Annotated in this window: 100 protein-coding genes and 2 tRNA genes (1 of these 102 running past the window's edge); 50 read left to right on the forward strand and 52 right to left on the reverse strand. The window is 54.8% G+C overall.

Annotated features, from left to right (window positions below; all coding sequences use genetic code 11):
- Positions 1–143: 143 nt before the first annotated feature.
- The 7 genes from GOB83_RS08680 to GOB83_RS08710 all read left to right on the forward strand — a co-directional run bounded on the left by GOB83_RS08680 (position 144) and on the right by GOB83_RS08710 (position 7,749).
- Positions 144–884: a TlyA family RNA methyltransferase gene (locus tag GOB83_RS08680; RefSeq protein WP_095350293.1), complete on the forward strand. Its 741-nt coding sequence runs from the start codon at positions 144–146 to the stop codon at positions 882–884.
- A gap of 144 nt (positions 885–1,028) precedes the next feature.
- The gene (locus tag GOB83_RS08685) at positions 1,029–1,616 is read left to right on the forward strand and encodes a hypothetical protein (protein ID WP_095350292.1); all 588 of its coding nucleotides are present in this window, start codon (positions 1,029–1,031) and stop codon (positions 1,614–1,616) included.
- 118 nt (positions 1,617–1,734) lie between these two features.
- Positions 1,735–2,949: a 23S rRNA (adenine(2503)-C(2))-methyltransferase RlmN gene (gene rlmN, locus GOB83_RS08690; RefSeq protein WP_165925777.1), complete on the forward strand. Its 1,215-nt coding sequence runs from the start codon at positions 1,735–1,737 to the stop codon at positions 2,947–2,949.
- Positions 2,950–3,067: 118 nt separating this feature from the next.
- Entirely contained in the window at positions 3,068–4,309 is a 1,242-nt protein-coding gene (locus GOB83_RS08695; RefSeq protein ID WP_086646755.1) for an argininosuccinate synthase, read from the forward strand.
- Between the two features lie 42 nt (positions 4,310–4,351).
- Positions 4,352–4,852 (forward strand): FKBP-type peptidyl-prolyl cis-trans isomerase, encoded by a 501-nt coding sequence (locus GOB83_RS08700; RefSeq protein WP_086646756.1) that lies wholly within the window; start codon positions 4,352–4,354, stop codon positions 4,850–4,852.
- A 336-nt stretch (positions 4,853–5,188) separates the two neighbouring features.
- Positions 5,189–6,190, forward strand: coding sequence for a tryptophan--tRNA ligase (gene trpS, locus GOB83_RS08705; protein WP_086646757.1), 1,002 nt, complete (start codon positions 5,189–5,191; stop codon positions 6,188–6,190).
- A 128-nt stretch (positions 6,191–6,318) separates the two neighbouring features.
- Positions 6,319–7,749: a tetratricopeptide repeat protein gene (locus tag GOB83_RS08710; RefSeq protein ID WP_242005797.1), complete on the forward strand. Its 1,431-nt coding sequence runs from the start codon at positions 6,319–6,321 to the stop codon at positions 7,747–7,749.
- A gap of 236 nt (positions 7,750–7,985) precedes the next feature.
- On the opposite strand, the gene GOB83_RS08715 is transcribed toward GOB83_RS08710, so the two are convergent.
- Positions 7,986–8,153, reverse strand: coding sequence for a hypothetical protein (locus GOB83_RS08715; RefSeq protein ID WP_165925779.1), 168 nt, complete (start codon positions 8,151–8,153; stop codon positions 7,986–7,988).
- A 100-nt stretch (positions 8,154–8,253) separates the two neighbouring features.
- Here GOB83_RS08715 and GOB83_RS08720 point away from each other — a divergent pair, with 100 nt between their 5' ends.
- Positions 8,254–9,570 (forward strand): MFS transporter, encoded by a 1,317-nt coding sequence (locus GOB83_RS08720; protein WP_165925864.1) that lies wholly within the window; start codon positions 8,254–8,256, stop codon positions 9,568–9,570.
- A gap of 191 nt (positions 9,571–9,761) precedes the next feature.
- Here the strand turns inward: GOB83_RS08720 and fumC are convergent, their stop codons facing one another.
- Positions 9,762–11,207, reverse strand: coding sequence for a class II fumarate hydratase (gene fumC / locus GOB83_RS08725; protein ID WP_165925780.1), 1,446 nt, complete (start codon positions 11,205–11,207; stop codon positions 9,762–9,764).
- A 389-nt stretch (positions 11,208–11,596) separates the two neighbouring features.
- On the reverse strand, positions 11,597–13,063 hold the full coding sequence (locus GOB83_RS08730) for a mannitol dehydrogenase family protein (RefSeq protein WP_165925781.1): 1,467 nt from the start codon (positions 13,061–13,063) through the stop codon (positions 11,597–11,599).
- Positions 13,064–13,272: 209 nt separating this feature from the next.
- Here GOB83_RS08730 and GOB83_RS08735 point away from each other — a divergent pair, with 209 nt between their 5' ends.
- Positions 13,273–14,319, forward strand: a complete 1,047-nt coding sequence (locus tag GOB83_RS08735; protein ID WP_165925782.1) for an aldo/keto reductase — start codon at positions 13,273–13,275, stop codon at positions 14,317–14,319.
- 101 nt (positions 14,320–14,420) lie between these two features.
- Positions 14,421–14,900: a Dabb family protein gene (locus tag GOB83_RS08740; RefSeq protein ID WP_373321606.1), complete on the forward strand. Its 480-nt coding sequence runs from the start codon at positions 14,421–14,423 to the stop codon at positions 14,898–14,900.
- 13 nt (positions 14,901–14,913) lie between these two features.
- Here GOB83_RS08740 and GOB83_RS08745 read toward each other — a convergent pair whose 3' ends face one another.
- The 4 genes from GOB83_RS08745 to GOB83_RS08760 all read right to left on the reverse strand — a co-directional run bounded on the left by GOB83_RS08745 (position 14,914) and on the right by GOB83_RS08760 (position 19,843).
- Positions 14,914–15,882 carry a helix-turn-helix domain-containing protein gene (locus GOB83_RS08745; protein ID WP_165925783.1) on the reverse strand — a complete coding sequence of 323 codons (969 nt, stop codon included), beginning with the start codon at positions 15,880–15,882 and terminating at the stop codon, positions 14,914–14,916.
- A gap of 153 nt (positions 15,883–16,035) precedes the next feature.
- Positions 16,036–16,926, reverse strand: a complete 891-nt coding sequence (locus GOB83_RS08750) for a transporter (protein WP_165925784.1) — start codon at positions 16,924–16,926, stop codon at positions 16,036–16,038.
- A 70-nt stretch (positions 16,927–16,996) separates the two neighbouring features.
- Positions 16,997–19,453, reverse strand: a complete 2,457-nt coding sequence (locus tag GOB83_RS08755; protein ID WP_095350283.1) for a membrane-bound PQQ-dependent dehydrogenase, glucose/quinate/shikimate family — start codon at positions 19,451–19,453, stop codon at positions 16,997–16,999.
- Positions 19,454–19,766: 313 nt separating this feature from the next.
- A tRNA-Ile gene (locus GOB83_RS08760) sits at positions 19,767–19,843 on the reverse strand.
- A gap of 408 nt (positions 19,844–20,251) precedes the next feature.
- Here GOB83_RS08760 and GOB83_RS08765 point away from each other — a divergent pair.
- Complete coding sequence (locus GOB83_RS08765) at positions 20,252–21,103, forward strand: energy transducer TonB (RefSeq protein ID WP_165925785.1); 852 nt, start codon at positions 20,252–20,254, stop codon at positions 21,101–21,103.
- A gap of 232 nt (positions 21,104–21,335) precedes the next feature.
- Here GOB83_RS08765 and GOB83_RS08770 read toward each other — a convergent pair.
- Positions 21,336–21,410 (reverse strand) — tRNA-Val (locus GOB83_RS08770).
- A gap of 122 nt (positions 21,411–21,532) precedes the next feature.
- On the opposite strand from GOB83_RS08770, the gene GOB83_RS08775 reads away from it, so the two are divergent.
- Positions 21,533–22,267, forward strand: coding sequence for a YoaK family protein (locus GOB83_RS08775; protein WP_165925786.1), 735 nt, complete (start codon positions 21,533–21,535; stop codon positions 22,265–22,267).
- A gap of 81 nt (positions 22,268–22,348) precedes the next feature.
- Here the strand turns inward: GOB83_RS08775 and GOB83_RS08780 are convergent, their stop codons facing one another.
- On the reverse strand, positions 22,349–23,056 hold the full coding sequence (locus tag GOB83_RS08780; protein WP_086646772.1) for a response regulator transcription factor: 708 nt from the start codon (positions 23,054–23,056) through the stop codon (positions 22,349–22,351).
- A gap of 145 nt (positions 23,057–23,201) precedes the next feature.
- Here GOB83_RS08780 and GOB83_RS08785 point away from each other — a divergent pair, with 145 nt between their 5' ends.
- Positions 23,202–23,723 carry a L,D-transpeptidase family protein gene (locus GOB83_RS08785; protein WP_165925866.1) on the forward strand — a complete coding sequence of 174 codons (522 nt, stop codon included), beginning with the start codon at positions 23,202–23,204 and terminating at the stop codon, positions 23,721–23,723.
- Between the two features lie 70 nt (positions 23,724–23,793).
- Here the strand turns inward: GOB83_RS08785 and GOB83_RS08790 are convergent, their stop codons facing one another.
- The 5 genes from GOB83_RS08790 to GOB83_RS08810 form a co-directional block, all read right to left on the reverse strand.
- Positions 23,794–24,897: an asparaginase gene (locus GOB83_RS08790; protein WP_165925787.1), complete on the reverse strand. Its 1,104-nt coding sequence runs from the start codon at positions 24,895–24,897 to the stop codon at positions 23,794–23,796.
- 122 nt (positions 24,898–25,019) lie between these two features.
- The gene (locus GOB83_RS08795) at positions 25,020–26,837 is read right to left on the reverse strand and encodes a cation:proton antiporter (RefSeq protein WP_086646774.1); all 1,818 of its coding nucleotides are present in this window, start codon (positions 26,835–26,837) and stop codon (positions 25,020–25,022) included.
- A 131-nt stretch (positions 26,838–26,968) separates the two neighbouring features.
- Positions 26,969–28,267, reverse strand: a complete 1,299-nt coding sequence (locus GOB83_RS08800) for an RsmB/NOP family class I SAM-dependent RNA methyltransferase (protein WP_165925788.1) — start codon at positions 28,265–28,267, stop codon at positions 26,969–26,971.
- Between the two features lie 9 nt (positions 28,268–28,276).
- Entirely contained in the window at positions 28,277–29,755 is a 1,479-nt protein-coding gene (guaB, locus tag GOB83_RS08805; protein ID WP_086646776.1) for an IMP dehydrogenase, read from the reverse strand.
- A gap of 240 nt (positions 29,756–29,995) precedes the next feature.
- Positions 29,996–30,205 (reverse strand): hypothetical protein, encoded by a 210-nt coding sequence (locus GOB83_RS08810; protein WP_143296486.1) that lies wholly within the window; start codon positions 30,203–30,205, stop codon positions 29,996–29,998.
- Positions 30,206–30,510: 305 nt separating this feature from the next.
- Here GOB83_RS08810 and GOB83_RS08815 point away from each other — a divergent pair, with 305 nt between their 5' ends.
- Positions 30,511–32,181 carry an ABC transporter substrate-binding protein gene (locus GOB83_RS08815; RefSeq protein WP_456304134.1) on the forward strand — a complete coding sequence of 557 codons (1,671 nt, stop codon included), beginning with the start codon at positions 30,511–30,513 and terminating at the stop codon, positions 32,179–32,181.
- Here GOB83_RS08815 and GOB83_RS08820 read toward each other — a convergent pair.
- On the reverse strand, positions 32,173–33,258 hold the full coding sequence (locus GOB83_RS08820; RefSeq protein ID WP_165925790.1) for a zinc-binding metallopeptidase family protein: 1,086 nt from the start codon (positions 33,256–33,258) through the stop codon (positions 32,173–32,175). The genes GOB83_RS08815 and GOB83_RS08820 overlap by 9 nt on opposite strands.
- Positions 33,259–33,313: 55 nt before the next feature.
- The gene (locus GOB83_RS08825) at positions 33,314–34,153 is read right to left on the reverse strand and encodes a transglutaminase family protein (RefSeq protein ID WP_165925791.1); all 840 of its coding nucleotides are present in this window, start codon (positions 34,151–34,153) and stop codon (positions 33,314–33,316) included.
- Between the two features lie 264 nt (positions 34,154–34,417).
- Here GOB83_RS08825 and GOB83_RS08830 point away from each other — a divergent pair, with 264 nt between their 5' ends.
- The 4 genes from GOB83_RS08830 (at position 34,418) to GOB83_RS08845 (ending at position 38,931) form a co-directional block, all read left to right on the forward strand.
- Positions 34,418–35,890, forward strand: a complete 1,473-nt coding sequence (locus GOB83_RS08830; RefSeq protein ID WP_165925792.1) for a circularly permuted type 2 ATP-grasp protein — start codon at positions 34,418–34,420, stop codon at positions 35,888–35,890.
- Positions 35,872–36,903, forward strand: coding sequence for an alpha-E domain-containing protein (locus GOB83_RS08835; RefSeq protein ID WP_165925793.1), 1,032 nt, complete (start codon positions 35,872–35,874; stop codon positions 36,901–36,903). The genes GOB83_RS08830 and GOB83_RS08835 overlap by 19 nt, the downstream gene beginning before the upstream one ends.
- 66 nt (positions 36,904–36,969) lie before the next feature.
- Complete coding sequence (locus tag GOB83_RS08840; RefSeq protein ID WP_264802693.1) at positions 36,970–37,554, forward strand: peroxiredoxin; 585 nt, start codon at positions 36,970–36,972, stop codon at positions 37,552–37,554.
- 72 nt (positions 37,555–37,626) lie between these two features.
- Positions 37,627–38,931, forward strand: a complete 1,305-nt coding sequence (locus GOB83_RS08845; protein ID WP_165925794.1) for a lactonase family protein — start codon at positions 37,627–37,629, stop codon at positions 38,929–38,931.
- A gap of 48 nt (positions 38,932–38,979) precedes the next feature.
- On the opposite strand, the gene GOB83_RS08850 is transcribed toward GOB83_RS08845, so the two are convergent.
- From GOB83_RS08850 to sodC, 6 genes are all read right to left on the reverse strand, one after another.
- Positions 38,980–40,014, reverse strand: a complete 1,035-nt coding sequence (locus GOB83_RS08850; protein ID WP_165925795.1) for a sulfate ABC transporter substrate-binding protein — start codon at positions 40,012–40,014, stop codon at positions 38,980–38,982.
- 28 nt (positions 40,015–40,042) lie between these two features.
- On the reverse strand, positions 40,043–41,725 hold the full coding sequence (locus GOB83_RS08855) for an OprO/OprP family phosphate-selective porin (protein ID WP_165925796.1): 1,683 nt from the start codon (positions 41,723–41,725) through the stop codon (positions 40,043–40,045).
- 211 nt (positions 41,726–41,936) lie between these two features.
- On the reverse strand, positions 41,937–42,146 hold the full coding sequence (locus GOB83_RS08860) for a hypothetical protein (RefSeq protein WP_165925775.1): 210 nt from the start codon (positions 42,144–42,146) through the stop codon (positions 41,937–41,939).
- Positions 42,147–42,392: 246 nt separating this feature from the next.
- Positions 42,393–43,403 (reverse strand): MBL fold metallo-hydrolase, encoded by a 1,011-nt coding sequence (locus GOB83_RS08865; protein ID WP_242005800.1) that lies wholly within the window; start codon positions 43,401–43,403, stop codon positions 42,393–42,395.
- Positions 43,404–43,498: 95 nt separating this feature from the next.
- On the reverse strand, positions 43,499–44,527 hold the full coding sequence (locus GOB83_RS08870; RefSeq protein ID WP_165925797.1) for an MYG1 family protein: 1,029 nt from the start codon (positions 44,525–44,527) through the stop codon (positions 43,499–43,501).
- Between the two features lie 231 nt (positions 44,528–44,758).
- Entirely contained in the window at positions 44,759–45,283 is a 525-nt protein-coding gene (sodC, locus tag GOB83_RS08875) for a superoxide dismutase[Cu-Zn] (RefSeq protein WP_165925798.1), read from the reverse strand.
- Between the two features lie 483 nt (positions 45,284–45,766).
- Between sodC and GOB83_RS08880 the strand changes: the two genes are divergently transcribed.
- Positions 45,767–47,509: a Na+/H+ antiporter gene (locus GOB83_RS08880; RefSeq protein ID WP_165925799.1), complete on the forward strand. Its 1,743-nt coding sequence runs from the start codon at positions 45,767–45,769 to the stop codon at positions 47,507–47,509.
- 21 nt (positions 47,510–47,530) lie between these two features.
- Here GOB83_RS08880 and GOB83_RS08885 read toward each other — a convergent pair whose 3' ends face one another.
- Genes GOB83_RS08885 through GOB83_RS08900 form a run of 4 tightly spaced genes read right to left on the reverse strand, consistent with a single transcriptional unit; the run spans position 47,531 to position 52,530 of the window.
- A complete protein-coding gene (locus GOB83_RS08885) occupies positions 47,531–48,262 on the reverse strand; it encodes a pirin family protein (protein WP_165925800.1) in 732 nt (243 codons plus the stop codon).
- A 9-nt stretch (positions 48,263–48,271) separates the two neighbouring features.
- The gene (locus GOB83_RS08890; protein WP_165925801.1) at positions 48,272–49,795 is read right to left on the reverse strand and encodes an efflux transporter outer membrane subunit; all 1,524 of its coding nucleotides are present in this window, start codon (positions 49,793–49,795) and stop codon (positions 48,272–48,274) included.
- 4 nt (positions 49,796–49,799) lie between these two features.
- Positions 49,800–50,876: an HlyD family secretion protein gene (locus GOB83_RS08895; protein ID WP_165925802.1), complete on the reverse strand. Its 1,077-nt coding sequence runs from the start codon at positions 50,874–50,876 to the stop codon at positions 49,800–49,802.
- A 16-nt stretch (positions 50,877–50,892) separates the two neighbouring features.
- Positions 50,893–52,530: an MFS transporter gene (locus GOB83_RS08900; protein WP_165925803.1), complete on the reverse strand. Its 1,638-nt coding sequence runs from the start codon at positions 52,528–52,530 to the stop codon at positions 50,893–50,895.
- A 119-nt stretch (positions 52,531–52,649) separates the two neighbouring features.
- Here GOB83_RS08900 and GOB83_RS08905 point away from each other — a divergent pair, with 119 nt between their 5' ends.
- On the forward strand, positions 52,650–53,573 hold the full coding sequence (locus GOB83_RS08905; protein WP_086646793.1) for a LysR family transcriptional regulator: 924 nt from the start codon (positions 52,650–52,652) through the stop codon (positions 53,571–53,573).
- Between the two features lie 9 nt (positions 53,574–53,582).
- On the opposite strand, the gene GOB83_RS08910 is transcribed toward GOB83_RS08905, so the two are convergent.
- Complete coding sequence (locus GOB83_RS08910) at positions 53,583–54,494, reverse strand: LysR family transcriptional regulator (RefSeq protein ID WP_086646794.1); 912 nt, start codon at positions 54,492–54,494, stop codon at positions 53,583–53,585.
- A 198-nt stretch (positions 54,495–54,692) separates the two neighbouring features.
- On the opposite strand from GOB83_RS08910, the gene GOB83_RS08915 reads away from it, so the two are divergent.
- On the forward strand, positions 54,693–55,190 hold the full coding sequence (locus tag GOB83_RS08915) for a lipocalin-like domain-containing protein (protein ID WP_095349880.1): 498 nt from the start codon (positions 54,693–54,695) through the stop codon (positions 55,188–55,190).
- A 71-nt stretch (positions 55,191–55,261) separates the two neighbouring features.
- On the opposite strand, the gene GOB83_RS08920 is transcribed toward GOB83_RS08915, so the two are convergent.
- Positions 55,262–57,676, reverse strand: coding sequence for a recombinase (locus GOB83_RS08920; RefSeq protein WP_165925804.1), 2,415 nt, complete (start codon positions 57,674–57,676; stop codon positions 55,262–55,264).
- Positions 57,677–58,062: 386 nt separating this feature from the next.
- On the opposite strand from GOB83_RS08920, the gene GOB83_RS08925 reads away from it, so the two are divergent.
- The 4 genes from GOB83_RS08925 (at position 58,063) to GOB83_RS08940 (ending at position 62,705) form a co-directional block, all read left to right on the forward strand.
- A complete protein-coding gene (locus GOB83_RS08925) occupies positions 58,063–59,079 on the forward strand; it encodes a Dyp-type peroxidase (protein ID WP_242005801.1) in 1,017 nt (338 codons plus the stop codon).
- An 11-nt stretch (positions 59,080–59,090) separates the two neighbouring features.
- Positions 59,091–59,903 carry a family 1 encapsulin nanocompartment shell protein gene (locus GOB83_RS08930; RefSeq protein WP_165925805.1) on the forward strand — a complete coding sequence of 271 codons (813 nt, stop codon included), beginning with the start codon at positions 59,091–59,093 and terminating at the stop codon, positions 59,901–59,903.
- Between the two features lie 237 nt (positions 59,904–60,140).
- On the forward strand, positions 60,141–61,763 hold the full coding sequence (locus GOB83_RS08935; protein ID WP_086646799.1) for an ABC-F family ATP-binding cassette domain-containing protein: 1,623 nt from the start codon (positions 60,141–60,143) through the stop codon (positions 61,761–61,763).
- A gap of 51 nt (positions 61,764–61,814) precedes the next feature.
- Positions 61,815–62,705: a delta(1)-pyrroline-2-carboxylate reductase family protein gene (locus GOB83_RS08940; protein WP_165925806.1), complete on the forward strand. Its 891-nt coding sequence runs from the start codon at positions 61,815–61,817 to the stop codon at positions 62,703–62,705.
- Between the two features lie 68 nt (positions 62,706–62,773).
- Here GOB83_RS08940 and GOB83_RS08945 read toward each other — a convergent pair whose 3' ends face one another.
- The 3 genes from GOB83_RS08945 to GOB83_RS08955 are packed head-to-tail and all read right to left on the reverse strand — an operon-like array spanning position 62,774 to position 66,541.
- The gene (locus GOB83_RS08945; RefSeq protein ID WP_095349874.1) at positions 62,774–63,841 is read right to left on the reverse strand and encodes a tartrate dehydrogenase; all 1,068 of its coding nucleotides are present in this window, start codon (positions 63,839–63,841) and stop codon (positions 62,774–62,776) included.
- A 45-nt stretch (positions 63,842–63,886) separates the two neighbouring features.
- Positions 63,887–65,056, reverse strand: coding sequence for an amidohydrolase (locus GOB83_RS08950; protein ID WP_165925807.1), 1,170 nt, complete (start codon positions 65,054–65,056; stop codon positions 63,887–63,889).
- Between the two features lie 6 nt (positions 65,057–65,062).
- A complete protein-coding gene (locus GOB83_RS08955; RefSeq protein ID WP_165925808.1) occupies positions 65,063–66,541 on the reverse strand; it encodes an aldehyde dehydrogenase family protein in 1,479 nt (492 codons plus the stop codon).
- 245 nt (positions 66,542–66,786) lie between these two features.
- Between GOB83_RS08955 and GOB83_RS08960 the strand changes: the two genes are divergently transcribed.
- The 13 genes from GOB83_RS08960 (at position 66,787) to GOB83_RS09020 (ending at position 81,091) form a co-directional block, all read left to right on the forward strand.
- Entirely contained in the window at positions 66,787–68,166 is a 1,380-nt protein-coding gene (locus tag GOB83_RS08960) for an aminotransferase class III-fold pyridoxal phosphate-dependent enzyme (RefSeq protein ID WP_165925809.1), read from the forward strand.
- Between the two features lie 56 nt (positions 68,167–68,222).
- Positions 68,223–68,522 (forward strand): (2Fe-2S)-binding protein, encoded by a 300-nt coding sequence (locus GOB83_RS08965; RefSeq protein WP_095349870.1) that lies wholly within the window; start codon positions 68,223–68,225, stop codon positions 68,520–68,522.
- On the forward strand, positions 68,507–69,892 hold the full coding sequence (locus tag GOB83_RS08970) for an FAD/NAD(P)-dependent oxidoreductase (RefSeq protein WP_165925810.1): 1,386 nt from the start codon (positions 68,507–68,509) through the stop codon (positions 69,890–69,892). The genes GOB83_RS08965 and GOB83_RS08970 overlap by 16 nt, the downstream gene beginning before the upstream one ends.
- Entirely contained in the window at positions 69,889–71,046 is a 1,158-nt protein-coding gene (locus tag GOB83_RS08975; RefSeq protein ID WP_165925811.1) for an NAD(P)/FAD-dependent oxidoreductase, read from the forward strand. The genes GOB83_RS08970 and GOB83_RS08975 overlap by 4 nt, the downstream gene beginning before the upstream one ends.
- Positions 71,047–71,227: 181 nt before the next feature.
- Entirely contained in the window at positions 71,228–71,896 is a 669-nt protein-coding gene (locus tag GOB83_RS08980) for a haloacid dehalogenase type II (protein WP_086646808.1), read from the forward strand.
- A gap of 95 nt (positions 71,897–71,991) precedes the next feature.
- Complete coding sequence (locus GOB83_RS08985) at positions 71,992–73,617, forward strand: ABC transporter substrate-binding protein (RefSeq protein ID WP_165925812.1); 1,626 nt, start codon at positions 71,992–71,994, stop codon at positions 73,615–73,617.
- Positions 73,614–74,570 carry an ABC transporter permease gene (locus GOB83_RS08990; protein ID WP_086646809.1) on the forward strand — a complete coding sequence of 319 codons (957 nt, stop codon included), beginning with the start codon at positions 73,614–73,616 and terminating at the stop codon, positions 74,568–74,570. Before GOB83_RS08985 ends, GOB83_RS08990 begins: the two co-directional genes overlap by 4 nt.
- Positions 74,567–75,382, forward strand: a complete 816-nt coding sequence (locus tag GOB83_RS08995) for an ABC transporter permease (RefSeq protein WP_242005802.1) — start codon at positions 74,567–74,569, stop codon at positions 75,380–75,382. The genes GOB83_RS08990 and GOB83_RS08995 overlap by 4 nt, the downstream gene beginning before the upstream one ends.
- A complete protein-coding gene (locus GOB83_RS09000; RefSeq protein WP_165925813.1) occupies positions 75,379–77,172 on the forward strand; it encodes an ABC transporter ATP-binding protein in 1,794 nt (597 codons plus the stop codon). The genes GOB83_RS08995 and GOB83_RS09000 overlap by 4 nt, the downstream gene beginning before the upstream one ends.
- A 25-nt stretch (positions 77,173–77,197) precedes the next feature.
- Positions 77,198–78,658 (forward strand): NAD-dependent succinate-semialdehyde dehydrogenase, encoded by a 1,461-nt coding sequence (locus GOB83_RS09005; protein WP_165925814.1) that lies wholly within the window; start codon positions 77,198–77,200, stop codon positions 78,656–78,658.
- A 79-nt stretch (positions 78,659–78,737) separates the two neighbouring features.
- A complete protein-coding gene (locus GOB83_RS09010) occupies positions 78,738–79,235 on the forward strand; it encodes an Lrp/AsnC family transcriptional regulator (protein WP_086646813.1) in 498 nt (165 codons plus the stop codon).
- Positions 79,232–80,122, forward strand: a complete 891-nt coding sequence (locus GOB83_RS09015) for a GNAT family N-acetyltransferase (protein WP_165925815.1) — start codon at positions 79,232–79,234, stop codon at positions 80,120–80,122. Before GOB83_RS09010 ends, GOB83_RS09015 begins: the two co-directional genes overlap by 4 nt.
- Positions 80,123–80,161: 39 nt before the next feature.
- Entirely contained in the window at positions 80,162–81,091 is a 930-nt protein-coding gene (locus GOB83_RS09020) for a 2-hydroxyacid dehydrogenase (protein ID WP_165925816.1), read from the forward strand.
- Positions 81,092–81,219: 128 nt separating this feature from the next.
- Here the strand turns inward: GOB83_RS09020 and GOB83_RS09025 are convergent, their stop codons facing one another.
- From GOB83_RS09025 to GOB83_RS09095, 15 genes are all read right to left on the reverse strand, one after another.
- Positions 81,220–82,503 carry an NAD(P)/FAD-dependent oxidoreductase gene (locus tag GOB83_RS09025; protein WP_165925817.1) on the reverse strand — a complete coding sequence of 428 codons (1,284 nt, stop codon included), beginning with the start codon at positions 82,501–82,503 and terminating at the stop codon, positions 81,220–81,222.
- Between the two features lie 21 nt (positions 82,504–82,524).
- Complete coding sequence (locus GOB83_RS09030; protein WP_165925818.1) at positions 82,525–83,853, reverse strand: MFS transporter; 1,329 nt, start codon at positions 83,851–83,853, stop codon at positions 82,525–82,527.
- Between the two features lie 13 nt (positions 83,854–83,866).
- A complete protein-coding gene (locus GOB83_RS09035; RefSeq protein WP_086646818.1) occupies positions 83,867–84,577 on the reverse strand; it encodes an HAD-IA family hydrolase in 711 nt (236 codons plus the stop codon).
- A gap of 24 nt (positions 84,578–84,601) precedes the next feature.
- Positions 84,602–87,058: a TonB-dependent receptor gene (locus tag GOB83_RS09040; protein WP_165925819.1), complete on the reverse strand. Its 2,457-nt coding sequence runs from the start codon at positions 87,056–87,058 to the stop codon at positions 84,602–84,604.
- A 443-nt stretch (positions 87,059–87,501) separates the two neighbouring features.
- A complete protein-coding gene (locus tag GOB83_RS09045) occupies positions 87,502–88,191 on the reverse strand; it encodes a cupin domain-containing protein (protein WP_165925820.1) in 690 nt (229 codons plus the stop codon).
- 1,555 nt (positions 88,192–89,746) lie between these two features.
- Positions 89,747–91,015, reverse strand: coding sequence for a tryptophan 7-halogenase (locus tag GOB83_RS09050; protein ID WP_165925821.1), 1,269 nt, complete (start codon positions 91,013–91,015; stop codon positions 89,747–89,749).
- A complete protein-coding gene (gene fabG, locus GOB83_RS09055) occupies positions 91,012–91,731 on the reverse strand; it encodes a 3-oxoacyl-ACP reductase FabG (protein ID WP_165925822.1) in 720 nt (239 codons plus the stop codon). The genes GOB83_RS09050 and fabG overlap by 4 nt, the downstream gene beginning before the upstream one ends.
- Positions 91,728–92,198, reverse strand: a complete 471-nt coding sequence (locus tag GOB83_RS09060; protein ID WP_095349855.1) for a phosphotransferase — start codon at positions 92,196–92,198, stop codon at positions 91,728–91,730. Before GOB83_RS09060 ends, fabG begins: the two co-directional genes overlap by 4 nt.
- Positions 92,192–92,941, reverse strand: coding sequence for a beta-ketoacyl synthase chain length factor (locus GOB83_RS09065; protein ID WP_242005803.1), 750 nt, complete (start codon positions 92,939–92,941; stop codon positions 92,192–92,194). Before GOB83_RS09065 ends, GOB83_RS09060 begins: the two co-directional genes overlap by 7 nt.
- A gap of 41 nt (positions 92,942–92,982) precedes the next feature.
- Positions 92,983–94,173, reverse strand: a complete 1,191-nt coding sequence (locus GOB83_RS09070; RefSeq protein WP_165925824.1) for a beta-ketoacyl-ACP synthase — start codon at positions 94,171–94,173, stop codon at positions 92,983–92,985.
- The gene (locus GOB83_RS09075; RefSeq protein WP_264802694.1) at positions 94,170–96,506 is read right to left on the reverse strand and encodes an MMPL family transporter; all 2,337 of its coding nucleotides are present in this window, start codon (positions 96,504–96,506) and stop codon (positions 94,170–94,172) included. The genes GOB83_RS09070 and GOB83_RS09075 overlap by 4 nt, the downstream gene beginning before the upstream one ends.
- Positions 96,503–97,078, reverse strand: a complete 576-nt coding sequence (locus tag GOB83_RS09080) for a LolA-related protein (protein ID WP_086646826.1) — start codon at positions 97,076–97,078, stop codon at positions 96,503–96,505. Before GOB83_RS09080 ends, GOB83_RS09075 begins: the two co-directional genes overlap by 4 nt.
- The gene (locus GOB83_RS09085) at positions 97,075–97,977 is read right to left on the reverse strand and encodes an LpxL/LpxP family acyltransferase (protein WP_165925825.1); all 903 of its coding nucleotides are present in this window, start codon (positions 97,975–97,977) and stop codon (positions 97,075–97,077) included. The genes GOB83_RS09080 and GOB83_RS09085 overlap by 4 nt, the downstream gene beginning before the upstream one ends.
- Positions 97,961–99,622 carry an AMP-binding protein gene (locus GOB83_RS09090; RefSeq protein WP_165925826.1) on the reverse strand — a complete coding sequence of 554 codons (1,662 nt, stop codon included), beginning with the start codon at positions 99,620–99,622 and terminating at the stop codon, positions 97,961–97,963. Before GOB83_RS09090 ends, GOB83_RS09085 begins: the two co-directional genes overlap by 17 nt.
- A 5-nt stretch (positions 99,623–99,627) precedes the next feature.
- A complete protein-coding gene (locus tag GOB83_RS09095; protein WP_086646829.1) occupies positions 99,628–99,927 on the reverse strand; it encodes a phosphopantetheine-binding protein in 300 nt (99 codons plus the stop codon).
- A 193-nt stretch (positions 99,928–100,120) separates the two neighbouring features.
- Here GOB83_RS09095 and GOB83_RS09100 point away from each other — a divergent pair, with 193 nt between their 5' ends.
- Positions 100,121–100,630, forward strand: coding sequence for a COG4648 family protein (locus GOB83_RS09100; protein ID WP_165925827.1), 510 nt, complete (start codon positions 100,121–100,123; stop codon positions 100,628–100,630).
- Here the strand turns inward: GOB83_RS09100 and GOB83_RS09105 are convergent.
- Positions 100,560–101,300: a glycosyltransferase family 2 protein gene (locus GOB83_RS09105; protein WP_198911994.1), complete on the reverse strand. Its 741-nt coding sequence runs from the start codon at positions 101,298–101,300 to the stop codon at positions 100,560–100,562. The two genes, GOB83_RS09100 and GOB83_RS09105, sit on opposite strands and share 71 nt — an antisense overlap.
- 108 nt (positions 101,301–101,408) lie before the next feature.
- On the opposite strand from GOB83_RS09105, the gene GOB83_RS09110 reads away from it, so the two are divergent.
- The gene (locus tag GOB83_RS09110) at positions 101,409–102,152 is read left to right on the forward strand and encodes a class I SAM-dependent methyltransferase (protein WP_086646832.1); all 744 of its coding nucleotides are present in this window, start codon (positions 101,409–101,411) and stop codon (positions 102,150–102,152) included.
- A gap of 63 nt (positions 102,153–102,215) precedes the next feature.
- Here GOB83_RS09110 and GOB83_RS09115 read toward each other — a convergent pair whose 3' ends face one another.
- Positions 102,216–102,542: a hypothetical protein gene (locus GOB83_RS09115; RefSeq protein WP_165925829.1), complete on the reverse strand. Its 327-nt coding sequence runs from the start codon at positions 102,540–102,542 to the stop codon at positions 102,216–102,218.
- 153 nt (positions 102,543–102,695) lie between these two features.
- Between GOB83_RS09115 and GOB83_RS09120 the strand changes: the two genes are divergently transcribed.
- Complete coding sequence (locus tag GOB83_RS09120; protein WP_165925830.1) at positions 102,696–103,172, forward strand: YaiI/YqxD family protein; 477 nt, start codon at positions 102,696–102,698, stop codon at positions 103,170–103,172.
- 72 nt (positions 103,173–103,244) lie between these two features.
- Here GOB83_RS09120 and glsA read toward each other — a convergent pair whose 3' ends face one another.
- The 4 genes from glsA to GOB83_RS09140 form a co-directional block, all read right to left on the reverse strand.
- On the reverse strand, positions 103,245–104,306 hold the full coding sequence (glsA, locus tag GOB83_RS09125; RefSeq protein WP_306309883.1) for a glutaminase A: 1,062 nt from the start codon (positions 104,304–104,306) through the stop codon (positions 103,245–103,247).
- A gap of 168 nt (positions 104,307–104,474) precedes the next feature.
- Positions 104,475–104,870 (reverse strand): (R)-mandelonitrile lyase, encoded by a 396-nt coding sequence (locus GOB83_RS09130; RefSeq protein ID WP_165925831.1) that lies wholly within the window; start codon positions 104,868–104,870, stop codon positions 104,475–104,477.
- A 73-nt stretch (positions 104,871–104,943) separates the two neighbouring features.
- A complete protein-coding gene (locus GOB83_RS09135; RefSeq protein WP_194301356.1) occupies positions 104,944–106,068 on the reverse strand; it encodes an MFS transporter in 1,125 nt (374 codons plus the stop codon).
- 413 nt (positions 106,069–106,481) lie between these two features.
- Complete coding sequence (locus GOB83_RS09140; RefSeq protein WP_165925833.1) at positions 106,482–106,637, reverse strand: hypothetical protein; 156 nt, start codon at positions 106,635–106,637, stop codon at positions 106,482–106,484.
- Between GOB83_RS09140 and GOB83_RS09145 the strand changes: the two genes are divergently transcribed.
- The 9 genes from GOB83_RS09145 to GOB83_RS09185 form a co-directional block, all read left to right on the forward strand.
- The gene (locus GOB83_RS09145) at positions 106,636–107,619 is read left to right on the forward strand and encodes a DUF1852 domain-containing protein (protein ID WP_165925834.1); all 984 of its coding nucleotides are present in this window, start codon (positions 106,636–106,638) and stop codon (positions 107,617–107,619) included. The two genes, GOB83_RS09140 and GOB83_RS09145, sit on opposite strands and share 2 nt — an antisense overlap.
- A gap of 28 nt (positions 107,620–107,647) precedes the next feature.
- Positions 107,648–108,679 (forward strand): methionine synthase, encoded by a 1,032-nt coding sequence (locus GOB83_RS09150; protein WP_165925835.1) that lies wholly within the window; start codon positions 107,648–107,650, stop codon positions 108,677–108,679.
- A gap of 126 nt (positions 108,680–108,805) precedes the next feature.
- Positions 108,806–109,693 carry a LysR family transcriptional regulator gene (locus GOB83_RS09155; protein WP_165925836.1) on the forward strand — a complete coding sequence of 296 codons (888 nt, stop codon included), beginning with the start codon at positions 108,806–108,808 and terminating at the stop codon, positions 109,691–109,693.
- Positions 109,694–109,836: 143 nt separating this feature from the next.
- Positions 109,837–111,240: an aminotransferase-like domain-containing protein gene (locus GOB83_RS09160; RefSeq protein ID WP_165925837.1), complete on the forward strand. Its 1,404-nt coding sequence runs from the start codon at positions 109,837–109,839 to the stop codon at positions 111,238–111,240.
- A 328-nt stretch (positions 111,241–111,568) separates the two neighbouring features.
- Entirely contained in the window at positions 111,569–112,051 is a 483-nt protein-coding gene (locus tag GOB83_RS09165) for an MSMEG_0572/Sll0783 family nitrogen starvation response protein (RefSeq protein ID WP_165925838.1), read from the forward strand.
- 24 nt (positions 112,052–112,075) lie between these two features.
- On the forward strand, positions 112,076–113,050 hold the full coding sequence (locus GOB83_RS09170; protein ID WP_165925839.1) for a Nit6803 family nitrilase: 975 nt from the start codon (positions 112,076–112,078) through the stop codon (positions 113,048–113,050).
- Positions 113,047–114,156: an MSMEG_0568 family radical SAM protein gene (locus GOB83_RS09175; RefSeq protein WP_165925840.1), complete on the forward strand. Its 1,110-nt coding sequence runs from the start codon at positions 113,047–113,049 to the stop codon at positions 114,154–114,156. Before GOB83_RS09170 ends, GOB83_RS09175 begins: the two co-directional genes overlap by 4 nt.
- A complete protein-coding gene (locus tag GOB83_RS09180) occupies positions 114,153–114,716 on the forward strand; it encodes an MSMEG_0567/Sll0786 family nitrogen starvation N-acetyltransferase (protein ID WP_165925841.1) in 564 nt (187 codons plus the stop codon). Before GOB83_RS09175 ends, GOB83_RS09180 begins: the two co-directional genes overlap by 4 nt.
- Positions 114,716–115,343: the 5' portion of a sll0787 family AIR synthase-like protein gene (locus GOB83_RS09185; protein WP_165925873.1), read on the forward strand. Its footprint extends 344 nt past the window's final position; the window shows 628 of its 972 coding nt (coding positions 1–628); it begins with the start codon at positions 114,716–114,718; its stop codon lies off the right edge, out of view. Before GOB83_RS09180 ends, GOB83_RS09185 begins: the two co-directional genes overlap by 1 nt.

A 115,343-nucleotide genomic window follows, 5' to 3' on the forward strand; every position in this document is an offset into this window, starting at 1 on the left:
CATGACCCTGCCCGACCGCTTTATCGACCACAACACGCAGGACGCGCAGTATGACGAGGCCGGGCTCTCCGCACCCCACATCGTCGCTACCGCCCTTAACGCACTGGGTGTTAACCTCACGGAAGAACGGACGGCCTGAAGGCATGGCTCGGCGTCGCGCTGATCAGATTCTGGTCGATCGTGGGTTGGTCGAGAGCCGCACAAAAGCTCAGGCCCTGATTATGGCAGGGCTGGTTTTTAGCGGTTCCAAGCGCGTCGCCAAAGCAGGAGACCAGTTGGCGGAAGATGCCCCTCTGGAACTCAAGGGGCAGGAGCATCCATGGGTTTCCCGCGGGGGATGCAAGCTGGCGCATGCTCTGGAGCATTTCGGTCTTTCCCCGGCCGGGCGCCAGTGTCTGGACGTTGGTGCTTCTACCGGTGGCTTTACGGATGTGCTGCTGACCCATGGTGCTGAGCATGTTTATGCTGTGGATGTTGGGCATGGACAACTGGCATGGAAGCTGCGGTCCGATCCGCGGGTGAGCGTGCTGGAAAAGTGCAATGCCCGTTACTTGGATACCACGCTTATTCCGGTCGCGCCGGAAGTCATTGTGTGCGATGCCAGCTTTATTGGCTTGCGCACCGTCCTGCCCGCAGCCCTTGGTCTGGCGGCGGATAATGCATGGGCCGTAGCGTTGATTAAACCCCAGTTTGAAGCCGGGCGTGAGCAGATTGGCGCAAAAGGTGTTGTGCGCGATCCTCTGGTGCATGAAAGCGTGTGCGCCACCATTCAGGAATGGTGGTCCTCCTTGCCGGGGTGGGAGGTGCTGGGTATTGAGCTCAGTCCCATTACCGGGCCGGAAGGTAATAAGGAATTCCTGATAGCTGCACAGCGAAAGGCATAAACCGCAGCGGCTGTGTGTAAACCTTAAATTAAATTTTCAGGTTGCTTCCCGATTTTTGCATGGCAGATGGTCAATTTTTTTGCCACAATTCTCTGAGAGAAAGCAAAGATCAGTTCACCATTGTAAGGGAAGCAACACAGAATCATGCGCAAGATAGCGACACTGTTTGGCGCCGCCTTCCTTCTGGCTTCCAGCTCATATGTCTGGGCCGCTCCGGCTTATCATCCATCTGCGGCATCACATCCGGCGACGGAAACCGGGAGTGTTCTGCTGCGCGGCTATGAACAGGATGGGTTGCTGCTGCAGGATGATATGCAGGCTGGTGTGCTGACGATCAAAGCGGACCCGGCAACCCTGCATGTGGAGGGTAATGCTGGCACGGCTGATCTGTATCGCCAGACGGTCAAGGATGTGCTTTCTGCCGCAGCTACTTACGCTTACCTCTATTTTGGGCAAAACCCGGAAGCAACCAAGCTGTCGGTTGTTGCCGATATACAGGAAGAATCACCCGCGCCGGCCGCCATGAACGTTGGTGACGACAAGCCCGCACCCCCTGCGTTGACCATTGAGATTACCCGCCCGTCCTTCCCCATTTCGGCTGATACAAAGCCTGATGCGTATTCCGCGCAAACCATTGGCATGATCTTGGATAATGTGGATACGTCCAAAATGACAATGGCCACGTGGCTCCAGAATGCCCTTAAAGGCCAGAACCAGCCCGCCGCCCAGTAAGGGGTAAAAGTGCCATATTCTGAGCAGATGACGGTTGGTGAAAGAGGCTGGTATCTGTCAGCCTCTTTTTTTGTTATGAACCCTTCTCTCCTCATTTTATGAAACAGTGCATACCCTCATGTCGTCTCGCGTTCCCTCTGCCTCAATTCCTGCTGATGCCGCCGCTGTTACCGCACTGAATGCCGAGGAGCGCACGCGCATTCTGGCTAAGGCTGCCCTGTTCAGCCCTCCTTCTGCGGTTACGGCAGATGGGCGGCGGGACATTGTTGGCCTGTCACGCGAGGAACTGACCGAAATTCTGGTCGAAATTGGTGAAAAACCTTTCCGGACCAAGCAGTTGTGGCACTGGATTTATCATCAGGGTGTTACGGATTTTTCGCTCATGAGCAGCATTGCCAAGCCGCTCCAGCAAAAACTGGCTGAAAAATTCATTATCGCACGTCCTGAGCCGACAACCGTGCAGACTTCGCAGGACGAGACCCGCAAGTTTCTCTTCCGCTTCCGTGACGGACAGGAGGCGGAAACCGTTTATATTCCTGACCGGCGTGAAGACCGTGGTGCTGTGTGCATTTCGTCTCAGGTTGGGTGCACATTGTCATGCACCTTCTGCCATACCGGCACCCAAAAGCTGGTGCGCAACCTTGGTGCGGCCGAAATTGTGGGCCAGTTTATGGCTGCGCGGGATTCCTATGGTGAATGGCCAAGCCCCAAGGGGGATACCCCTCGCCTGCTCTCAACCATAGTGTTGATGGGTATGGGCGAGCCTCTGTATAACTACGAAAACATTGCCAAAGCCATGCGCATTATCATGGACGGCGAAGGGATTGGCCTTTCCCGCAGGCGTATTACACTTTCCACATCCGGTGTGGTGCCGCTTATGGACCGCTGCGGGGATGAACTGGGGATCAACCTTGCGGTCTCCCTGCATGCCGTGCGGAATGATCTGCGTGATGAAATTGTTCCTCTCAACCGTAAATATCCGATTGAAGAGGTTCTGGCCGCGTGCCGCCGTTACCCGGCTGCGAGCAATGCGCGCCGCATCACCTTTGAATACATCATGCTGCGCGGCGTAAACGATAGCGAAGCCGATGCGCGTGAACTGGTCCGGCTGATTTCTGATATCCCTGCCAAGGTGAACCTGATCCCATTTAACCCCTGGCCGGGCAGCGACTACCGCCCCTCCACGCGTGAACAGCAGAACAGGTTTGCACAAATTGTGATGGATGCAGGCTTTGCCTCCCCCATTCGTACGCCGCGTGGTCGCGATATTCTGGCTGCTTGTGGGCAGTTGAAAACGGCCAGCGAGAGAGCAAGAAACACGCCATCTGCATAAAAACATACTTTTTTCCGGCCAGAACGCGGCTTCATCAGGAAAGCGCTCTGGCTCCGGGGCTTTCTCGGTGATAGGAGAAAGGCAAACCTGTTATTCAGAGTGATCAGGAGATTGGTGCATGGGCGCGACTTCCGCCAAAAAAGACGTTAAAAAGGTTGTTCTGGCTTACTCGGGCGGGCTTGATACGTCCGTTATCCTGAGATGGCTGCAAAAGACCTATGGCTGCGAAGTCGTGACCTTTACGGCCGATCTTGGGCAGGGCGAGGAACTGGAACCCGCCCGCAAAAAAGCCGAGATGTTCGGGGTTAAGGAAATTTTTGTGGAAGACCTGCGCGAGACATTCGTGAAGGATTTTGTCTTCCCGATGTTCCGTGCCAACACCCTGTACGAAGGCCAGTACCTGCTGGGCACATCCATTGCCCGCCCCCTTATTGCGCAGCGCCAGATTGAAATTGCTGAAGCTGTTGGCGCAGATGCCGTTGCCCACGGGGCTACGGGCAAGGGTAATGATCAGGTCCGGTTTGAACTGGCTTATTACGCCCTTAAACCCGACATTACGGTTATTGCCCCCTGGCGTGAATGGGACCTGACCTCCCGTACCCGTCTTCTGTCCTTTGCTGAAGAAAACCAGATCCCCATCGCCAAGGACAAGCGCGGCGAAGCCCCGTTCTCGGTTGATGCCAATTTGCTGCATTCTTCCTCCGAAGGTAAAATGCTGGAAGATCCGGCTGTTGCACCCGAGGAAATTGTTTTCCAGCGGACCATTGCACCAGAAGCAGCACCTGACCGTGCGACAGAAATTACCATCGACTTTGTAAGCGGTGACCCGGTAGCCATTAATGGTGAGGCTCTCTCCCCAGCAACGTTGCTGGCCCGTTTGAATGAACTGGGCAAAGCCAATGGTATCGGTCGGCTTGATCTGGTGGAAAACCGCTTTGTGGGCATGAAGTCCCGTGGTGTGTACGAAACGCCCGGTGGCACAATTCTGCTCACGGCACATCGGAGCATTGAGTCCATCACTCTGGACCGTGAAGCCATGCATCTTAAAGATAGCCTGATGCCGCGCTATGCTTCCATCCTGTATAACGGCCTATGGTTCTCCCCTGAACGTCGTATGCTGCAGGCTCTGATTGATGCCTCCCAGCATTCCGTAACCGGGCGGGTGCGGCTGAAGCTGTATAAGGGCAATGTGATTTGTGTGGGTCGTGAAAGCCCCAACAGCCTGTATGATACCCGCGTTGTGACATTCGAGGACGATGAAGGCGCTTATAATCAGGAAGACGCTCAGGGCTTTATCAAGCTGAACGCGTTGCGCCTGAGACTGGGAGCGCAGATCGGCCGTAAAGGTGGCGCGCTCTAAGCGCCACTTTTTCTGAATTTTGTAAGGGAGCACATCAGTACCATGTCCCGTCGATTTTCTCTTGTTCCAAGCATACTTGCGGCCAGCCTGGCCTTTTCGCTCACCGCCTGCGGTGGCCATAAGGCGGAAGAAGCAGAACTGACGCCAGCGCAGCAGATGGCAAAGCTGCGCTCGCAACCGGGCGTTACGGTGCTAAAAGATGGCTTGGCTTATAAAGTGCTGGAATCTGGCCCCAAGGATGGTGAACAGCCCCGTAAAGGGGATGTGATGATGCTGATTTACGAAGGCCGTCTGCCTGATGGCTCCATCTTTGACGGCTCTGACCAGCATGGCAACGGTGCCTATATGCAGATGCCTCTGGACGGTCTGGTGCAAGGCTGGATGGAAGCTCTGCCGCTGATGCATGTGGGGGATACCTGGATGCTGTATGTGCCGCCGGAGTTGGGCTATGGGCACCGGTCCATGGGGGTCATTCCCTCGGATAGCCCTCTGGTCTTCCGCATCCAGTTGCTTGGGGTCGAGCATACGCATAACACGCCGTAATATTTGGTGTGCATTGTGCCGTGCCTAGGGCGTTCCCTTCCTCTTGTGGTGTATTCTGCTGAGAGGGAACGCTTTTGGGGCAAGGTGGAGCGGGTTTTTACAGCAGGAAAGCCCCTTCCCCTCCCGGCTATGATTGCCCATGGGGTGTTAGTTGCAAAACTGGTGCAATACTATGGGTTTTGATCCGGCAGCTATATCACTTTACACAAAGCAAAAACGCATAAGCCATTTTGTAGACTAATCTACTTTTGTCGCCTTGTTGCTGTATTTTGTAAAAAATGCAGCGTGCCGAATGGTTTTTCTTTCCCCTTTTACAGACAGTAGCGATAACTCCGTATGCAACGTATTTTTTCTGGCATTCAGCCCTCGGGTGTTCCTCAGCTTGGCAATTATCTGGGAGCAATTCGGAACTGGGTTAACCTGCAGGCTGACCATGAATGTGTGTTCTGCCTTGTGGATATGCATGCCATTACGGTTTGGCAGGAGCCCGCCAAACTGCGCGAACATACGCTTACGCAGGCAGCCATTCTGCTGGCATCCGGCATTGATGCCCAGCGCCATATTCTGTTCAATCAGTCCGCTGTTTCGGCGCATGCGCGTCTGGCGTGGATTTTTAACTGTGTCGCCCGGCTTGGCTGGCTGAACCGTATGACGCAGTTCAAGGATAAAGCAGGGAAAGACAGAGAAAACCATTCTGCCGGTCTTTATGTTTATCCTAACCTGATGGCTGCCGACATTCTGGCTTACAAGGCAACCCGGGTACCCGTAGGTGAGGACCAGAAGCAGCATCTGGAACTGACCAATGATATTGCCCAGAAGTTCAACCATGATTATGGCGTCGAATTTTTTCCACAGGTAGAAGCGCTTATCCCGCCAGAGGCGGCGCGTGTCATGAGCCTGCGCGATGGGACAAAAAAGATGTCCAAATCGGACCCTTCAGCCCAGAGCCGGATTGAGCTGACCGATGATGCGGACACCATTGCGTTAAAAATCAGGCGTGCCAAAACGGATACTGGCGTACTGCCAGAAGACCCTTCTGGTCTGGCAGACCGTCCGGAAGCCAGAAACCTGGTTTCCATTTACGCCGCTTTGTCTGGTAAGACCGTGCAGCAGGTTCTGGATTTGCATCAGGGGCAAGGGTTTGGTCCGTTCAAAGCGGCTTTAACAGAGGTGGTTGTCAACGAGATTGCCCCGATTGCGCTAAAAACCAGCCAGCTTTTGCAAGACGAAACGCATCTGGTGCAAATGCTGCATAATGGTGCACAGCGTGCACAGGCTATTGCCGAACCAATTGTTGCCGAAGCCGAAAAACTGGTCGGGTTTGTAAAGCCGCTCTGACTATTCTCCTCTGCAATAGGCCTGTTCAGCCATATTGCAGAGAGCTGTCTTGTGCTTGTCTGTGATCACGTAGTGATCTGGCGCATTAGGGTTTGTGTCGGTTTTAATTAAAGCTGGGTTGGATGATCATGCCAGAGCATTCTTTTTCTGAACCATCCGCTTTGTCAGATGCTCAAGTCATGGATGCTGTGGCACTCCAACGTGCCAATCGTATGCACGAAGCAGTTGCCGCGTATAAAGTGGCGCTAGAACAGGACCCGGACAATGCTTACGCCCTGAGCAATTATGGTGGGCTGTTGTGTGCGTTGGGAGAGTTCCAAACAGCCAAGCCCCTTCTTGCCCGTGCCGTGCGTATGAAACCGGATATGCCTGATGCGTGGTCAAACTTTGGGAATGTCCTGTTTGAATTACAAGATTATAACGCTGCCATTGAAGCTTATAAACAGTGTCTGACACTGCAACCTCAGCATGCACTCGCGCTCAGTAATCTGGGCGTGGCGCTGGATTGTCAGGGGCGGCATGAACTTGCCTTGAACTTTCATAACGCGGCTATTCAGATAGAGCCAGAAAACGGACAAAACCGGACCAATCACGCGCTCTCCCTTCTGGCACACGGGGATTATCAGGAAGGTTTTAAAGCGTATGAATGGCGGTGGAACAGCAACATCATCGGCAAGCATAACCTGCAAGGCCCGGTGTGGAATGGAGAGTCTTTTGTTGGCAAGACTCTGCTTATCCACACGGAAGGTGGGTTTGGAGATATGCTGCATTTTGTACGCTATGTTCCGTATGCAGCCCAACGGGGCGGTAGCATTATTGTCAAAGTCCGCAAGGAGTTATTGACCCTTCTGCAGCGCTCATTCCCCGAGCAGCTGTTTATTACCGTCGATGATGTAGCCCCTCCCCACGATCTGGAATGTTCGGTTGGGAGTTTGCCATATCTGCTGGGCACAACGCTGGATACAATTCCGCTGGCCAGCGGTTACCTTACTCCTGACCCAACTAGAGTTGCTGACTGGAAGGCTCGTCTGGATAAAGACCTGTTCTTTATGTCCGCGGTACCCACACTAAAAATTGGTCTGGTATGGGCAGGCTCGCCCCACCGGGAGGTTCGTTACGTGGAGTTTGTGGATCAGCGTAGGTCCATAAACCTGCAAAGTATGGCCCCCTTGGCACAGGTGCCCAATATTCTGTTTTACAGTTTGCAGGTTGGGGAAAAAAGCATTCAGGCCAAAGCCCCGCCTGCGGGCATGAAATTGGTTAACCATGCCAATCTTCTGCATAATTTTGATGATACAGCAGCGCTGATTGCTAATCTGGATATGGTGATCTCTGTTGATACATCCGTTGTGCATCTGGCAGCAGGGTTGGGTAAACCAGTATGGATGCTCTCACGTTTTGACCAGTGCTGGCGCTGGCTTTCCGGCCGAACAGATTCGCCGTGGTACAGTAATCTGCGTATCTACCAGCAGCCACAACCATTTGACTGGACTACTCCCATTAATAAAATGGTTTCCGATTTGATGAAATTGGAAGAAAAAACTCACAATTTAAAGTAGTTGTTTTTTATTTCTTTATTTGAATTGTAAAAAATACACCGCAGCCTCTCTTATTTTGATGGAGGGAGGCACGGCTGCGTTGTTTTTTGCTCCTATGTTTTTTGGCGATGTCAAAAAAAAAATCAATTCGACTTTCAAAAATTCATTCGCACGTTAATCAATAAAAACATAGGCATTTACTTATAGTATAATTCATTATAATTGTCATATCGAATGATTATTGAAAATAATATTCTTTATTTGCATATGTATTTATAAAAAATATCTTGAAACGATAGTGTGCTACCGTTATAAATTACTGCAACAGCACGCAACTGTGCTTTTGTCCCCGTGATGCGCGATCTCGTTTTCGTGCCCGTATCTTCATAGCCCGTTGAATTATATTCCGGGCCAGCATCACGCATGCCTGCTTCCCTTGCTCCTTAGGGTGTAGCTCAACCATAGCAGGCTGCAAAAATTATATAAGGAGAGAGCGTCTTGCCAGAGACAAGCCCTCAGTCATCCATGCAATCGCGTGGTCTTGCCGCCTTTTTGGGCATACCTAAACCACTCTTTTTTGGTTTTGTCGGTCTGCTTCTGTTTATGGTCGGCGATGGCGTGGAAGCCGGATACCTTGACACGTACATGCTCCACCATGGGCACAGTCAGGGTGATGTGAACCTTATGTTCACAACGTATGGTGTTACCGTCATGCTCTCTGCATGGTTGGCGGGGCCATTATCCGATCTGTTTGGGCCACGTCGTACCATGTGGGCAGGCCTGCTGCTCTGGGCATTGCTGGAAGTGGGTTTTCTGTCTTTGGGGCTAGGGCCGGATAACCTGTCCATGACTCTGCTGTTCTATACGCTGCGTGGGTTTGCCTATCCGCTGTTTGCGTATGGGTTTCTGGTCTGGATTGCGGCTGCCACCCCTGCACGGATGCTGGGTTCTGCTGCGGGCTGGTTCTGGTTTTCCTTTTCTGCGGGCCTGCCAACCCTTGGGTCACAGTTTGCGCGCTACACCATTCCTTACATAGGGGAGCTAGCGACTTTCTGGTGCTCTTTGGGGCTGGTGATTATTGGTGGTCTGATAGCCCTGCTGCTGGTTAATGAGCCCATTGGATCCAAACCGCTGATTGCTGCCAATGCTGATAAAAAGCAGGTTTTCTTCGGGTCTGTCAGCATCATGTGGCGTGAGCCCAAAACGCTGGTTTCCGGCATTATTCGGACCATTAACACATCATCCGAATATGCCTTTCTGGCTATTATGCCTGCTTTTTTTGTGGATCAGCTTCACTTCTCCCAGTCGCAGTGGCTGGACCTGCTTTCGCTGATCTTCCTTGGCAACATTCTGTTCAACCTTGTCGCCGGGATGTTGGCTGACAAGCTTGGCCACCGGTTTGTTATTGCCATTGGCGGGTGCGTTGGTTGCTGCGTGACCATTCCCCTCTTTTATTACGTCCCATTGTGGTACCCCGGTAACTTCACACTGGCGGCAATTGCGGGCTTTGTTTATGGGGGCACCGTTGCTGCATTTGTGCCTATGTCCGGCCTGATGCCCCTGATCTGCCCAAAGGAAAAGGCTGCGGCCCTCTCCATTCTGGGGTTGGGCGCTGGTGCTAGCACCTGGGTGGGGCCTGCGGTTGTCAGCGTTTGTGAATCCTGGTTCGGGATGGGGCTGGAAGGTGTGATCTGGAGCTTTTCTGGTCTTTATCTCCTGGCGGGGGTGCTGACCCTGTGCCTGCGCATTTCGCCCGAAGCGCACCGGCATACTGAAATGCTGGAAAAAAAGAAAAAACAATCCAGATCGGCCGATTTCCACGGAGCCCAGCAAACAGCCTGATTACAGGTTAAAAAGCATCGAACACAAAAAGAAAGGGAGGCTCTACACCTCCCTTTCCCACTTCCGCCAAGAAGTTTTGTCTTTCAACAAGGCCGAAGTTGCTCCCCAGTACGATCACACCGCAATGATATGCATCAAGCTTTGGTGATTTAGGTAGCCAAGCCGTTTGACCGTGCTGTTACGAGCAGATTTTAAGCCCCAGCAAGGCCATTCCCGACCATTTTGCTCGGGTTCACAGTCTGATCAAAAACTGTTTCACTTACGCCTGAAGCCAGGGCTGCTTCTTTAAGTGTCTCATTCCGCGCCATGGCCCGGTGAGCAATGGCAGATGCTTTGTCGTACCCGATAACGGGGCTGAGTGCTGTAACCAGCATCACCGAGACTTCCACGTAATGTTTGATGTTGCGTTCGTTCAGGGTTGTTCCTTCAACGGAAAAGACTCTGAAGTTTTTGCAGCCATCAGCCAGAATACGGATCGCATGCAACACATTTGCGGCAATGACTGGCCGCATGACATTTAATTCAAAATTGCCTTGAGCACCCGCAAACGCAACCGTAGCGTCATTCCCCAACACCTGCGTTGCAATCATGATCAGGGCTTCACATTGTGTGGGGTTAACCTTGCCGGGCATGATGGAAGACCCTGGTTCATTTTCCGGCAGGTTAAGTTCTGCCAGCCCACACCGCGGACCGGAACCGAGCCACCGCATATCATTGGCAATCTTCATTAATGCTACAGCAAGGCCACGCAGCCCGGCCGATGCGCGCACCATGGCGTCCAGCCCGCCCAGAGCAGAAAATTTATTGGGGGCTGTTACAAAGGGCTTGTCGGTCAAAACAGCAATATGTTCGGCAATTGCCTTGCCAAAGCCCTTGGGGGCGTTCAGGCCCGTACCAACAGCCGTGCCACCGGCCGCCAGTTCAGCCAGATCCGCTCGGGCTGCACGGAGCGTATTCAGCGTGGTTTCAAGTTGCTGTGCCCAGCCAGACCATTCCTGCCCTACCGTTAGGGGCACGGCATCCTGCAAGTGGGTTCTGCCCATTTTGACTACGGCGTTCCACATATCGGCTTTGGCCCGGATACTAGCAATAAGCGCCTCTACCTGCGGGACAAGGGTATTTTCTATTTCAAGCAATGTGACAACATGCATGACTGTGGGGAATGAATCATTGCTCGACTGCCCCATATTCACATCATCATTGGGGTGCACGGGCGTTTTGGAGCCAACCTGCCCACCTAGGAGTTGAATGGCCCTGTTGGCAATAACTTCATTCACATTCATATTTGTCTGAGTGCCCGAGCCTGTCTGCCAGACAAAAAGCGGGAACTCGGCATCTAGCAGGCCAGAGCTTACCTCATCCGCTGCCTGAATAATTGCGGCGGCCTTCCAGTTGGGGAGCCGGTTATCTGCCAGATTGACCTGTGCTGCAGCTTTTTTAACAATGCCATAAGCACGGCAAAGCTCTATGGGCATCCGGTCCTGCCCAATGGAAAAATGCACCAGACTGCGCTGTGTCTGCGCCCCCCAGTAATGGTTGGCAGGCACATCAATTGTGCCCATGGAATCAGCTTCCTGCCGCGTGCCGGTCGCGTCTATGCCAATGCTTATGTCTTGCAGCGTGTATGTTTCTGTCATCTTCTGCCGCTCCCACTGTAACGTTCCAGACAAACAGCCCCTTTGGGGTGATATGTTTTCATTGTTTTTGAAGCGTGATGCCAGCCATATGCCACGCGGCATCATGGGGACACAACGAAAGTCCACCCCCTATATGTGGTGGAGAGAGCGCATTGCTCTGGCTTCGATTGGCATGAAGGGGCATTTGATACATGCTACCCCAACGGCCTGCAAATCAGACGGTTCCACGGTATAACGCGAATGTGGGAACCCTTGGGAAAAGGTTATCTATGCGTTTGGAGGGCTGATGCGAACAGAGGGAGCACTCCGTGAAAAAAGGTTCTCTCTGCCCGCCAGTAGTCTGCTGTGTATGCGTTAAACCGCACACACAGGCTTTGCTTATGCGGGCGTTAGGTGGGCAATGTTGCCAGAGCCGCCAGAACACCCTGGGTGCGTATAATTTTACGCAGCTCAATGACCTTTTGATCCAAGGCAGAACTCTCCAAATCCCTCCATGCATCGAACGCAGGCAGCTTTAAGCCTGCGGCATAATCATCAGAATGCACAAGGGCTTCCTGCTCCGCCGTGTAGGCTGGTTCAGACGTTGTATAAGTCTGCCCCTGCGCATTGATGCCTCGCAGCATTTCCAGATACGCGGCCATGCCAAAAGCAATGCGGGAGCAGTCTTTGTGGCCAAGGAGCAGATCGCGGACTGTTTGTGTCCAGAAAACCTGAATTTTTGCACAGCCATCACTGGCAATGCGCAAGGTCTGATCGGCCATGGCGGGGTTGGAAAAACGGCTTAGGACACTTTGCATATAATGCTGCAAGCTTACACCGGGCGGCGCTTTGAGAGTTGGAATAACATCCCGGGTTAAAAAGTTTTCCACATTCTGCTTGAGTGCGACGTCTTTTACCGCCTGATCCACGTGCGCATAACCCAACAGAATAGCGGGAAAACTGAGCATGATATGAGAGGCATTGAGCATGCGGATTTTAACGTGCTCATAATCCGTAACATCGGTTACAAACTGCACGCCGGCTTTGGCCAGGTCTGGCCGGCCATTGGCAAAGTTATCTTCCAGCACCCATTGGTGGAAGTCCTCCGCCACCACAGGCAGATCATCTTCCAACCCGCTGGCAGTATTTAGGGCTTTGGCAATATCTGCTGTAACGGTTGGGGTAATGCGGTCCACCATGGCATTGGGGAACGTGGCATTCTGCGCAATCCAGTCGGCCAGTTCCGGGTCACGCGCCTGAGCAAAACCAAGAAAAGCCTTTCGGGCAACATCGCCATTATGCCGCAGATTATCGCAGGACATGATGGTAAACGCTTTTGTTCCCGCAGCGCGCCGGCGGCGCAGACCTTCCACAACATACCCAAAAACGGTTTGTGGGTTTTCGGGGTTTTGCAGGTCGCTTTGCACGTCCGGATTGCTCAGGTCGAACATGCCGGTGGTTTCGTTAATATTATAACCACCTTCAGTTATGGTCATGGACACGATGCGGATATCGGGATTGCTTAAATGCTCCAGCACTTTTTGTGGGTTTTGAGGGGCAAGCAGGTAATCCCGCAATGCGGCAATGATCCGCACGGAACGATCCCCCGTTGGAGCGCATTCGGTCAAGGAATACAGGCAATCCTGCGCATGGAACAATGCGGCTTTTTTGCTGGAATGGTCACCTTTTGTCAGGCCAACGCCGATAATGCCCCAGTCTGGTTCTGTCTTGAGGATTTTATCAATATAAAATGCTTCATGCGCCCTGAAAAAATTACCAACACCAAAATGAACAATACCTGCCTTAATATCCAGCGGGTTATAGTCTGGTAAATGCACAGGAGACTTCACATTGCCAAGACATTCAAGAGTGAGCATGCGTTCCTCCAAAATATTTACAATCAGAGCGGCAACTGTAATTGGTCTTATCCCAAATTTCAACACGGATATTAAGTTATTATAATATTCTCATTACTCATTGCGTAATTTTTAATATTTATTTTCATTATGCTCCCCTCCCCTTGTTCTGGCGCATGTTATCTTCCATGATGCCAAAATCATTTTACCCTCTATCCAATAGGCATAACATGAACAAACGCGAACTTGGCCGTACTGGCATTATGGTGAGTGAACTCTGCCTTGGTACAATGACCTTCGGCCAGCAGAACACGCAGACTGAAGGGTATGCCCAGCTTGATCTGGCGCTGGAGCGGGGTATCAATTTTATCGACACAGCCGAACTTTACGCCATTCCGCCGCGGGCCGAGACATATGGCGCAACGGAAACCATTATCGGCAACTGGCTTAAAGCCCGGGGCGGACGCGATAAACTGGTTATTGCCAGCAAGGTTGTGGGGCGTTCATCATCCCCGTGGTATCGGCCGGGTGGTGAGCAGGCGCGCCTGACCCCCCGCCAGATCCGTTATGCTCTGGAAGGTTCCCTGCGCCGTCTGGGCACGGATTATATTGACCTGTACCAGCTCCATTGGCCCGACCGCACCATTGGCTTGTTTGGAGAAGGCGGGACCACGTTCAAGGACCTCCCGCCAGATGATTCCGTGCCGGTGGAGGAAACACTGAGCGTGCTGGGTGACCTTGTAGCTGAAGGGAAAATCCGCCATGTCGGCCTTTCCAACGAGACAGCATGGGGTGTTGCCAGTTTTCTGGCAGCTTCCAAAACCGGTCTGCCGCGTGTTGCATCCATTCAGAACGCGTACAACCTGATCAATCGTACGTTCGAAATCGGGCTGGCAGAAATGGCTCTGCGTGAGCGTGTGGGGCTTCTGGCCTACTCCCCCCTCGCCCAAGGTTACCTGACGGGTAAATATCTGGATGGTGCCCGGCCGCCCGGTGCGCGTACGACCCTTTTTAATCGTGCTCAGCGTTACGAAAAACCCGGTGTGGACGAGGCAATCTGTGCTTACATGGACCTCGCCCGGCAGGAAGGGCTAAACCCGGTGCAACTGGCTATCGCTTTTGTAACAAGCCGGCCATTTGTTACGTCCAATATTATTGGTGCAACCAGCATAGAGCAGCTTGAAACCATTCTTGGTTCTCTGGATCTGGTGATTACTCCTGAATTGGAAGCAAAAATAAACGCGATCCATCAGGTTCACTCCAACCCGGCTCCCTGATTGCTCTGTAATTTATGATGACTGTGTGCCGCACGAGATTAAAAAGCAGAATAGTGCGCTTGGCGCTGAGTGTCAGCTTTATGTCTTTGGCGGCATTCGGTATGCTGGCACGGCCAGTTCTGGCCGCGCCAGAGTTGAGCAAAGCGGCGCAGCAAATCCGTAATGAAGCGCATATAACCGGCGCAGCCCGTTTTACTGCCCCGGACTTCAAGCCCGGTTTAGTGCGGCATATGGTTATGTTTCGCTTTAACCCACGAACAACACAAGCTGAGCGCAATGAGGTTACAAAACGCTTCATTGCACTGCGCCACCTTTCCCGTCGTTCAGATGGCTCAACGCCGGTTCTCTCGATTGAAACCGGGCCACAGATCAGTGGAGAAAATGCGGATATTGGCTTGGAACAGGCTTATCTGGTGACCTTCCGGTCCGAGGGAGACCGTAATTTTTACGTTGGGCGCCCAATTGTAACCGATCCACGTTATTTTGATCCTGCGCATGACGCCTTTAAAGCGTTTGCCGCACCGTATCTGGAAAAAGTCGTTGTTTTTGATTTTCCCGTAGAGGCAAGCGGGCAGCACTGAACACCACACAGAGCTACTGAATGTGCAGCCCCTTCATTTTGCGGTAAAGGGTCGCCCGACTAATACCCAGACTACGGGCTGTGGCGGCCACATTGCCGTGGCTGGCCGCCAGTGCGGACCTGACTACGCTTTCTTCCGCTTTTTGCAGGCTTATTTCGGAACCTGATTCCAGCTCTGTCAGCAGGTTGGGGTGGTCTTTGATCATGTCATCCGTCCATCCCATCATCAGGCGGGCGGCATGTGTTGCTCCGGTCACATCTCCATCGCCATTCAGGGCGACGAGTAGGGAGGAGCATCCTTCGGCTGGGCCAAGGGTCAGGATTTTCTGGCCTGCATAATGTTCACGAAAAAGGTGTTCTTCTATGCGGCGGCCTGACTGCAGCAGAGTATCCATAACTAGCGCGGCGTAGGGTCTGGTGCTGTTCCCACTGGGGGCAGCCAGATTTAGGGCTCCCGCTACATGCCCCTGAGCATCAAAAAGCGGAACCGCATAGCTCGCCAGAAGTGAAAAGCAGAACCGCCAGTGTTCCCCCTGCCCCAGAAATATAGGACATTTTTCCTTTACACATGTGCCAACACCATTCGTGCCTGCGGCGGATTCATGCCAGATAGCTCCTTTGCGCAAATGGAGCCTGCGGCAGACTGACAAATGGGTTTCGTCCACGCAGCGGGCCAGAATGGTTGCATCCGGGTCCGCCAGTAGCACCATAAGACCCATGCCCTGCACCAGCTCAAAAAGCCGCCGCATCTCCCCCATGGCAGATTTTAGCAAGAGGGATGAACGCCCACTGACCTGTCTGAATTCTGCCCCGGATAACACATCGGCTATCCATCCCTGTGAGGGGTCCAGATTATAGGCAGAGGCACATCGCTCCCATGACTGCTGGATACAGGTATCGCTTGTCGCTGGAGTTCTCTCGTGCACCGGGTGTGGCAGAATATCGTCTTCCGCTATTCTTGCCCTGCTCTGGTTGCCATTCATGCAGTCTTCCACCAGTTAACCCGTACTATCCTTTGCGTGTGCGACAAAGATGTGAGGCCTGAACCCGGTCGGCATGATACTGCACATTATAACAAGATTTAAAGAAAATTTTACCTCAACGTGAAAGGGTGGGATGTTGCTTATGCATTTCTTTTACCAAAGGTAGACAAACTTCACATAATACGCGTTGGTTTCGGGCGTATTGCGCGCCTCGAGGGAGTGCGAATAACGGCCAGTCACCGAAAAATGCTTGGAAATGTTATACATCAACCCCAGCCCCAATGTTGTTTCCCTGCTATTGGAATCATCAAGGTAGCGTTTGGCCGAATTGTCGTATGTGCCGGTTACATTCTGCCAGTCAAACGCAACAAACGGTTCCAGTTTTTGAGTTGCTTTCCAGCTGAAGCGTAAATTGGAGTAAAACACCACGCCGGGTGAATAACTATGGGCACCCTTTACATGTTTTGTTGAGCCTACAACGGTGCCGGCATCCCCATCGAAGCTGAAGTGTTCCCATTCATAGTCAAATATAAAGCTGGAAATATTGGACCAGTAATGAGGGGATGTTGCATCACGGGTCCCTTCTGGCGTCTGCATAAAGGTCTGTATGCCAAAGGTGCTGTGCGCATTGGGTTTGAACCACGCCGCTGGCCCTACAATGGTTGGCCCCAGCCCCCCATAATCCGTGCCATTCGCCAGAGAATAACTCTCGGACTGGATCAGCTCAAAAGCAAAACCTACGTGGGGAATGGCTTCAAAACTGCGGAAATGCACATATTTGGTCATGCCCGCCCATGTATGGCTGCCACCACGGGCTTGCCGCTGGCCCAGGCTGTTATATGTGCTGCCCGCAGCATTTCCATCCCCATACTGCACCAGCACGTTAAAGGGTTTGAAATCGACCGGCAGATCATATTCGTGCGGGCCAATAATGCCGAGTGTCACATCCGCAGCGTGAGCGGGAGACGCATAAAGCAGAACCACACCGGGTATGACGAGGCGAAGCAAAGAGCGCAGCCGCTCCGGCTTTTCTGTCAGACGCATCAGAAGGATTTCCGTATTCAAAAAAGAAACGGGGCTCCAGAAAAATCAGGAGCCCCGCATGGAAGGCGCGTTACTGGGCTTTGGTGCCCTGTGCGCCATCGATCGTGTAGGCGATGATATAATCACCGCTACGGGTACCAAGGCCCCCGTGGCCACCTGCAGCAATCACAACGTACTGCTTGCCGCCTGCCTCATAAGACATGGGGGTTGCCTGACCACCTGCTGGCAGACGGTCCTGCCAGATGACCTGACCTGTGGAGAGGTCAAAACCACGCAGGTAATCGTCTGCTGTGGCGCCCATGAACACCACGCCGCCTTTGGTCACAATGTTCCCGCCAATGTTATACATGCCTGTAGGCAGTGGCAGGTTGTTGTGGGTGCGGAAAGGCCCTGTATCCCGCGTGGTGCCAACCGGGTGCTGCCAGACGATCTTCTTGGTGACAAGGTCAATCGCGGTCAGCGTGCCCCAGACCGGCCCTTTGCAGGGGATCTGCAGCGGATTCAGCCAGGGGTTGGTGTAGGCAATGTACGGCGTGCCATAGTCAGGCGAAACAGATAGTGCATCGCCTTTGGCAGCGGGTTCCTCGCCTTTACCGTCCCATTTCGGCAGGGTGCCGGGGCCTTCCAGCGTCTGGCGTTTTTCCAGACGGATACGGAACGGCAGGTAGCTTGCATTGGCCAGCAGAAGCTTGCGCTGCGGGTCAATGGTAATACCCTGCCAGTCCACAACGCCATAGAACGCGGGATAGACAATGGTGGTCTGGCCCAGATGCGGCGGCGTAAACTGCCCATCATAAGCAGACTGACGGTACTGGATGCGGCAGATCATCTGGTCCAGCAGGGTTGCGCCCCACATGTCAGATTCTTTCAGATCCGGCGGCGTAAGGGAGGGCATGGCCGTGGGATATGGCTGGGTGGGCGATACGCGGTCATCTGCGACATGCCCGGCCGTGGGTACGGGTTTTTCCGCAACCGGATAACCGGGAACAGGCTGGCCCGTACGGCGGTCAAGCACAAAGAATTCGCCACGCTTGGTGCTCTGGACCAGAGCGGGAATGCTTTCCCCATTCGGGCCGGGCAGGTCCACCATGGATGGGCCGGAAGGAATATCCATATCCCACAGGTCATGATGCACGGTCTGGTAAATCCAGCGACGTTCACCGGTTTCAATATCCAGAGCAACCGTGGCGCTGGAAGAAGCATCGTCAAACGGACGGCGCGAGCCCCCCCAGTTGTCTGGCGGAGAGTTGCCGGTAGGAATGTAAACCAGCCCCAGATCAAGGTCAGCCGTGTAAACGCCCCAGGCATTCGGGGTGTCACGCGTCAGCACATCGTTCGGGCCGGGTTTCCATGTTTCGGGGTTGTGGCCAACGTCCCATGCCCATTCAATGGCACCTGTAGTGGCGTTGAATGCGCGAATGGCACCGGAAGGTTCAAAATTGGCCTGGTTATCAAAAATCCAGCCACCGGTAATCAGGCGGTTTTTGGCCACCATGGGGGGCGATGTCACAAAGTGGAAACCATGTGGCACGTGGCCAAGGTAATCCCGCAGGGAGATAAAGCCATGGTCGCCGAAATCATCACACGGCTGGCCGGTTTCGGCATTCACAGCAACCATACGCACGTCTGCCACGGGGGAGTAGATGCGGTTGCGGCAGCTGGTCTGAATTTCGTCCGGGACATGGTAGTAGGAAACACCACGGCAGGCCAGATACACGTTTTTATCCAGATCAGCCGTTGCAGGCTTGGGGTCAAACTTCCATTTGACCTTCCCGGTCAGGGCATCCACAGCCATCACCCAGCTATGGGGGGTGCACATGTAAAGTGTGTCACCCACCTTGATCGGGGTCAGTTCCAGATTGAACTCATGCCCCTGATCTGGCCCGGCAACGGTGCCCTCACCATCCTGCTGCACGTCGCCCGTACGGGTCATCCATGCACGTTTGAGATGGCTGATATTGGCGGGAGTGATCTGCCCGATGGGAGAGTAGCGGTCCCCCCCAACAGTGCGGCCATAAGCTGACCAGTCTGCATCTGCTACACCATTGGCAGCAAGATCAGTCTGCCCCTGCGCGGCCATGCGATCAGCCGGTACCGTACCGTTAATGGAGTAAGAGGCAAAGCAGCTAGCCACAACCACAAGAGTGGAAACGGCAACTGCCCCCAGCACTTCACGCTTGTCGGTCAGCCAGTCTGCCCCTGTACGCCAGACCCATGGCAGCAGGAGCCATGCTCCAAGGCCAATGAGCGTAAACAGACGAACTTCCAGCCCCCAGATATTGAAGCCGACTTCAATAAGGGACCAGACCGTTGCTACCAGCAGCAGGGCTGCGTACAGGCGGCTGGCAAGCTTTGGGTTTTTAAAACCACTGAAAGCTGCCGCCAGCATAACGCCGCCCGCCAGAATATAGAACCAGGATCCGCCCAAGAAGAGCAGTTCTGCCCCACCAAAAAACAGGAAAAGCCCGATCAGAGCCAGTAAGGCTGAGGTTATAATTGAAAATAACCCCTTATTACTCTCTCGCATGTTGTGTTTCTCTCTGAATGTGTTCAGTCGGCCCGAAACATGGAAGGCAGGCCGCTACACCGCCCCTGTCCACAGCCAATTTCGTTTGATGAACAGGAAGCACCCAGAAATTGCCACAGTTGATATGGCCGTGCTCACAGATGTTTGTAGCAAAAAACCTAACCTGTTTCAGATATGAGACAGGTTAGGCAAACCAGAGGTATTTTGAAGCGAAAGAACCGGTCCAATGCCGGCGGAATGTGGGCTTTAAGCGCCTGTCCGATAAAACGGAAAATAGATGCATGGTGCCAGATACAAAAACCGAATGAAAATATGGTGCGCCGGGCAGGACTTGAACCCGCGACCAAGCCGTTATGAGCGGCCCGCTCTAACCAACTGAGCTACCAGCGCACGATATTGTAGGCGTTACCCCGGATTACCATGGGCATGCCTTCTGCCTTAGCCATACAGATCATCTTGTAAGCTGAAAAGACATGCTGGCATATTTTTCAGGCTATATCCGGTCTCCGCGTTGTTATTAACATGTGGAACCCAAGCCGGCCCGCCAGATGGCGAGCCAGCTATGCGCGATAAAACGGGTATTCAAGACCGCTACAGTGTTATTTATTGGGCCTTAGTGGATACCATGCGACAAACTGATAAAGGCTCATCCCGTTGACGCAGCGTTGTGGGATATGAGCATTGAATGCATATTTCACATATCGTCATCCCATGCCGCAGGGGATTATTTTCTGGCACAAGGAGGGAGTAAAGATATTCATAATGTGAAAGGTTAAAATCAATAGGAATATAGATTGCATGTTAATGAAAAAATCTAATAATTTTATTTTCAAAATCAATAATAAACGCAAAGAATGTCATAATATGAAATGCAAATTTAGAAATAAAACGTTTATAAAAACGGCATTGTTTTGTTTTATTTTTTCGGAAACTTCCTGTTCTCCCTATTGGAATCCCGATCCTATGCGTCCGGAGCATTTATCTGCAGTTCTGGAAGCAGGTACATTATGTCAGTCCATCCAACATTCCCGGCATGCATCAGAGTTTATACGCCAGCAGATGCAAATATTTGTTACGAATAGTCCTGCGTTTAATAAGCGAACACACCACCACCCTATTGTAAATCAGCCCCACAAAGAACCAGACGGAGTGGACGAAAAAGATGCGCACTGTCCAGTTCATACAAAAGTTAAGGGAAAAAAATTTCTTAGTATTTATAATCTGGAAAAAATAAAACACGTCAATACAGATGGAAGCGTTCAAGATATTTATTATGAATATTTGACTATAGCTTCGAATTATTTTTATAAGCTCGAGCATTCGCAATTGCCAGCGCATCACCACAAAAAAACGACACCAACAATTAGTAAACCTCAACCCCAAACCCCTTTGGACTTATGGATGTCAGAGCAGATATATTATCCTATGGAAGCAGCCAGAAGTGGCATTGAAGGCTATACAACAATGAAAATTTGGATTGGTCCTCAGGGAAAAATTCAATCCGTACGCTTTTCCAAATCATCCGGTAGTATTCTTCTCGACAATGCAGCAATGGGTATGTTTGTGGGGAAAACTGTACCAAATCTATCTCATAGTAAAAAAGCGAAGAAAATTACGGAAACAATAAATTATATATTGGTACACAATTAATATTATTAGAATTATTATGGTCCAACTTGTTTTGTAGAGAGAGAGGCGTGTTGTTGGCAGAGGGAGTGCTTTGCTCATCCCCTCTCCCTTCTGCAAAGAATGGAAGGAAAATAAAATATTCGAAGTCGATCGAACAAGGTGCCACGGACTGCTCTGGTCCGATATAAACTGATAGGGCGCTTATTATTTTGTGGATTGTTTTCTGTAACCCGCAGAAAACTAGGGCAAACCGTGGTGGGTGCGACAGGGATTGAACCTGTGACCCCCGCCGTGTGAAGGCGATGCTCTACCGCTGAGCTACGCACCCGGTTTGTGAGGGCTAGATACATCTATCACGAAGGGTTTGGCAAGAGGTGATTTGCCATTAAAGTCAAAAAAATCAAATATTTTGCAACCGCTCTTCACTGCGGGAATGAATAAGGAGAAACCATGCTCTTTCAGGAGCAGGAAAAACGGAATTTTGTCACCAACCGGCGGTTGGGCAGTTCTCTGGCCATGATTGCCGGAGCCATAAATGTCGCTGGTTTTATGGATTTTGGATATTACTGTGCCAACATGACGGGTAACGCCTCTGCAATGGCTCTGAATTTGCAGGATGGAAAGCTCCTTGATGGCTTTCGTGCCATGGAACTGAGCGGGAGCTTTGTTCTGGGGGCCATCGTGTGCACATTTTTGGTCAATCGTGGGCGTAGGCGGCACTGGCATGCGGCTTATGCCTTTAGTATTCTGCTGGAAGCCGTCATGCTCGCCTTACTGGGGCTGGCCAGCGCTTTTATGCTGTTTGGCCCACACAGCTTTATTCCTGCGTTAACGCTCTGTTTTCTCATGGGTTTGCAGAACGCAACCGTTACCCGCATTTCGGGCTCAGTTGTGCGGACAACGCACATTACCGGCATGCTGACGGACCTGGGAATGGAAATTGCCGACTGGCTGGATGCCTGGCGGCACAAGATTGGGCCAGAACACCGCTATACTATTACCCAAAGGTTACGGCTGCATTTGCAGATTATCTGCTGCTTTATTGGTGGAGGCGTTGCCGGGGCCTTTGTTTATCACGTCTGGCCGACATATTTTTTGTTTGTAACGGCGGCTCTGCTGGCATCGTGCGCTTTGCCCGGTATGGTCGCGAACTCGCTCACCAGCTTTGCAAAAAGACAGACATAACCCACGGGCAGAACCTTGCTCTGCCCATCTGGTTGGCTTCTCTCGTATATACAGCCGACCAGATGGGCAAAGGCTGGAGTTTTAAGCCAGCACTTCCGGGTTCAGGCGGTAGCCACCGCCTTCGGTTACCAGCAGGGATGCATGGGCCGGATCGGGTTCGATTTTCTGCCGCAGGCGATAAATATGGGTTTCCAGCGTGTGGGTAGTGACCGCCGCGTTGTAACCCCATACCTCGTTCAGCAACACCTGCCGTGGAACCGGGCGTGTGCCTGCACGGTAAAGGAACTTCAGAATGGCAGTTTCTTTTTCCGTCAGCCGGATACGGCGGTTTTTAACCGGTTCCAGCAGCAGCTTGGCAGACGGACGGAAAGTGTATGGACCGATTGAGAAAACGGCATCTTCGCTGTTTTCAAACAGGCGCAATTGCGCGCGCAGACGGGCCAGAAGCTCGGCAATGCGGAAGGGTTTTGCAACGTAATCGTTGGCACCAGCATCCAGACCACGCACGATGTCGGCTTCATCATCCGAGCCGGTCAGCATGATCACCGGCATGCGCAGCCCTTCCTTGCGCAGCTCCGCACAGAAATCTCTGCCATCGCCGTCCGGTAATGAGACATCAAGCAAGATGGCATCACACCGGGCATCCGGGCCTTTCATTTTCTCGCGTGCTTCTGCCAGCGTGGCGGCTTCCTGAACCAGAAACTCACCATCAACCTGTAGCTGTTCCGTCAAAGCGCGGCGGATAACCTGATCGTCGTCAACAACCAAAATGGGGCGTGCACCCGTCATGTGGTTCCATCTCCTTGTGTCAGCCTTCTATAAGTGGCTGCCTGACCTATTCTTTTGCTATCGTGCCACGAATCTTCACGCAACGTAAGCAGCGACATGATACGTGAACCGCATGGCAGGCCATGAACAGAGGCAAGATATTGGAATGATAATACACGTGTGGCCCATGCCTGACAGCCGCAGCTACGCAAAACTGCATTGCGGGCACATAATAATGGATGCGGTGATCGGCAAAAACGGCGTTACTCCTCATAAGCATGAGGGAGATATGGCCACTCCGGTGGGCCAGTTCACTCTCAGAAAAGTGTATTATCGTGCCGACCGAACTACCCGCCCCTACTCTGTTTTACCCACGGAAGCGCTAAAACCTGATGACGGATGGTGTGATGACCCCACGTCCGAGGTGTACAACCAGCACATCACACTGCCCAACGCGTCCCGGCATGAAGATTTGTGGAGAGAGGATGACCTATACAACCTTGTGATTGTTATAGGCTACAATGATACCCCTGCCCTACCCGGAAAAGGTTCTGCCATCTTCATGCACCTGCAGCGCCCCGATCGCACACCAACGGAAGGATGCGTTGCCCTGACAGAGCAGGACTTACGCACTGTTTTACAATCCGGGGTCACGGCAATTGCCATTCATGATTGCCCACACCCGTAGAGCTCTGCGGAAAATCAATCAAACCACTTTCTATTCAGGCCTTTAAACTCTTCTTCTTGAGTTTATCGACTTATAACCCTGCCTGAAAAGCTAACTGAATATCTTCAGGTTTTGTTTTTCCGTTAGCGAGTAGAAGCTGAAGGAGGATTCGTGCTTTTTGTGGATTGAGGTCCATAGAGGCGATCAGACCATATCGGTCATCATCAACTTCCACATTCCGGTTCGTCATGCCACTACCGACGCGCGTGGAACGCACGACAATGACGCCGGCTTTTCTTGCCCGCTCAATGCCTGCCAAAGCGGTATCAGAAACATTTCCGTCTCCCATCCCGGCAATGACGATACCACGCGCGCCATCCTTGACCGCATCATCAATCTGCTGTGCATCCATATCCGCGTGGGCATACACAATTTGTACCTGCGCGAGGGTGTGATCTGCCGGAAGAGCAAGAGGCTGGCGTGGTTGGGCGGCGGTAATAAAACGCACAGATGCCGGGTCAACATAACCAGTCGGACCAAGATTTGGAGAATGGAATGTTTGTAGCTCTGTGGTGTGCATTTTGCTCACGCCACGCGCAGACTGGATTACATCATTTAAAACAACCAGAACGCCACGCCCGCGGGCCTGCGGATCTGCCGCGACCTTCACGGCTTCATACATGTTGGCAGGACCATCCGCACTGATGGCCGTGCTGGGCCGCATGGCGCCAGTTAAAATTACGGGGCGGGAATCTCCGATAACATTATCCAGGAAGAACGCCGTTTCCTCCATTGTATCGGTTCCATGTGTAATCACAATGGCATCTGCTTCATTGTTTGCAAATGCCTTCCGTATCCGCTCTGCAAGTTTGAACCATACCTGGCTATTCATATTCTGGGAGGCAATGTTAGAAATCTGCTCAACCTGTAATTGGGCGAGTTTTTCCACGCCCGGCACGCCTGCAATCAATTGCTCGCCAGTCACTGCACCTGCATCATAACCAATGGCAGAGCGTGTATTTATTTTTCCAGATATTGTGCCCCCGGTTGCCAAAACCAACACACGCGGCAAGGCGTCCTGCTTATGCACTGTAGCTGTGGGAGCCTCTGCCCCTGCTGTATGAGCAAAAGCGGATTGGATATTCACTGCGCTCAGAATTGTACCGAGAAGAGACAGGACACGCACAGAAACCATAAAATCAGTCTTTCCAGTAAAGAGTGATAACAGGCTACTCAGGCGCCCCTGCCTCACCCATTAAAAATGAATAGGCTGGCTGGTAGAAGATTACTCTTTTCCCAGCCTCGTCTGTTATAAGTTTAGGCAGCCTCCTCCTGCTTAGGCGGAGGCATAAGGCCAATAGCCACCAGCCCCACCCAGAAGGGTGGAGAGGCATCATCTTCCAGAGAGACAACGGTGATAGCAGCACCTTTCTGGATCATCAGGAAAATCAGGAAGTCGCTGTTTTCCTTTAAAAGACGTTCTTTGTTCTCTTCCGTAATGTTTTTGGCCACAAAACGCCAACCCTGTGCGACCAGAGTTTCCAGCAAGGTAAAGTTCCAGCCCGGTTGCCCAAGGACCTTCCCCCTCGCCTCACGGCTGAGGCCCCGGTATTGGTCCAGACGGGCAATGCCGGGGCTGACCTGGTACACGCGCTGGTGGCCAAAATGGGGGGCCAGATGCGCGCAGACCAGCCCGTTATAAATTGCATCGGGTGTGGCTGTAATCAGGTAGTCTGCCGGACGTTCCTCCAGACTTTCAGCCCCTTCCTCCGAGAGAACCTCGGCGCATAACACGGGGACGCCTGCTTTTTGGGCTAGGGCGAGATCTCTTGCTGAGCTGTCCACCAAAAGCACCGGGGTGCCGACTTCATGCACAACCTGCGCCAGTTGCGTGGACCACTCACTGGCCCCCACAATGGCCAGAGCAGGCTGGTTGGAGAGAGTCAGGTGCAGTTTGCGCCCGAGCGGGATAAGCGAAAAGCCATGCAGGATCATGGTAGAGGCAATAATGGCGAACACTGCGGGCATAACCAGCCCCGCACCGGGGTAACCGGCATCTTGCAACCGAACACCGGCAATACCGGCCACGGCGGCGGCAACAATGCCGCGTGGGGCAATCCAGCCAACAAAAAAACGCTCAGCCCAGCTCAGGCTGGTGCCAATGGTTGCCAGCCAGATTCCCAACGGGCGGACCAGAAACAGAACGGCCAGTGTTAACCCACCAATAGACCATGAAAGGCTGGTCAGTTCGTGGCGTTGCAGGTCTGCGGCTAAAAGCACGAACAGTACGGAAACAATAAGGACAACCAGCGCTTCCTTCATGCGCTGGAGTTCGCTCATTCCCGGAATACGCAGGTTGGCCAGCCCCATGCCAAACACGGTAGAGGCCATGAGCCCAGCCCCATCCATACTTAACGTTCCGACCACATAGAGCATGAGCGCTAAGGTAATGAACAACGGCATCTTCATGATGTCGGGCAGCATATCCCGCACACAAATCCATTTTACGCACCATGCAGCTCCAATGCCTAACCCGATCATTAAGGCAGCACTGGCAAGCATATGCGGGACAATGGCCATGAACACAGTGCCCGACCCTTCATCGGGGCGCATGAGCAGCACTTCGAGCACCAATGTTGCCAGAATGGCTCCCACCGGGTCGTTTAGAATGGCCTCCCAGCGTAAAAATGCGGCTATCCGGGGTTTAAGCTTGGCATGCCGCAGCAGAGGAAGCACCACGGTGGGCCCCGTTACCACGACAATCGAACCAAACAGGAATGCGGGGCCCCACCCCATGCCACCAATATAATGCGCAGCCAGACTGCCCAGCAGAAAGTTAATGGGTAAAGCCACCAGCGTCAGTCGCAGAACCCCTTCCCCGGCTTCTTTGAGCTGCCGGAAATCAAGTGCCAGACCACCTTCAAAAACAATCAGGGCCACAGCAAGTGACACAAGGGGATGAAAAGCCGAGCCAATCATTTCTGACGGGTGCATAACCTGCAGGACAGGCCCGTAAAGCAAGCCGAGTGAGAACAGCAATACAATAGCGGGCAGCCGGAAGCGCCATGCCGTCCATTGCGCGAGCATACTGCCGCCCAACACAAAAAAGACGAAAATAATTACACTATCGGTCATGCGGGTCTATCTCGGGGTCAGATGTGATCCATGCTCTTTTGTGCTTAAAGCATAAAGGCATGAAAGTTATACATCAAACTCACAAGATAGACCGCAAAAGCAGCCAGATAATAGTTTTGTGTAAAAAACAATCAGTCGTTCTGTAACTGCCGTTCCAGAACTGCGGCAAAAAATCCGTCAGTTTCGTCCCGTGCCGGGGTCAGGCTGATCATGGCCATTTCACGCAAGCGCTCCGGGAGTGCGGGAGAGCCAGATGCAACAAGACGGAACTCCGGATTACGGGCGACAAACAGCTCGACCTGTCCGGCATTTTCGGCCTTGAGGAGAGAGCAGGTTGCATAAATCATGCGGCCACCGGGTTTAACCAGTGCTGCTGCCCGGTCCATAATAGCGGCCTGCTTGACCAGCAGTTCTTCCAGATCGACCTGCGTGGTACGGAAGCGTGCATCCGGGTTACGGCGCCATGTTCCCGTGCCGCTGCAAGGGGCATCGACCAGAACCCGATCAAACGAGGCAGCACGCCTTTTGGCCCACTTATCGCCTTCGGTCAGCAGGTGGCGCTCCACATTATGTACCCCTGCGCGGCGCAGTCTTTTAACGGCACCTTCCAGCCGCACGACAGAAACATCACATGCAACAATATGGCCCTTGTTTTCCATCATCATGGCAAGGGCCAATGTTTTGCCACCGGCACCCGCACAGTAATCCAGAACACGCATGCCGGGATCAACACCCGCCATGGCGGCAACAAGCTGGCTGCCTTCATCCTGAATTTCTACCAGACCATCACGGAACGGCTTGCTGGCGGTTACAGGCTGGCGGCCTTCCAGCCGCAGCCCCCAGGGGGACAGCTTTGTTTCTTCCGCATGCAGCCCTTCGCGCGCAAGCGCGTGCATGGCTTCCGTGCGGGTTGTGCGCAGCATGTTAATGCGCAGGTCCAAGGAGGCAGGTTCTGCCATGGCCTTGATTTCTGCCTCAAGGTCCGCCCCAAAGGTTTCTTCCAGCTTGGGGAGTAGCCAGTCGGGCACTTCAAGCCGTACAGCCCGAGGCATATCCGCGCACTCAAGCTCCTTGCCGATCAGGGCGTTCAGCACCGCCTGTTCAGACTCGCTTAGTGCGCCCGCGGCAAAGCGGCCGCCGCCGTAAATGGATGCCAGTTTTTCCATAGGGGTGCGATCAAACACCAACTGGGCACCAGCCAGCATGCGGGGGCTGGCAGTGCCCCCGCTTTGCTCAAGCCACCAACCCAGCTTGCGCCAGTTGCGCATGATGTCCCACACCAGGCCGGAAATGGCACGCCGGTCACCGCCGCCAATATAGCGTCTTTCCCTGAAAAAGCTGTTGGCAACGGCATCCGCTGGTTTGCGTGGTGCCGCCTCCATAGCCGCAAGCAGGTCAATGCTGGCGGCAAGTCTGGCTGTAGGTGTCATAAAGGCAGATCAGTCCTGACGATAGTTGGGGGCTTCACGCGTGATGGACACGTCATGCACATGGCTTTCACGCAGACCGGCACCGGTAATGCGGCGGAACTTGGCGCGGACCTGCAGATCACTGATCTCGCGCGAGCCGGTGTAGCCCATGCCAGCCTTCAACCCGCCAACCAGCTGGTGAATAACGGCAGACATGCTGCCCTTATAGGGTACGCGGCCTTCAATCCCTTCCGGGACAAGCTTGAGCGTGTCTTTGACTTCCTGCTGGAAGTAGCGGTCTGCCGAGCCGCGCGCCATGGCGCCAAGGCTGCCCATGCCACGGTAGGATTTGTAGGAACGCCCCTGATACAGGAAGACCTCGCCCGGTGCTTCTTCCGTGCCAGCCAGCAGCGAGCCGATCATGACCACGTCGGCCCCGGCACCAATGGCCTTTACGATGTCGCCCGATGTGCGGATACCACCATCGGCAATGCAGGGAACGTCCATTTCCTTACAGGCCAGAGACGTCTCCAAAATGGCGGAAAACTGCGGCACACCCACGCCAGCTACAATGCGCGTGGTGCAGATGGAACCCGGCCCGATACCAATTTTAACGCAATCTGCCCCAGCCGTAACCAGTGCACGCGCAGCTTCTGGCGTTGCAACGTTGCCGGCAATAACCTGAATATCGTCATCCAGCGCTTTCAGGCGCTCGACCGCGGCCAGCACGCCGGCGGAGTGGCCGTGGGCGGTATCGACCACCAGAACATCCACACCGGCATCAATCAGCAGTTTGGCGCGGCTAAAGCCGTCTTCCCCCACGCCGGTTGCTGCGGCACAGCGCAGGCGCCCCATGCTATCCTTGATTGCCAGAGGGTGGGCGACCGCTTTGTCCATATCCTTGACGGTAATAATCCCGACGCAACGGTCGGCATCATCCACAACCAGCAGCTTTTCAATCCGGTGCTTGTGCAAAAGCTGGCGGGCCGTATCCGGGTCAACACCATTCTTGACCGTAACCAGACGATCCTTGGTCATGAGTTCGGAAACACGCTGGTTGGGGTCAACCGCAAAGCGGGCATCGCGGTTGGTCAGAATGCCAACCAGCTTCTGGGTGCCGGGCTGCACAACAGGCAGGCCGCTAATGCCATGCCGGTGCATGATCTCGCGCACTTCTGCCAGTGTCTGGTCCGGACCAACCGTAACCGGGTTGACCACCATGCCGGATTCAAACCGCTTGACCCGGCGCACATGCTCGGCCTGCTCTTCGGGCTTGAGGTTTTTGTGAATAACGCCAAGGCCACCCTGCTGCGCCATGGCAATGGCCATACGCTCTTCCGTTACAGTGTCCATGGCGGAAGAAATAAGAGGAATGTTAAGTTCGATGGAGCGCGTCAGATGCGTGCGCACCATGGTCTGACCTGGCACGACATCGGAAGCAGCCGGGACGACAAGAACATCGTCAAACGCCAGAGCTTCAGTAACACGGCTGTATGGAGAGGAAGTCATGCAGCGGGCACCCTTGCTGAATTACAACGTGGCGGGTTTACCCTGTAGCAAATCACTGCCGCAGGTCACCCGACCTTTGGCGCTTCCTCTTATGACTTTGGCCGGGTAAACGCAAGCGCTCAAGGCCATTATTCACCATGTTTTTTAAAAAAGCATCTTTTAAACGCAATATGCACAGGCCACATCCAGCAAGCGCGAACCTGCTGGATGTGGCCTGATATACGAACAGGAGCGGAAAAATTACTTACAGGCTGCGCTATTACGGAGCATGCGGGGCTTCTGGCGCAAAAACACCACCTGCGGAGAGCAGGCTCTTGCCGTGCCGTCTTCCACCAGAGCATCCCGCTCCCATGCGCTCAGCAACGTAACGCGCCAGCGTTCACGAACAGCCTCACGCCAACGATCCGAGGTTTTTGCCTGCGTTGCCTGCACAACCTGATGAATATGCATGTTCGCCTCCCCTCTGCTGTGACCTGACACTACACGCAAAAAAAACAGTTGAGGCATGACTGTTTTGTGAAAGGTCAAAAAAACATGCACTCTGATTTGCAGCACTGAACAACATGCACGCAAATGCGAAAAAACATAACGAGACTGCCCCTGAGAGGCATTGTCTCTCACGCGGTAACTTGCTCAGTTTCAAGCCGCCTGGGCAGCGTAAGGCAATGAGGAATTAGCAATACCCCGCCCATTTCCAATTTGAACAGGACAGCAAAGCACGCCATACTTTGGGCATGACCCAACGGATGCCTTTTTTGCTCTCCCACTTGATGGCTTTTGGTCTGCTGGCCTGCGCCACGCCCCCCGTATGGGCCACAAATGGGCAGCCAGATGCACATAAGGGCGGCACGCTGCGTATTCTCGCACAAAGTGATGCAGGCACACTCGACCCGCAAATATCTTACATTGCCCTGACCAAAGTGCTTGAAACACCAGTGTATGACACACTGTTAACCTACCCCAAGCTTTCCGGCCCCGGTGCGCATCCGGTCATTGCCAATCTGGTGGAGGCTGTACCAACCCCCGAGGATGATGGACGCACTTACCGCCTGACCCTGCGGGATGGGCTATATTTTTCCAACGGCAAACCCGTTACGGTGGACGATGTGGCAGCGTCTTTTCGTCGTCTTTTCAAGGTAGGGAGCCCAACGGCTGGCCCATATTACGGGGGCATTGTTGGTGCCCGTGCCTGTCTGCAAAACCCCACAATATGCACATTGGCCGGTGGTGTGGAAACAGACGCCCACACGCGGCAGATAGTCTTCCATTTAGAGACGCCAGACCCGGAGTTTCTGGACCGGCTGGCATGGATGCACGCCGCCATTCTGCCCGCAGACACCCCAGTGCATGACATGGGCAACACCTCCATACCCGGAACAGGTCCCTACCGTATTGCGGAGTATGACCCGACCACTCAGTTACGTTTGGAGCGTAATCCTTTTTTTCACGAATGGTCACATCAGGCGCAACCCGCAGCCTACCCGGATGCGGTTCTGGTTTCCTTTGGTCTGGACGGAGAAGCGGCCGTTACCGCCGTGGAAAATGAGCAGGCGGACTGGATGTACGAAAATGTTCCGCTGGACAGGTTAGGAGAAGTTGGGAGCCGTTACGCCAGTCAGGTGCATCTTTACGCCCCGCTTCTGTCATACTTTGCCATGCTCAACGTGCATGAACCGCCGTTTACATCGCTCAAAGTTCGGCAGGCTCTGAATTACGCAGTGAACCGGCACGCCATGATTATTTACCGGGGTGGCCCGGCCGTGGCGTCCCCTCTATGCCAGATTTTGCCGGATGGCACGCCGGGGTATGAGCCGTTCTGTTTTTATACCCAAGGCGCCTCCCCGGCACATCCCGCACAAAACTGGGTTAAACCGGATATGGATGTCGCCCGCCAGCTCGTAAAGGAAAGCGGCATGGCGGGGCAGAAAGTGACCATTATTGTTCCATCCGAACAGCATGGCAGCGCCACGGCGGACGATATTCGTAATACGCTGGATATGCTTGGCTTCAAGGCAACGGTTCGCACCATAAGCCCTGCCATAGCGTTTACTTACATCCAGAATACACAAAACCATTTTCAGATTGCTCTAGCCGGCTGGAATGCCGATTACCCTTCGGCCTCCAGCTTTTTGCAAACCCTGTTTTCCTGCGAAACCTTCCACCCCAACTCTGACAACTCTCCCAATTATTCAGGGTTTTGCGACCCCAAGATTGACCGGAAAATGCAAGACGCCGCGATGCTGGCTTTAACCGACCGGGAGGCAAGCAACCACGCATGGTCCGAAGTTGACCGGGAGATTATGGCTCAGGCCCCGTTTGTGCCCCTCTCACAAACCCAGAGGGTACTTCTGCTCTCCCGCCGCGCCAAAAATGTCATTATTACTTTGAATGACGAAATTCTTTTTTCACAGATCCAGTTACAATAAGCCGGATGGCTGGTCTGCCGTCTGCTGTACCTCACGCACAACATCATGAATAAAACGTAGCTTTGCACGCACACCCGCCGTGAGCACAAAAGGGTAAAAATCGGCCAGTCCCATCGACCTGTTCAAGCTGTTGACGGCATATGTCAACGGCAACCAGGCCTCTATGATGTCATCAAACGGCATGTGCAGATAAGGGTCGTTCCTGTGCGTGAGAACAGGCTTGCCATCAACCATCGGGCCTATGGTCATGTCATAAGACAAGGCCGTTTCCAGCGTGGACACTATATGAAAGTAATGCGCCCATGTTTCGGCAAAATCCTCCCAAGGATGGGACATGGCATAATGGCTGACATAGTGCTCCCGCCAGTTGTCCGGTGCTGCACTGGCGTAATGTTTTTGCAATGCGCTTTGGTAATCTGCCCGGTCATCCCCAAACATGGCCCTGCACTGCTCCAGACGGCCACCGTCACGGATAAGAATATTCCAGTAGTAATGGCCAATTTCATGCCGGAAATGCCCTAGAAGAGTTCGGTAATACTCTCCCATTTCCACACGCATATGCTCCCTGTAGGCATCATCAGCCTCTTTGGTTGCTATGGTAATAACGCCATTATTATGGCCTGTCATGATTGGTGGCCAGCCTTGGGGTGGATCGTCCAGAAAATCGAACACCAGCCCTTCCTGCGGGTCTTGCTGACGGTTTTTAACAGGAAGCCTAAGCCGGAGAATTGTATAAACAAGGCGATGTTTGGCAAACTCCAGCTTGCGCCAGCGTTCCGTATTGCCCGGAATATTCAGGTTGGGAATAACCCGGTTAAACTGGCAGGCAAAGCAGAACGTGCCTTTGGGCTGCAACGCTGGAGCCAGCCAGTTACACACATCATACGCATGGTTGGCACAAAAAGCGCGCGGTTCTTCGTTCTGCCCTATTGGGTGGTAAAGCCCACCTGCTTCAGCCGCCAAGGCGGCAAGGTTGGCTGCTTCAGGCATATAACCCAAGGGAGCATGGCACTGGTTGCAACGGGTGTTTTCAAAAAAAACCGGCTGCCCACAGGACTGGCATGTAAAACGCTTCATCCAGCACCTTTCTTTACACCCAGTGGCTCAAAATATGATTTTTAATGTCTGCTTATCAGTTAAACAGACGTTCGACCTTCATGCAGACATTAAAGGTTGCCTCGCACCTGTCCAGCAGGCCGGAAACAGGGGCGGCATTTTCCGGGCTGGCAGCAACTGCAAGGGGGATATGCCCTTGCCCGGCCAGCAGACCAGAAGTGGTATCAAACCCCAGCCACCCACGATGGGGAATAAAAATCTGTGCCCATGCGTGCAACTCCCCGGTTAGCACTTCCTCTCCGTCTGCCGTATTCACACTTTGGATAAGATAGCCCGAGACAAACCGCGCAGCATGCCCCAGATGCCGGGCTATATTGACAAAAAGCCATGCACTGTCGCGGCAGGAACCAGCGCGGCGGTGTAGAGTTTCCTCCGGGGACCATACACCGGGTTCCAGCCTGTGCTGATAGCCGACTGTGCGGGCAATACCACGGTTTATGGCCATCATATGTCCCAGCACATCCCCCCCTACGCCAACCGGGTAGCGGGAGAGAAAACCCCTTACCTCTTCCCCACATTCAGGTGGAATTGCATGCTCCTCCTGCGGCAGGTCGGTATGATCATCGGGGGCTAAGGTTTGCAGGAGCGGGTCATAAGTGGTCATGTCTGCAACCAGAGACACCTCAATATCAAAATGTGTCAGACGGTCGGGAAAACCAACACAGGCCACATCATTCCCGCACGAATCACGCTCCCATTTCAGGTTAAAACCTTCTGGCTGAATATGCAGGCCATATGCCTCAATGGGCGTGCGGCAGGCTTCCATGGGGCGTAGTCGTATTGTCTGGGTTCCCAAGGCTACGGGGCGGTCGTAACGGTAGCAGGTCCGGTGCAAAAGCGTTACCTGTGAACTCATCAGAAATACGGCCCTGCTCGTGTTGCAGCCCAATGCCGTGGGCTGCGGATATCTGTTTGGTATCAGAACAATAATTCAGCGCAAAATCATATCATTCCGTGCAAGGCATGCAAGGGACCCATGCGGGTTTGTGCAAACAAAATGTGAGCACGTATTTTGTGCTTGGCAAACGCCGGAAATCCTGCTCCGTTAATGCGTATTCGAAACGTTTTGGCAGGCAGGACCAGCTTTTCTTCAGTCCCGAATGCCAGAAGGGAGGCTTTTATGACGAACGCCCTACACCTTGCCCCTCCCCTAACACGCGGACTGCTGGACAACTACGCCACTCCTGATTTTTTTTGCGAGTTAATGAACCGCAAATCCCCTGCTCCACCCATTATAGATTGCGTAAAAAAGCGTCTGTCTGCTTTGCAGATACAGGAACTCCAGAACAGAACGGCCTCTGCCGAAGCACAGCTTTACAGAATGGGCATTACCTTTACCGTTTACACGGACCGGGAAGCCATTGACCGCATTTTGCCTTTTGATGCCATTCCACGGATTATTACAGCAGAAGAATGGCAACATATTGAACGCGGGGTTCAACAGCGTATTCAGGCCATCAACCTGTTTTTGCATGATATTTATCATGAACAGCATATCCTGAAGGATGGCGTGGTTCCTGCCGAACTCGTGCTGCAAAACGCCAATTACTGTCAGGCTATGGTTGGTTTGGACGTGCCCGGTGGGGTTTATGTCCATATCAATGGAACAGACCTTATCCGTGACCAGCAGGGCCGCTTTCTGGTTCTCGAAGATAACGCACGCACACCTTCTGGCGTATCCTACGTCATAGAAAATCGCCACATGATGCTCAGGCTCATGCCAGATCTGGCATCAGGCCTGCCCATACGCTCGGTGGAGGAATACGGCCCGCGCCTGCATAATGCTTTGTGTGAGGTCGCCCCCGAAGGTGTGGACGACCCACAGGTTGTTCTGCTCTCCCCCGGTATTTATAATTCTGCTTACTTCGAGCACGTGTTCCTGTCGCGCGAAATGGGGGCTCCTCTGGTCGAAGGCCGCGACCTGTTTGTGGAGAACCATAAGGTTTTCATGCGTACCGTTATGGGGCCAAGGCCTGTCCACTCCATATACCGTCGCCTCAATGATGAATTTCTTGACCCACTTGCCTTTAATCCTGACAGCTTGCTGGGAGTGCCCGGTCTGGTCGAGGCTTACAGGCGCGGCAATGTTACACTGGCCAATGCGCTGGGCACAGGCGTTGCGGATGACAAAGCCGTTTATGCCTATATGCCCCGTATTATCCGTTATTATCTGGATGAAGACCCTATTCTGGAAAGTGTGGAAACACATATCTGCGCAGAACCGGAGGGGCTGGCATACACCTTGGCAAATCTTGACAAGCTTGTTGTCAAACCCGTTGGGGAATCAGGCGGTTACGGACTGCTGATTGGCCCGCAGGCAACGCAGGCGGAGCTGGACGACTTCAGCCAAAAATTACGCCACAATCCGGGCAATTACATAAGCCAGCCAACCATTGGCCTGTCAGTTACGCCAACCCTTTGCGGGGATACGGTAGAAGCCCGCCATGTTGACCTGAGACCCTTTGCCGTTACGGGCCGTTCTGTCTGGGTGCTGCCTGGCGGCTTGTCCCGCGTTGCTCTGCGCAAAGGCTCGCTGGTTGTTAACTCATCCCAAGGGGGTGGTTCAAAAGATACATGGGTCATGGCATCATGATAATTTTTTCCCCCACTCCCCTTCTCTCGCGCTACGCGGAATGCATGATGTGGCTGGCACGCTACATGGAGCGCATGGAAAATCTGGCGCGTCTGCTGGAAGTTACGGAAACCTTTGTTCGTAATGCAGAAGGGCAGACGGCTTGGGATTCCATTCTGGCCATTAACTCGGATGAAAGCCTGTTCCAGCAGATACATAACACGACACAACACACGGAAATTGTACCGTTTTATGTAACGGAAACCCGCAACCCTTCATCACTGGTTTCGCTCGCGCAGCAAGTGCGGGAAAATGCGCGTGCTGTCCGACCACTTGTTTCAATCGAGCTTTGGACACAACTCAATGTCTTTTCGCGGAACCTGCTTAATCTCAAAAACGGAGATATGGCAGAGCATAATCTGGCCGAACTCTGCACCCGCGTAAGGCAGGACTGCCAAACCCATTTTGGCATTGCAGAAGGCACATTGTACCGAGATCAGGCGTGGCTGTTCTACCGGCTGGGCAAGGCTCTGGAGCGGAGCGACCAGATTACCCGGTTGATAGACATCCGCTACCATATGCTGCTGCCGCAGTCCGAAGCGCCGGGGTCCGATATTGATCTGACGCAGTGGACATCCGTATTGCGTTCGGCAGCTGCGTACCATGCCTTCCGGCGGTTACGTCCGGTAACCCTGACACCGGCCAATATTGTTGGCTTCCTGCTCAAAAATGATGGTTTCCCGCGTTCACTAAGCACCAACCTGCGCCAGATTGATGAAACGCTTACGCTTCTGGCAACGCATGACAATCTACGCCAGTTCTGCTCACCTTTGCTGGAATGTGTGGCCGAACTCCGGGCCAGCCTGCAGGACCAAACCGCAGAGGAAATTATTATTCGCGGTTTGCATGATTATATGAGCTGGATACAGACTCAGCTCATGGATTTACAAAACGCCATAGCATCAACATTCTGGCCTGTAATTATACCGCAGGAAGCCGCTCTTACAAAAATGGCTGAACAAGAGCAGAACTAGGTGTAAGCTTGCAGGCACAGTTTAGAGCTCTCCCCTGCGGGAGTGCAAATATATGGGGTGGTTAGAGTGATCAAAAAGACAATGTTTTTAAACGCCGTATCTGGCTTTTTGGTCACGCTTTCTGTCGCGGCTGGCGCATGTCTGGGCTCTGGAACGGCTTATGCGGCGTTATCTCAGGGAGCAAGTGCTCCCGACTTTACCCTGCAAGGGGCTCTGGCTGGCAAGCCTTTTACATTTTCGCTCAAGTCGGCCCTCGCACAAGGGCCAGTAGTTCTCTATTTTTTTCCCGCAGCGTTTACGACAGGCTGCACGCAGGAAGCACATGACTTTGCCGAAGCCGCAGAGCAGTTCCACGCTGCCGGGGCCACGCTTGTTGGCATAACGGCGGGGAATACTGACCGGGTTGCTGAGTTTTCCAAGGTAGAGTGCCGGGATAAATTTGCGGTTCTGGCCGACCCGGGGGCTTTGACCGCCATTTTGTACCACTCAGTTAATACGGAGCACCAGACTTTGCTCTCACAGCGCACATCTTATGTGATTGCGCCAGATGGCACTATTCTGCTGAGCTTTACCAGCAACAACCCGGAACAGCATGTTGTGGAAACTCTCGATGCCCTAAAAAAATGGCATGCAGGCAAAAGACAGAAATAAACGGGACAATTACGCAATATCAGAGTTTAAAATTTATTTGATCATCCCTGCATAGCTCATGATAATAGGGATATGAACAATAAACATAATATGATGGGCCGCAGGATTTTTGGCTTTTCTATCATGGGTTTAAGTCTTGCCTCCCATTTTGGAAAAGCCTTTGGGGAGAATGCTCCTCCCCCTGCCCCTATTCCCAAAGCAGCATTACCCAAAGCCAGCCCGGAAAAGGCTGCAAAAAAAACTGGTCCGCGGATTTTATGTTATGTTGGCGGCTACACACGTTCTGGCCCACCCGAGAGTAATGCAACGGGCATAACCTTGTTTGAAATGAACCCGGAGAGCGGTATTCTAACCCAACTGGGCCACGTAACACCTGCGGACAATCCTTCTTTTCTGGCATTATCACCCGACCAGAACAGCCTGTACACGGTTAATGAAATCAGTGATTTTGAAGGTGGACACACTGGGTCAGTCACGGCTTTTCAGGTAGATCGCCGTACCGGGGTGCTTACCAAGTTAAATGTTATGAGTAGTGGCGGAGCAGACCCCGCGCATTTAAGTGTGCACCCATCGGGCAAATATCTGTTTATTGCCAATTATACCGGCGGGAGTGCTGCTGTCATGCGTATTCAACCGGATGGTAGCTTGGGTTTGTTAACCGACCTTATCCACAATACCGGGCCTAAAATGCCAGAACGGGCAGCAGACAACCCGCCTGGCAATTATGCGGTGAGCGATCACTCCGGCTCGCATGTGCATATGATTCAAGCTGATGTGAATGGTAAGTTTGTTCTGGCCTGTGATGCAGGGCTGGACAGGGTTTACGTGTGGCTGTTTGATATGGAAAGCGGCACCCTAAAACCGGCGGAAAAACCATGGCTGAGCATGGAGCCGGGTTCCGCGCCTCGTCATTTCTGCTTCAGCCATGACGGGAAGGTTATCTATATTCTGGGGGAACAGGATTCCCGCGTAGTTGTTGCCGATTATGATACCCAGACAGGTGCCATGCAGGTCAAGCAGACAGCCTCCACGGTAACGGCGCAATTTAGGGGGAGCACTCTTGCCGCTGAAATCATTTTGCACCCAACAGGGAAATTTCTCTATGTTACCAACAGGTTAGGAAATGCCATTGCCTGTTTTAGAGTGCATGAAGATGGTTCTATCACCCTGTTTGATGAGGTCTGGGTACACGCTGATTACGGGCGGGCTTTAAGTTTTGATCCGTCTGGGAAGTTTGTGTTCGTCGCCAATCAGCGGAGTGATTGTATTACATCCCTGCGCGTCAATACAGAAACCGGTGTGCTCGACTTTACATGGCACTTTGTACCAATTGGCACACCAACATCTTTTGCATTTACTGTAATTGATTCTGTCTAGTTATTAAAAAACGCGTTGCACATTCATGTGCAACGCGCCATTTCTATTTTACTTATAAAGGCTGTCAAACACGCCGCCGTCAGAAAAATGTTCTTTCTGCAGTTTGGTCCAGCCACCAAGGCTCTTCACATCAAACGTATCCACTTTGGGGAAGAGTGCCTTGTTTTCTTCCAGAATGGCCGGGTCAACAGGGCGGAAATAATGTTTAGCCCCGATTTTCTGCCCTTCAGGCGTAAACAGGAAGTCCAGATACGCTTTGGCAACAGCTTCCGTTCCATGCGCCTTGACGTTTTTATCAACCAGAGATGCAGGCGGTTCCGCAAGGATGGTCTGCGACGGCACAACAATCTCAAACTGATCAGGCCCAATATCACGCGTGGCCAGCAGTGCCTCGTCTTCCCATGCAAGCAAGACATCGCCCAGATTACGCTGCACAAAGCTGTTTGTGGCACCGCGTGCACCTGTATCAAGCACGGGCACGTGTTTGAACAGGTTTTTCAGGTAAGCCTTGGCTGTTTCCGGGGTGCCGTCCTTCTGGTGCAACGCCCAGCCCCATGCGGCCAGATAGTTCCAGCGTGCACCACCAGATGTTTTGGGGTTAGGCGTAATAACCTGCACGCCATCCCGGATCAGATCCGGCCAGTCATGAATGTTTTTGGGGTTACCTTTGCGGACCAGAAACACAATGGTGCTGGTATAAGGGGTCGCATTGTGCGGCAGCCTGCTTTGCCAGTCAGCTGCAATCAGGCCGTGCTGTGCCAGCAGATCAATGTCATAGGCCAGGCCAAGTGTAACCACATCTGCCGGCGCGCCTTCCAGCACGGAGCGTGCCTGTGCCCCAGAGCCGCCATGCGCCGATTTGACACTGACCGTGTCTTCCGGGTGGTTCTTACGCCACTGGGCAGAAAAAGCTTTATTCACATCGGCATAAAGCTCACGCGTTGGATCGTAGGAAACATTCAGCAGGTGGTATGATTCCGCATAGCTTGCTGTCGCCTGCAAGCCTGCCAGAAAAGAAACACCCAATACCGCCGTTACTTTGAGAACGGCACGGCGAACGTTAAAAAAGTTTTCCTGTTTCATAAGCCTGTTCCTTAATCATAATGTCAGATCAGAATGCTGCCTGCACGCGGCCAACAACAGCGTTGCCACTGCGCCCAAAGAAATTGGCATCCGTTGATTTTGCACCATTGTAGCTGGAAACACTAAAGTGCGTGTAATCCAGCATGACCTTGATGTGCTGGTTGGGGTACCAGTTCAGCCCACCTTGCCATACAGTCTGTTTATTGCCTGTTTCCCCTGCGGTATTAATAACTGTTCCTGTCATTTTAGTGGTGCCAGACGTCCGCAGGTCGGTCACACTCCAACGCCCACTAACTTCCAGTGCGCCCCAGTGCCCTTTTGCGGGGTCAAAGTCATATTCAACACCCGGGGTTGTAAACGCGGCAATTTTTTCATTATAGCCACGACCATGCCCAAACAGGGTATAGTTTGCAGCAACATACCAGCCATCAAAGCCAATGGCAGGCGGGTTTATGCTGGCGGCTACGTTATCGTGCTGCACCCCAACATGATAATACTCGCCCTTGAGCAGGAATTTTTTGTAACGGAAACCAAACTGCGGCCCCGCTGCCCAGATCTGGGAAATATTTGTTAGCGCACCGGATGTCAGCAATTGTGTTTCGCCCAGAGGAACTTCAACATTGTCCTTAAATGTTGTGGTTCTGCCCGTGCTGGACTGGTTCACTTTAAACGCGGCTGTTGCCCCGACGCCGACATGCACATCAATATCCTTGGAAACATAAGGACGGCCTGCCGCACGGAACACAGCCCCGGTCTGGCTGTCTGTTATGGTTTTATCAGTTGTGCGATCACCATATTTCTGCCCTGTAAAATACCCTGCAACAAGCCAGCGTTTTTCATAATGCTCCCCACCAATGCTAAAGCGAGCCACACCACCAGCAATGTTACGAACCAGATCAACAATGGTCGGGCGTTCCAAAAACTCAAATGCCCCTGAACGCTCTGCGCTGTCTTCTTCCATGCGCGGCTGAAAATACCCGACGGTCAGAGTTGTGTTATGCAGGCCAGTATAGTTCAGGTTGGCTTCAAACAGGCTAACGGTGCCGTCACTGTTATTAGCACCAAAGTCTGGGGTTACGTTTACTACCCAGTCTTTGTAGCGCCAGGACATGTAAATGCGCAGACGCCGTGCATTCTCGGTAAACTTGTTGAAGTTGCCGGCACTTTCCTTTCCGCGCTGACCAACCCCCATAAAGCCGCCAAAGTCTTCCTGCGCCAGAAGGCCAATGGAAAATGCGTAAGCCTTATCATCCGACGCAATGGTTGGGCGACCTTTGGGGAAACCGATTTTAATGCCGCCAATATCCACGCTCTCATCCTTGGCGGAAGCCGCCTTGAATGAACTCCAGGACTGTACCGGCCCTTCCGGCAGGGCAATGCGGCTGTCATTGGGGCTGCGTGGGCCATGGTTGGCGGGCGGAACAACCGGGTCTTCACGGAATTGAGGCTGCACGTCATCCGGCCCAGCCGCCGTTAACGTGCGGGGAGCATGACCAATTTTGCGGCTTTGCAGATTGGAAGCATGCTCATACTTGTCCACCCGTGCCTGCAGGCGGTGGATTTCCCCCATCATTTCCCGGTGCATTGCAGCGATCTCGCGCCGTAATGCTGCATTTTCTGCATCCGATGTGGCTGCCATCGTCACATATGGAAAAAAAAGGCTTGAAACTGTTGTTGTTAACAGAACACTCGCCCGAACAGACACCGCCATAAGTTCCCCCAAACTTAAAAATTTTTATTTTAATATGGTGTAATACCATAAACAAAGATGATTATGTTTTGACCCCGAACCATTCAAAACACAACAAACGCCCCACTACCTACATTTTGCAGATAATGTTCAACACAACCAATATGAATTACGAAAACTGTGTGATGCCAGAGGCATCATGCCAAACGATTGCAAACCCCTGCTGGCGCGGTTAAACCGCGCTCAGGTTATGTTGTGCAAAAGTGGTTTTGAATTTGCGAATAACGGATGTCCGCAAATCCTGCCCGTCCGGGTAGCGCTTGTTATGCAAGCTCTGCACGCTTTCATGCGCCGCATAAAAACGGCGGGTCCGGCGATCTTCTTCAAGAATAATGGTACCAACAAAAGTACCGTTAATTTCAATAATACGCGATTCAAACATGACTTTTCCCCTCCAGGTAATAACTGACCCGGAAGGCAATAAAACCCACAGGTCAGGCGTTAGATATTTTAACGTCGTAACATCGGCCCAGCCGACACATTCGACCCCACAGGTTTTGCATCTTCTATGCGCTCCTCATGTGCCACGCGTTTAACGTGTGATTGTGTATCACCCATATTTCCACGGCAGTCAATTATATAATTTTAAAAATAGTTGTTTTTTTATATCACGATAATTGTTGTTATTTTATGAGTCGCTCTCTTGGCTGCTACCAAACTGATAGACCTGCCCGGGGCTTGCGGCCCTAAACCGCTCTACGTTGCAATTTCCTGCCAAAAGAGCGGCTTGCAGAGCTTTTTCTGGTGCGCGGATACCTTCATCCGTGAGCTGAAATGTACCCCAATGAATCCCTATGGCCTGCTTTGCCTGCGTGTCTTTGTAAATACACACCGCTTCATGTGGATTAACGTGCTGCCCTGCCATAAACCATCTTGGTTCGTAAGCACCAATTGGAATAATAGCCACATCCGGCGCACCATACCGGGTGTGTAAAGCACGGAACAATGTTCCATCGCCATAGGCTGTATCTCCGGCGAACCATAGTTTTTGGCCTCCGATATTCAGCCAGAACCCGGCCCATAGGGCCATCCGCCGGTCAAAAATACCTCGTGCAGACCAATGGTATGCGGGTGTTAGCGTTACACTCAGTGCCGGGGTAATAACGTGTTGGTCATACCAGTCCCCTGTAAGAATACGGGCTTGTGGAATAGCTTTTTTAACAATGTGATCATTCCCTAATGGCATGATCATTAAAGGGTTATGCTCGGCCTGCAACCGCCTGAGTGTAACCAGGTCAAGGTGATCATAATGATTATGGCTGATGAGCAATGCGTCAATCGGTGGCAGGTTTTCAAACGCTACACCCGGTGCATTAACCCGTTTGGGGCCAGCCCAGCGCAATGGACTGGCCCGCTCTGACCATACTGGATCAGTCAGAATATTAAGCCCCGCTGCCTGAATAAGCACTGTAGCGTGGCCCACCATGGTAATGCGCAGGGCATCCACGCTCTTTTCTGGTATAGCTGTTGTTATGGGAACAGAATCCGGCCATGGCGCACGATGTGACGTGCGCCTCCAGCGCCACAGATCGCGCAAGGAACGGTCTGTGGAAGCTTGCCCGGGATTAAAAAAACGGGTTCCATCAAAATGGTCAGTTACAGGCCCGGCATAGTATTTATTACGTGTCATAAAAACCATACATGGCTCCTCTCCCTTCCAACAAAACTGTGCATGGTGCGTTCAAATACAAACGCACCATGCATAAAGCGGGAGGCAGTTGTTTGGTCCGATGTTTAGCTTTGCCGCGACTTGAGCTCTGCATCAATCTTCAAGGCCTGCTGCGCCATGGCTAGCGCCCCTTCCCGGCTTGCCGCACCACAAATAAAGCGCGCAGGGTGCGCAAATACCGCATCGGCAACACCACAGACTGCGGCAAGGTCTTGCCCATTCAGGCCGCCCCATGCTTCTGGCAGGGATATCCGCTGGCCAAAGGCCCCGCGTTCGGGGGGCACAGCTTTAACATTCCATTGCCCACTACCTGTGGGAGAAACCACGTAAATAACGGGGAGATCATGCTCAAAAATAACCTTTTCGGTTGGCATGCCCGTTTCCATCAGCAGAATACGCTTGTCCTGCGCATTTTTATAAGCGGACAGAACACGGTCCGTTGCTTTCAGGCTGGCACGCACACGATCGACCGTGTTGACCAGATGGGAGGCCACAGCAGTTGCCGCATTGGCAAAGCCTAGGGTTTCCCGCCGCTTGGCTTCTTCCGGGCCGTGGAGCTCCGCCGTGTCCCACGGTGGGCTACAGGCCGAAACAATATCCGCCAATGACAGCTTGCCCATTTTGGCTACGCCGTTATCATCCTGATCAATCGGCACGACCAATGATTTATCAATACTCTGCCAGATAGCCGTAATTGTGGCATCGTCCACAGTGGTGCGCACCAGATTACGCACAGCCGCCTTGCCGTAATCTTTCCACAGCAATCCAGCGGCACTGTATGGGGTGCCATCTTCACGCAGGGGTTTGTCTTTCATGTGGTGGTCGTAACGGCCTTTGGGCGGGTCATAAATCCCCCCCACATCGAACACGATATCTGCTGCCTGAATACGCTCCGGGTCACGCGAACGGAAGAACTTCAGGCAGTCCTCGGTGCCTTCGCCCAGAATACGGGCGCGCAGGTCACCCATTGGAGCCAGCGCATAATGGAGCACAACATACCCAAGTGTTTCATCAACATGGAAGTTGCCTGAATGAGTCAGTGCGGTTGTGATGGTTGCCTCATGACCGAGACCAATAGGGGTATGTTCAGACATTACGATGACCTGCTGCAAACTGAGGATGAACTTTCATAAGCCTCCTCATGCCGCACGCTCTGGTATCAGACAACCGGCTTCAGCAGGATATATGCACATAATCCGGTTTTTCCCGCCTTATACATAAGAGCGGAGATACGCGTGCACTCTAAAGCGCCGTGTGCGCCACCCCACAGGCCTTGTGGAATGACGCACAGGATAGAAGCCCGGGTTATGCCAGAGCGCCTTGGTTTATTTGATAACCGCGCAGGCTACCCGGTCCCCTGCCCCACCAATTGGCTGGCTCTGGTAATCATCAGGGTGGGCATGGATGACCAGTGACGAACCATCCGCATCCAGCAGGGCCGGCTTATCCTTGCCCGCTTTAAGTGCGACCAGAGGAGAGAATACCTCTACCGTAGCTGTGCCGTCAGCCCCGACAAACACGTTGGGCAGATCACCTGCATCGTTCGCGGTGGGGTTAAGCAGACCATGCACAACAGGCGCCGTTGCATGCACATGGGGCCCGGCCGTTGTAAATTTAGGCCCTTCGCATACGCCCTTGTCGTGGAAGTGCATGCCGTGCCAGCCCGGTGTGAGCCCTTTTGCTTCTACCCGCAATATAACCCCTTTGGGGGCATCGGTAATGGCAATAGTACCGTGCGCTGCGCCATCCGTGCCCACCAGAGCGCCGGAAGCGGTATCTGCCGCATGGGCCAGAGATGGCAGCAGAGCCATTGTGCAGGCCAGAAGAACCAAATGCTTTGAATGAACCATGGCGCATACCCTTTCAGTTAAAAAACGAGGGGCTAGGCCCCTTGTCGCATCGTAAAATACTGATCACGGGAGTTTAATCCGTGCCTACCCGAAAACCTTAGTGCATCGCGTAACAATCCACCACGCCCGATTGAGGATGCAAAACATTCCCACATCCACACCCGGGCATGGCTCAGCCTGCGCGACCATGAAAATCCTGACAAAAACGCACACCATTCCGGCAGGTTCCCATAACGAGCCTAGGATACCGGGCAAAAATTGGGTTTGTAGCCAGTAGGTGGGTGACGAAAATTTGAAAATGCCATAGGTACCAGACACCAAAACACAGGTTGCAATACCACCGGCCTGCAACCTGCTACTCGGTGTTTTTCTGACTATTCCCGCGCAACCCTGTGATGGTTCAGGCTTTATGAACAGGCGGCATTTTTATCAAGAATATCGTTCATAAAATAATATCAGGCAGGTCGGGTTACATTAATGCATATGACATCTGTAGTGCTTCTACTTTTGCTGATAACGGCAGTAGCAGGGCCTGCTGCCCGGCTGCTGCGCCTGCCACTCCCACTTTTATTGATAGCCTGTGGTATTGTGGCATCGCTTCTGGGCTTTCACATCGATTTTGAGCCTGAAACCTTTTTACTGCTTTTTATTCCCCCTCTGCTTTTTTCAGACGCGTACCTTATGCCGTTGCACAATTTTCGTGAGTTGCGCTGGCCGATCCTGCTTCTGGCTGTCGGGCTGGTTATTTTTAGCACGATTATTGGCGGGTATTTTATTCATTGGCTGCTTCCCATGGTCCCCCTTGCTGCAGCCTTTGCGCTCGCTGCCATTCTCTCCCCCACCGATGCCGTAGCCGTGGGCGGTATGATTGATGAAGAGCACGTGCCCAGACGGTTCCTGCATATTCTGCAAGGAGAGGCCCTGCTGAATGATGCCTCCGGCCTTGTCTGCTTCAAGTTTGCCGTGGCTGCCAGCCTGACTGGCACTTTTTCCGTCATGCATGCGTCTTTGGGGTTTGTGCTGGTAGCGGTGGGCGGCATTTTAATCGGCATGGCGCTGACATTTGGCTTTAATTTTATTAACCGCATTCTGTCCCGCCATGGTTTTGACGAACCCACCACACAGATCACACTCATGACCCTGCTGCCTTTTGCCGCTTACCTGCTGGCGGAACATCTGGAGGCATCAGGCATACTTGCGGCGGTCAGTGCGGGGTTAAGCCTTAACCAGAGCAGGGTATTCGGCTCAGCCCAGACTGCCACCCGCCTGCGTGGCAGTGCGGTATGGGAAATGATTACCTTTGTTTTTAATGGTCTGGTCTTTTTGCTGCTTGGGCTGCAATTGCCAGATATTGCAGCACAGGGAATTAGCACTGCCAATCAAGCGGGGGACAGTACTTGGTCTTTGATTGGCACCATTGTCCTACTGACCAGCATGCTGCTTCTGCTCCGTCTGGTCTGGGTATTTTTAATCAGCAGCACGCGCTACCTGATTGCAAAATTACGAGGGCATAAAACCGGTAGAGTTTCTGTTACGGAAACAGCGGCCATGACCATAGGCGGTGTGCGCGGAGCGGTAACACTGGCGGGTATCCTCTCCCTCCCCATTGCGGAAAATGGCTTGCCTGCATTCCCCATGCGGGACCTGCTGGTAACTTTTGCCGCCGGTGTAATTATGACATCTCTCCTGATCGCCGCACTTGTATTACCCCCGCTAAGCCGCTCCCTTCGCCATGATGGCGGAGACCCGGTTAACCGCGAGGCAGATGAAGCCCGGCGCCTGCTCGCACTAGAAGCCATTGCGGAAGTGGAGCGCCAGTCCGCCCTTGTTACCAAGCAGCTGGATGAAAATACTGCACAGCAACGCGCAGAAGTAACCGCAGCCTTGATAGCCGAATACCGCTTCCGGCTACGGCTTTTGGAAGATGCCCCCGATGACAAACTCAAGGCCGAGGAATACCAGAGCCCTGATACCCTGCACCGGGATACGGCTTTGGCAAGGCGACGGTTTGAAGCCGCCCTGCGCCTCCACCTGCTCCGCACAGAGCGCAAGGCTCTGGCGCGTATGCGGCAGGAAGGACAGGTGAGTGACGAAATAGAACGCCTTTTAACCCATGACCTTGATCTGGAAGAAACAGCCCTTTCGGGCAGTGCCCGTGCCTTGCCAAGACATCTGCACTACACGGACGGCCCCAAAATGTGCAGCCCGCTCATTTATACAGGCTGAATACCGGTTTGTGCGCCACATTCAGGCAGCAATATCGGTTAAAAGCACAACGGCTTCCTGTGTCGCCATAACAACCGCACGTTCAGTCTGGCTCAGCATTGCACCATCCCCCGCTGCCAAAGCCGCACCGCACAGGGTAATAGCACCACGAACCACCAGCACATGCAGGTCCCGGCCCTGTGTGGTCTGGTAAGCCGCACCCTCCCCTGCCGGAATGTCTGCATGCAATAATCTGCTGCGTGCACTCAGCGTTACAGGCGAGCCGTCGTCTATTACCTCCGCCATTTCCGGGTCATCTTCAGGGAAGCCTGACGCAATTATTCTAAAACCACCATCTTCCAGTTTTGGAAAAGCCGGCCGGGCCTCCTGCGTGGGACTGCCTCCTTCCGTGTCGGCCAGAAGCCAGAACTGGATGAAGGAAGCTCCATCCGCCCCAGCCTGCCACGCCATGCCTGACACCCCTGCCCCGGTGCCAAGCAGATGCAGACCGCCTGACTGTATGGTTTCTGTAGGGAACCCTTCAGCACTGGTTTGCAATGCCCCCGAGCACAGCCATGTTACAATATCTACATTGGCTTCTGGGCCCAGATGGTAGCGACCTTGCGGCGGAATTGTACCAAGGTTGATTGCCCTCAGCCTGCCCTCATGCTCGTTCTGTGGTGCCAGATAATCCGCAAAAGCAAAATGGCAGCGCAGGGTGAGTGTATCGGAATGGGCCAGACCCAGACTATCCGCCCGACGGATGGTTATCATGGCGTGTTCTCACACATGTTTGGGGGTTTCTTGGGCATCAGGGTACAGTGTTTCCCAGCCACCTCCAATGGCACGGTAAAGCTGTGTAACCGACCCCGCCACATGGGCGGTGGCTTCAACCAGCGCGCTTTGCGATGCCAGCAGGGCATTCTGTGCGCTCAGCACATTCAAAAAATCAGAGGCACCCTGCACATACTGGGCCTGGGCAACATTCAGGGCTATTTCGTTCTGTTGCACGGCCTGTGCCAGTTCATCCCGCCTTTTCTGGGCGGCAGTAAAGCTGGCCATGGCATCGTCAATCTCCTGCCAGGCCTTAAGCACCGTGCGCTGGAATAAAACGGAGGCTTCCTGCTGCTGCGCCTTGCGCAGGTGGAGTTGCCCGGTCAGCCGCCCGCCTTCAAAAATAGGCAGTGTGGCAGTTGGGCCAAACCCATACTGGCGGGACGCCCATGACCCGAGCCCACTAAACTGGAGGGCTTGCACGTCCAGACTGCCAGAAAGAGTAATACGCGGGAAAAAGTCGGCCACAGCCACGCCAATACTAGCCGTAGCTGCGTGCAGCCGGTCTGCCGCCATCCGGATATCCGGCCGCCGCTGCGCCAGTTCCGAAGGCAGGCCTACGGGCACAGAATCAGGCACTGGCGGCACCGCCGCTGGCTTACCCAATGTGGCATCAAGGGCACCGGGTTCACGCGCGACCAGAAAGCTCAGACTATTCAATAAATGTGTGGCCTGCGCCTGCAGCGGGGCTGCACGGGATTCAAACATGTGTAACTGCCCCGTAGCCTGTGCCACATCCAGCCGGGTTGCTGCCCCCTGCTCCAGCCGCATGGTGGTCAGCTGTACACTATGGCGGGCAATGCCAATGTTGTGGTCCAGAATATCAATCTGCGCCTGTGTGGCACGCAGGTCTATGTAGGTTTGGGCTGTTTCAGCCATAAGGGAGACCAGTATATCACGCCGGAGTTCTTCCGTAGCATGCACGGCAGCAGTTGCCGCCTCCACCTGCCGGCGCACATGCCCCCACAGATCTACCTCCCAGGAGGCATTCATGCCGTATTGTGGAAGGTTAAAAGAGGGGTTGCCCACACTCCCCGGTAGTGCTGCGGGGCCAAAACCCTGAGTGCCATTGGCAATACTCCCAGCCCCGGCCTGCTCCATGTTGCCCATTAGCCCTAGAATACCGTTGCTGCTCGCCCGCTCCCGCGCGTAGGAGGCATTGGCCTCCATGTGGGGGAGTTGGGCAGCACTGGCAATGCGCCGCTCCGCCCGGCTTTGCATCAACCGCAGACTGGCCGCCTGTAGGTCCAGATTGGACGCTGCAACTTCCAGCTCCAACTGTGACAGGGCAGGATCTTTAAAAAGGGTCCACCAGGCCGGGTCGGTCGATGCCGTGCTGATCCGGCTTTGTGCTGGGGACTGCGTTGACCGCCACGTGGCTGGCGCGCTGACCTTGGGCTTGTGATAATCCGGCCCCACAGTACAGCCAGCAAGAACGAGGGCCGAAAAACCAGCCAGTAATAGGTGCCTCATGCCATTACTGCCAGATATAGCGTGCATCATGCGCATGCGCCCCTTCGGGTTTGGAAGCCGTATCAATATTCACTTCCACAGACATACCAACCCGGACCTTGGCCGCCATGGGCTGGCCGGGGTCAAACGTCAGCTTGACCGGAATACGCTGGACAACCTTGGTAAAGTTACCCGTGGCGTTATCTGGCTGAATGGGAGCAAAAGCGATGCCAGTGGCGGGGGCCAGTGAATCCACATGGGCCTTAAGTGGCTGGCCGGGGAACGTATCCACCCAGACTGTTGCCTGCTGGCCCGCCTGAACATTGGTGAGCTGGGTTTCCTGAAAATTGGCAAGCACATAAGCGGCCTGTGTAGGCACCACAGCCAGAATGCCCGTGCCCGGATGCACATAAGCCCCAACCCGAACACCTCTCTCCCCCACTACACCATCCACTGGTGCGGGAATGGAGCAGTAGGACAGATCAAGTTCAGCCTGTTTGGCAGCGCCTTGCGCATGCAACAGAACACCCTTGGCGTGTTCAAGCTGCGCCTGAAGCACGGCAACCTGACGGATAGCCGCGTCCACCCCGGCCTGATCACGGGTTATGGCGGCCAGTGCTTCTTTTTCATGCGCCTCAGAAGACTGCTTCTGCTCAATGGTGCCGGCCCCACCGGATGAAAGGTTGCGATAGCGTGTGGTGTTCTGGCGCGCGAATATCAGGTCGGCCTGATCTGCCAGAACAGCTGCGCGGGCTTGTGCTATAAGAGCGTCCTGCCGGGTCAGTTCCGCGCTCAGGTTTGCAACATCGCCTTCAGCTGCCAGCACATTGCCTTTGGCAACGTCCAGAGCTGCGCGGTAATCATCATCCTCTATATGCGCAAGTTCCTCACCTGCGTGCACACGCTCGTTGTCTTGAGCAATGACGCGGTCTATGCGGCCCGCAACCTTGGGGGCTACGGTTGTAAAATCAGCCGTAACATACGCATCATTTGTATACTGGTTAACGCCATCCCCATTAACCAGACGCGCGCCCCCCCATGCGGCAAGGGCAAGCACACCGGCAGCGCATCCGGCATAAAGCAGAGGTTTTTTGTAAATCATGGTCTGTTATTCCGGTTTAACGGGCAGGAGTGTTGGGGGAAGGTGCACGCGGTGGATACACGCGGTGCGGTAGAACAAGATTCATGGCGGCATACGCAAGGCAGACCCAGATCAGCGCATAATACAGGTCGGTCAAAGCCAGAACGAGCGACTGTTCGTGCACAAAGGTGTGGAAAACCTGCAACCCGTTCCAGGCCACATGCGCACCATCAGCCGATGTGCCGCCCAGTTGCTGCTCAATTGGATTACCCATACCCTGCAACGCCAGTTGGTGCGTGCCGTGGTGGTCTAGCAGCATGGTGGAATGGTATTGCTCCCGCCTGCGGGTGGCGGCGGAAAAAAGGGCAAATGCGACCGCATTGGCCAACCCTTTGAGCATGTTCACCATACCGGAAATAAATGGCCCATCGGCTGGCCCCATGGCCATTGTTGCCAGCATAAGGGTAGGAATAACGGTCATGGGCTGGCCAAATACCTGAAGTATCTGGAGCAGGTAAAAATTGTCCCGCACCCAGTCGACCGTCAGCCACGTGCCTAACCAGGCGGAACCGGCAAGGCACAGCATGCCGCCTGCCAGCACAAAGCGGCAGTCCACCTTGCGGTTATTACAGACCCAGGCGATCAGCGGCAGCATGACCAGTTGAGGCAGAGCCACAACCAGAGATACCGGTGCCGTTTGTATGGGTCTGTACCCCCGCACGGATTGCAGATAGGTAGCCGGGATTTCCGCCATAATGGAACAGATTGCCAGAATACCAACCAGCGATAGCAGGGATGCCTGAATATTGCGTGAGCGCCAGTACTGAATTCTAAAATACGGGCTGGGGTGAAAAGCCTCGTTGATCACAAAGACAATAAAAGCCGCCACGCCCCAGAATGTAAGATTGGTGATGATGGGGGAGCGGAACCAGTCCAGCCTGTCCCCCTGATACAACACAATGACCAGAGAGCATATGGCAGGCAGCCCGACCAGAATACCCAGCCAGTTGAACTTCTCAAACCGTTCAAAATGCATTGGATCCCGCGGCAAGCCATAGGCCATCATGGCAATGGCAAGCGCTGCTGTGGGTATGATCTCCCAGTATAACCAGTGCCAGCCTACATGCTCAAACCAGAATGCCTCCAGCGGCAGGCCTAGATTGGGGCCAAAAGTGGCACTCATGGCGTAGCCCCCAATGCCAAATACACGGATCTGGGGTGGCAGGTACTTCAGCATCACGGTCATGAGCACCGGTGGCAGGCAGCCAGCGGATAACCCCTGAAACGCCCGAAGAATGCAAAGCGATGTGACATCCGGCATAAAGGGGGCGGGAATGGACAGGAGTGCCAGAACCGCAGTCATGAAAATGGAAAACCGGTAGATCGAGAACGTCATGTAGAACCAGGGCGTAAACGCCATGGCCGCGATGTTGAACGCCTCGTAAATGGCAATGACCCACGTGCCTTCATCATGGCCAATGTGCATGGCCCCACGAATGTCGGACAGTCCGATTTCGGTCACATGCTCATTAAAACCTGCAACATGCACGGCAAGCAGCATGCCCAGACACCCAACAACGGTGCGCAGGCCAAATGGCGGAATATAGGAAAACTGCGGTGGTGACGCATGGATAACAGGCGCACCAGCCGCCGGTGCAGAAGCGGCATTTGTCATGCCCCGCATGTTCCCGATCGGCAGGCCACAAACAACCCCCATTCACGGCAACTAACGATTCCACTTTCTGGAAGGATAAATGGTGGTGCCTACGCCAGATAACGTCTATTTTTGCAACCATGAGAGGCTATGACCTAGATCTGCTGCGCTTCCTACAGGTTCTTATCGAGGAGGAAAGCGTCTCGCTTGCGGCAAGGCGGCTGGAGGTGAGCGAACCAGCCATGAGCCGCCACCTGGCCAAGCTACGCATCGCTTTTGCAGACCCCATTCTGGTCCAGTCTGGCCGTAGCATGAGTGCTTCCGCTTTTGCTGCTGGTATTCTGGACAGGGTGCAGGAGCTTGTTCGCGCAGCCGACAGCCTGATAGAAACACGCGCACTGGCCAATCTGGCCAACATGGCGCCCACCTTTACCATCCGCGCGAATGATCTGGTTGTGGCGTCCCTTGCCCTGCCACTTCTGCAGGCCCTGAAAAAGGAGTGCCCACGCTGCGAGCTGATCTGGGCACCAGAGATTGATGACCCCGCGTCCGACCCGCTCCGCCATGGTCGCGTTGACCTTTATATTGGCGCAACGGATGTCATGAAGCCCGAAATCAGGCGCCAGACCCTGTTCCGCGACCATATGCGCGGCGTTGTGCGCAAGGACCACCCCATTCTGGCAACCCCCGTTACCCCCCAGAGCATGGTGCTGTATGATTACATCAGCGTGTCCCGCCGTGGTCGTGCGCAAGGCCCTATAGACTGGATTTTGCGCAACCAGTTCGGGCTGACCCGGCGCATAGCCATGGTGGTACCCAACTACCATTGCATGGTGGAGAGCATGAAGGGCTCTGACCTTATTCTGCCCCTGCCCGGTATTGTTGTGGAGCATATCTCGCTCAAGGCACTGGGGCTGGCAACATTCGAGTTTCCGTTATCCCTGCCCAGTATTGATGCTTTTCAGGCATGGCACCCACGGCGGGATACAGACCCCGTGCATCGCTGGCTGCGCGAAACCCTGTTCCGTGTTTCGCGGCAGGTTCTGGGGGCTTACACGCAATAATCAGCAGTTTTACAAAAAACCTGCCGTGCGGATATAAGGCCGCAAATCGCTCAAAAAAGCCTTAACGCTGGCCCGCGTATGCTGCCGTGTTGGCAGAACAGCATAGAGGTCAATTTTTTCGCCCTGCAGGTCCGGCAGAATACGCACCAGCTTGCCTTCTTCAAGGTCCTGATAAACGTCGCAGAGCAGTTTGTAGGCAATCCCCTGCCCTGAGAGTGCCCAGTCATGAATGATCTCGGCGTTGGTGGTGGAAAGGCGTGGCTCCACCATAACCACATCTGTTTCCGTCTCGTTCCCGATAACCCACTTGTTTAGCAACGCCATGGTTTTGTTTTTGCGCAGGCATAAACAATCATGCTTGGGAATATCGCGCGGATGGGTCGGCATGGAATGGCGTGCAATATAGGCGGGGGATGCACATAATACCCGCATTGTGGAGGCCAGACGGGTCACTACCGCCCCCGGTGTTTCTGGCAGACCAAGGCGGAGCACAACGTCCAGATAATCGTTAAAGTCATAGTTCCCTTCTGGCGCAAGGGCCAGATTGATCATCAGGCGTGGGTGCTTGGCGCTAAAGGCTTCAATAAACGGTGCAATCTGCCTGCGGCCCAGTTCTACCGGAGCGCCAATACTCAACGTGCCACGCGGCGCGTTGGTGCTGGACGATATTTCCTCCTCCAACTGGTCAATATCAGCCACAATGGTCAGTGCGCGTTCATAGTATAAACGCCCCGTCTCACTCAGGCCAAAATGGCGCGTATTCCGGATAACCAGCGTACTGCCCAGCCGCATTTCCAGACGTGCCAGACGGCGGGATACCGCGGCCGGAGATGTGCCCAGACTGCGCGCTCCAGCGGAAAGACTACCTGCATCCACCAGACTTATGAAAAAACGTAGATCTCCGGTTTCGTCATAAGACATGGTGCCTGCTCCTTTGGTAACGCACTCTGGTCGCCCAGTTTTGCGTTTAGCGTAATATTATTTTTCCTTAATTGTCACTACCGAAGATGTGAAAGGAGGGGCATATTCGCTTCAGAACATCAAGGTAAAGCGCAAAACATCCTTTGCCCATCTGTCAAAAAACAGACAGACGATACGAAATAGCAACGGAATAAGACAATGCCAATGCAAGCGACCGTCGAGCGGATCAAGGAAGATTATAACGCTCCTGCCCCATCGCATGAAGATACCCTGCGGCAGAACCTTATCGGCACATGGGAACTCGTGTCCTACAAGGTGGAAGAGAAAGAAACCGGCAACTTCATCAACGCAATGGGGCCAGCGCCCCGCGGCCGTGTTGTCTTTACCCCCGATGGCTGGGTCGCTTTTAACCTGGAAGGCAGCAACCGCCTTGCCGCAACAACAGATGCCGACCGCTCCCAGTTGATGAAAACACTGGTGGCCTATATCGGGCGCTACCGTGTTGAAGGTGACCAGTGGATTACCAGCGTGCAGACCGCATGGGCACCAGAATGGGTTGGCACCGAACAGCGCAGAACAGTAACCCTTAATGGTGAATATGCGGATGTTGTCACCCCATGGCGTAAAATGCCTAACTGGGCGGCTGGGCGGCTGTCGCGCAGCATTATCCGCTTCCGCCGGGCGGGTAACGCGTAAACCCGCCACGCAGGACACCCCATATACACACCGTACTTTAGGTAAGGTGTGTATATGGCAGCTTTATCCGGTCAGACCGGGCATACGCCACTGGCGCATTGTAGATGCGCCCAGTCTACAACCTCACGCACCTTTTCATCCGCAATCCCTGCGGTAATGGCTGCAAACCGACCTGCGGAAACTTCCTCTTCCGGCAGATATTCGTAGCCAAGGTCTGAATCCGCACGGCTTGGCAGTACGGCGCAGCACCTAACCCCCGGCTGGTATTTGGCGACCATGGCACGGAAATTTGCCAGATCATGGCGATCCGTATAAATTTTGAGCGTGTAGGAAACCTGATTCCCCTGCTCTGCACCAATCCAGTATTTTTCCAAAAGTTCCAGCCAGCGAAACTGTTCCTCCGGTGTGGCTTCCGGCGCAGTCAGGACCTTTTCACCCATACCCAGCCGCTGGATAAGAGGCACTGTAGGAAATCCGACAATGCTCATGCCGTGGAAACTCCGTAACGACCGAACAGGGTAGCCTTTTGCCTCGTAGGTAGACAAAAGCGGGTCCGTACCGTTTTCCCACACACCATCTTCACGCCGCACGCCTTTAAACTGTACCCAGCGCAAATACTGCCGTCTGGCTGGCAGGTGTGCCCCTTCGGTCAGACCGAACAGCTTGGAGGTTGTGCCAGCGGGTTTGACTGTGGTCACTGTAACCGGGCATTCTGCGCCCATATCCTGCGCATAGGCGTTTGCCTCAGCTTTGGCGATGCAGGAAAGCTGGTGCACCGCCTTCCAGAAAGACGCTGCCCGTTTTTCGTCCAGCATGTCTTTAAAACCGAGGCCAAACCGTAGCCATGCCCATTCATGCAGCCCGGTGGGGCCAATACCTATGCGATTTGTGCGGGCTACTTCCTGCGCATACAAGGCATCCATCCGGTTTGCCCGCAGCAGAAAACGAACGCCCAGCCTTACGGAATCCCTTACTCGCGCATCCCACGCCTGTGCCAATTCAAGCGACAGATCGCCCGGGGTGACGTCCTCCAGAGGCACAGGGCATGCCAGCAGCGGCGCAAAATCTCCAATAACGCAGTAGCCACCCGTTACGTGGAGCGTAATTTCACCACACGGGTTGGTCGTAACCGGAAAATGTGCTTCGGCCGCGCAACCCGCCAGCTCTGCCAGTAATGCCGCAGCATGCGTTGCCTGATAACGCGACGAGCGGAAATCCCTGCCATCCGTATGCACGGGCTTACGGCGGGCACTGCCCGTGCGATTATCTTCCAGTTTATCGCCGTTAATAAAACCGGGCTCACCATTAATCCATGCACAACGGGTTGCTTCCGCAAACACTGCTCTTGCATGCTCGGCAAGCGGCCCGACCTGCGCTGGGTCATTCACACACTGCCAGAATTCCTGATCCACCATGACCGAATGGTTGGCTGTCCATAGCCCCCCTTCCTCCTTGGCGCGAATAAAACGGAGGACTTCCGTATCCCGCCAGGATTTGGTGGCCATACGCGCAGCACGGCGAGCACCACCTACCTGCACCTCAACAGATAGGTAGTGGTCCACACGTAGCGCCTGCTCCCATTTGGGCATGCCGTTGCTACGTGCGGGTTCAATCACATGCATGCGCACATTCAACAGCCCACGCAGGAGCGAGATCGGGCCCGAGGCCGGCCGCCCCTGCATGCCGGCAATAGGGCTACCCGCGCAGCGAATGCGGCTGAAGTCCAGCACCAGAGAGCGTCCTTCCGCGCCCTGAAAGGCCATGGCTTCGATCATTTCGACCGCTTTGGCCCATCCTTCGCGGCTATCTTCTATAACATGCACAAGCGCATTGGGCTGTGCTGGCATGGAGGTGTGAACAAACTGGTTTAAAAAACTGCTAACCTGCGCTTCCATATCGGAATCAAACGCATCCAGCAGTGTGCCCCAGGGCAATATCTGCATTTCCAGCCCAAAATGGAGCAATCCTGCCCGGTCATGCGGGTAATCTGGATGATCTTTCCCCAGCACAAAATGCAGGTCTGGGGCCTGTGCCCAATCTACAATGCAGAGTTCATCATCATACGCACGGCCTACCCCCGAGCCATTTAGCAGCAGGTAGAACTTGGCAAAGGAGCAGATAGCCGTCGCGCAATTGGTAAACACTTCCATATTGCGGCCCGGTTGATCCTCATCCCCGTGCTGAAGGTGCCTGCCGGATGTCAGCAACGCACCGGTGGCAATGGCATTGCGGAGTTGCTGGGTTTCCCTCTCATCCACACAGGCAAGCAGGCCCGTGTTGCCTGCGGCTACTCTGCTGGCCACTGTCCCAAAACTTTCATGATCCGATGGACGGAAGACAGTCCGCCGCCCGACCGCCTCCCCCATGCCCCGGTCAAGTGCACGGGCCGGTGCCGGGCGCAGGCCAAAAGCCTCTTCAAACGGGTAGCGCGGCGCTGCCACAGGTCGCGCGGCCAGAGTGCTCGCGTGTAAAAAATGCCCGTTCATTGATTGACTCCATCATCTCGCCCAGCCGCAGAAAATCGGCCAAAAATCGTTCATGTTGTGTCTTGTTGATGATGATTGCACCATATCTGGTATTTGGCACGTACAAAATTCCGCACAAAACCCCGGCTTTGCAACAAAGGCCGGACTTCTCCTAGCCTTCCGCTTTATTTTTTGCGAATGCGGCGCATTCTAAATATTTAAGGGGAGGTGCGACTCATCCTTTATGGCTCCTCCGCTTATAACAAGAGTGGCTCATGCGTCGGGCGCAATGCCAGCAATGCTCCTGCTACAGGGCATGATACGTCTTGTATCTTGCCATCCCGCCTTATGGGCTTATGCTGCTTGGCGTTGTTACCGTGTGCGTTTCTGCTGGGAGCTTGTGTCCGTTGTCCACACCTCAACTTGTTGATCCAAAACTGACTCAGGCCGCAGTTTTTCTGGTTCTGACCCTTGATAGCGATACTTCGGTCAACCCGCAGGTTCTGGACCTTCTGGGGGATATTTCGTCTCTTGTGCGAGGAATTGGCTTTCGGATTCCAGATGGCAAGCTGAGTTGCGTAACCGGAATTGGGTCACAGGCATGGGACCAGCTTTTTGGTGCACCACGCCCCAAAGAACTCCACCCCTTCCGTGAGATCAATGGCGTGCACCATGCGCCAGCAACGCCGGGGGACCTGCTTTTTCATATCCGTGCAACCCAGATGGATCTCTGCTTTGAACTGGCAGCAGCACTTGTGGCCCGGCTGGAAGGTGCTGCAAGCGTTGTGGATGAAGTCCACGGTTTTAAATATTTTGATGCCCGCGACCTGCTCGGCTTTGTGGACGGCACGGAAAACCCTTCTGGTCAGGTTGCCACGAATGCTACAATCATTGGTGAAGAAGATCCCGCTTTTGCAGGGGGAAGCTACGTGATTGTGCAAAAATACCTGCACGACATCAAAAAATGGGATGCTATTCCCACCGAGGTGCAGGAGCACATTATTGGTCGCAAAAAGGTATCGGATATAGAACTGCCCGAAGCCGCAAAGCCCAGCTACGCCCATAATGTTCTCACCAACATTGAAGAGAACGGTGAGCAACTCCAGATCGTGCGTGAAAACATGCCATTTGGCACCGTAGGTAAAGGGGAGTTTGGCACATACTTTATTGGTTATGCCCGCTCCCCGGCCCGAACGGAGCAGATGCTCCAGAACATGTTTATCGGCAAACCACCGGGCAATTATGACAGACTGCTGGACGTGAGCACCGCAGTCACCGGTTCGCTGTTCTTTACGCCTACCTGCGAATTTCTGGACGCTGCCCCGGATATGGAAGGACCGGCTCAACCCGCCTCCCCCGCCCCTCAGCTTCCACCGCGTGACAAGCAAGACGGTTCCCTCGGCATTGGATCACTCAAGAATTAAGGACGCCAGACATGAACAACCTGCACAAACACCTTGCCCCCATTTCCGCCGAAGCCTGGTCCCAGATTGAGGAGGAAGCCACCCGCACTATCCGCCGCCATCTGGCTGGCCGCCGTGTGGTAGATACACCAGACCCCAAAGGCACCGCTTTTGCAGGCGTTGGAACCGGGCGTGGCAAAAAAATCGACACCTCGGATACCGGTGTTCTGGCCACCCAGCGCGAAGTGCTGCCATTGGTTGAACTGCGCGTTCCCTTCACTCTATCCCGTGAAGAAATTGATGCCGTGGAACGCGGCGCTCTGGATTCAGACTGGCAGACCGTCAAGGACGCCGCGCAAAAAATTGCTTTTGCCGAAGACCACGCCATATTCGATGGCTTTGAAGCCGCTGGTATTTGTGGGCTGCGTAAGGGCACTTCCAACCCCCACCTCAAACTGCCGCCACAGGCCAAGGACTACCCCCACGCCATTGCAGAGGCCCTGAACACCCTGCGCCTTGCTGGCGTCAATGGCCCCTATTCGGTTGTGCTGGGTGCGCAGGCGCATCTGGCGGTTAGCAGCGGGGATGATGATGGCTATCCCGTTCGCAAGCATATTGAGAGCATGATTGACGGCAAAATCATCTGGGCACCTGCACTTGAAGGCGCTTTTGTCGTCTCCATGCGTGGTGGGGATTTTGTGCTTGATATCGGGCAGGATCTCTCCATTGGCTATCTGAGCCATACGGCAGAAACCGTGGAACTCTACCTGCAGGAAAGCTTTATGTTTCGCGTGCTGACCAGCGAGGCAACGGTTACTCTGGATCATTCTACGGCCTCTGCTTAACAGCGTTCCCCGCAGCCTGTCTGCCCGTCAGGTAGGCTGATAAAGGCGGCATATGCCCGGTACGGGAGCAACCAGAACGCCCCACCGGGCCATGCCGCCTTTTTTGTGCGCATGTCAGCCCACGCTCAAAGCGTGGCCTGCGCAAAACTTAATGCCCGCAGCAGTTTACGAAGTCCCGGTGTTACGCGATAAGACTGCTTTGCTGTTCCCCCATATGCGCGTTTTTCCTGAGGTTCCATGATCCGTCTCGACAATATCAGTAAACATAATGGTCACCGTGTGATCTTTATCGAGGCGTCTGCTGCCTTGCAAAAGGGCGAAAAAATCGGACTGGTTGGCCCCAATGGTGCGGGCAAGACCACGCTTTTCCGCCTGATTACGGGGCAGGAGGAACCGGACGAAGGGCATGTGCTGACCGACCGGGGCATTACCATCGGCTTTTTCAATCAGGACGTAGGGGAGATGGCAGGCCGCAGCGCGGTTGCCGAGGTCATGGATGGTGCTGGCCCCGTAGCCGAAGTGGGAGCAGAACTTGCCAGACTGGAAACCGCTCTGGCTGACCCCGAGCGCTTTGACGAGCTGGATACCATATTGGAGCAGTTTGGCGAGGTTCAGGCCCGCTTTGAAGAGCTCGGAGGCTACGCACTGGATGGCCGCGCGCGTGAAGTGCTGCATGGGCTGGGCTTTAGCCAGGAAATGATGGACGGAGACGTAGCACTCCTGTCCGGTGGCTGGAAAATGCGTGTCGCACTTGCCCGTATTCTCCTGATGAAGCCCGACGTGATGCTGCTGGATGAACCAAGCAACCATCTGGACCTCGAAAGCCTGATCTGGCTGGAGCAGTTCTTGGCAGGTTATGATGGCGCTTTGCTCATGACATCACATGACCGGGCGTTCATGAACCGGATCATCAACAAGGTGATCGAAATTGATGGGGGCGCCCTGACCAGTTTTTCAGGCGATTACGAGTTCTACGAACAACAGCGCGCCCTGAATGAAAAGCACCAGCAGGCCCAGTTTGACCGGCAGCAGGCCATGCTGGCCAAGGAAGTCGCGTTTATTGAACGGTTCAAGGCACGTGCATCCCATGCAGCACAGGTGCAGAGCCGGGTTAAAAAGCTGGATAAAATTGATCGGGTGGAACCACCAAAGCGCCGACAGGCTTTGTCTTTTACATTCCCGCAGGCGCCCCGCTCGGGTGATTCCGTGGTCAACCTGCGTGGCGTGGATAAAAGCTACGGCTCGCGCGTTATCTATAAAGGTCTGGACCTGTTAATCCGGCGGCAGGAACGCTGCTGTGTGCTGGGCGTAAATGGTGCGGGCAAATCCACCCTGCTCAAGCTGGTAACAGGCACCACCGAGCCCGATGCAGGCACTGTTACGCTGGGTGGCAGTGTTAAAATGGGCTACTTTGCCCAGCATGCCATGGACCTGCTGGACGGCGAGCGCACGGTGTTTGAAACATTGTGCGATACCTTCCCTCTGGCCAATCAAGGGGCTTTGCGCACGGTTGCTGGCGGGTTCGGCTTTTCCGGTGATGACGTGGACAAAAGCTGCAAGGTGCTCTCGGGGGGTGAAAAAGCCCGGCTGGTCATGGCGTTGATGCTGTATGACCCGCCGAACTTTCTGGTGCTCGACGAACCAACCAACCATCTGGATATTGCCACAAAGGAAATGCTGATTGCCGCACTGGCGGATTATGATGGCACCATGCTCTTTGTCTCGCATGACCGGCATTTTCTGGCAGCCCTTTCCAACCGTGTGCTGGAGCTCACTCCAGATGGCCTGCACCGCTATGATGGGGGATATACTGAATATGTCGCCCGAACCGGACGGGAAGCACCGGGACTGCATGAGTAGAAACACCAGCAGAACCCGGCAACCGATTAAGGTTTGAAAGGCCATTCGGATATGAAGCACTATTCCGCAGCCCAGACCGCAGAATGCCTGCCCTTTGCCAGTCTGGTTGATGCGCTGGCTGTTGCGGTGCAGGACTACGCCAATGGTGCCATAACCTGCCCGGAGCGCACGGTTATTGGTGCGCCGGGCGGGACTGGCCTGCTCATGGCCATGCCTTGTGCAAGCCCGGATATTCTGGTCACCAAGCTTTTGACCATATGCCCCGATAACGCTGGCACATCACGCCCGACCATTCAGGGGCAGGTAACCTGTGCGGATGCAAAAACGGGCGAGCTCCTATTCTCGCTCGATGGCCCAACAGTAACCATGCGCCGCACCGCAGGCATAAGCATGCTGGGCATACGCCTGCTAGCCCGCAAACCTGTCCGTAAAGTGCTGATTATTGGCACAGGTGCACAGGCAAGTGCCCATTGTGCAGCCTTGGCCAGCCTACACCCCCAGACAACAGTCTTTGTACGCGGTCGAACCCCCGAACGGGCAAAAGATTTTTGCGAACGGCATCAGGCCCTGCCTCTCGACCTGCGCCCGGCAGCCCCACAGGATACCCGGTTTGATGTCATTATCACTGTGACACCAAGCAGGGAGTGCCTGTACAATGAACAACCAGTTCCAGAAAGCCTGATTATTGGCGTTGGTGCTTTTCGGCCAGATATGATCGAAGTTGGACCGCGCACTGTACACGCAAGCCAGCTTTATGTTGATGACCCAATAGGCGCACCTAGCGAAGCAGGGGATCTGCTTCAGGCTGGCATGGACTGGGCGAACGTGCGCTCTCTTGCTTCGGCACTCCATACTCCCCCCTCTTTGGAGCGGGCTGTTTTTTTCAAGTCCGTTGGATGTGCCGCGTGGGATCTGGCTGCCTGCCGCGTTGTGCCGCACTAACCCAGCCTGAGTGTCCCCACAGTCCATGCCCTCTTACACGAGGCCATGAACTGTAGGGAGTATTGTCTTTACGCAGGAATATTCTGCACAATGGCAGCGCCAAGTTCACGCGTGCCCGCTGTGCCGCCCATATCTGGGGTGCGGGGTGTTGCCGGATTTTCCAACGTTTTTTCAATTGCCTGCATCACCAGCCCTGCAGCTTCTGGCTCGCCCAGATGCTCCAGCATCATGGCCGCAGCCCATATCTGCCCTACGGGGTTGGCAATAAAGCGGCCTGCAATATCGGGTGCGGAGCCGTGAACTGGTTCAAACATGGAGGGGTAAGCCCGTTCTGGGTTAATATTGGCCGAGGGAGCAACAGCAATTGTGCCTGTAATGCCCGGCCCCAGATCAGACAGAATATCCCCGAACAGATTACTGCCAACAACCACATCAAACCGTTCAGGAGACATGACAAACCGCGCGGCCAGAATATCAATATGGTACTGGTCCATCCGCACATCCGGATACTCTTTGCCAATCGCTTCAAACCGGGAATCCCAGTAGGGCATGGAATGGAACAGACCATTGGATTTGGTGGCGGACGTTACATGCAACCGCCCTAGTTTACGGGCATATTCAAACGCGTAACGGAGAATACGGTCTGTGCCATAACGGGTGAAGACCGCAGTCTGCATAGCCCCTTCGGATGGTGTACCTTCACCAAACACGCCACCTATCTGGGAATATTCACCTTCACAGTTTTCACGCACAATCCAGAAATCTATATCGCCGGGTTTTTTATTGGCCAATGGGCACGGGATACCCGGCAAAAGCCGGACCGGGCGCAAATTGACATACTGGTGGAACTCCCGCCGAATGGGAATAAGCAGCCCCCAAAGCGAAATATGGTCTGGAACAGATGGAAAGCCCACAGCACCCAGCAAAATGGAATCACTTTGCGAGAGCTGGTCAATACCGTCCTTTGGCATCATCTGCCCGGTGCGCAGCCATGTTTCGCAGTTCCAGTCATAATTGCGAAATTTTATTCCAAAATCGCAAACTTCTGCCACACGCTCCAGAACATTCAGGGCTTGCGGCATAACTTCCGTGCCAATACCATCCCCCGGAATAACGGCTATTTCATAAGTCTTCACGCGGTTTTATCCTTATTACCAGATGAACAAACACGTCTTTTTCAATCAGAGGGCATGCTCTTGCGCGGCACATATATGGGCAAGAGTGTGCCAGTAGCGCACCCCTCTGGTTATGATTGAATCGTCAAAATCATAATCAGGAGAATGGAGTTTATGAGACTCCCCATTCCCGATCATGGCATAGGCTCCAGGCTTCTTCTGCAGCATGAAGCCAAAATCCTCGGAGGCCAGACTGGGGGTAATATCCATATCCGGCATTGGGCCACCCATTTGTGCTTCCAGTGCACGCATGGCTTTGCGTGCAAACTGGGTTGCATGGTGCTCGTTAACCGTAACGGGGTAAGGCTGATGAAAATTAACCTGTATGGTCACACCATGGGCCACCTGTAGCCCACTGCACAGGCGTTGCAGCCCATCCTTGAGTTCATCAAGCACCACCGGGTCCAGAGCACGCAAGGTGCCTGCCAACCGGGCTGTTTCTGGCAATATGTTATCCGTTGTTCCTGCATCAAAAACACAAAAGGACACCACGGCAGGAATGGTGGGGTTCGTGCGGCGGGCCACCAGTAACTGGGCCTCCTGCACCAATGCTGCCCCAATGGTCAGCGGGTCTGTGCCCAGATGTGGCTGGGCCGCGTGGGACCCCTTGCCTGTAATCTGGATTGCAAAGCGCCAGCCACCCGCCATAATCGGGCCAGAACGAACCCCCATGCGCCCGGCTTCCAGCCCCGGCCAGTTATGCAGGCCAAAACAGTAATCCGTTGGGAACAGACCAAACAGACCTTCATCTATCATAACCTGTGCACCAGCCCCGCCCTCTTCCGCAGGCTGGAAAACAAAGTGTACCCGGCCGCATGGCGGTGGGTCTGCTTTAAGCAGTGCCGCAGCACCAAGCAGCATGGCGGTGTGCCCATCATGCCCACAGGCATGCATAACCCCGGGTGTGCAGGATGCCCACGGCGCTTGCCCTGCCTCGCTTACTGGCAGGGCATCCATATCGGCGCGCAGCATAATGGCGGGGCCTGCAATCCCCGTATCCAGCGTGGCGACAACCCCTGTTCCGGCAAGGCCGGTATGGGGCGCGTAACCCAGATTTTGCAGATACTCGACAACAAGAGCAGATGTTCTGTGCTCCTCAAACCTGAGTTCGGGGTGCGCATGCAAATCCCTGCGTAGTTCAGCCAGAAAAGCCACATCAACAGTCAATGGTTCCATAACTGTTTACTCCGCCGCCATCAGCACGCTTTTAAGCCTCAGATTAGCTTCAAACGCCTGCCTGCCGAGGTCTTTGCCAATGCCGGAACCGCCAAACCCGCCAGTTGGAATAACAAAGTCTGAAGAACGGCCATAACGGTTAACCCATACCGTGCCAGCCTTGAGCGTACGAATGGCGCGCATGGCTCTGGGCAGGGAGGCAGTATGTACACCGGCTGCCAGCCCATAAACAGGGTGTTCAGCCAGCGCAAATGCCTGATCATCCTCATCAAACACCTGTATGGCCAGAACGGGGCCAAAGACCTCCTCCTGCCACAAGGGGCATTCTGCATTCTGAACCATTACCATACCGGGGGAGAGGAAAACGCCACCGGTATTCGTATCCATACGTTTGCAGGCCACCAGTTCCTGCGCACCTGCATGCACACTCCCTTGCACCAGTGCGAGAATACGGTTTGCCTGTGGTTCTGAAATAATGGGGGAATACGCAGCGTTTTCATCCCACGGGGCTAATGCCTTTACTTGCCCGCACCGTGCAACAAGTGCTGCAATCAGGGGTTCGGCCACACCACGCTGCACAATAAGGCGGGAGCCGGTTACACACACCTGCCCGGCATTGCCCGTAAAGGCGCGAAAAATGCGGTCCGCCACATCATCCACACTCGGAATATCATCAAACACCAGTTGCGGGCTTTTCCCGCCCAGTTCCAGCGTAACCGGTTTTGGCCCGCTTTCAGCAGCGGCTTTCATGACAGCAATACCCGTGCGGGTGGACCCGGTAAAACTGAGTTTGCCAATAACCGGATGCCTGCAAATGGCCTCCCCCGTTGCAAGGCCCGTGCCTTGCACAACATTGAACAACCCTGCGGGCAACCCGGCCTCAACTGCCAGTTCGGCCAGCCTGACTACTGAAAACGGCGTCATTTCAGATGGCTTGAGCACCGTGCCATTCCCCGCGGCAAGAGCTGGCACCACTTTCCAGCTTGCCATAACCAGCGGAAAGTTCCACGGCGCAATGGCCCCGGTAACGCCGTAGGGCTCATACACGGTCATGCCCAAAAGATTAGTGGCTGTTGCGGCTACGTCTCCGCCAACCTTATCACAATACTCTGCAAAAAACCTTATACCTTCAGCAAGGAAAGGAATATCCCACCCAACTGTCTGGGCAATGGGGCGGGTGGAGCAGACTGTTTCCAGCCGGGCCAGTTCCATGGCGTTGCGCTCGACCAGATCAGCCCAGCGACGCAGAACTTTTGCACGCTCGCGTGGAGCACAGCTTGCCCACCCACTCTGGCGCTGCACACGGGCAGCAGTTTGTGCGGCCTCGTCCACCAGATCAGCCCCGGCTTCTGGCAGATGTGCCAGAATGCGGCCATTCCCTGGGCTGGTTACGGCAATATCCGCCCCACCGGGCACAAGCTTGCCTGCCAGAAAATGCCCAACGGGCAGCGCTACATCTTCTGGACGAAAACCAAGATTGTTCACGCTCTACTCCCCTGCACTGTGGCTGTTGCAAACGCCATTCAGGTCATTGCGGTATCGTAGTTTTTCTTATCCATACTGTTGGCGCAAATACTAAAACGGGGTGAATGGCAATTTAATGCTTTCTTACAGCCCCTGCCTCCAGAACAGCACAATCCGCTATCGTAACGACTGGTTACAGCACCATATTTTCCGCCCGTACCAGCATAGGAAAAATAAGGCCAACAACACAACGGATACCAACAGCCATGACTCCAGAGACACTTGTATCACTCGATCGTGCCCACCTGATCCATCCCGTCTCATCATGGCGTGATCAGGAAGAGCACGGACCGCGCATCCTGCAATCTGGTCAAGGATCATGGCTGACAGATATTCATGGTAACAGGCTGCTCGACGGGTTTGCTGGGCTCTGGTGCGTTAACGTGGGTTACGGCCAGCAAAGTGTTGTGCAGGCCGCCGCAGAACAGATGACCCGCCTGCCCTATGCCACCGGCTATTTTGGCTTTGCAAGCGAGAGCGCCATTACCCTTGCTTCCCGCCTTGCGGCCGTAACGCCGGGTGATCTTAACCGGGTCTTTTTCTCCCAAGGTGGGTCCGATGCCGTGGATAGCGCCCTGCGCTTTATCCGCTTTTACCAGCATGCCCGTGGCACACCGGAAAAACGCCACGTAATTGGTCTGGCCCGTGGCTACCATGGCAGCACTTACACCGGGGCTGGCCTTACAGCCCTTGCGGCGTTCCATCGTAATGCAGATGTGCCTTTAGCCTGGCAGCATCACATCCCCAGCCCTGACCCCTACCGCCACCCCAAAGGGCCGGATGCCGCCGCCATTATTGCCGCCTGTGTAGCCGACCTCCACAACAAGGTGGCCGAACTTGGCGGGCCAGAACACGTCGCCGCATTTTTCTGTGAGCCTGTGCAGGGTTCGGGTGGTGTTGCTGTGCCGCCGGTCGGGTGGCTGAGCGCCATGCGCAACGCCTGCCGGGAACTGGATATTCTGTTTGTAACGGATGAAGTGATTACCGGTTTTGGCCGCACAGGCCCCCTGTTTGCCTGTGAGCATGAAAATGTTGTGCCGGATATGATGACTGTAGCCAAAGGCCTGACATCTGGCTACGCCCCCATGGGAGCCGTATTCATGAGCGAGGGCATGTATGCCACAATCCGCGATGCAACCCCCGCAGGTGTTGCCGTAGGCCACGGCATGACCTACAGCGCTCACCCCGTTAGTGCTGCCATTGGCCTTGCCGTGCTGGACCTTTACCAGAACGGGCTGCTTGAAAACGGCGTACGCTCCGGTGTGCATCTGGCTGAGCGCCTTGCCAGCATGAAGAACCACCCGCTTGTGGGCGATACCCGGTCCATGGGCATGCTTGCAGCCATTGAACTGGTGACAGACAAACAGGCCAAAACCAAGCCTGCGGCCTCGTTGGGTATTTCCAAAAAACTGGCCAGAATTGGTTACGAAAATGGCGTTCTGTTCCGCGCCTTTGGGGATGACATCATCGGGCTGGCTCCTCCGCTGTGCATGACGCTGGAAGAAACAGATATTCTGTGCGATCGTATCGAAATCGTATTAAACACATTGCTGGACGACAAGGACATAGCCGCAGCAATTGCCTGAGACACCGAGCCGTGGCGCACATGCGCCGCCACGGCCATGGCAGGAGATTCACCCTCATGAAGGGACTTTTCCGACGTGTGTCCGAAACACAGCGGTCACCCATTACCATAACAGTAAACGGGCAACCCGTTACAGCGCTTGAAGGGGACACCATTCTAACCGCCCTCCTTCTGGCTGGCGGGCAGCTCCGTATGAATGAGTTTGATCAAAAACCAAGGGCAGGTTTCTGCCTTATGGGAGCCTGTCAGGATTGCCGCGTATGGACCGAAAGCGGTGATGAACTGCGCGCCTGTTCCACCCCCGCCACCCCCGGCCTACGTATAGTGACAGCAGAGGTGCCATGGACAAGCCAGTAGTTATTGTTGTCGGGGCGGGGCCTGCTGGCACACGCGCGGCACAAACCCTTACTCAGGCCGGCCTGCGCCCGATTGTGCTGGATGAAAACCGCCAGCAGGGTGGCCAGATATACCGCAGGCAGCCGGAAAATTTTGTGCGGCCAGCATCAAAGCTCTATGGCGCTTCCGCACGTTCCGCCACGGCACTGCATACAGCTTTTGCAGAATTACTCCCGCATATAGAATACCGCCCAGAAACGCTGGCATGGGGTGTTGTGGACCAGCAGGTGCTGGTGGAACATAACCAGCGGGTAGAGGCCATTCCCTATGATGCGCTAATTATTGCTACCGGGGCTACCGACCGCATTATGCCCTGCCCCGGCTGGACATTACCCGGCGTGTTTACCCTTGGGGGTGCCCAGATCGCGCTCAAAGCACAGGCCTGCGCCGTTGGTGCGGCCCCAGTCTTTATGGGCACGGGGCCACTTCTGTATCTGGTGGCGTGGCAGTACCTCAAGGCTGGCATCAAGCCACGGGCGGTGCTGGACACGTCATCCCTTAAAACACGTATCAAAGGCCTGCGTGGCCTGCGCCACCGGCCCGCCATACTGGCACAGGGTGTGCGTTATATGGCCGAGCTCATGCGTGCTGGCGTGGCCCTGCATGCCGGTATTCAGCCCGTGCGCATAGAAGAACGGGATGATGAAGATGGCTTGCGTGTAAGAGGTGTAACCTGGCGCAACAGCCGCGGGCAGTTACGCCATACCGTGGGCGATGCCGTAGGTATGGGGTATGGCCTACGCTCGGAGACGCAACTGGCCGACCTGCTGAAATGCGACTTCGCCTTTGACCCCACATCCCGCCAGTGGCTGCCTGTTACGGACGAGGATGGCGCAACATCGCAGCAAGGCGTTTACACCGCAGGGGACGGTGCAGGCATACGCGGTGCAGATGGCGCGGAATATGCCGGTGCTCTGGCCGCCCTGCGCTGCCTTGCTGATCTGGGCTTGACTGTGTCTGCACAGGAAGTCGCACGTTTGCGCAAGGCGCTGGAGCCTATGACGGCCTTCCGCACCGGGTTGGAAACGGGTTTTCCCTGGCCATGGCGGAATGCTGCCTCCTTACCGGACGAGACTGTTATCTGCCGCTGCGAGAACGTGACAGCAGGTGATATTCGGCGGGCAGCCGGCTCGCTGGATGCGCCGGAACTCAACCGTGCCAAAGCTTTTGTGCGTGTGGGCATGGGCCGTTGTCAGGGGCGCATGTGCGGCCTTGCCGGCGCGGAAGTTCTGGCAGCCGCCCGTAACATACCCATTGAACAGGCAGGCCGTATCCGTAGTGCGGCGCCCATTAAACCCTTACCCGCCAAAATCCGGGGTATTATGACATGAGCCAGCCTGTTACCAACACCACTGCACGGGCCGATGTTATTATTATTGGCGGCGGCATTATGGGGGCTGCAACCGCGTTTTTTGCGCGCCAGCGGGGTTTGTCCGTTATTCTGCTTGAGCGCGATCTGGTCGGCCAATATGCCTCGGGCACCAATTTTGGCAATGTGCGCCGCCAGGGGCGCTTTTTGCCCCAGCTCCCTCTTGCCAACAGGTCCCGTGCCCTGTGGGACGACCTCCCCCGCCTGATTGGCGAAAATGTTGAATTTCTGCCCAGTGGGCATGTGCGTGTTGCTTTTAAAGCCGAGGACAGCGCCCGACTGGAAAAATACGCACAGGACTGTAAACCCTATGGGCTGGAACTGGAGCTTTACAGTGGCCGCAAGGCTGTAGAGCGCTTTCCCATGCTCGCGGCAGATGTGGACTGCGCGTCTTTTTCCCCGCTTGACGGGCACGCCAACCCCCGCCTTGCCGCCCCGGCGTTTGGCCGTGCTGCACGGCGGGCGGGTGCAACTGTGCGGGAGGGGGCCGAAGTCAGCAATATTACACGCACGGCAGAAGATTTTGTGGTGGAAACAGCTGATGGCCTGCGCTTTACCGCCCCCCTGCTCCAGATTTCGAGCGGAGCATGGGGGCAAAAAATGGCTGCCGCGTTTGGCGAAAACCTGCCGCTAACCCCCAAAGCTCCGCAGATGGGGGTAACAGAACCTGTTCCCTACCGTATTCACCCGGTTATTGGCTATGCCTCATGGGTGGAGGAGGAAGGCGTTTATCTGCGGCAGGTGGAACGCGGTAATATTGTATTTGGTGGCGGGCTACGGGGCACTGTGGACCTGAACACCAAGCGGGCACAGCTTAACCCGCTGAACACTGTCAGGCAGATGCCGCATCTGGAGCGTATTCTGCCTGACTTTGCACGCCTGCGCATTATTCGGACATGGACCGGTATTGAAGGTTATACCGATGATGATCTACCCGTTATGGGGCCAAGTGCCCGCGTGCCGGGCCTGTATTACGCCTTTGGATTCTGCGGTCACGGTTTTCAGCTCGGGCCGGGTGTAGGGGCAACCATGGCGGACCTGCTGGCTACAGGCAAAACCGAAATTCCCCTTGAACCCTTCAGCATTGCCCGTTTTGCGGCTCCGGTCAGCCTATAATAGTCCCTGATCTGCCTGCCGGTTCTGGGCGGGCAGATCAGGCCAAATATGCCCACGGCATTATCTGTGGTCCTTTTTCCAACATACAGAAGGCTCTGCTGCATAAACCAAGAAAGCAGTAGCATTCTCCGCTCAGTTTATGTTGTCATATCGTAACGTTAACCAGACGGACAAAAACATCATGACGACGTTCAGGCCAAAATTCGTAACATTTGACTGCTACGGCACCCTGACCCGCTTTCGTATGAGCGACATGGCGCGTGAGCTTTATGCAGATGTTGTTCCCCCCGAAGGCATGGAACAGTTCTGCAAGGACTTTGCCGCCTACCGGCTGGACGAAGTTCTGGGCCCTTGGCAGCCCTACCGTTACGTGCTGCTCAATGCCGTGGAACGCACCTGCAAAAAATGGAATGTTCCCTTTGCACCCGAAGTGGCCAACAAGTTTTATGAAGCTGTTCCCACATGGGGGCCTTGGGACGATGTGCCCGCGGGGCTGGCCAAAGTTGCCAAGGAAGTGCCTCTGGTCATCCTTTCCAATGCTTCCAACACGCAAATCCACTCCAATGTGGCCAAGCTTGGCGCACCTGTGCACGCTGTATTCACGGCGGAAGACGCGCAGGCTTACAAGCCGCATATGCGTGCATTTGAATACATGCTGGACAAGCTGGGCTGTGGTCCGGAGGACATCCTGCATGTTTCATCTTCCCTGCGCTATGACCTGATGACCGCGCATGATCTGGGTATTCGCAACAAGGTTTTTGTTGCGCGCGGGCATGAACCCTCCACGCCGTATTACGGTTACACCGAAATCCCCAATATTGGTGGCCTGCCCGGCGTTCTGGGCCTGTAAACCTTTAGCCCGGATGCGGGGCGATTATTCCCATACAATATTCGCCCCGTTCTGTTTGTTCCTTCCCCCTGTTTTCCCCCAGTTGGAGCGTGTTGATGCTGAACCGACGCAACATGATAAAACAGGGAACACGCCTGCTCGCCACAGGGGTTTGCGCGGCTCAACCTTGGCTCGGCACAACGTGGGCAGAGGATAACAATGCTGTTGGAGCCGGTTTTGCACAAGCCGGGCAGCAGGGCACACAGCCCCGCACCGGCGGACACGTACGGGCGGCCTCCACATCGGGCTCCCTGAGCGACACGCTGGACCCTGCGCGCCAGTCCATGGCGACTGATTACATGCGGGGCAACATGTTTTACGATGGTCTTGTCGCACTGGACGAGACCCTGACCCCACACCCGGCTCTTGCCCAAAGCATAGAGAGCACCGACTTTAGAACATGGCATATCCGGCTACGCAGTGGCGTGTGCTTCCATGATGGAGCCCCCCTGACATCAGCCGATGTTGTGTATTCCATCCTTCGCCATAAAGCGCCCGAGCTTGGATCACAGGTCCATTATCATGCCATGACCATGCGCACCGTAAAAGCCGATGGCCCGCTTGGCGTTGTGATTGAACTGGATGTACCCAATATCGCGTTCCCCTCAGTTCTGGGGTTAACCAATTTTGCCATCATCCGTGAGGGCACAACCCAGTTTCATAAAGCCAATGGCACCGGCCCGTTTACCTGCGCCGTTTTCCAGCCGGGTATTCGTTCAGTAGCCCTGCGTAACCCCAATTTTTGGCAACCCGGTGGTGTGTGGGTGGATTCCCTCGAACTCATTTCCATCAGTGATGATATGGCCCGGCATAATGCCCTACTCTCAGGCGATGTAGATATTATTGCTGCCGTGGACCCCCGGCTTGTAGCGCTCATCCGCAAACGCAATATCGCAGTGCTGGAAAGCCCGACAGGCACCTACACCAATCTGGCTATTCGGCAGGATGTGGGGCCGGGCCAGAACCCGGATTTTGTGCAGGCCATGAAGCTGCTGTTCAACCGCGAACAGATGCGCAATTCCATTTATCTGGGTTTTTGCCGCACAGGTAATGACCAGCCTCTGCCCCCCGAACACCGCGACTGCAACACAACCCTGCCCCAGACCGAGTTTGAGCCGGACAAGGCGCGCTTCCTGTTCAAAAAGAATGGTTTTCTCAACCAGAGCCTGCCACCGCTCATCTGTTCCCCCGCCGCTAACGGCTCGGTAGAGATGGCAGTGCTCCTGCAGAATGCGGCACAGAATATTGGGGTCAAGCTGGATGTGCGCCGCATGCCAGCAGATGGGTACTGGACGCAGTCTTGGATGCGTTTTCCCATGGGGTTTGGCAATGTTAACCCCCGTGCCTCCGCAGACATGACCTTTGCCGTCAGCTTTGCATCAACCGCCCCATGGAACGAATCTCACTGGCGCGACCCACGGTTTGACCAGTTACTCGCCCTGAGCCGCCAGGAGCCAGACACTACCAAACGGCACGCCCTGTATAACGATATGCAGGCCATGATCCGCGCAGGCTCAGGCGTGTGCATCCCCAGCTTTATTACCAGTCTGGACGGCTTTCATCCCCGCATACAGGGTTTACGCCCGCATCAGGGCGGGCAGTTGATGGGGTATAATTTTGCCCGCCACATCTGGGTAGATGAACAGCCTACCCGCTCCACAGCAGGGGGGACGGCTCCATGAATGCCAAGCTTGGCATAGCCATTGCCCGCAGGCTTGGCGCATCCTGCGTATCGCTTGTTTTTGTCGTGGTCGCAGTCTTTTTTATTACCTCGGCCCTGCCCGGCGATGTTGCGCAATCCCTGCTGGGGCAGGCCGCAACGCCTGATGCAGTTGCAGCCCTGCGCCACAGCCTGCGGCTGGATGAGCCTGTTCTCCTGCGTTTTGCAAGCTGGGCTGGCGGGTTGCTCCGGGGGGATTTTGGCATGTCTCTGGTCAGCCACCAGTCTGTCATGAGCATGGTGCATGAGCGCCTGCTGCACTCCCTTTTGCTCGCGGGCATTACAACGCTGTTTGCCGTTCCCACGGCTTTGCTGCTTGGTACGCTTTCGGCCATATTCCGCAATACGGTTTTTGACCGTTGTGTATCCGTGCTGACACTCTGCGTTGTGTCTGTTCCCGAGTTTCTGGTCGCAACACTGGCGGTGCTGGTGTTTGCCGTGCAGCTGCACCTGCTGCCCGCCCTTGCCAGTATTAGCGATATTCATTCCATCGGGTCGTTTCTGGCGGCGTTCTCAATGCCAGTCGCCACACTGGGGTGTGTGATTGTGGGGCAAATGGCACGCATGACACGCGCCGTTATGGTGAATGTGCTCAGCTCATCATGGGTGGAAATGGCCGTGCTCAAGGGGGTGTCCCCCACCGCCATTATCCTGCGCCACGTTTTGCCCAATGTTGTGGCACCACTGTTCAATGTCATGGCGCTCAGCCTTTCCTACCTGCTTGGAGGCGTGGTCATTGTGGAATCTGTTTTTCATTACCCCGGGATTGCCAGCCTGATGGTGGATAGCGTGGCATCGCGCGATATTCCGCTGGTACAAACCTGTGCGCTCATCTTCTGTGCTGCGTATCTGCTGCTAACCACGCTAGCCGATGTTGTGGCCCTGTTTTCCACACAGGAAAGGAGCCGTGCATGATGCTTGCGTTCCCCCTGCCACGTTACCTGACGCCGTTTTTGCAAGCCCCAGCACTGCTCGCCTTGCTGTGGCTTCTGTTAGCCCTTGCTGGACCATGGGTTGCCCCCTACCTGCCCGGAGAAGTAGTCAGCACCACCGTATTCGCCCCCATATCTGCCAGGCATTGGCTTGGAACGGACTATCTGGGTCGCGATGTGCTGACCCGCCTGCTCTATGGCACCAGCAGCACCGTACTGCTCTGTGCGGCTTCAACAGTCATGGCTTGTGGCGCGGGGGCCTTTCTGGGCATGATGGCAGCCCTTAAACGGGGCATGACCGATACCCTGCTCTCGCGCTTTATGGATGGTGTTATTTCCATACCCTCCCTGTTAAGCGGGCTTGTGGCGGTGGCGACCTTTGGCTCCTCCGTGCCGGTGCTTGTGCTGGCAATGGCGTGCATTTACCTGCCCGGCTCCTACCGCACATGCCGCATGCTGGCACTGTCCATCGTGCAAAAGGACTTCATCCTTGCCGCACGCATGCGCGGAGAAAAGACCAGCTATCTGGTCGTGCGGGAAATCCTGCCGAACATGGCTGGTCCCGTGCTGACCGATGTGGGGCTGAGGTTTATTTACGCCGTAAGGTTATTGAGCAATCTCAGCTTTCTGGGGGTCGGGTTACAGCCCCCACAGACCGACCTGGGCTCCCTCACGCGGGAAAATCTGCTTGGCCTTGTTTACGGAGCACCAGCAGTTATCGCGCCCGCACTGGCCATTGCGTTCCTAACCGTGGGGCTCAATCTTGCACTGGATGGTAAAGGGCGACACCAATGAGCGGGCACTCCCCCCCTCCCCTTATTACAGTCCGGAATCTCTGCCTGACCGGCCGCAGGGCCACAGGGCCGGAAACCACCATTGTCTCCAATGTCAGCTTTGACGTGGCAGAAGGTGAGATGCTGGCCTTGATCGGTGAATCCGGGTCAGGCAAAACCAGCATTGCTCTGGCCCTGACCGGCTATGCCCGCACAGGCTGCCGCATAGCGCAGGGGGAATTACGGGTCGCCGGGCATGATGTGCGCACCATGGGGGCTAGCGAGTTACGCAGCTTTCGGGGCAAGACCATTGCCTATATTGCCCAGAATGCCGGAGCTGCCTTTAACCCAGCCCTGCCCCTTATGGAGCAGGTGATTGAACCCGCCCTGACCCACCACATTCTCCCCCGCAAGGAGGCTGTGGACCACGCCATTGCACTGTTCGAGATGATGGCCCTGCCCACGCCGCACACCATCGGCGCACGCTACCCGCATGAATGTTCGGGGGGGCAACTACAGCGGATCATGGCGGCCATGGCGCTGATAACCGAGCCTGAGGTGGTCATTTTTGACGAACCGACCACTGCGCTGGATGTCACAACGCAAATAGAAGTGCTGGAAGCTTTTAGGGTCGCCATGCGCCAATGTGGGTTTACCGGTGTTTACGTAACCCACGATCTGGCCATTGTAGCCCAGATGGCCGACCGTGCTGTTGTGCTCAAAAACGGCAGCGTGCAAGAGGAAGGTCCAACCGGGCAGATCCTGAACAAACCCACACAATCCTACACCCGGCAGCTTGTTGCCGCCAGCCAGCCACACCTGCGCAACCATGATGCGTTGCCCCCGGCAACACCATTGCTGGATGTGCAGAACCTGATGGTCGGTTATGGGGCCATCATGCCCAATGGCCACCCCAGACACACCATTGTCAACTCCGTAAGCCTGCCTGTCCGTGCGGGAGAAACACTGGGGATTATTGGCGAATCAGGCTGCGGCAAAAGCACCCTTATCCGCGCCATAGCCGGTATTCAGCCCTGGTCAGGGGGGAACATGTTCTTTGCTGGTGAGCCCCTCCCCCCCAGAATTGAGGACCGCACGCCCCAGCAGCGCCAGCACCTGCAACTGGTCGCGCAGAACGCGGATCTGGTGCTTAACCCGGCCCTGAGCGTAGGTGCCACGCTCCGCCGTGTTCTGACATTCTATAACGAGGATGCCTCGGACGCGGCCCTTAACCGGGTTCTGGACATGGTGCGCCTGCCTGCTGCCGTTGCCGGGCGTTACCCGACCCAGCTTTCCGGCGGCCAAAAACAGCGCGTCAACCTTGCGCGCGCACTGGCTGCCCGCCCCCGCCTTGTGCTCTGCGATGAAATAACCGCAGCGCTCGATACCGTTGTAGCCGCCGCCATTTTGGACCTGATGATGGAACTCAAGCGCGAGCTGGGGGTATCGTGGCTTTTTGTTACGCATGACCTGCACGCACTGCGTTCTGTGTGTGACCATGTGGCGGTTCTGTATGCCGGGCATTGCGTGGAGTTCTCTACCGCTTCCGCCCTGAACGCCCCCCCACGCCACCCTTATACCCGTAAGCTGGAAAGCTCGGTGCCGGAAATGCACCCAGGCTGGCTGGACGGGGTCATTCGGCAGAACGGGCTCAAACCTGGCAGGGTGGCCCCTATTCCCGCCCATGGCTGCTGCTACATGCCGCGTTGCCCGGTTGCTGTTGCGGACTGTGCACAAACCCCTCCCCCAACGTGGCAGGCCCCTTCTGGCGCACTGATTAACTGCCACCTACAGGCACCAGACCTATCCTGATCCCCCTTTTGTTAGGACAAACACCATGGCGCTACTCGACCTGAATGATCCCACGCTCTTCCGCCAGCAGGCTTTTATTGCCGGCATCTGGTGTGATGGGCAGGACAGCCAGCGGATTGACGTGGATAACCCCGCAACGGGGGGCATTATTGGCTCTGTACCCGCCTGCACTGCACAGGATACCCAAAAAGCAGTGGAAGCTGCACGCATAGCCCAGCTGGACTGGAAGCGTAAAACCGGCACGCAGCGGGCTGAAGTTCTGGCTACATGGTACCAGCTTGTCATGGACAATGTGGAAGACCTTGCCACGATCATGACCGCAGAACAGGGTAAGGTTCTGGCCGAAGCACGGGGCGAAGTGCGCTACGCGGCCTCTTTCCTCAAATGGTATGCCGAAGAAGCTCGCCGGAGCGAGGGGAGTATCCTAAGCACGGCAGACCCTGCCCGGCGCGTTCTGGTGCTGAAACAGCCCATTGGGGTCACGGCCGCCATTACGCCCTGGAACTTTCCACTGGCCATGATCACCCGCAAATGCGGCCCTGCCATTGCCGCAGGGTGCAGCATGGTTATCAAACCTTCCGAGCTAACGCCTTTTTCCGCCCTTGCCCTTGCTGTGCTGGGCGAACGTGCGGGCCTGCCCACAGGGTTGCTGAGTGTCATTACCGGCCTGCCCGCAGCCGTGGGCAAAGTGCTGACCGAAAGCCCGGTTGTGCGTAAACTCACCTTTACCGGCTCTACGGGGGTTGGCAAAATCCTGCTCGAACAATCCGCCTCAACCGTAAAAAAATGCAGCATGGAACTGGGCGGCAACGCTCCATTCCTTGTGTTTGATGATGCGGATGTGGACGCCACAGCCGAAGGCATTATGCAAAGCAAGTTCCGCAATGCCGGGCAAACCTGCGTTTGCGCCAACCGCGTGCTGGTGCAGGACGGCATATGGAACCGTCTGCTGGAGGCCGTCATGCGTAAGGTTGAAGCCTTGCAGGTTGGTGCCGGCATGGATGCAGGCAGCACGATTGGGCCGCTTATTAACGAATCTGCCGTAGCCAAAGTGCGGGCCCATGTGGAAGACGCATTGAGCAAGGGAGCACGTTACGTAGGTGCCCCCCTACGCACGGAGGGCCGCTTTGTGTGGCCGGTGGTGCTTGAAGGTGTCACCACCGAAATGCGCGTGGCTCACGAGGAAACATTTGGCCCCGTGCTGCCCCTGTTCCGTTTTAAAATGGAAGAAGAGGCCGTGAACATTGCCAATAATACGCCTTTTGGGCTGGCAAGCTACTTTTTTACCAATGACATCCGCCGTTTGTGGCGCGTGGGCGAAGCGCTGGAATTTGGCATGATCGGGCACAATACCGGCGCCATTTCCATGGAAAGCGTGCCTTTTGGCGGGGTCAAGGAGTCTGGCCTCGGGCGCGAAGGGGGGCATGCGGGCATGGAAGAATTCATGGAAACGAAAAGTCTGCATCTTGGCGGGCTTGACGTTTAACATCCGGAACATTCTGATCAGTGTTCCATCAGCCCCGCAACGGGGCTGACCCATCCTTGCTCTGGAGATCACCTCTGCCATGCAGCCCACGCCAAAGCTGGACAGAATTGACCTTAAAATTCTCACGCAGTTGCAGCGCAATGGTCGCCTGACCAATGTTGAGCTTGCCAACAGGGTTGGTCTTTCGGCCAGTCCGTGCCTTATCCGTGTCAAACGGCTGGAGGCTGCTGGCTACATAACGGGCTACGGCGCTCAGATTGATATCCGTAAGATTACGTCCATCCTGACCGTGTTTACGGAAATCACCCTCTCTGACCACAGGCGCCATGATTTTGCGCGCTTTGAAAGCCATGTCAGCAAGCTGGATACCGTTGTGGAGTGCCACCTTATTAGCGGGGGGTATGACTATCTGGTCAAGTTTATTACCCGCGATGTGGAACACTACCAGATTATCATGGAAAATCTTCTTGAACTGAACATCGGGATCGAGAAGTACTTCAGTTACATCGTGATAAAATCCCCAATTGTAAAAGAGTCTTTTCCAATTCAGGACTTTTTCCCGGAGCAGAAAATTTGACCCAGACTGCAACCTCCCCCCCAATCCTGCAAACCCAGATTGCATTCCGCCCCATAACCCCGGAGGATCTTCCTCAGGCATGGCAGCTCTCCAAGGATCTTGCATGGCCTCACAGGCTGGAAGACTGGGAGCAAATGCTTGCTCTGGGTAATGGTTTTGTTGCCACTACCACAGATGGCTCCGTTATCGGCACGCTCCTGTGGTGGGCATGGGGCCCTCAGGCAGCCAGTCTGGGCATGATCATTGTCAGCCCTGCTTGGCAGGGGCATGGTATTGGCAAGCACCTTATGGCGCTGGCCCGGCAGGCCCTGCCAGGTTACCGGCTCCACCTAAACGCCACATCCGCCGGTGTGCCGCTATACGAAAAAAGCGGTTTCCATTCCACGGGTGTAGTTATGCAGCATCAGGGCAATGTTTCCACCGTGCCCCTGCTTCCCCTGCCGGAAGGCTGCCGTATGCGGCCTATGGGGGCGGCTGATCTGACCGCAATCTGTGACATGGATAAAGCGGCTCTCAAGCTTGACCGTTCTGCCCTGCTCACACGGCTGATGGAAGATGGACGCGGGATTCTGGTGGATTCAGAAAAAGGTATTCTGGGCTTTTCCTTCTGCCGCAAATTCGGCTGGGGGCAGGCCACAGGCCCGATAATTGCACTGGATCAGGCTTTTGCCCTGCCCATGCTGGCATATTGGGCAGGCACCTGCGCCGGGCAGTTCCTGCGGGTGGACATTCCACAGGACGAAACCGTAGCCAGCCTGCTGGACCAGTGGGGCCTGCTGCGGGTGGGTTCTGTTGTGTCCATGTCCACCGAAGTGGTGGAAACAGGTGATGCAGCAACACAACAGCCTCCCATCTGCTTTGCACTGTGCAGTCAGGCGCTGTGCTGAACCCGGCACGGCTGTTCTTATTTTGTAGGAAACTACGTTATGTCTTTTCTGCTCAAATCCACCCGTGAGCGCGCAGAAGTCTGGAAGCCACTGTTCCAAAAGGCGCTACCAGACCTTGCCTTCCATATCTGGCCGGAAACCGGAAACCCCGAGGACGTCCGGTTTATGGCGGCATGGGAGCCTCCGGCGGACCTGCTCCAGCGTTTTCCCAACCTTGAAGTCCTGTTTTCGGTCGGGGCGGGTGTTGACCAGTTCGATATGAGCGCAATACCCGAGCATGTGACCATTATTCGCATGATCGAACCCGGCTTAACAGACGGCATGGTTGACTACGTTTTGTGGGCAACCCTGACATTGCACCGCGAAATACTAACCTATCTGGCCCAGCAGAAGCAGCATGTCTGGAAAACCCGGCATAACAAAATAGCTTCGCAGCGCCGGGTCGGCGTTATGGGGTTAGGCACACTGGGCACGCCTGTAGCCAGAGCTTTGGCCCATGCCGGGTTTAACTGCCGCGGCTGGTCACGCTCACGCCATGCTGTGCCCAACGTAACCTGTTACGCGGGTGCGGAGGAGCTGGACGCGTTTTTGGCTGAAACAGATATTCTGGTCTGCCTGCTTCCGCTAACAGACGCCACGCGGGGCATGCTCAACGCCGATCTGTTTGCAAAACTGCCCAAAGGTGCGCAGGTCATTAATGTTGCTCGCGGGGCGCATCTGGTTACGCAAGACCTGCTTGCTGCACTTGATTGTGGGCAGATTGACGCAGCCATTCTGGACGTAACAGACCCAGAACCTCTGCCTGCGGAGAGCCCCTTATGGGCACACCCCAATGTGCTGGTCACACCCCATGTAGCAAGCAACAGCCAGACAGAAACCGCAGGGCGTGTGCTCCTTGATACCGTGCAACGCTACCTGGCCGGAGAGCGGGACTTCCCCTCCAAAGTCGATCGCTCCAAAGGGTATTGAGCTTTAATCCGCATTACAAAAAACAGGCAGGGATAGCTATCCCTGCCTGTTCCTACGTCCGGTTTAGTCACCCGTAGCTGTAGATAGCACTCCGGCCACACCAATATGGGAGTAACCGGGTGGCGGTATCAGGGTTCCAGATTCTGTACGTAATCCTTGGCGCGGTAGTATGCCCCCACAACGGGCAGAAAGTGTGACGCCAGACCATAAAACGGAATCTTCGGCCAGGACCGCCCTGCCAGAGGATTGGTGCTGGGCATGCCACTCATGGCCTCAGCCATCCGCTGGCCCATGTAAACAGACATCTGTGTACCATGTCCGCTATACCCCATGGTGTAATATACACCATTCCACTGGCCCGCACGGGGCAGACGATCAACGGTCATATCCACATCCCCGCCCCAACAGTAGTCTATTTTAACGTCTGGCAAGGCAGGAAGCGTGCGCCGCATGGCGGCAAGCAGCATATGCCCGCTGGCAATATCCGTTGTGGTCCGTGAACGCGAGAAACTGGCCCGGCCGCCAAAAATAAGCCGGTTATCCGCTGTTGCCCTAAAGTAGTTATGGATGTTCTGCATGGTCACAACATTGCGGCCACCGGGCATGACCTGCTCAAGGGTTGTGGCATCCATGGGCTCGGTCGCAACAATAAAGCTCCCCACCGGCATAATGCGCTGGCGGAACCAGGATGGACCATGCCTGCTGGTGCCAGTTGCCATAAGCACGTTTTTTGCAAAAATCCGGCCATGCGGGGTTGAGACCTCAAATCCACCCTTACCAGATTTAATGCCGGTCATGGGTGTGTTTTCAAAAATCAGTCCGCCCGCCTTCATAACAGACTGGGCCAGCCCTACACCAAAACGGCCCATATGCATGCGCGCACTCCGGGGGTAGATCAGCCCGCTGTTAAACAGATCTGATGCCAGTTCACTCCGGATCTGCTGCCCATCTATAAACTTTACGTCCGGGTCAGCTTCTTTCTGGAGTTTTTCGTAATCAGACAACAGAGCAGCCCGATGGGCCTGCAAGTTGCCAACCTTGAGTTTGCCGCAGCGCTCAAAATCGCAGTCAATCGCGTTATCCCGCACAACGGCCTCAACCGTATCAACCGCCGCGTTGAAGACCTTGTAAAGAGATGTTGCTTTATCCACCCCCATATTTTTGCATGCGAGGGAAAAACTGCCCGCAAGGCCATTGTTCACATGGCCACCATTCCTGCCCGATGCCTCGCCTACCACGCGCTCTCGCTCAAGCAGAACAACAGATGCACCCAGCTGGCGTAACCGCAGGGCAGCGGAAAGGCCGCTAAATCCCCCCCCCACCACCACAGCATCCACTGAACCGGGCAGAGCGGCAATGGGACTGGCTGTGAATGATGGGGCTGTTTCCAGCCAATAAGAGGTTAACTTCATAACGCGTTCCTCATAATCGTATCAGGAAAGGGTAATATGACTAGCCTGAGAAAGACTAAGCCCTGCTGTTTCTGGTGCCCAACGCCAGGATATAAGTGCCCCAAGGGCAAGAAGAGCAAAAGCGCCAAAAAGAGTTGCCTGCACGCCAAAATGGGCCACTCCAACAGGGAGCAGAAAAGTACCCAAAGCAGCCCCCAGCCGACTGGCAGAGGAGGCAAAACCAACCGCAGTGCCGCGTATTTCTGTGGGGAACAGTTCATTGGGATAAACGAACTGAAGGCCACTCCCCGCAGCTTCCACGGCTGAATACACAATAAACGCGACGAGAACCGCCCACCCGGCCTGCCCTGGCCAGACAACAATAAAGAGCAGGGAGAGTGCCGCCAGCACAAAAGACCAGATCAGGAGTGTTCTACGCCCGATCTTGTTAATCAACCCGAATGTGACCGGCAGAATACCCAGGAATGTAAAGCATGTGACCACACAGGCCGCCAGAACAGGGTTGGTCAGGTGCATTTGCGCCAGAATTTGCGCCTGCAGGGTATGGATGGAAAATGCAGGAGCACTTTGCAGTATCCAGAACGCACTCACAAAAAGCAGTAACCCCCGGTAACGTGGGCTGCACAGCAGGGCCATAACCTGCCGTATTCCCCCTGCCGCAACCGTAGTGGAAGGTGCTTCAAACGCAACATCCATTTTCAGGAATGTTTTAACAATATGCCGAGCCTCCGCCGCCCGCCCAACACTGAGCAGCCACAGAGGAGATTCCGGCATACCCGCACGGCATAGCAGCAAAAAGAGTGACGGTACAAAGCTGGAACCCAGAATAAGCTGCCAATTACCGGGAAAAAACGAAAGCAGCGCATACCCGATAATAAAACTGCACACATACCCCAACCACCAGAAGGTGATGAGCCCGCTCAGTGCCGGTCCACGCCAGCGCCGGGGCATGAACTCGGTCACGTAAGCTGTCGCAATCGGGTAGTCCGCGCCAATGGCAATGCCGATAAGAAAACGCCAGACCAGCAGCCCCGTAAAGCTGGCACAAAAAAACTGGGCGGCGGAAAAGACCGTGAACATAAGAATGTTCACGGTATAGAGGATCTTGCGCCCGAACCGGTCGGAGGTGACCCCTCCAGCCAGCCCTCCCACAAAAACACCGGCCAGAGAGGCAGCGCCCACAAGCCCCGTAGCGTTGGCTCCCAGATGGAAGCTGGAAACCAGCAACGGCAGCACAACGCCAATAATGCCCAGAATATAGCCATCGCAAAAAGGCCCGCCACCAGCAATAAGCGCTAGACGTAAATGAAAGGCCGATGCTGGTATGTCATCAAGGGTCCGGACTTCCATGCCTTGTATCCTCTCAGGAGTATAACATCTGCAGGCCGCCCTGGTCTGCCAGGTCTGCGAGTTCCTTCAAGGTGGAAAAATGGTAGTCTGGTTTTGTCAGGGTTTCGACCGCAATGGTGCCTCCAAACCCGCCAATGGCTTTACGCCGCTCGATCCAGCATACCGTGTAGCCCAGTTTGCGGGCTATTCCGATGTCATGGTACTGGCTTTGCGCAACATGCAGAATATCTCCTTGCAAAATGCCATCCCGGCTCAGGCGACCCCGGGCAAAACCAAAAAAAGCGGTATCTGGCTTTTCGCACAGCGCATCATCCACCGTAATGGAATCATGGAATGGCATGCCGAGTGTTTTTTCCATACCGGAAAAAGCCCAACGCTGCGTGTTGGTCATGGCCACGAGCTTGAAGTGCCTGCCAAGGCGCTGCATGGCTTCCACGCTATCTGCAAACGCGGGCCAGTCTTTGGCGGCGTAAACAAATGCGTCGGCATAGGCTTCTGTTTCAGGCAGGCCAAACTGCGCAGCAAGTTGCAGGTAAATGGGCTTTAAGTCCTGCGGAAAAGGCAGGGTCTGCCCGCGTGCGCGCATACCTCTGTAAGCACTCAGGAATGCCTCACGCTCAATGGCAACCCCACACAACTTCTGCAGCGCATCCATCATGCCGCTTTCAAAGTCGATCAGGGTACCGACAACATCAAAGGTTAATGCTTTGGGAAAACGGGCCACGTCACAATCTCCGTTACTTAGTGCTTAAAAACCTGTTGAGAAGGAAAGAACACCGGCAAAACCACCGCCGACATAATACTGCGGAGCACTCCCCGCGACCGTATGGCCATTCACCACCATGCTCCGGGCATTGGTTTTGATGCTGCTTGTGCCAGACAGATATCCGCTATTGCCAATATTGAGCAGGTTCAGCTGGATCTGAGGGTGCTTTGCGAGCCACATATTCTTGAAGCGATAGCCAATGTTGGCATTAAACGTCTCGTAGCTCGGGATGGATTCATCGTTCATGAACGTTGAATACTGTTTGCCGATGTAGTTCATGTTGAACCCACCAAAAATGGATCCATCATCATAGTTCAGGCCAATTGCCGCCGTGAATTCGGGGGTATTGACAGCCCGCTTACCTTTGGTTGGCAGGGCAACCGTTGTGTTGGAGCCATCGCTGGTACCCGCAGACAGGTTGCTGTCGATGGTTGCGTGTTCATACTGCCCCGAAACGTATGGGCTGAAGTGGTGCCACCGGCGCAGCCCGACTTCCAGCTGCACACCGCGCATGGTCTGCCCACCTGCATCAATCGATTCAGAAACAGGCAGCCCGCCCTGATAGGTGGTTGTGCTCAGTTGCCGGTGCGTAAAGTTATAATTGAACAGCGCGACAGATATGTTGGCAAAACCCGTGTGTCTGTAACCAATTTCCTCACCAATCGCAAACTCAGGATTAATCTTGGTCGCATGCCGGGAGGAGAGTTTGCCACTGCTGATGCTGTAACGGTCCGCATAGGTCATGATCGAGGCAGGCATACGGAAGGAAGAGGTGCCGTTAATATAGATCTGGTCATGTGGCGTAATTTTAAAGCTCGCCATGAACTGCGGCAGCGGCTCTGCAACACTCTGCCCGGTTGCGTAAGTTACCCCCGGCACGTTGTTGGTTTGCGAACGTGTGACCATGACTTCCTTGAACCCGGCCGTGAGTGTCAGCCGGTCATGGAATGCCTTGTACGTATCGTTAATGAACAGCGCGTTGGTTTGCTGGATGAGGTGAATGTCATATGTCCGCAGCACACTGCCATTGGCGGTCAGGATGGGGTTGTCGCCCCACATGCTTGGAACACTGCCATTTGCGTTAACAGCCTGATAGCTCTGCGGCTCGGACTGGTCAAAATAGGAATACCATGCACCGCCGGTAACCGTATTGTGCCCACGCGTCCAGGACAGGGCTGCGTTAATACCCGAATATGCCAGCGTGTAGGTATCAATAGAGTCCGCGACAATCGTGTTATTTGTACCCGGAACCTGGAGTGGCCCTGCCGGGTTGGGGCCCAGAAAGCTGTTGTTCCGATCAAGCGTGGTGCCGCCGTTATCATACCCCCACGAGTAGGTAAAATATGGCGTAACATCCAGCGCAAGCCCATGGTCGAACTTCATGTTGATCGGCGCACCCAGAATGAACTTCTTCATCCTGTTTTCATAATACTTGTAGTAATTCCCGGGGGAGGAACCAAAAGGTGTATCGTTGTAGTTGAAATTGACACCCTGTGCATCCCACTGGGCCTTGGTGGGGGCACGCAGGTAATACTGCTGGGCATCGTTGTAGCTCATGACAAAGGCTGCGTGGTTATCGCGGCCCCAGTCTTTCACAAACTTCATATCAACATGGTAACGCTGGGTTCCACCCACACCGCGCCACTCGTCCGCCACACGGTGCGAGAAGGAGATAAAGCCACGCACTCCTGTTTTGCCAATATCACCCGTTTCAACACGAATAAAATGACGACGCAGACTAAAAGAACCATAAGACGCATCAATCAACCCACCAAAATGGTGTGAAGGATCATGCATGGTTTCAGACAACTCCCCCCCAACCGCATTGTAGAGCGGGGAGCGCGTATCTGGCGAACCCTGTGTCAGTGTAAGGGACTGGATGTTTTCGTTATCCGCTGCGGCAGATGTATAGGGCAGCAAATATACGGGAGCCGCCGCGGGAATGCCTTCAAACAGAAAGCCGATTTCCTGCTGGTTAAGGCCGCGCACGGTCAGGCCCTGCTGGTCATCATTCGTGCCAAGCGGGTCGTTGCCCGCATACACAACACCGGGAAGGCTGGCTACAAGGGCAGCCGGGTTGCTGGTCGGGCTCTGCTTGGCAATGTAGTCACGCGTCAGACCACTGCGGGATTTGGCAATGGTTTGCGGTGGCATCATACCCCCACCGGGTGTTCTGTTGGTAACACCATTAGACAGGGTAACATGGCCTGTTACACCCACTTCTTCCGTTTTTGCCGATTCAACCGCAGTTGTTTTACGCGCGGCTGGGTCTGCTCTGGACACATCGGAGTTTTTGCGCGGCGTTGCCTTGGCATGCCGTTTTGCTGCTGGTGTGGAGTGATCTGCCTCCGCCCACGCCGTTCCGATTCCGGAACAATATAGTCCGCCAAAACTGGCAAAAGAGGAGACCGAGAGCAGCAGTGCCAGAGAACGGGACATACCCCTCTGCGCTACAGTGCGCGGAAACCGCGCCAGCGTACAGTTCCGCGAAACAAAAGAAGTTTGAGTGTTTGCCATGCCTATCCTCCGGAACACCCAAAATAGGGCGGTAAAGCGTGAGACAGCGCCAGTTGTCCGAATGATTATGTGCGGAGCGGTGCAGCGGAATACTCCGATTTCCTATGCTATACAGTACATCATATCGTTTTTATAACGGAATGAGTAAAATCCTCCCGAAGCCTGATATTCCCCGATTATGGCCAAAGCCCCCCTAATTGCCTGCATGGAATATGGCCTGCTGCGGGTGATATACCCTGTTCAAAAACACCCCAAACTTCCTTGGAATGGAGCATATAAAAAAAGGCTGCCATTTTGCATGGCAGCCCGTTTGATGTTTTTGCGGAACCCGGTTTTTATACCCCGCTCCCCAGACGTTCCTCGTTTTACGGTTCTGTGGGACGAAAAATAACATAGACCTTTTTCACCATCTCAAGACTTTCCCAAGAACAGCTTGCCCCCCGGCAGATCAGGAAGGCATCCCCGGCTTTAAAAGTCTGTTTTTCCCCCGCCTCGTTCACAAAGGATACGCAACCTTCAAGCAGGCACATGAACTCGTCATGCACATAAGGAACCTTTTTCCTGTAATAGGGAGTTGCCGACCATGTACCACCATAGAACTGCCCTTTGCACGACCGCCACGCAGGCGCACTCTGGCACTCCGGTGTTGGACCAGTCAGATACTCGGCTGGCGGCGGATTAGAAGGAGACATAACCGCGGCGGGGTCAATAACAACCACGCCGGGCTCGCCCTTTTCCGCTTCTGTTACCCCCATCGCAAACAGGCGGGTGCCGGGTGTGGCAGACCAGTCAAACGCTGTACCAGCGCTTACCTTGCTTCCCTGCCCTTCCGTCATGCCAGTACCGTTTATGGAAAACTGTCCATCCAGCACAAACAGAAAAACATCTTCATTGCCAGCATCAACATGGCCCGTGCCTTGTGGTGCCACCAGTTCGAGCGAAACTGCCCCGTCAGCCACGGGTAACGCGTAGCGGGCTGTTTTGTAATCTCCGGCGGTAAGCGGGCATGTTGCTGCCAGTGCCTTCAGGTCCAGAGCACGTTGCATGTCGAGCATTTTTCTTAAATCCTGCGTTGCATGGGTTCAAATGGGTCAGGCCGGGCAAAGCCTCATTCCCATGAGGATAACCCCATCCATTACGCAGAATATGGTGGTTTTAGTACCAAAAACGCCATTTCCATTTTATTACGGGTCCGCATCCAATAGATCACCCCTGTTCAACCTATGGAGTTTGAACTCCCACCTTGCGCAACATGCAGACCGGAGTGCCGGATGAACAGGGACGCGGCCTGCTCCTTATTTTGATTGCCCCGCCGCTTGCCTTAACTTTCATAAACGGTCAGTCTAAGGGCCAAGCGTGTTCCTTCCATTTTGATTTCGAGAATGTGTGTGCCCTCTTTTAAAGCTTCCTGCGCGGTCTCCGTCGCGTTCTGCCTTCTTGCGGGCTGCACACCACCTAATTTTAACACCCCCGGCCCCTTACCGCAGGAAAGCGCCTACAACGCGCTATTCCCCCAATGGGCCGAACTCTGTGCCGTTTCACAAATCTCCAAAAAACCCGGTTACGGGGCAGATATTGCCGGGGGACCGGGGGGGCATGCCGTCCTGTTCCTGCATGGGGCCTGTCTGGACCCTTCCTCCCCCTACCCTGTACTCAAAGCCTGCCCGCAGGGTGAGACCGGGGTGAGCATGAACGCCCATTTTGTAAATGCAAACTGGGTTGGCATACCCGGACGTGCGTTTTTTTATGATGGTATTCTCAAACCCGGAGAAGGCCTGACGCGGGAAGCCTACCAGAACACGAAAATGGAAGCACAAAAGCGCGGCCTTTACAGTGCCATTACATTCCGGGACTGGGCGTTGGCAGACAGGCCAGCCAGCACCCCGGCAGAAGACTGGAAATACGAAGTTTCCATCGGCACGGATTACGCCGTAAGTTACGGGCGCGCCCGATACTGCGCCCGATTGCCGGTCAGTTCGACCCAGATGGTCCATATTGTGGACTTTCTAAACAGCCGCAACGCACTGTACCGCTACGGTCCCAAGACATTTGAAACCAATGTCATGCAGGATAACTGCAACCATCTTATCCATAATGCACTCGCGGCAACGGACTTCTGGCATGAACTGCCTGTTCATCAGTTCATTCTTCAGGCGGCGCTGACCTTCCCTGTTCCCAAAAACGAGGTGGTCAACCTGCTGGACCGGGCAGACCGCCACAAACCGGGTGACCTCCACGCCCTGTTCCATGACCCGCAAACCCGCCAGACCCTGTTGCGTGATGGTTGGCTACCGGGGGAGCCGGGGGTTATTCTGGACTCTAACCCCGTACAGACCCCCAATACGGTCTATAACACCAACCTGTCCCTTATTTTTTATGATGACCCGCTGCTTGGCCACTACAACCGGGCATTCAGCCGTTATCTGGCTCAACCGCGTTACCATGACCTGCATGCCAACCTGCTCTGGTATCAAGCACTTTACGCACAAATCGCGGCGGAACGCCGGCCTTTAGCTGAGTGGCTGAAAAAAGAGCCTGCGGGTTTTGCTGCGTTTTATAATGCCTATTACATATGGCTCGGCAACCAGCAGGCTCTTGTAGCAAAAGGGCTTAGTTTGCTGCCCGCTTCTTCGCCCATTTCCAGCGCATGGCCGCCAGCACGGAGCGAAACGCCAGCAGCGGTGCCTGCACCCGCCAGCGCCCCACAAAGTCCCCTGCCAGTAGCGAAATAATGGCGTCACGCATACGCAGGATATTCCGGGGGTTGAGGAATAACTCCCGTTGCACCGGGTCGTTAATCCCGTAAATCAGCCAGGCGACGCGGCGCATTTCCTGCCGTGTGCAGTATTCCTCACGCCGGGCAGCCTTGCGCCCCTGTGCGGGGCTGCGCAGCCATGCGCGCGCCACCCGGGCTCCACGGTAAGCACTCTTCATGGCCAGCAGCACACCGGACGAAAACACAGGGTCCAGGAACGCAAACGCATCCCCGATCATGTAATACCCTTCCCCCCATGTTTTGTCCGCGCAATAGGAGTAGTTTCCGGTGGTTGTCAGTTCCCCCAACTGTTCCGCTGGTGCTAGACGCTGTGAGACACTCGGGCTTTCCGCCACCTTTTTCCAGAACAGGTCTGTTTTGGGACCGGTATGGGAGCTGAACGCATTTTTATCCCCCACAAAACCAACGCTCATAATGTTGTCACGCAGGGGGATCATCCAGAACCATCCGTCATCCACCAGATGGATGGAAATATAACCTTCCATATCCGCTTCACGGCGTTCAACATTGCGGAAATGCGCAAAAATGGCGGCTGTAGAGTTGTTTTTATCAGCATGCCGCGTATGCAAACGCCGCGCCAGAAATCCGTCCCGCCCGGATGCATCCAGCACAAAGCGGGGCGTAAAGGTGTGGGTTTGCCCAGCCTCGTCCTGCGCAATAACCTGCGTTGGCTGGCGGGGCGTAAAACGGGCTTCTGTTACCCGCAGACCTTCAAGGGTTTCCACCCCATGCGCCTGAGCATTGCGGAACAGGATTTCATCAAACTCAGAGCGCCTGACCTGATACGCATGCGTATCCTTCGGGCTGATTGCATGACTGAAGGGAAAAGCCAGCCGCCCCTCCCCCCGGTCCGACACAAATTCGGCACCGGGTTTAAATACCCCGATCTCGCGCACCTTATCCAGCACGCCAATGTCGCGGAGCAGCTCCATGTTGCAGGGCAGCAGGGATTCACCAATATGGAAGCGGGGATGCGGATCTTTTTCCAGCATAATGACCGACACACCCTGCCGGGCCAGCAACGTGGCGGCTGTGCTCCCCGCAGGCCCGCCACCAATAACCAGAACATCGCATTCCCGCGCAGACATATCAGAACCACTCATGCCATACCCCCATTAACCCCTATGGTCTGCCCCGAAATGTAGGCAGCTTGTTCCGAGGCCAGAAACCCTACCAGATCAGCCACTTCCTCCGGTTGCCCCGCACGGCGGGCCGGAACCACAGCGGCAATATCTGCATCGCTCATAACCGCCGCCGTAGCGGGGGAAGCAATAATGCCCGGCGCTATGGCATTCACTGTAATGCCGCGGCTGCCAACTTCGCGCGCAAGGGAGCGTACTGCCCCCTCCAGCCCGGCTTTTGCCGCGCCGTAATTGACCTGCCCCCTGTTCCCCATCTGCGCGGTAATGGACGACAGGGCAATAATACGCCCCCAGCGGGTGCGGGTCAGGGGAAGCAGCAGCGGTTGCACCACGTTAAAAAAACCATCCAGCGATACGGCCAGCACATCCCGCCACTGGGCTGGGGCCATACCCGCCATTGTTACGTCATCATGGGTGCCTGCATTATGGACAATAACCTGCGGAACGCCCGCTTCCAGCACTGGAGTCAGGGCCTGTCTGGTCGCATTGGCATCTGTCAGGTCACAGCACCATAATTCAGTGGAGCCACCTTCGGCCCGTATGCGCTCCACAACCTCCTGCGCCTTGCTGCGTGAGGCATGGGCATGCACCAGAACATGCAAGCCATTCCCCGCCAGTTTATGGCAAATGGCAGCCCCAATCGGGCTGCTGCCGCCGGTTACGAGTGCGCGCTTCATTCAGCCCGCCCTGCACCAGCTACAGCGCGTTGAAACATGACTGTCCCGCGACCTTGCAAAAGCAGATCCCCCGGCTGGGAATGAACGGAAAAACCATAAACCATACCAGCGCTATCGACCTGCTCGCGCAGGACGTCAATCTGCAACAGGCCATATTCTGCACAATCCAGCCGGTCGCACTGCGCCTGCAGGTCACGCAGGGCTGCCAGATAACCGCCGGTTCTGGCCATGGTCTGCCCTGTAAGGGCACCATGGAGGGCCGCGGCCTGCATGGCCATTTCCGCCCCGACCAGCACCCCCAGCTGCCCAGCATGGCGCAACGGGTTATCCGGATGCAAATGGACCGCTGTATGCGCACGCAATGTGGTATCCGACCAGAAGGAGCAGGTATCCAGCAGGCAACTCGCACCCTGATGCGGGATTAAGGCCAGAATATCCACGCGCTCCAGCTTTACACGCTCTAACATGGCTTTACCTCCGCCAGAATGGTCCCCGGCTGGCAGGCCATATGCACAATGCCCTCCTGCCCGCTGGCAATCTGCTGGAGTAATGCCAGCCCCCCTGCCGCGGGGTTACTCCGCGCAAGCTCTGCAAGTTGGGGTGGCAAGGTTGTATCCTGCGCCACGGCGCCGGGAGCATGGGTTATATCCAGCGTGCAAACCGCGCCCTGCCTAGCCTGTGGCACCAGCACAAAGGCGCAACCAAATGTGTTGTGCGTAATACGGACTTTGCCAATTGGTCCGGGTATAGGCAGGTCATAGGCCACAAATAGCACGGGCGCATTTTCCACCACACATTCGGCAGCCGCCTTGAGCAACCCTTGCGCAAAAGACCAGTCATAACACCCCAATGCCACAACGGGGGCCAGACTGGCGTGCCCTATGGTCCAGTACCCTGCAGGCGCATTGTGCACCGAGTTATGAAACTGGGTCGGAGAAACCTCCCCTCCGGGCGTGCTCAGGGCGGTTAAAATACTATCCACCACAGCTCCATCCCCATTGGAACTGGCAAATACTCCCCTTATGTCTGCCGCCTGTACGCCTGCCTGCGCGCAGGCTTCCTCCGCCAGCGCAATTGCCAGCCGGGTTAACGGGCCACACCGCCGCCGCTCATTGGCAGGCAGGCAGGTAGCAGGCGGAACCTGTACCGGTGCGGGTGCCCAATCTTCCTGCCCTTGCAAAACGCGTGCGGCATGTGGCCACCCAGACAAACCCGGTCCCCAGACCGAAATCCCTTGTACAGAAACCCGCATCACACGCCCTCAAAAATCAGGCTGCAATTGGTTCCACCAAAACCAAAAGCATTGCTCATTACCCGCTGGACCGGCTTATGGAGTGTGTCTGTCAGCACATGGCTGTTAAATGTGGGGTCAATCTGCTGCACATTCAGGCAGCCCGGCGCAAATCCTGCCCGCATCATCACAAGAGCAAACATGGCCTCGATAATCCCGGAGGCCCCCAGAGTATGCCCCGTCCAGCCTTTGGTGGAGGAACAGGGCACACTACGGCCAAACAGGGTATGCACGGCGTGGTCCTCCATGGCGTCATTCACAACCGTACCGGTCCCATGCAGATTGATATAGTCCAGTTGCGAGGCATCCAGTCCGGCCCGTTCCAGCGCCTCACGCATGGCCGCCACAGCCCCGCGTGCCAGCGGATCGGGGGAGGACATATGGTGGCCATCACTACTCACCCCATAACCGACCCACCGCCCCATGACCTCAGCACCAGAGCGCGCTCCTTCACGCTCGAGCAGAACAAAGCCTGCCCCTTCCCCTACGGAAATGCCGGTGCGCTGTGCATCGCACGGGCGGGTTGGTTCCGCACTCACCAGCCCGAGGGCGGCAAACCCCCTTAATGTCATACGGCACAGGCTGTCTGCCCCGCCAACGACAACGGCATCACACAGCCCGGCCTCCAGCCAGTGACGGGCATCCACAAATGCACGGGATGAAGAGGCACAGGCGTTGGAAACACTCAGTATTGGCCCTTCCAACCCCAGCCGTGCCGCGACAAACCGGGGGAGTGAGAACAGGTCCTGCGTATGGGCCTGATCAAACTCCGGGGGCGGTGCACCAGTGACCGGGTCCAGTGCTTCATAGGCATCTTCGGCTGAGAGAATACCAGACGTGGAAGTGCCCAGCACCACGGCAATCCTATAGGCACCATAAAACTGGCGGGCACTCTGCACTGCCTGCGCAAACCCATCCTGCGCACAGGCCATATCCGCCAACTGGTTGTTGCGGCACGTAAAGCCGGGGGCAACTCCCTCCAGCACATGCGTGCCAGCTTGTGGCACACAGCCGACATAGCCTGTTTTTATTCCGGCAAAGTCACATGGTGTTAGCCCCGAACGGCGTGCCAGCAGCGCATCTTCGGTCGCGGCCAATCCTCGCCCGATTGCGCTCAGGACTGTTCCAGCGGTTATGGCGAGTGGTTTCATGGTCGGTCTGGTGGTCCAATATTCGGGCGTTGTCCAGCCAGAAGAAAGCCGTAGATCATGGCTAACGCAACACCAAAAGCAACGGTTATCCCAATTTCGCGCAGTAATGGGGTCTGGCAGGCTGCCAGAAGGCCAAAAGTCAGCACGGTCATGGCATTGCAGGTCAGCAATGTGCGCATGGTTCTGGCTCGTTCTTCCGCGTCCAACTGGGGGCGTGCAAAGAACAGAGCGTAATCCAGACTAACCCCCAGCACAAACTGCAGGGCAATCAGATGAATGAGTGTAAGGGGCTGATGTAACAGGGCAAACGCCCCCAGCACCGTAATCTGCACCGCCCCCACAGCCCCGATTACGCGGAACATACGTCTGGCATCGCGCAGGCCAACCAGCAGCACGACAAACGCCAGCACACACCCGACGGCCATCCAACGCAATGTACGGCCTGTGTGGTAGGCCGAGAGGCTATCCACTTCCTTCCGCATATCCAGCACCAGAACATCCGGTTGCCCAGCCAGTGCGTGTTCTACAGCCTGATGGTCCTTCACACTTTCCGGAAAAACGAGGCCGAACCATTGCCCGCCCCGTGCAAACAGCAAGGGAGCCATTGCCGCCCCAACCGGCGTGCCCAGCATATCCTGCGGTAATAACGGGGGCATTTGCCGTGCACGCGCCACATCAGCCACAAATGCATCAAAGGCTGTCGCACGGAAGGGTAGTCCCTCCTTTGCCTGTGCAATAGCAACCTGCAACGCGGCCGGGGGTGGCAACTGGCTGGCCCGGCTGCGCTGCATCTGCACCGAAGGCAGTAAACGTGCCGCCTCCTGCACGCCTGCCAGTGCGCCCTTTTGCTGCAATTGCGCCCATACTGGTGCCAGAGCCTCCTCCCGCTCCAGCACTGCCTGCGCATTCTGCCCTGAGACTGCCAGCATGAGTGAAGAGTCCGGCACACCAAGATCACGGCGTAATGAATCGTCCAGTCGCAGGGTTTTCTCTGGCAGGGGGCTAAGGGCTGTAAGGCGAGTGTCCATAAGCGGGGGAGAACGCCATAACGCCACCGCGCAGAACATAACAGGCAGGCAGGCCAGAACCCGGTAGCGCCGCCAGCCTTCTGCCACAGCCAAAGGCCCGGACGGCCCACTCACATGCGGTGCCAGATCCGCTGCTACGACCAGTCTGGGCATGATATGCAGGGTAACAAGCGCTGCCACCACAAGCCCTACGGCAGCAAACACGCCCAGTTGCGCCAGCCCGGGCAGCCCGCAAAACACCATGCCGGTTAGCCCCAGCACAGCCGTTGCAACACCCAGCCGCAAACTATGGCCAATACGGTGCAGAGTTGCCTGTGGGCCTTCACCATGGTCACGGTGCCCGATAAGCAGCACCGGGTAATCCAGCGCCACACCCAGCATGGTCATACCAAAGCCGAATGCAATGCCATGCACAAAGCCAAAGGCCAGACGCACGACAAGCATGGCAACACTCAACGAGAGCAAAAACGGCACACCAATAGCTGCCAGCACCCACAGCGAGCGGAACCGCCAGTAAAGAATACTCACAACCAGCGCAAAGGAGCACAGCGCCATCATATCCACATCGCGCCGCATGCCCGCCGCACTGGACACGGCAAAAACTGACGGGCCGCTCATGAGCAGTCTGGCCGAACCGGGGTGCAAGGCGGCAAATGCCGCCGTTATGGTCTGTTCAACATGAGCCTGCCGGGCAAGGTCCATACCCGGGGCCTGCGTGCGCAACAACAGCAGGGCACGTGGCCGGTCCGGCGCAAACCAGACGCCCTGCACCACTCGAACACGCACATCCGGCTCCAATGCGCGCACGGTCTGCACAAACGCGTTTGTCGGGTCCCGCAGGAGTGCATCCGACAAAACAGAGCCTGCGGCGGAATCCAGCCCATCCAGAACATTGGAAAACGCCTGCGCCAGTGCCTGTGCATCCAGCTTGCGCACAGAATTATCGGGGGCAAGCTGGTAGCGATGCTCAAACAGGAGATTACGCAAGGTCTCGGCCTGATCCGTGGCAAAAACACCATTCAGGACAGAAACAAACTGGGGATCCCCTGCAAGGGCTGTGTGCAGGCCCAGACTAAGCCGGGCAAGTTCGGGCTCGGGAGCTCCCTCCACCCCCAGCATGATAACAGTGCCCGCTACACCGCCCTGCACTTCGCGTAATAAAAAGCGCGTTCCGTCATCATGGCCTTTGGGCAAAAAACCCGCCATATCCATCCGCAGCGGGATATTCAGGAACACCAGCACGGCAAACAGAACCGACACCGCCAGCGTTATGGCCAGAACCCCGGGTTTTCTACGCGGCCTCACGGGTCGAGGGTCAGGGTTTGCACATCCCCATTAGCCTGCACAATCTTCAGGCTCTGTATGGCGTTATTGCGCCCCTTCAGCACGACCAGACGCACCAGATGCACCGCCTGCGGGGAAAGAGGTGCCATATTAAGTGTCCATGCGCCAAGGTCGCCCTGTGCACTCAGGGTGTAATCATGCGTCAGGCTTGCCATGTCCCCTTCCAGCGGTGCGCGCATGGTTGTGACCAGCAGTGCAAGAGCAGGGCTTTGCGACAGCGGCACATTATGCACACTCCCCGCCCCCCGCTGGATGGAGACCATACTCCCGTCAATCACCAGTTTTTCGGGGCGTGGGGCCTGCGTGTTTTTCTCCAGATATGCGGGGCGATGGAACAGCAGCACGCCACTGGAAAGCAATGGGTGCGTAAGAGCCGCCATATCCTTTTGTTCATGGAAAGGCTGCGCACGCTCGGGCACCTGCCCCAGATGGGCAATAATCTGCCCGGTCAGGTCTGTTCCGTTATCGACCGCCCATGCCTGCCCCATGCCTGCAAGCAGCCCCCATGCCACCAGAAGAGAAAAAACTTTCACGGCAGGTCTTTCCAGTAATCATAAAAATTAAACCATGAGAACGGGTGCCTGCGGCACAGCGCCTCCATCCAGCCCGCGTATCGCTCCGCCGCCTGTTGCCCAAAAGCGGATCGCCCCTGCCGGGATGTGGGGTATGCCACACCAAACGGCACAAAATTTACGTCATAAACACCATCTGCTGCACGTATGGCGCTTACGAGCACAATGGGAGCGCCTGTAGCCATCCCCAGCCGGAAAGGCCCTTCGGGGAGCAAAACATCCCCCCCCAGCATTTTTGTGCGGATACACCGATCTGTATCGGGCGTTCTGTCCCCCAGAATACCAACCACTTCCCCCCGCCCCAGGCTTTCCGCAACGCGGAGCATGGTATCCACCTGCCCGATGGCAATAATGGTTTGTGCGTAAGTAGGGTCCAGCGCTTCCAGCACATCTGTGGCTCCCCCCAGATTGGAGCGGTACATGAGCATGCGCAATGTTATACCGTGCTCCCGCCCCAGAGACCTGAGCGCTTCAAACGACCCGATATGCGCCCCCAGCAAAAGGCACCCTCGCCCACCCGCCAGAGCCTGCAAAAAGCACTCCCGCCCCGTAACCCGCACATGTGGCATGTCCGTGGTGTTTTGCAGAAAAAAAATACGGTCCAGCACAACCTGTGCGAAGCACCGCATATGCCGCATAATGGTGGTTATTGTAGGGCGAACAGGCAAAGCACGACGCAAATAAGCGCGCGATGCCCGACGGGCCGCCCCGTTATGCAGAAAAAAATACAGCGTAATGGGGCCAAGAAGCCACTCCAGCCGCCGCCTTCCAACCTTGCGGGCCAGAAGCAGCGCAACCTGCATGGCAAACCGGTTACCCCGCTCCGGCACAACCCAGCGCCTGTCAGCCGTGCGTGGCATGCTCTTGTTTTGCCTTCAACACGGCCCGCATGACAGGCTGATCATTCAACTTGGCGGTCAGGCGCACAACGGAACCTGTACTCCGGGCCAGAAAAATCACTTTCTGGCCCGGAAGAACCGGATGCAGGAATTTGACCATATCCACATGCAACCCGGCTTGCCCCAACTGTTCCAGCCCGGCCTCCAGCAGCAAAACACCGGGCACAACCGGATTGCCGGGAAAATGGCCCGGCAGGCAGGGATGATCAGAAGGCAGCGTAAAAGACCCGACTTCCTCCTCCTGCATGGCCTGCCCTGCCATGGCACGCAACGCCTGCAAGGTGAGCTTACCCAACGCATTGCGGGGTAAGGCAGGTACCAGTCTGACGCTACGCGGCAGAAAAACCGGCTCAATCTGCTCCCGCAGGGACAGCAGAATGCTCTGGGCACTCAAGGTGGAGGATACGGCAAAAACCTGCATCCGGGCCAGAACATTGGTGGCTTCACCTTCAGGAGGCAGAAATGCCCCATCCTCCACACCGGGAATGGCGTTTAATACTGCATTCAGCGCAGCAAGAGACGTCCGCTTGCCACCCAGCTTGACCACGTCCTTCATGCGGCCCAGCAGCAAAAATGTGCCATCGCTCTGAGTTTGAATAAAATCGGCGAGCAGATAGCTCGGCACACCCGGTGCTGAAACTTCAACACCATCAGTACTTTCATGCGGAGTGACACCTTTATACCACTGCCAGTGTGCCCCGCTCACCGTCCGCCGGATGGCCATGGAACCTGTTTCTGTCGAACCGTAGATCTCGGTCACTTCTGTCCCAAGCACTTCCTCCGCCTCAGCGGCAAGCTCAGGCGCAAGCGGAGCCGAGGCCGAGACCACGCGCCGGATAGCTGGCCAAGCCAACCCCGAACGCAACATGGTACGCAACTGCAAAGGTGTTGTGACCAGAATGCGCGGGGCAAAAGCCCGGTTCAGGCTGGCCTGCCAGTCCGCCGGGTAACCACCGCCCCCTGCAACCACGGTAACGCGCGTGTTCAGGCATTGCAGCACCAATGCCTCAAACCCGTACATATGGTACGGCGGTACAGTGCCAACCAGACAGGCCGGGGCATCATCCGGGTCCAGCAGCACGCGTGCTGTTACGCTGCGTGTAACCAGCCCACCCCAGTATTTACGATGCCCGACCGGTTGCCCTGTGCTCCCCGAGGTAAAAACCAGCGCCACCAGTGTTTCCGGCTTGATGACAGGGTTATGGCAGGGCTGAGCCGCACTTTCAGCCGATGGAGGCATTGCCAGAACATCTGGCACTGTTAGCCCGCTACCGGCGAGCAATGCGCTCTCGGCATCTCCCTCAACACTGACACAGACGGCATTATGCTCCTGCGCAAGCTCTGCCAACCGGGCGGGATTACGCTCGCTGCTCAACAGCACATGCTGCCCCCGCAGCAAGGTTGCTGCAAACAGGAGTGTAAAATGGCTCACACCTGAGCAGACAGGCACAATCGGGCAGTCTGGCAGCAAGGCAGCCACCGCATGGGCGGCATGCAGAAAACTCCACCCTGTAACAGCCCCCTGATCGGTCAGAAAAAGCGATCTGTCAGGAGCATAAACAAGGGAAAGATCAGGCCATTGCTGGTCAGGCCTCATATTGGGCATCAGATTCACCCAGCAGTGCGATTTGCCTGCACAAATGCGCACAAAGACCGCAAGGAGCTAAAAATCTTTTTGTTATCCGGGTCTTCCGACCGCAGGGCCACGCCGTAATCACGCCCGACAAACAGGGCAATTTCAAGCGCATCAATGGAATCAAGACCCAGCCCTTCCCCAAACAGGGGGGCCTCGGGAGCAATTTCTTCAGCCGTGACTTCAAGCTGAAGTGCTGCAACAAGCCGTTCTGCAACTTCATGCTCAAAAGGCGTTTGTATTGTTGTCGAGCGGGTCGTATTCACAGCATGTCTCATGTTAAGTGCAGATATCATGAGTGAGCTAACACAAACACGCATTATCGCAAAGCCAACATGGCTGGAAAGACACACAGCTTTCCGGCGTGGGGCTGGTGCTATGCTTGTGTCCCTATCAATTCTTCTTTGGCATATACCCTATACACCTTACGCAGCAATTCCCGTTAGTGTTATCTCGCTTCTCATGCAGTGCATGGCGTTTGCTCTACTAAGCCTGCACCTTAAAACAAGTGCTGTTATGGCTATCTGCTTGGTGCCTTTGGCCGTGCACTGGCCACACCAGGCAACAGTTGCCGATGGCTGCGTGCTTTATGCGGCTTCTCTGGGGATGATGCTGTTCGTTTTTGGCCGCTCCCTTTTGCCATCCCGGCAGCCGCTTGTTGCTGTTATGGCCAGCCGGGTACATGGCCCCTTGCGGGCGGATATTGCACGCTACACACACGTACTAACGGTTTTTTGGACCATGTTTTTTGCCGCAGCCCTGACCACACCGCCGCTGCTGTTCTGGTTCGGGCCTGCTGGCATATGGCAATGGCCGCTCTCTGGGGGCACATTTGCCATGGCGCTGTTGTTCATGGTTATGGAGGCAGGTGTCAGGCGCCTTGTCATACGCGACTTCCAGCACGTATCACTCAGGACGACGATAGCGGCTTTCCGCAACACACACGCCTCGCCCATGCAAACAACAACCTCAGATGCATAAAAACGAGCCGTGTGTTGTCCCGCACATAATGGAAATGGGAAATCCCCCCTTCGGCTGCGTTAAAATACTGCACAACAGCGGGTTTATTGAGTGCGGGCACTCCCTGCCAGACCATACGCGCGGCAACCTCCGGATCAAAATCAAAGCCGCGCATAAAGCGTGATGCCTGAAGAACCATGACCAGTGGTTTGAGTGGATAAACCCTAAAACCAAACAGGCAATCTTTAACAGCGCCCCCTGTTTCCATATCAATGAGGATATTGGATAACTTGCGCCCCCACACGCGCAGAGCGGGTGCTTCTGACCCAAAGACTGGCACGCCCAGTACCAGAGCCTGCGGAGCGGAGCGGGAGAGCGCAATAAAATCCGGCACAGCCTGCGCTGGGTGCTGGCCATCTGCATCCATGGTCAAGGCATGCGTGTAGCCTGCCTGCAAGGCCCACAACGCCCCTTGCAAAACCGCGTGCCCCTTGCCCCCATTTTGTGCCAGATGCAGGATTTTGAGCCCTGCATGCGCTGGCAGCATATCATCCAGTGTACGGTCGCTGCCATCGGTACTGCCATCTGTAACCACCACTACATCCGGCCAGACCGCCAGCACGGCAGAAACCGTGCTCCGCAGCAAAAGCCCGGAGTTATAGGATGGAACAAGAACAATACAGCGGAACATGGCAGGCATACCTGTGGGTCAAAACCAGAATAAAATACAGCAAGACTGGTCCACATACCTCAATTACGGTAAGAACCGAATACCAAGATCATTGAACCGGAAATGGCAATGTCTGAGCGCATACCCTGCCCACCTCACCCTGTCCTGCCTGACTATTACCGCACCAAGGGGGAACACAGGCAGTTTGTTCGCTCTATTTTTGATAAAACCGCCGGCTATTATGACCGGATCAACGCTGTTTTTTCACTCGGGTCCGGTAAATGGTACCGACGCTGGATGTTGCGCATGGCCGGGCTGCGTGCCGGGCAGACATTGCTGGACGTTGCTACCGGCACGGGCCTTGTTGCGCAGGAAGCCGCAACCATAACGGATGCCGCCAACATTATCGGGCTGGATATGAGCGCAGGCATGCTCCAGCAATGCCGTGACAAACTGCCCATTCAGGTTGTGCTGGCAGATGCTCAGGCCCTGCCAGTTGCCCCTGCCAGCATGGACATGCTGAGCATGGGCTACGCCTTACGGCATGTGCAGGACCTTAGAGCAACGTTTGCAGGTTATCTGGATGTGCTTAAGCCCGGCGGCCATGTGCTGATCCTTGAGATCGGGCGGGCTGACAACCGGCTTATCCAGCTTATGCTGCGGTTTTACCTTGGCCGGGTTGTCCCGCTGCTGTCCGGCGTTGCGGCATCGCAGGACAGCAGGAGACTTATGGCCTATTACTGGGACACAATAGAAGAATGCGTTCCCCCCGCCCGTATTCTGGGCACCATGCAATCTGTCGGTTTTAGCAACGTGCGCAAACACACATCGTTTGGTGTGTTCCATGCGTATATGGCCGAACGGCCACTATAAACACCTTCAACACGCCCCAAGGTGCAGCCCTGTAATCTGGGCATGCACCTTGCTGGCTGCGGTTTAAGCTGCACCTGATGGCAGGCACACCCCATGGAATTCACGATTGGGATGTTCCTGCTGTTCACGGAAAAACTTCAATGCGTCTTCACAGGCTGCTTTGGTGTAAAATGAAGCCGTAATCATGGCGTCTTCATTGTCCGGGCCACGCTGCGCTACCAGCACCCATAACGGGCGCATGGAATGGCCATTTTCCACGCCATTTTGCGCAGTATCCACAATCACATCCGGTTGAGCATCGGCCATAACCGGATACGTGGCTGCCGCCAGCCCCACCGCAACAAAACACCCGGATACATAAAGCATCATACGCTTAAAATTGACCTTCATTCACCAAACTCCCGTATATAATATCAACAGGAACTTCTTACTCTATTGATCGGAATATGTGTCCCTTTGTATTACTCTATCTGGGATACAGAATTATCAATACTGCCTATGGTGCCGCTTGCTCCATAAGCAAGGCTGCGGCAAATTACGGGCATGATCCGTATTTTTATCGATTCCGATGCCTGCCCCGTCAAAGACGAAGTGTACCGTGTTGCCACGCGCTATAAATTGCATGTTTTTGTTGTTTCCAACCGTATGATGGCTGTTCCCGCCTCTCCACTTATTGAGCGGATTGTTGTGGATGCCGGTCCCGACATAGCTGATGACTGGATAGCCGAGCGCGTTCAAAGCCGGGATATTGTCATAACCGCTGATATTCCCTTAGCCGCCCGGTGTGTGGAAAAAGGTGCTTATGTTCTTGAACACAAAGGCCGGTTGCTGGATGGGGATGCCATAGGCATGGCATTGGCCATGCGGAACCTGATGACTGACCTGCGCTCGGCTGGAATGATCACCCCCGGAAGCGCTACATTTGGCAAGGCAGATCGCTCCCGCTTTCTGTCTGAGCTTGATACATTGGTGGTCAAGGCACGCAAACAACCCATCCGCCTGCTACCACCTAACGGATAACAGGCCGGCGGCAGCCCTGCGCTTTTGCGCGACAATAGCGCAGAGTTACGTCACGCCTGCCTGATGTAATGCTTACTGCACTTCTGCAGCAAAAATGTTAGCGCCCAGTGCCTGCGCAATAAACTGCACGGCAAGCTGCCCGCGAACGCTGTTGCCGGCCGCATCAAGGCGGGACGAATAAACACCAATGGCCAACTTACCGGGGACCACGGCTACAATACCGCCCCCTACCCCGCTTTTTCCTGGCAGGCCGACCTTGAACAGCCATTCGCCAGACGTATTGTACAAACCTGCGGTTGCCATAACTGCCAGTACATGGGCGCTTGTAGCGGCATCAACCACGGCATGATGGGTACGCGGGTTTGTCCCTCCATTGGCCAGAGTGGCCCCCATGGTTGCCAGATCAACCGCATCTACATCGTAGGAACATTCACGCGTATAAAGATCCACTGTTTCCGATACATCGGCATATAAATGGTCATAACTTTGCAGCAGCATTGCTATGGCCTGATTGTGCTGGTTACTGGCCATTTCTGATCGGTAAACATTATCGTTCAAATGCAAGGTATGCCCTGCAAATGCTGATGCTGTATCTATAACGCTCTGCCATTTTGCATCCAGCGTTTTGCCTTCGACCAGACTTGCTGTTGCCATGGCCCCCGCATTAACCAATGGGTTACCGGGGGGCGGGCTGCCACCCAGCTTGTCATTATTCAACTCTACCGCCAAAGCGGAATTAAACGGCAGACCGGTGGCATTCACGCCGATCTTATGCAGAACACTCTCTGCTCCCTGTTTATGCAGAACATCCGCCAGCGTAAAAATTTTAGAAACAGATTCCACAGGGAACGGGTGCCCAGCATCCCCAATCCGGAAAACCCGCCCATCCACCGTTACAACAGCAATGCCGTAGAGTTTGCCGTCTGCCTTGGCCAGATAGGGAATATAACTGGCATTTTTCCCTTCCATAACAGGCTTGTATTTGTCATAAGCCTGTTCAATCACTTTTTGGATAACAGCAGAAGATGCTGGCTGAGGCTTATCCCGTGCACTTGCATTATTGGTAGGCAACACTACAAAACAGGTTGTTAAGATCAACGAAGCGGATATTTTAATAAAAAAATTATTGCGCACAGGATCTATCTTTCATCAGCATTCATGTAATGCGTTACTACAATACACTTAATGAAAAATAAAATCCCACATCACAGCCTATGCAGTTCCCCTTTAGTTCCGCCAGAGCGTAATGTTCCCTTCACACTCACAAGCACCAAAAGAGGAAAACTTTTTAGCTGCAATCAATCAGTTACAATACTGGGTGTCAGAAACATGCTCCAGCCAATCAACCGGGGAGCCATTCTGCTTTTCCTGAATTGCAATATGGCTCATCGCCGTCGTTGCTGTCGCACCATGCCAGTGCTTTTCACCCGGGGCGAACCAGATTGTATCGCCGGGATGGATTTCCTCAATCGGGCTACCTTCACGCTGCACCCAGCCACACCCTGCCGTCACGATAAGCATTTGCCCAAGCGGGTGAGTATGCCAGGCGGTGCGGGCTCCCGGCTCAAACGTAACCAGCGCGGTGGTTACCTGAGAGGGCTCCGGCGGGTTAAAAAGTGGGTCTATACGTACCGTCCCAGTAAACCAGTCGACCGGCCCTTTAGCGGAGGGTTGGGTCCCTATGCGTTTGATCTCCATAAGCACTCTATCCTGTATGTGGTTCAAAAATGTTAAATCCGGTTGCTTGTCCTGCCTGAATGCCTGACAGGTTTTATGCTCCTCGACCGGCCAATCGCCCTGTCGTGGCCGCCAAAAGCGCAGCAATCGCAAGCACCACTGCACTAGCCGCAAATGTGGCCTGATACCCAACCCCGTCAAAAAGGATGCCACCACAGGTCGCCCCTAGCGTAATGGCGAGTTGGACAACTGCCACCATAAGCCCCCCACCGGCTTCAGCATCCTGGGGAAGTGTTCGGGCAAGCCAGGTCCACCAGCCCACAGGGGCGGACGTAGCGAACAAACCCCACGCAGTAAGTATAACAGCGGAAACAGCAACCCACTTACCCAGAACAATAAGAGCAGTAGCCAGAAAAGCCATGAGGACAGGAATAATAATCAGCGTGGGATAAACACTGTTTTTTAGAGCATTCCCGATCAGTACAGTGCCAACAAAGCCAGAAATACCCATAAGGAGCAGGATTAACGACAAAGTGGATACGTCCACATGAGCAACGTCTTCAAGAAATGGCCTGACATAAGTAAAAAGCGTAAACTGGCCCATAAAAAACAGGCTGACTGCCAGCATACCAACAGCCACAATCGGTCGTCTCAGCAAAAAAAATACACTGGCCGACTGCTGATGCCGCGCGCTCGCCATAGATGGGAGACTGACAAACTGCCAGACAAAAACAACAACAGCCACGGGCACCACACAGAAAAAAGCACCACGCCAGCCAATAAGACCACCTAAAAAACTACCAGCAGGTGCAGCAATAACGGTAGCCAGAGCGTTTCCGCCATTCAGGATTGCAAGCGCACGGGGCACGTGGTGGTCCTCCACAAGCCGCATAGCCGTAGCGGCAGACATGGACCAGAAACCGCCAATAACAACACCGATCATTGCCCGCCCGAGCATGAACACCACATAATTCGGAGCAAGGGAAACAACACTCCCCGACACGATCATCATGGCGATCAGGGCCAGCAACAGGGTTTTACGGTTAATCCCCTTGGCCAGTGCGGAAATAAAGAGGCTGGTCAGCACCGCAAATGCGCCAGAAACTGAAATAGCCTGCCCTGCCTGCCCTTCTGTAATATGCAGATCAGCCGCAATCGGGGTTAAAAGACTAACAGGCATAAACTCGGATGCGACAAGTGCAAACGCACCCAGAGACATGGCCAGCACCGCCCCCCAACCCCCGGCTGACTGATTGGCGCTCCGAGTTATTTTAGAAACTGTTTGAGAGATATTATCCATTCCGCCTCGGTATTATAGCAATCCGTAGCCATGATTTTCCCTACAGCGCACATAAGCAGCAAACAGCATTAACCTGGAAAACTGTAGCAGCGACTGAGGTTGCTTTAGGACATAAGGAACGAACTCTCTCAGGACTAGCCCCAATAAAACGAGCATGATCATGAATTATACTCATGAATAGACGTTTTGGGGTGTTTAGAGGCTACATGCCTGCTGGTAATGGGAGAAAAGGTCTGGGCATCACAGCACATGCTCTCCAGGCGGCTGAGCATCTGGATCCCTAGCCTGCAACCTATGAATGATATTTATGGATCAATGAAATTAAATCATTTTTATTCAATATTGTGTTCAGGCATAAAGAGTTCAACACAGCTTAAACGCAGAACACGACCAAACATAACCTGAAAAACAGAAGCATAAACCGTGAGGTTCTCAACTCCCGGAAGATGAAATCTGCTTTCTGACAAAACAGGAGGGAGTTCGACCATGATTACAGAGTCCTCATTCCAAATTAAGAGCATCCCGTTTGATGAGAACTATCACCCTTCAAACGACACACGTCTCACAACCAATTTTGCCAATCTGGCCAGAGGAGACAATCGTCAGGAAAACCTGCGCAACGTGCTCCGGATGATCAATAATCGGTTTAATGATCTGGCACATTGGGATAACCCCAAGGCCAACCGCTATTCTGTTGCGCTCGAGATTGTTTCTGTGGGGCTCCATATCGACCATGACAGCACAAACAATATTTTTCCCCTGATCGAAATCCTGAACACGACAATTATTGATCAAAAAAACAATCAACAGATTAAAGGGCTTGCCGGGAATAATTTTTCTTCTTACGTCCGTGATTATGATTTCAGCGTCTTATTGCCCAATTACAACAAGAATAAGCCTGAATTCCACGTTCCGCCTGACTTTGGTTATCTGCACGGAAATCTTTTTAAGAGTTTTGTACACTCTTCGGCCTACAAGAAAAACTTCAATAAGCTCCCGGTTATATGCTTGAGCGTTTCTACCAACAAAACCTATTGCCGAACAGATAACCATCACCCTGTTCTGGGGGTTGAATACAGGCAACAGGAACACTCGTTAACTGATCATTATTTTGAAAAAATGGGCATGCAGGTCCGTTACTTTATGCCCTACCGCAGTGTGGCTCCACTGGCTTTCTATTTTTTTGGTGATTTACTTTCCGATTACACAACACTGGAACTTATCAGTACAATCAGCACAATGGAGGCGTTTCAAAAAATTTATCGCCCTGAAATATATAATGCCAATTCTGTAGCACCACAAAGCTACCAACCCAGCCTGAGCCATCAGGATTATTCTCTCACCCGCATTGTTTATGACCGGGAAGAACGCAGCAAACTGGCGACAGCTCAAGGCAAATACACGGAGGAGAGTTTTATCAAGCCATATCACGCGCGTCTTGAGCAGTGGTCTGCCAGTTACTCTGCCTGATTAACCAGAACAATAAGGTCTTACTACCATGACAACAGCACTCCTCCCCACAGCAACAGCGGGCAGCTTGCCCAAACCCTCCTGGCTTGCAGAGCCCGAAACACTCTGGTCACCCTGGAAACTACACGGGCAGGAATTAATCGAGGGCAAACAGGATGCATTGCGCCTGACACTGGATGATCAAAATCGTGCAGGTATTGATATTGTCAGCGATGGTGAACAGACACGTCAGCATTTTGTCACTACGTTTATTGAGCACCTGAGTGGTGTTGACTTTAAAAACCGCCAGACAGTCAAAATCCGCAACCGGTATGACGCGAGTGTGCCGTCTGTTGTCAGCGCCGTGAGCCGCGAAAAGCCAATTTTTGTTGATGATGCAAGGTTTTTACGCACACTCACACAAAAACCAATCAAATGGGCTCTACCCGGCCCCATGACAATGGTCGATACACTCTATGATGGCCACTACAAAAGCCGCGAAAAACTGGCATGGGAATTTGCCAAAATTCTTAATCAGGAGGCCAGAGAGTTAGAAGCGGCAGGCGTGGATATTATCCAGTTTGATGAACCCGCGTTTAATGTTTTTTTTGATGAAGTGAATGACTGGGGCATCGCTGCATTAGAAAGAGCTATTGAAGGCCTTAAATGCGAAACAGCCGTTCATATCTGCTATGGTTACGGCATAAAAGCCAATATTGACTGGAAAAATACACTGGGCACACAGTGGCGGCAGTATGAAGAGATTTTTCCTAATCTCCAGAAATCCAATATCTCCATGGTTTCTCTGGAGTGTCAGAACTCTCGGGTTCCAATGGATCTGATTGAACTGCTGCGCGGTAAGAAAGTGATGGTTGGCGCGATTGATGTCGCAACCCATGCTATTGAAACACCAGATGATGTTGCCAACACCCTGCGCAAAGCCCTTAAGTTTGTGGATGCAGACAAACTCTACCCGTGCACCAATTGCGGCATGGCACCTCTTCCGCGCCACGTGGCCACAGCCAAGCTCCACGCTTTAGGTGCCGGTGCAAAAATTGTCCGTCACGAACTCTCTGCCTGAAGAGCTTATGGAACCATAGGCCATAAAAGCAATGCAGGATAAAACATAGGGAGCGTGTTTATGAGAATGAACAAAACTGATATATTTATACAATAACGTGAATCTTTTGTATCAATAAGGTGTGGCATGGGTATCCTTGAGCGCAGTCATCTGGCCATTATTCAAGCCGTCGCACGAGAAGGTTCGTTGACGGCTGCCGGAATGCGCCTGAACCTTACCCAGCCCGCCCTTAGCCATGCCATACGCAAGATTGAAAGCCAGCTAGACGTAAAAATATGGCGTCGGGAAGGACGCTCTCTTGTTCTTACCCAAGCGGGCGAGTGGCTGTTATCCTTGGCAAACCGCATGCTCCCCCAATTTGAGCTTGCAGAAAAACGGCTTGAACAATTTGCCAATGGTGAGCGTGGCACTCTTCGCATCGGCATGGAATGCCACCCCTGCTATCAGTGGCTACTTAAAGTCGTTTCTCCTTATCTGGAACAATGGCCAAAGGTTGACGTGGATGTGCGGCAAAAGTTCCAGTTTGGCGGCATTGGCGCATTGTTCAGTAATGAAATAGATATTCTGGTTACACCAGACCCACTTTACAAACCGGGACTAAGGTTTACGCCGGTTTTTGATTATGAACTTGTTTTGGTGGTTGGTCCCCAACACCCTTTACGGAATACAAAGTTCATTCTGCCAGAACAACTTGCGGGCGAAACCCTGATTACCTACCCGGTACCACCGGAGCGTTTGGACATATACACGCAATTCCTGCAACCAGCAGGTATTGGCCCAAGGCAGCAAAAGCAGATCGAAACAACGGATATTATGCTGGTTATGGTGGCACACGGCCGTGGTGTGGCTGCACTCCCGGGTTGGCTGGTGGAAGAATACGCCCCCCGCTTTGAACTCCACCCCATTAGACTTGGCAAAAAAGGCATTGCGAAGCAGATATTCCTTGGATACCGCGAAACCGATGAAGATATTCACTATCTGCGCAATTTTATTGAATTTGCAGCCACGTCTTGATCCCGCCTTTTAGGAGGCTCGGCCCTCGATTTAATGTAACAAAGCTCTCCCGCAACTTCTGGGCAACATAATCCCCTAAAAATTGTACCGATTGTATGGTATGAGATCGAATATATTTTTCGAACATACGGAACCCCCGTCGCATGCCCGAACAGTCCTACCTCGCCCACTGGAAAGAGGAAATCAGCCAGAGCCCGAATGCCATTTATCTGACGCTGGTCGATGCCCTTGCCCATTCCATTCGCAAAGGCGACCTCCGGGACGGCGATAAACTGCCCCCGCAAAGGACAATTGCAGAGCATCTTGGCACCAACCTGACAACCGTTACCCGCGCTTTTACTGAGGCGCGCAGACGAGGGCTGATTGACGCAACAGTCGGCCGGGGCACCTTCATTCGTGTTGGTGCGGGGGAAAGCCACTGGCGCCACACAGGCCCTGCGGTGGTTGACCTGACCATGAACCTTCCTCCCATCCCGCAAGACCCTCCTTTACAGCGGATTATTCAGACAGACATCGCAGCGATCCTCAAGCAGCAGGACCTGAACAGCCTGATGTCCTACCGTGTGACCGGTGGAACTGTTGAAGAGCGCCAGTTGGGTGCAAAATGGGTTGCCCCGATAATCGGCCAACGCCGGACAGACGAGATCATGATCTCACCAGGCGGCCAGAGCGCACTGGCCGCCATTGTCAGCACGCATACGCAACCGGGTGATGTGATTGTCACGGACCGCATTGCTTACCCCGGCATCCGGACCATTGCCGCACAGTTTGATCTTATTCTGGTTGGTGTGGACAGCGACACAGAAGGCATGATGCCAGACCAGCTTGACCGGGTCTGTGCGCAGCATCACCCCCGTCTGCTTTATTGCATTCCAACAATCCACAACCCTACAACCGCCACAATGTCCCTACAGCGGCGCAAGGATATTCTTGCAGTCGCACAACGGCACCACCTCCATATTGCTGAGGACGACCCTTACAGCCTGCTTATGGATAATCCTCTGCCAGCACTGGCAGCCCTTGACCATAGCCGGGTCAGTTACGTGGCAACATTGGCCAAAACACTCAGTCCCGGTTTGCGCACGGCGTATGTCGCCCTCCCCAATGCCGACATGACCCGGCGGGTAACGGCTGCCATCCGGGCCATTGCCCTCACCAATGCGGGGCTGCTCAGCGCCCTGACTGCACGATGGATGCAGACAGGACAGGCCCATACAATCCTGCACGCAATTCAGAAAGAGCTGCGGTTACGCCAGTCTATCGCACGCACGGTTCTGGGTGAGCAGCACTGCACGAACCCTGACGGCCCCCATGTCTGGCTCAAACTCCCGGCATGGTGGGGGAGCGCGGATTTTGTCGCCTACGCCCGCAGGCGCGGTCTGGCACTGGTGCCCAGCACCGTTTTTACCATTAATGGGGAACCCCCGCAGCGGGCGCGTATTGCCTTGGGCAGTGCGCCCGATGCCGCAAGCCTGGAAGAGTCCCTCCGTGGCGTTGTCTCAGTCCTCCAGCACAAGCGCTCCCCCGGCTTTGCCGATATTGTTTAACCCGTTGCAGCACTCGGCAGGCCACGTTGTACCCAAAGGGCAAACGTGGTCTGCCAGAACAAACGCACAGCAATATCACGAATGCGCGAGGTAAATATAAAGCAAAACCAGTATGTTAGCTGAACGCCGCAGAATTGTATGACCTTGTAGAATAAACTGTATGCTTCTGTACCCGCAAAAAGAGCTTATCCGGGAAAAATTGTTTTTTTTGTCATGCAAACGGATGTCATACAAAATTTTGCGTCAGACTTAACCCGTGTCACGTTTGCTCCAGCAAAGCGGTCAGGCCGGCTTCCTGCCGGAGACCGCAGCACACGGGAGACATACCATGCCAACACTCGAGCACGCTCCGCATAAAGATGGCGACTGCTTCGTTAACTATGAAAACAAGGTTTTTGAGGACGTCAAAGCCCAGCCGGGTGAAAAAGCCCTTATCACCTTTCATACCGTTGCAAATGAAGGTTCGGTCGGGTTTGTAAATCTGCTGCAGGCCACACGGCTGATCCGCAAGGGGTTTGAAACCTCAGTGCTGCTCTATGGTCCGGGCGTCACTCTTGGCGTGCAGCGCGGCTTTCCCCGTCTGGGTGATGAAGCTTTTCCGGGGCACATGAACTGCAACAAGCAGATTGCAAAAATCCTTGAAGAAAGTGGCAAAGTTTATGCCTGCCGCTTCGCACTTCAGGCACTTTACGGCTACGGCGAGCAAAACCTTATTCCCGGGATAACACCCATCAATCCGCAGGATGTGCTGGACATCATTCTGCTGGCCCGGCGGGACAACGCCTTTATTCTGAACACCTGGACTCTCTAAAGGCCAAAGGGAGGACCGCAAGCCATGTCCCGTATCGTTCGCGCCGCAGCTATCCAGATCAGCCCCATCCTTGGTGACGATGGTCTGGGCACTGCACGGAAAGTCTGTCAGGCCATCCGCGATGCCGCCGAGAAAGGTGTAAAGCTGGCGGTCTTTCCCGAAACCCTTGTGCCTTATTACCCCTATTTTTCGTTCATTCAGCCTGCATTCCGCTTTGGTGGTGAGCATCTTGAACTCTACAAACGCGCCGTTGTTGTCCCCGGTCCGGTAACGGACATGGTGGCCGAAGCTGCGCGCGACACCGGCATGGTTGTTGTGCTGGGTGTAAATGAGCGGGATTACGGCACACTCTACAATACACAGATTGTGTTTGATGCCACAGGAGAAATCCTACTCAAACGCCGCAAGATCACCCCCACTTACCACGAACGCATGGTATGGGGGCAAGGGGATGGCGCTGGCCTGAAGGTCGTGGAGAGTGCAGCCGGTCGCATTGGAGCGCTGGCCTGCTGGGAACACTATAACCCCCTCGCCCGCTACGCGCTGATGACCCAGCACGAGGAAATCCACTGTGCACAGTTCCCCGGTTCACTGGTGGGGCCAATTTTTGCAGACCAGATGGAAGTGACCATTCGCCACCATGCGCTGGAATCCGGCTGCTTTGTCGTAAACGCCACAGGATGGCTTACGGAAGAGCAGATCCAGAACATAGCGCGTGACCCGGGGCTTGAAGGCCCTCTGCGGGGCGGTTGCTTTACTGCCATAGTTTCGCCCGAAGGCAAGCTGCTCGCTCCCCCGCTCACGGAAGGCGAAGGGATGGTCATAGCTGATCTCGACTTTGCCCTGATTACCAAGCGCAAACGTATGATGGATTCCGTAGGACACTACGCACGCCCGGAGCTGCTGAGCCTGCTGCAGGACCGCCGCCCCGCTCATACCGTGCATTACGTTGGTGAAAATGAGCCTTACTCTGCCCTGACAGACGAGGTGGCACCATGACCATTCCAACACTCGGCACCTTTTCTGGTCGCAAGCTTATCACCGACCTGCAATCCTTCGGGTTACAGATTGGTGAGCAGAGCAACGGCATGACCCGCAAGGGCGGAGCCGGTCCCTCCGACCACAAGACAATCACCATCGCGGGCCAGACCGTTATGGTCCCGGTCTATACGTCTGGGGCACAGCGCTCTCCTTTTCAGGCCAGCCCGCCAGACCGGAGTGGAACCAGCACGCTGCTACGTGATGGCCAGACACTCGGCACAATCCACTTTCCTGCTGCTCCACGCTTTTATGGGCTAAGCACGGCAGACGGTATCCCATACTGGAAGATTGCCCTGCTCCACGGGCGCGACACGCTGGCAACCACGGTGCACCAGACCTGCATCCGCTATGCCGACCGACGTACGTCCTGCCAGTTCTGCGCTATTGGCCAGTCACTGGAGGCCGAGCGCACCATTGCCTACAAAACGCCCGCGCAACTGGCCGAGGTCGCCAAAGCCGCCGTGGAACTGGATGGCGTGCGGGATATGGTGCTGACAACCGGCACCCCCAACGTTATTGACCGGGGAGCTTCGGTGCTTGCGGACTCTGCGCGTGCCATCCGTGCTGCGGTTAATCTGCCGCTTCAGGTCCAGTGCGAGCCACCGCGTGATCACGGCTGGTTCCAGCGCCTGCGCGAGGCGGGGGCCGATAGTCTGGGTATGCATCTTGAAGCCGCCATACAGGCCGTGCGCGAAAAAATCATGCCCGGCAAAGCAACAGTAAGCGTTGACCGCTACATGGAAGCTTTTGCCAGCGCCGTACCGGTTTTTGGGCGTGGGCAGGTCAACACCTATATTCTGGCCGGTCTTGGCGATGGTGCCGAAGATATTCTTGGTTTGGCTGAACGCCTTATTGCATTGGGTGTTTATCCCTTCGTGGTGCCGTTCGTGCCTATTTCCGGCACACCATTGGAAAACCACGCACCGCCTACCGCTGATTTCATGAAGTCGGTTCTGGCACCACTTGGGCGGATGCTACGCGATGCCAACATGAAATCCACCGACATCCGCGCCGGATGTGGCCGGTGTGGTGCGTGCTCCTCTCTCTCGGCCTATGAACAATGAGTGCTTTACTCGAAGGTGTGGAACACCGCCCGTTCATCCCGACGGAATATGTCGTGCGTCTTGCCCGTACACCGTGGGAACGCGCAGGTTATCATGCCCTCCGCCGCGAGGTATTCTGCACTGAGCAGCAGGTTTTTGCCGAGGATGATCGGGACGGCATTGATGACGTAGCCATCCCCATTATTGCAGCCTGCTGTATGGCAGGCATGCCGGACCGGATTGTAGGGGCCGTACGCATCCATGAAGCCGAACCCGGTGTCTGGCGTGGTTCCCGTCTGGCTGTGCATGAAGACCATCGCAAGCTGGGGCGGATCGGGGCGGAACTGATCCGCATGGCTGTCAGCACAGCACACGGGCTTGGGGCCACGCGCTTTCTGGCTCAGGTGCAGGAGCAGAATGTACTGTTCTTCCGCCGCCTGCACTGGAAAAGCCTCGGGATAATCTCCCTGCATGGTCTGCCACATCATGACATGCAGGCCGACCTCTCCCGCTATCCGGCACATGGCCTGAACCAGACATGGCTGCTGCGCCCACAACCGCGCACCAGACAGGTGGCATAATGGCAGGCAAGCTCACCGCGCTGCTGCATACCCTGCGCCGCAGCCGCGCCCTTGCATGCAAGCAGGATATTGCCGAGGCAGCGGCAATCCTTAAACCCACCGACCCCAGCGCCATCCGCCTTGGCGATGACTGTGCCGCCATACGGGATGGAGATGGCTACCTCCTGCTGGCCAGCGAGGGTTTTCAGGACAGTTTTGTACGCGCCATGCCGTGGTTTGCCGGTTACTGCGGCGTCATGGTCAATATCAGCGATATTGCGGCAATGGGTGGCCGCCCCGTTGCGGTAGTCAATGCCTTATGGAGCGATACCTCTGAATCCGCGGCATCTGTCCTGCAAGGTTTGCAGGATGGAGCACTGACCTATGGCGTGCCCGTTGCTGGCGGGCATACCAACATGCGCAGCACTCACAACTCGCTTTCGGTCGCAATTCTGGGGCGGGCACGCCATCTGCTCACCAGTTTTGACGCCCGCCCCGGCGAGGTGCTGATTGCCGCCATTGATCTGCGCGGCCGCTGGCATGACCCTCACCCGTTCTGGGACAGTAGTTCCGCGCTGTGCGGCACCGATGCGATTACCCGGTTACAAGCCGACATAGACCTTCTGCCACAAATAGCCGAGGACGGGC

Source organism: Acetobacter fabarum (assembly GCF_011516925.1).
GTDB classification, from domain to species: domain Bacteria; phylum Pseudomonadota; class Alphaproteobacteria; order Acetobacterales; family Acetobacteraceae; genus Acetobacter; species Acetobacter fabarum.

Bases quoted from the DNA above. Each gene is read 5' to 3' on its own strand.
- GOB83_RS08680 (WP_095350293.1), top strand. From the start codon at position 144: ATGGCTCGGCGTCGCGCTGATCAGATTCTGGTCGATCGTGGGTTGGTC.
- GOB83_RS08685 (WP_095350292.1), top strand. From the start codon at position 1,029: ATGCGCAAGATAGCGACACTGTTTGGCGCCGCCTTCCTTCTGGCTTCC.
- rlmN (WP_165925777.1), top strand. From the start codon at position 1,735: ATGTCGTCTCGCGTTCCCTCTGCCTCAATTCCTGCTGATGCCGCCGCT.
- GOB83_RS08695 (WP_086646755.1), top strand. From the start codon at position 3,068: ATGGGCGCGACTTCCGCCAAAAAAGACGTTAAAAAGGTTGTTCTGGCT.
- GOB83_RS08700 (WP_086646756.1), top strand. From the start codon at position 4,352: ATGTCCCGTCGATTTTCTCTTGTTCCAAGCATACTTGCGGCCAGCCTG.
- trpS (WP_086646757.1), top strand. From the start codon at position 5,189: ATGCAACGTATTTTTTCTGGCATTCAGCCCTCGGGTGTTCCTCAGCTT.
- GOB83_RS08710 (WP_242005797.1), top strand. From the start codon at position 6,319: ATGCCAGAGCATTCTTTTTCTGAACCATCCGCTTTGTCAGATGCTCAA.
- GOB83_RS08715 (WP_165925779.1), bottom strand. From the start codon at position 8,153: ATGCGTGATGCTGGCCCGGAATATAATTCAACGGGCTATGAAGATACG.
- GOB83_RS08720 (WP_165925864.1), top strand. From the start codon at position 8,254: ATGCAATCGCGTGGTCTTGCCGCCTTTTTGGGCATACCTAAACCACTC.
- fumC (WP_165925780.1), bottom strand. From the start codon at position 11,207: ATGACAGAAACATACACGCTGCAAGACATAAGCATTGGCATAGACGCG.
- GOB83_RS08730 (WP_165925781.1), bottom strand. From the start codon at position 13,063: ATGCTCACTCTTGAATGTCTTGGCAATGTGAAGTCTCCTGTGCATTTA.
- GOB83_RS08735 (WP_165925782.1), top strand. From the start codon at position 13,273: ATGAACAAACGCGAACTTGGCCGTACTGGCATTATGGTGAGTGAACTC.
- GOB83_RS08740 (WP_373321606.1), top strand. From the start codon at position 14,421: ATGCTGGCACGGCCAGTTCTGGCCGCGCCAGAGTTGAGCAAAGCGGCG.
- GOB83_RS08745 (WP_165925783.1), bottom strand. From the start codon at position 15,882: ATGAATGGCAACCAGAGCAGGGCAAGAATAGCGGAAGACGATATTCTG.
- GOB83_RS08750 (WP_165925784.1), bottom strand. From the start codon at position 16,926: ATGCGTCTGACAGAAAAGCCGGAGCGGCTGCGCTCTTTGCTTCGCCTC.
- GOB83_RS08755 (WP_095350283.1), bottom strand. From the start codon at position 19,453: ATGCGAGAGAGTAATAAGGGGTTATTTTCAATTATAACCTCAGCCTTA.
- GOB83_RS08765 (WP_165925785.1), top strand. From the start codon at position 20,252: ATGTTAATGAAAAAATCTAATAATTTTATTTTCAAAATCAATAATAAA.
- GOB83_RS08775 (WP_165925786.1), top strand. From the start codon at position 21,533: ATGCTCTTTCAGGAGCAGGAAAAACGGAATTTTGTCACCAACCGGCGG.
- GOB83_RS08780 (WP_086646772.1), bottom strand. From the start codon at position 23,056: ATGACGGGTGCACGCCCCATTTTGGTTGTTGACGACGATCAGGTTATC.
- GOB83_RS08785 (WP_165925866.1), top strand. From the start codon at position 23,202: ATGATAATACACGTGTGGCCCATGCCTGACAGCCGCAGCTACGCAAAA.
- GOB83_RS08790 (WP_165925787.1), bottom strand. From the start codon at position 24,897: ATGGTTTCTGTGCGTGTCCTGTCTCTTCTCGGTACAATTCTGAGCGCA.
- GOB83_RS08795 (WP_086646774.1), bottom strand. From the start codon at position 26,837: ATGACCGATAGTGTAATTATTTTCGTCTTTTTTGTGTTGGGCGGCAGT.
- GOB83_RS08800 (WP_165925788.1), bottom strand. From the start codon at position 28,267: ATGACACCTACAGCCAGACTTGCCGCCAGCATTGACCTGCTTGCGGCT.
- guaB (WP_086646776.1), bottom strand. From the start codon at position 29,755: ATGACTTCCTCTCCATACAGCCGTGTTACTGAAGCTCTGGCGTTTGAC.
- GOB83_RS08810 (WP_143296486.1), bottom strand. From the start codon at position 30,205: ATGCATATTCATCAGGTTGTGCAGGCAACGCAGGCAAAAACCTCGGAT.
- GOB83_RS08820 (WP_165925790.1), bottom strand. From the start codon at position 33,258: ATGAAGCGTTTTACATGCCAGTCCTGTGGGCAGCCGGTTTTTTTTGAA.
- GOB83_RS08825 (WP_165925791.1), bottom strand. From the start codon at position 34,153: ATGAGTTCACAGGTAACGCTTTTGCACCGGACCTGCTACCGTTACGAC.
- GOB83_RS08830 (WP_165925792.1), top strand. From the start codon at position 34,418: ATGACGAACGCCCTACACCTTGCCCCTCCCCTAACACGCGGACTGCTG.
- GOB83_RS08835 (WP_165925793.1), top strand. From the start codon at position 35,872: ATGGGTCATGGCATCATGATAATTTTTTCCCCCACTCCCCTTCTCTCG.
- GOB83_RS08845 (WP_165925794.1), top strand. From the start codon at position 37,627: ATGAACAATAAACATAATATGATGGGCCGCAGGATTTTTGGCTTTTCT.
- GOB83_RS08850 (WP_165925795.1), bottom strand. From the start codon at position 40,014: ATGAAACAGGAAAACTTTTTTAACGTTCGCCGTGCCGTTCTCAAAGTA.
- GOB83_RS08855 (WP_165925796.1), bottom strand. From the start codon at position 41,725: ATGGCGGTGTCTGTTCGGGCGAGTGTTCTGTTAACAACAACAGTTTCA.
- GOB83_RS08860 (WP_165925775.1), bottom strand. From the start codon at position 42,146: ATGTTTGAATCGCGTATTATTGAAATTAACGGTACTTTTGTTGGTACC.
- GOB83_RS08865 (WP_242005800.1), bottom strand. From the start codon at position 43,403: ATGGTTTTTATGACACGTAATAAATACTATGCCGGGCCTGTAACTGAC.
- GOB83_RS08870 (WP_165925797.1), bottom strand. From the start codon at position 44,527: ATGTCTGAACATACCCCTATTGGTCTCGGTCATGAGGCAACCATCACA.
- sodC (WP_165925798.1), bottom strand. From the start codon at position 45,283: ATGGTTCATTCAAAGCATTTGGTTCTTCTGGCCTGCACAATGGCTCTG.
- GOB83_RS08880 (WP_165925799.1), top strand. From the start codon at position 45,767: ATGACATCTGTAGTGCTTCTACTTTTGCTGATAACGGCAGTAGCAGGG.
- GOB83_RS08885 (WP_165925800.1), bottom strand. From the start codon at position 48,262: ATGATAACCATCCGTCGGGCGGATAGTCTGGGTCTGGCCCATTCCGAT.
- GOB83_RS08890 (WP_165925801.1), bottom strand. From the start codon at position 49,795: ATGAGGCACCTATTACTGGCTGGTTTTTCGGCCCTCGTTCTTGCTGGC.
- GOB83_RS08895 (WP_165925802.1), bottom strand. From the start codon at position 50,876: ATGATTTACAAAAAACCTCTGCTTTATGCCGGATGCGCTGCCGGTGTG.
- GOB83_RS08900 (WP_165925803.1), bottom strand. From the start codon at position 52,530: ATGACAAATGCCGCTTCTGCACCGGCGGCTGGTGCGCCTGTTATCCAT.
- GOB83_RS08905 (WP_086646793.1), top strand. From the start codon at position 52,650: ATGAGAGGCTATGACCTAGATCTGCTGCGCTTCCTACAGGTTCTTATC.
- GOB83_RS08910 (WP_086646794.1), bottom strand. From the start codon at position 54,494: ATGTCTTATGACGAAACCGGAGATCTACGTTTTTTCATAAGTCTGGTG.
- GOB83_RS08915 (WP_095349880.1), top strand. From the start codon at position 54,693: ATGCCAATGCAAGCGACCGTCGAGCGGATCAAGGAAGATTATAACGCT.
- GOB83_RS08920 (WP_165925804.1), bottom strand. From the start codon at position 57,676: ATGAACGGGCATTTTTTACACGCGAGCACTCTGGCCGCGCGACCTGTG.
- GOB83_RS08930 (WP_165925805.1), top strand. From the start codon at position 59,091: ATGAACAACCTGCACAAACACCTTGCCCCCATTTCCGCCGAAGCCTGG.
- GOB83_RS08935 (WP_086646799.1), top strand. From the start codon at position 60,141: ATGATCCGTCTCGACAATATCAGTAAACATAATGGTCACCGTGTGATC.
- GOB83_RS08940 (WP_165925806.1), top strand. From the start codon at position 61,815: ATGAAGCACTATTCCGCAGCCCAGACCGCAGAATGCCTGCCCTTTGCC.
- GOB83_RS08950 (WP_165925807.1), bottom strand. From the start codon at position 65,056: ATGGAACCATTGACTGTTGATGTGGCTTTTCTGGCTGAACTACGCAGG.
- GOB83_RS08960 (WP_165925809.1), top strand. From the start codon at position 66,787: ATGACTCCAGAGACACTTGTATCACTCGATCGTGCCCACCTGATCCAT.
- GOB83_RS08965 (WP_095349870.1), top strand. From the start codon at position 68,223: ATGAAGGGACTTTTCCGACGTGTGTCCGAAACACAGCGGTCACCCATT.
- GOB83_RS08970 (WP_165925810.1), top strand. From the start codon at position 68,507: ATGGACAAGCCAGTAGTTATTGTTGTCGGGGCGGGGCCTGCTGGCACA.
- GOB83_RS08975 (WP_165925811.1), top strand. From the start codon at position 69,889: ATGAGCCAGCCTGTTACCAACACCACTGCACGGGCCGATGTTATTATT.
- GOB83_RS08980 (WP_086646808.1), top strand. From the start codon at position 71,228: ATGACGACGTTCAGGCCAAAATTCGTAACATTTGACTGCTACGGCACC.
- GOB83_RS08985 (WP_165925812.1), top strand. From the start codon at position 71,992: ATGCTGAACCGACGCAACATGATAAAACAGGGAACACGCCTGCTCGCC.
- GOB83_RS08990 (WP_086646809.1), top strand. From the start codon at position 73,614: ATGAATGCCAAGCTTGGCATAGCCATTGCCCGCAGGCTTGGCGCATCC.
- GOB83_RS08995 (WP_242005802.1), top strand. From the start codon at position 74,567: ATGATGCTTGCGTTCCCCCTGCCACGTTACCTGACGCCGTTTTTGCAA.
- GOB83_RS09000 (WP_165925813.1), top strand. From the start codon at position 75,379: ATGAGCGGGCACTCCCCCCCTCCCCTTATTACAGTCCGGAATCTCTGC.
- GOB83_RS09005 (WP_165925814.1), top strand. From the start codon at position 77,198: ATGGCGCTACTCGACCTGAATGATCCCACGCTCTTCCGCCAGCAGGCT.
- GOB83_RS09010 (WP_086646813.1), top strand. From the start codon at position 78,738: ATGCAGCCCACGCCAAAGCTGGACAGAATTGACCTTAAAATTCTCACG.
- GOB83_RS09020 (WP_165925816.1), top strand. From the start codon at position 80,162: ATGTCTTTTCTGCTCAAATCCACCCGTGAGCGCGCAGAAGTCTGGAAG.
- GOB83_RS09025 (WP_165925817.1), bottom strand. From the start codon at position 82,503: ATGAAGTTAACCTCTTATTGGCTGGAAACAGCCCCATCATTCACAGCC.
- GOB83_RS09030 (WP_165925818.1), bottom strand. From the start codon at position 83,853: ATGGAAGTCCGGACCCTTGATGACATACCAGCATCGGCCTTTCATTTA.
- GOB83_RS09040 (WP_165925819.1), bottom strand. From the start codon at position 87,058: ATGTCCCGTTCTCTGGCACTGCTGCTCTCGGTCTCCTCTTTTGCCAGT.
- GOB83_RS09045 (WP_165925820.1), bottom strand. From the start codon at position 88,191: ATGCTCGACATGCAACGTGCTCTGGACCTGAAGGCACTGGCAGCAACA.
- GOB83_RS09050 (WP_165925821.1), bottom strand. From the start codon at position 91,015: ATGAGTGGTTCTGATATGTCTGCGCGGGAATGCGATGTTCTGGTTATT.
- fabG (WP_165925822.1), bottom strand. From the start codon at position 91,731: ATGAAGCGCGCACTCGTAACCGGCGGCAGCAGCCCGATTGGGGCTGCC.
- GOB83_RS09060 (WP_095349855.1), bottom strand. From the start codon at position 92,198: ATGTTAGAGCGTGTAAAGCTGGAGCGCGTGGATATTCTGGCCTTAATC.
- GOB83_RS09070 (WP_165925824.1), bottom strand. From the start codon at position 94,173: ATGAAACCACTCGCCATAACCGCTGGAACAGTCCTGAGCGCAATCGGG.
- GOB83_RS09085 (WP_165925825.1), bottom strand. From the start codon at position 97,977: ATGCCACGCACGGCTGACAGGCGCTGGGTTGTGCCGGAGCGGGGTAAC.
- GOB83_RS09090 (WP_165925826.1), bottom strand. From the start codon at position 99,622: ATGCCCAATATGAGGCCTGACCAGCAATGGCCTGATCTTTCCCTTGTT.
- GOB83_RS09095 (WP_086646829.1), bottom strand. From the start codon at position 99,927: ATGAGACATGCTGTGAATACGACCCGCTCGACAACAATACAAACGCCT.
- GOB83_RS09100 (WP_165925827.1), top strand. From the start codon at position 100,121: ATGGCGTTTGCTCTACTAAGCCTGCACCTTAAAACAAGTGCTGTTATG.
- GOB83_RS09105 (WP_198911994.1), bottom strand. From the start codon at position 101,300: ATGTTCCGCTGTATTGTTCTTGTTCCATCCTATAACTCCGGGCTTTTG.
- GOB83_RS09110 (WP_086646832.1), top strand. From the start codon at position 101,409: ATGTCTGAGCGCATACCCTGCCCACCTCACCCTGTCCTGCCTGACTAT.
- GOB83_RS09115 (WP_165925829.1), bottom strand. From the start codon at position 102,542: ATGAAGGTCAATTTTAAGCGTATGATGCTTTATGTATCCGGGTGTTTT.
- GOB83_RS09120 (WP_165925830.1), top strand. From the start codon at position 102,696: ATGATCCGTATTTTTATCGATTCCGATGCCTGCCCCGTCAAAGACGAA.
- GOB83_RS09130 (WP_165925831.1), bottom strand. From the start codon at position 104,870: ATGGAGATCAAACGCATAGGGACCCAACCCTCCGCTAAAGGGCCGGTC.
- GOB83_RS09135 (WP_194301356.1), bottom strand. From the start codon at position 106,068: ATGTCTCTGGGTGCGTTTGCACTTGTCGCATCCGAGTTTATGCCTGTT.
- GOB83_RS09145 (WP_165925834.1), top strand. From the start codon at position 106,636: ATGATTACAGAGTCCTCATTCCAAATTAAGAGCATCCCGTTTGATGAG.
- GOB83_RS09140 (WP_165925833.1), bottom strand. From the start codon at position 106,637: ATGGTCGAACTCCCTCCTGTTTTGTCAGAAAGCAGATTTCATCTTCCG.
- GOB83_RS09150 (WP_165925835.1), top strand. From the start codon at position 107,648: ATGACAACAGCACTCCTCCCCACAGCAACAGCGGGCAGCTTGCCCAAA.
- GOB83_RS09155 (WP_165925836.1), top strand. From the start codon at position 108,806: ATGGGTATCCTTGAGCGCAGTCATCTGGCCATTATTCAAGCCGTCGCA.
- GOB83_RS09160 (WP_165925837.1), top strand. From the start codon at position 109,837: ATGCCCGAACAGTCCTACCTCGCCCACTGGAAAGAGGAAATCAGCCAG.
- GOB83_RS09165 (WP_165925838.1), top strand. From the start codon at position 111,569: ATGCCAACACTCGAGCACGCTCCGCATAAAGATGGCGACTGCTTCGTT.
- GOB83_RS09170 (WP_165925839.1), top strand. From the start codon at position 112,076: ATGTCCCGTATCGTTCGCGCCGCAGCTATCCAGATCAGCCCCATCCTT.
- GOB83_RS09175 (WP_165925840.1), top strand. From the start codon at position 113,047: ATGACCATTCCAACACTCGGCACCTTTTCTGGTCGCAAGCTTATCACC.
- GOB83_RS09180 (WP_165925841.1), top strand. From the start codon at position 114,153: ATGAGTGCTTTACTCGAAGGTGTGGAACACCGCCCGTTCATCCCGACG.